We start from the raw sequence: 115,343 nt of genomic DNA, 5'->3' as shown, positions 1-115,343 counted from the left end.
GCGCGCTGGCCATGGACGCCGACATCCTGCTGATGGATGAACCCTTCTCGGCCCTCGACCCACTGATCCGCCAAGGCCTGCAGGACGAATTGCTGGAACTGCAACGCAAGCTGAGCAAGACCATCGTGTTCGTCAGCCACGACCTGGATGAAGCCCTGAAACTGGGCAGCCGCATCGCCATCATGAAAGACGGCCGGATCATTCAGTACAGCAAGCCCGAGGAGATCGTCCTCAACCCGGCGGACGACTACGTGCGCACCTTCGTCGCCCACACCAACCCGCTCAACGTCCTCTGCGGCCGCAGCCTGATGCGTACCCTGGACAAGTGCAAGCGGATCAACGGCTCGGTCTGCATAGACCCAAGTGTCGACTCGTGGCTGGACCTGGCCGAAGGCAACACCATCAAAGGCGCGCGCCAGGGCGTGAACGGGCTGGACTTGCAAAACTGGATGCCAGGTCAGGCGGTGGAAGGTTTGGGTCGCCGGCCGACCCTGGTCAGTGCTGGCATCGGCATGCGCGAAGCGCTGCAGATTCGTTACCAGACCGGCAACAAACTGGTCCTGCAGGAAGGCAACCGCGTGGTGGGTATCCTGGGCGACAGCGAGCTGTATCACGCCCTGCTGGGCAAAACCCTGGGGTAAACGCTATCGCGGTCAAGCCCGCTCCCACCTGTGGGAGCGGGCTTGCCCGCGAAAGAGGACTGTCAGCGAACGACGATACCGCGCTGGGCCATATAGGCCTTCGCTTCCGGCACGGTGTACTCACCGAAGTGGAAGATACTCGCGGCCAGTACGGCGCTGGCGTGACCTTCAAGAATGCCGTCCGCCAGGTGCTGCAGGTTACCGACACCGCCCGAGGCGATCACCGGAATACCCAAGGCATCGCTGATGGCCCGGGTAACACCCAGGTCAAAACCGCTCTTCATGCCGTCCTGGTCCATGCTGGTCAGGAGAATCTCACCGGCACCCAGGCCTTCCATCTTCTTCGCCCACTCCACCGCATCCAACCCGGTAGGCTTACGCCCGCCGTGGGTGAAGATTTCCCAGCGCGGGGCCTCGCCCGGTGCCGAAACCTTCTTGGCGTCGATGGCGACGACGATGCACTGCGAACCGAAATGCGCGGCCGCTTCGCCAACGAACTCAGGGTTGAACACCGCCGCCGTGTTGATCGACACCTTGTCGGCACCGGCATTGAGCAGGTTGCGGATATCCTGCACCGTGCGCACGCCACCGCCAACGGTCAGCGGGATGAACACCTGGCTGGCCATGCGTTCAACCGTGTGCAGGGTGGTGTCACGGCCATCGACGCTGGCCGTGATGTCGAGGAACGTGATCTCGTCGGCGCCTTGCTCATCGTAGCGCCGAGCGATTTCCACCGGGTCACCGGCATCGCGAATGTTCTCGAACTTGACGCCCTTGACCACACGACCGTTATCGACGTCCAGGCAAGGGATAATGCGTTTGGCCAGCGCCATGGCGTTCTCCTCAGCCTTGGTAGCTGTCGCAGAAGGCTTGTGCCTCGGCGACATCCAGGGTGCCTTCATAGATCGCCCGGCCCGTGATGGCGCCGATGATCCCCGGAGCCTTGGCATCGAGCAGGGCCTTGATGTCACCCAGGTTGTGGATGCCACCGGAAGCGATCACCGGGATCTTGGTGGCCGCGGCCAGGGCGGCGGTGAACGGTACGTTACAGCCCTGCATCATGCCGTCTTTGGCGATGTCGGTGTAGACGATGGCCGAGACGCCGTCGGCTTCGAAACGCTTGGCCAGGTCGATGACCTGCACCGAGCTGACTTCAGCCCAGCCGTCGGTGGCGACGAAGCCGTCCTTGGCGTCCAGGCCAACGATGACCTTGCCTGGGAAGGCGCGGCAGGCTTCGGCCACGAACTCAGGCTCTTTGACGGCCTTGGTGCCGATGATCACGTAGCTCACGCCCGCCTTGACGTAGTGCTCGATGGTTTCCAGCGAACGAATGCCGCCGCCGATCTGGATCGGCAGGTTCGGGTAGCGCTTGGCGATCGCGGTGACCACTTCGCCGTTGACCGGCTGGCCTTCGAAGGCACCATTCAGATCGACCAGATGCAGGCGCCGGCAGCCACCTTCAACCCATTTGGCGGCCATGCTCACCGGGTCATCGGAAAACACCGTGGAATCTTCCATGCGGCCTTGGCGCAGACGTACGCAAGCACCGTCCTTGAGATCGATAGCGGGAATAATCAGCATCTGGAAAACCTGTCTAATCGGTAAACAGCGATGCTCGGGAAGTCAGTTCTTCTCGAGCGCCCACAGGTCGCTTTCGATGCTCTCGAACCGCTCCTTGAGGTGCAGCTGAACATCGGCAATCGCCCTGTTGTAGTAGTGTGGCGCAATCTCTTTGCTGAACAGGTCCAGGACCTCGGCCACCTCGAAGGAACCCAATTGCAGCTCGAAACGGTCTTCGAGAAAGCGCTTGAGTACGTCCAACGCTTCGCGCTCCTGTTCGGGCGCCAGCGTCAGGATCGGGGCCTTGCTCCTGGCCTTGCTCATTACCAGCGCCCGTCCCAGGCCGCGAAGTTCTGCAGCAGCTGCAGGCCATGGGTATGGCTTTTCTCCGGGTGGAACTGCACGGCGAAACGTGAACCGTCGGCCAGCGCTGCGGCGAAATCGACACCGTAGTGGCCACGGCCAACCACCTGCACGGCCTTGCCAGCCGTGACGTAGTAGCTGTGGACAAAGTAGAAGCGCGCCAGGTCCGGAATGTTGTGCCACAGCGGGTGGTCGATCGTCTGCTCGACTTCGTTCCAACCCATGTGCGGCACTTTCAGGTGTTCGCCGTCTTCGTGCAGGTCCTTGCCGAAAAAGCGCACATTGCCCTGGAACATGCCAATGCAGTCGACGCCGTCGTTCTCTTCGCTGTGCTCCAGCAGGGCTTGCATGCCCACGCAGATGCCGAGGAAAGGACGGTCCTGGCTGACTTCCTGCACCAGGGTGTCGAAGCCCAGGCGGCGGATCTCGGCCATGCAGTCGCGAATTGCGCCTACGCCGGGAAACACCACACGGTCAGCCTCGCGGATGACCGCAGCGTCGCTGGTGATCAGTACCTTGCCAGCGCCAACGTGCTCCAGGGCCTTGGCCACCGAGTGCAGGTTGCCCATGCCATAGTCGATAACGGCAACGGTCTGCATTACAAGCAACCCTTGGTGGAAGGCATCTGGCCAGCCATGCGCTCGTCCAGCTCTACCGCCATGCGCAGGGCACGGCCGAAGGCCTTGAACACTGTCTCGATCTGGTGGTGGGTGTTGTGCCCACGCAGGTTGTCGATGTGCAGCGTGACGTTGGCGTGGTTGACGAAGCCCTGGAAGAACTCCTGGAACAGGTCGACATCGAAGCCACCGACCGAAGCACGGGTGTACGGCACGTGCATCTGCAGGCCTGGACGACCCGAGAAGTCGATGACCACACGCGACAGGGCTTCATCGAGCGGCACGTAGGCGTGGCCGTAACGACGAATGCCTTTCTTGTCGCCGATTGCCTGGCTGAACGCCTGGCCCAGGGTGATACCGACGTCCTCGACCGTATGGTGGTCGTCGATATGCAGGTCGCCCTTGCACTCGATGTCCAGGTCGATCAGCCCATGTCGGGCGATCTGGTCGAGCATATGTTCCAAGAAGGGGACACCGATATCGAATCGGGCCTTGCCACTGCCATCCAGGTTGATCGAGGCCTTGATCTGGGTTTCCAGAGTATTGCGCTCGACGGAAGCCTTACGTTCGACCATCACCTGCTCCGCGAAATCATTGGGCGAAAAAGGCGACCATTATAGGCCCAGATACGCTCGGCTTGAAACGAACATGACGCATGGCAGGGAATTTCTGCCTGCCTGCGCGGGGCCTGATCGCCAACAAGGCTGACGCCTGACAGTCATTGTACATGCCCGTAGGTGCCTGCCCTGCCGGCAAACGGCTTAATGGAACAGCGCCGCAGTCTTCTGCAGCGTCGCCCAGACGCCCCAGGCCAGCGGAACGCCCACCACCAGCCAGGCCGCCAGCACCAGCGGCATGCTCGCCGCAGAAGCGTGCCATTCCAGCTCCTTGGCACTGGTGATGGTGTTGGCCTGCGAACGTTTTTCCTCGGCGGCCAGTTGTTCGTCGGTCATGAAGTGCTTATCGGCCACCGGGCGCACCAGGGCATTGCAGATAAAGCCCAGCACCAGCAAGCCGGCCAGGATGTACAAGGTGATGTCATAGGCAGCCGCCCGCTCGACCCCAATGCTCAACTGGTACTCACGCAGGTAGTTGACCAGCACGGGCCCCAGCACCCCCGCCGCCGCCCAGGCCGTCAGCAGGCGACCATGGATTGCACCGACCATGTGCGTGCCGAACAGGTCGGCCAGGTAGGCCGGTACTGTGGCAAAGCCACCGCCGTACATGGAGAGGATGATGCAGAACGCCGCCACGAACAGGACCACGTTGCCCAGGTGCCCCATGTTCGGCACCAGCGCATACAGGGCGAAGCCCAGCGCGAAAAAGGCAAAATAGGTGTTCTTGCGGCCAATGTAGTCAGAGAACGAGGCCCAGAAGAACCGCCCGCCAATATTGAACAGGCTGAGCAAGCCGGTAAAACCAGCGGCAATCGCAGCGATCTGATTCAACTGCACAGCATTCAGCTCGCTGAAACGCAGGTCGTTCCCCAGCAACTTCCCGGCAAACACCTCCTGCAGCAGCGGCGAGGCCATGCCGAGGATACCGATACCGGCCGACACGTTCAGGCACAGCACCAGCCAGACCAAGGCAAACTGCGGGGTTTTCCAGGCCACGCTGACATGCACATGGCGATGGGTAATCATCGTATTGCTGGCTTTTTTCTGCGGTGCGACCCAGCCTTCAGGCTTCCAGCCGGAGGGCGGTACGCGGTAGGCCAGCGCGCCGCCGATCATGAAGACGAAGTAAATCGCCGCCATCACCACAAAGCTCTGCCAGACGCCAACACCCTCAGGACTGGCGAAGTGGTTCATCAGTGCCGCTGCAAGCGGCGCACCGACCATGGCCCCGCCACCAAAGCCCATGATCGCCATACCGGTGGCCATGCCACGTTTGTCCGGGAACCACTTGATCAGCGTCGACACCGGCGAGATATACCCCAGGCCCAGGCCAATACCGCCAATCACCCCGGACCCCAGCCACATCAGCCACAGTTGATGGGTGTACACACCCAACGCCGAAATCAGCAGGCCGCCGCACCAGCACAGCGCTGATACCACGCCGGCCTTGCGAGGGCCGGCATGCTCAAGCCAACCACCCCAGATCGCGGCCGAACAGCCGAGAAAAATGAAAAACAGCGTGTAGATCCAGCCCAGCATGGAGATCGGCCAGTCACAGCTCGAGGAAAACGCCTGGGTCAGAAAGCTCATGTCTGCCGAGCAGGCAACCGGCGCACTGATACCGATGGCCTTGGACAGCGGCAACCAGAACACCGAAAAGCCGTAGGCCATGCCGATACACAGGTGGATCGCCAAGGCTGCCGGCGGCACCAGCCAGCGGTTGAAGCCCGGCTGGGCGATGATGCGCTCCTTGGACAAAAAGCTCGGTGCAGGAACAATCGCACCTGCCGTAATGCTGCTCATTTATTGTTTTCCCTTATCGATCTGGACGGTTCGCAGGCCCCACATCCACCCTCGACCTTGGCGCACGCGGACAGCGAACGTTCCAGCGGCAGGCAATCAGTAAAATGCGGCAAAACGCTACACAGGTACCTGAAAACCGCGAAAGGGTACCATTTGCCGGGCTCACTGAAAGCAATCTGATATCGTCCTTTTCTAGCTACCTGACCTGTAACGAGGAACCTACATGCCTGTCGTTGTCGAAGCCGTGCGTACACCAAGCCATCAAGACCGACTGGACCTGGCGAAGATCTACGCCGATGCACCTGCCGAGCTGTTCGCCCCTGGCGAAGCCGCCGAAGCCTGGCTGGCCGCAGCCTTGGCCGACGGCAGCCTGATTGCTGCGCGGTTCAACGATCGCCTGCTAGGCGCTGCCCGCCTTACCACTCAGGATCACACCTGGCGCCTGTCGCACCTGTGCGTGCGCAGTGTGACGCGTCGACGCGGTGTGGGCCTGCGACTGGTCAGCGAAGCACAGCGAATGGCCCACGAAGCCGGGCAACCTCTGCGCCTGCAGGCCACGACCGAGTGCGCGGCCATGCAGGCACTGGCAAGCCAACTGCACCTGGCGCTGGAGCTGTCCCCAACCGCGTAATGCCGGCGCGAGCACTTAAACCGGCAACCAAACTCGCAGCGCTATACTCTGCGGCTGAATTTTCTAAAAATCGGACTACAAGGACTCGCCCATGAAAGCGTTCGGCAAAATCCTGGGGCTGGTACTTCTCGGGTTGTTGCTGATCATTGTGGCTTTGGGCTTCGCCCTGACCCACCTCTTCGATCCCAACGACTACAAAGACGAGATTCGCCAGCTGGCTCGCGACAAGGCCAACATTGAGCTGACCCTCAACGGCGACATCGGCTGGAGCCTGTTCCCCTGGCTGGGCCTGGAACTGCACGACGCCAGCATCGCGACCCTGAATGCCCCGAAAACCCCGTTCGCCGACCTGAAGATGCTTGGCCTTTCCGTGCGCGTGCTGCCCTTGCTGCGCCGCGAAGTGCAAATGAGCGATGTCCGGGTCGAAGGGTTGAACCTGACCCTGGCCCGTGACGAAAACGGCCATGGCAACTGGGAAGACTTCGGCAAGCCATTGCCAGGCAGCGCCCCAGCCACGACCACTGCGCCGGCGACCACAGCCACGCCGGCACCCGGCGAAACCAGCCCACCGGCCCCTGCCAACGAACGCCCGGTCAAGCTGGACATCGACAGCCTCACCGTCAACAACGCCCGCGTGCAGTACAGCGATGCGCGCAACGGCCAGACCTTCAATGCCGAAAGCATCCAGCTAAGCACTGGGCCGGTGCATGAAGGGGTCAACATCCCTCTGAAGCTCACCGCATTTCTCAGCGTCGGCCAACCGGTCGTACGCGCCCGCACCGAACTGAACGGCGAACTGCGCTTCGACCGCGCCCTGAAGCGCTACCAGCTCGAAGACATGAAACTCAGCGGTGAAGCCTCCGGCGAGCCGCTGCAGGGCAAGACCATGACCTTTGCCGCCCAGGGCCAGCTGCTGGTTGACCTGGCCGCCAATGTGGCCGAATGGAACAGCCTGAAGGTCTCCGCCAACCAACTGCGCGCCCTCGGCGAACTGGACCTGCGCGATCTGGACAAGACACCGAAACTCACCGGCGGCCTGTCCATCGCCCAGCTCAACCTGCGGACCTTCCTCGACAGCATCGGCTACCCCCTGCCAGCGATGGCCGACGCCACCACCCTGAGCAAATTCGAACTGGCCAGCCGCCTGCAAGGCAGCAGCACCAGCCTGGCGCTGGAAGACCTGACGGTAAAACTCGACGACAGCACCTTCAGCGGCCGGGTCGCCATCGACGACTTCGCCAAACAGGCCCTGCGCCTGCAGCTCAAGGCCGACAAGTTCGATGCTGACCGCTACCTGCCGGCTAAAAGCGAAAGCACCGCCAGTGCCAGCGCCGCACGCAAGGCCGACGTCAAAGGCAAGGAAGCCGGCGCACTCGCGGGTGGCGGCACCACGCCGCTGCCGGACGCACCGACCCAAGTGGCCTGGAGCAGTGACACGCTGCTGCCCGTGGAACGCCTGCGCCAACTCGACCTGCAAGCCGACCTGAACTTCGGAGTGCTGACCCTGAAAAAACTGCCGATCGAAGACGCCAGCCTCAAAGCCAGCGGCCAGGGCGGCCTGCTCACCCTGGAAACCCTGCGTGGCGGCCTGTACAACGGCGACTTCGAGAGCAAAGGCAAGCTCGACGTGCGCCCGGCGATCCCGCAGATCGGCTTGAGCACGCAGATCAACCGGGTACCGGTGGAACACTTCATCAAGGGCGAAGACGACACCCCGCCGCTCAAGGGCCTGCTCGACCTCACGAGCGACCTGACCGCCAGCGGCAACAGCCAGAAAGCGCTGATCGACACCCTCAACGGCAACGCCAGCTTCGCCATCAACAACGGCGTGCTGGTCAACGCCAACCTTGAACAGCAACTCTGCCAAGGCATCGCCCTGCTCAACCGCAAGGCACTGAGTGGCGAGCCGCGCGGCAAGGACACCCCGTTCGAAGAACTCAAGGGCAGCCTGGTATTGCGCAATGGCGTGGCCAGCAACCCAGACCTGAAAGTGCGAATTCCCGGCCTGACCGTCAACGGTGCCGGCGACCTCGACCTGCGGGTACTGGGCATGGACTACCGCGTCGGTGTGATCATCGAAGGTGACAAGCGCGACATGCCCGACCCGGCCTGCCAGGTCAGTGCACGCTACGTCGGCCTTGAGTGGCCCCTGCATTGCCGTGGCCCACTGGAGCTCGGCGCCAAGGCCTGCCGCGTCGACAAGGACGGCCTGGGCAAGGTGGCAGCGAAGCTGGCCGGCGACAAACTCGGCGAAAAGATCAACGAAAAATTAGGCGATAAGGTATCTCCAGAATTGAAAGACGCACTCAAGGGGCTGTTCAAGCAATGAGTCCCGAGCAGTTCTCCAGTGCCGTACTGGAGTGGTATGACCAACACGGCCGCCACGACCTGCCCTGGCAACAGGGCATCACCCCGTATCGGGTGTGGGTGTCGGAAATCATGCTGCAGCAGACCCAGGTGAGCACCGTGCTCAACTACTTCGGGCGCTTCATGGAAGCCCTGCCGACCGTTGAGGCGCTGGCCGCAGCAGAGGAAGACGAAGTGCTGCACCTGTGGACGGGCCTGGGCTATTACACCCGCGCCCGCAACCTGCAGAAGACCGCGAAGATCGTTGTCGAGCAGTACGCCGGCGAGTTCCCCCGCGACGTGGAGAAGCTCACCGACCTGCCGGGTATCGGTCTGTCCACTGCCGGTGCCATTGCCAGCATCAGCATGGGCCTGCGCGCACCGATCCTCGACGGCAACGTGAAACGGGTACTGGCCCGCTACAGTGCCCAGGAGGGTTACCCCGGCGAGCCAAAGGTGGCCAAGGCACTGTGGGCCACCGCCGAGCGTTTTACCCCGCACAACCGGGTGAACCACTACACCCAGGCCATGATGGACCTGGGCGCCACCCTGTGTACCCGCAGCAAGCCCAGTTGCCTGCTCTGCCCGCTCAAACGCGGCTGCGAAGCACACCTGCTCGGCCAGGAAACCCGCTACCCGCTGCCCAAGCCGCGTAAAACCCTGCCACAACGCAGTACGCTGATGCCCCTGCTGGCCAACCGTGAAGGCGCGATCCTGCTTTATCGCCGACCGTCCAGCGGCCTCTGGGGCGGGCTCTGGAGCCTGCCGGAGCTCGATACCCTGGCCGACCTTGAAGACCTCGCCGAACAGCATCAGTTGACCCTGGAGCGCCGTCAGGCACTGAGCGGCCTGACCCACACCTTCAGCCATTTCCAGTTGGCCATCGAACCCTGGCTGGTACACGTCGGCCATCAGGGCGAGCACGTGGCCGAGGCCGACTGGCTCTGGTATAACCTCGCCACCCCGCCGCGCCTGGGCCTTGCCGCCCCGGTGAAAAAGCTGCTCAAACGCGCAGCCGATGCCTTGAATTCAGGAGAGTCGTCATGACCCGTACCGTAATGTGCCGCAAGTACAAAGAAGAACTGCCAGGCCTGGAGCGCCAACCTTACCCGGGCGCCAAAGGTGAAGACATCTTCAACCACATCTCGCAGAAAGCCTGGGCCGACTGGCAGAAACACCAGACCATGCTGATCAACGAGAAGCGCCTGAACATGATGAACGCCGAAGACCGCAAATACCTGCAGGGCGAGATGGACAAGTTCTTCTCCGGCGAGGATTACGCCAAGGCCGAAGGCTACGTTCCACCTGCCGAATAACCCCGTAAAACCGTAAGCGACGGTATTAATTAAAAAATTTTTCAAAACTTGCTTGACCTAAGTCCGAAAAAGCCTTTTAATGCGCCCCGTTGCCCAGATAGCTCAGTCGGTAGAGCAGGGGATTGAAAATCCCCGTGTCGGCGGTTCGATTCCGTCTCTGGGCACCATCATTCAGTTCAGATGGTGCCAGCATCCTCTGAAACATCAAGAAACCCGCCTAGTGCGGGTTTTTTGTTTTCTGGGGTTTAGTCACCTCGCGGCGAAGCGACACAATGTTGATTAGAGTCAATGTGCCATCACTTTTGGATCCCTAAAATGCCTTTAGACATCCGAGAGAGAACACAGGTCTCCCATGAGCGAAGAATCCACCGCCCACTCCCTTCCCAACGCCTTGCCTGAAAGCACCACGCCAACCGCAGCGGTCACCACCAGCAAAAGCGCCCCGCGCAAAGCCGCCACACCGCACACACGCCGGGCACGCAGCACCAGCAAACCGGCAGCAGTCAAAGCCCTTGAAGCCGAAATCAGCACCGCCAGCCAGCAACCGATTGCCCTGCAGGTGATTTCCGCACCACGTGGCTCCAACGAAGACAGCTCCTCGGCGAAGCTTCCGGCCCGCTACCCGTACCGCAACCGCATGCGCCGCCCCGAATACGAAAAGGCCAAGCACGAGTTGCAGATCGAACTGCTCAAGGTGCAAAACTGGGTCAAGGAAACCGGGCAACGGATCGTCGTGCTTTTTGAAGGCCGTGACGCGGCAGGCAAAGGCGGCACCATCAAACGCTTCATGGAGCACCTGAACCCGCGTGGCGCGCGAATCGTCGCCCTGGAGAAGCCTTCCGAACAGGAAAAGGGCCAGTGGTACTTCCAGCGCTACATCCAGCACCTGCCCACGGCGGGTGAAATGGTCTTCTTCGACCGCTCCTGGTACAACCGCGCCGGCGTCGAGCGGGTGATGGAATTCTGCACCCCGTTGCAGTACCTGGAATTCATGCGCCAGGCGCCAGACCTTGAGCGCATGCTCTGCAACAGCGGCATCCTGTTGTTCAAGTACTGGTTCTCGGTGGACCGTGAAGAGCAACTGCGTCGCTTCATCTCGCGCCGTGACGACCCGCTCAAGCACTGGAAGCTCTCGCCCATCGACATCAAGTCGCTGGACCGCTGGGACGACTACACCGCGGCCAAGGAAGCCATGTTCTTCCACACCGACACCGCCGACGCCCCCTGGACCGTGATCAAGTCGGATGACAAGAAGCGCGCGCGCCTCAACTGCATTCGCCACTTCCTGCATTCGCTCGACTACCCGGGCAAGAACCTGAAAGTGGCCCACCAGCCAGACCCACTGCTGGTCGACCGTGCGTCACGGGTCATCGAGGAAGACGAAAGAACAGGCACCGAGCACCGGCTTGAGACGAGCACTCAGCCACTCTCACTGCCTGCCTGAGCCACCTGCCGCCGACTACAACGCACCAGACGCAGCTTGGGTTTCCTTACCAACTGCGTTTCAATAGCCGGACGCATCAGCTCATTTCAAGGATTTCATCGATGGCCTCCAGCAGCAAACAACAGAAACGCGCCAAACGCGCCGCCAACAAGGCCCGGGAAAACCGAATGGTGCGCAGTGGGCAGGCAGTCAAGAGCTCGTCTGACGCCTCCAGCGTGGGCGTTGAGCAGGTGTTCAACAAGGCCATGAACTCGGGCAGCTACAACGCCCTGTTCGAGAAAATGAAACAGGCCCAGGCGCAAGACAACGGCCTGCAGGCGATGATCGCGGTATTCCTCGTCGACCCATTGCTGGCCCTGGTGCTCAAGGGGCACAAGGAAGAGCAATCGACCGACTACATCGTCATGGTCTTCTGCGCCTACCGCAAATGGCTCGACGACGCCGACGAAGCCACCGCAATGGCCTGGCTGGAAAGCGACGAATTCCAGGAAGCCTATGTCGCCGCCTCGGAAGCCGTCTCGAAAGTACAGAAACGCCCGGCCTAACAGAAACCGTGCAGCCCTCTGGGCTGTGATCGCTTCAATGCGCGGCGCCTGCATCGCGGGCAAGACCCGCTCCCACAAGTGCGGAAACAATGCAGCCCTGTGGGAGGCTTGCCTGCGATGGGATTAGCGGGGTGTCAGCAAGCTCTGCGCCCACAGTAACAAAAAGGCCGCTCCCTTTCGGGTAGCGGCCTTTTTGTTCAACAGCCTTATATCAGTTGTTCAGCACGGCACGCCCAGCGGCCAGGGCCTTGTGCTTGCGCGCCGTCAGCAGGCCAGCAGCAACCACGGCGATGGTCAGCAGGCCAGTCGCGATGATCTCTACCCGATGGTCCGGACGGATCAGCATGACGGTCAGGATGCCCACGATGAACAGGATGGTCGCCCAGGTCAGGCCCGGGAACAGCCACATCTTGAAGGCGATCCTCTCACCACGGGCCATGCGCTGACGACGCATACGCAGTTGCGAGATGGCGATCACCAGGTACACCAGCAAGGCAATGGCGCCAGAGCTGGCCAGCAGGAACTCGAACACCGCCGCCGGCGCGACATAGTTGGCGAACACGGCCAGGAAAGCGGCAGCCGTCGACAACAGCACCGCCCAGTGCGGCGTACCACTGCCGTTGGTGCGCTGGGCAATTGCCGGTGCATCACCACGCTTGCTCAGGGAGAACAGCATGCGCGAGGAGGTGTACAGCGCCGAGTTCAGGCAGCTGGTTACCGCGATCAACACGACGATGTCGACGATCACCTTGGCATTCGGCACACCGATCAGGTTCAGCACGGTCTGGTAGGAACCGACTTCTGCCAGCGGGCCATGGTTCCACGGCACCAGCGCCACGACGATAAAGATCGACACGAGGTAGAACAGGCAGATCCGCCAGATGACCGAGTTGGTCGCCTTGGTGATCTGCTTGCATGGGTCTTTCGATTCGGCCGCCGCAATGGTGACGATCTCAGTACCCATGAACGAGAACATGGTGGTCAGCATGGCCGCCAGCACCGCCCCCATCCCGTTAGGCATGAAGCCCTGGGTATCGAACAGGTGGCTGACACCACTGACCTGGCTGTTCGGCATGAAACCGAAGATCGCCGCCAGCCCGAGAATGATGAAGCCGATGATCGCCACCACCTTCATCAAGGCGAACCAGAACTCGAACTCACCGTAGTTCTTCACGCTGAACAGGTTGGTTGCCGTCAGCAACAGGGTAATGATCAGGGTAAAGGCCCAGATCGCGACATTCGGAAACCAGGCATGCAAGATGGTCGCGGCGGCGTTGGCCTCCAGCGGGATCACCAACACCCAGAACCACCAGTACAACCAGCCGATGGTGAAGCCAGCCCAATGACCAATGGCCTTGTCGGCGTAGGTGGAGAACGAACCGGTGTCCGGAGAAGCCACGGCCATTTCGGCCAACATGCGCATTACCAGTACCACCAGCGTACCGGCAGCGGCGTAGGCCAGCAGCACGGCAGGGCCGGCTTCGGCGATAGCATGGCCTGAACCGACGAACAAACCGGCACCGATTACACCCGCGATGGACAGCATGGTGACATGCCGTTGCTTGAGCCCCTGAGCGAGGTCGTTGGAATTGTGCGTACCGCTCATAAAACTACCTATAGCGAGGAATGGGCGCTCTAATCCTGAATCACACCCTTCGTAAAGAAAGACTGCTACGTCCTGTTACCGGTGCCTGGAGCAAGAACTGCGCCAAAAACTGTCAGTTGCCATTGCGTACTCAGTGCAACCCTCTACAACGAGCCTTGCGGGCCTTTCGGTCAGAAGCTGGCCAAAAGGCCACCATTTGATGGCATTGCACCTCAGATTACCGAAATACTCAGTTACACATGCAGGCAGGTGCACCGAAACCGGCCAGAGGTAACACCTGTGCACATTTTTTGCGCAATTAAAGTGCAACCCAAAAGTGCAACCCGAAGACAGTCCGAAGGGCACAGGACTAAATACGGCTTCCAAGTACCGACCAAAACTGGCACCATCGCGCCTTTTTTCATCAAGGCTCCGGCCCTGGAAATGGGAGCAGGCGGACATTGGCGCGACAGTCCGCTGCAACGATGCGACACCTGCCCTCACCCCAGCCGTTTGCCCCGCCCGACGCTGTTGGCGGCCGTCAGAACGCTATGCTAGCGTGGCGCCACGCCAGGAAGGCCTACAACAGCAGGAGCGCATCAGAACTCATGAGGACCGCACATGGCCCAGGCCACGCCCGCGCTTGAAATCCGCAACCTGCACAAACGCTACGGTAGCGTGGAGATACTCAAGGGTATTTCGCTGACCGCACGCGACGGCGACGTGATCTCGATTCTGGGGTCTTCGGGTTCAGGCAAGTCCACCCTGCTGCGCTGCATCAACCTGCTGGAAAACCCGCACCAAGGCCAAATCCTTGTCGCCGGTGAAGAGCTGCGCCTGAAGGCGGCAAAAAACGGCGAGCTGGTCGCCGCTGACAACAAGCAGATCAATCGCATGCGCAGCGAGATCGGCTTCGTCTTCCAGAACTTCAACCTCTGGCCGCACATGACCATCCTCGACAACATCATCGAGGCACCTCGTCGCGTCCTGGGCCAGAGCAAGGCCGAAGCCACCGAAGCCGCCGAAGCGCTGCTGGACAAGGTCGGCATTCACCACAAGCGCCACGCCTACCCTGCCGAACTGTCTGGCGGGCAACAACAGCGGGCCGCCATCGCCCGGACCCTGGCCATGCAACCCAAGGTCATCCTGTTTGACGAGCCCACCTCGGCACTGGACCCGGAAATGGTCCAGGAAGTGCTCAACGTGATCCGTGCGCTGGCCGAAGAAGGTCGAACCATGCTACTGGTTACCCACGAAATGGGCTTTGCCCGCCAGGTGTCCAGCGAAGTGATCTTCCTGCACCAAGGCCTGATCGAAGAGCAAGGATCGCCGCAGCAGGTTTTTGAAAACCCGAACTCGGCGCGCTGCAAACAATTCATGTCCAGCAACCGCTAACGGAGCAACACGCATGCAGAGCTATAAGAAATTCCTCCTGGCCGCTGCCGCCACGCTGGTGTTTTCGGCCAATGCCATGGCTGCCGAAAAACTGAAGATGGGCATCGAGGCGGCCTACCCGCCGTTCAACAACAAGGATGCCAGCGGCCAGGTCGTCGGCTTCGACAAAGACATCGGCGACGCCCTGTGCGCCAAGATGAAAGTCGAATGCGACGTCGTCACCTCGGACTGGGACGGCATCATCCCGGCCCTGAACGCCAAGAAGTTCGACTTCCTGATCTCCTCGCTGTCGATCACCGACGAGCGCAAGCAGGCCGTTGACTTCACCGACCGCTACTACTCGAACAAACTGCAGTTCATCGCGCCGAAAAACGTCGACTTCAAGACCGACAAGGCCTCGCTCAAAGGCAAGGTGATCGGCACCCAGCGCGCCACCCTCGCGGGCACCTGGCTGGAAGACAACTACGGCAGCGACATCGACATCAAACTCTACGACACCCAGGAAAACGCCTACCTGGACCTGACTTCCGGCCGGGTCGACGCGATCCTCGCCGACAAGTACGTCAACTATGACTGGCTGAAAACCGACGCCGGCAAGAACTACGAGTTCAAGGGCGACCCCGTGGTCGAGAGTGACGAAGTCGGTATCGCCGTGCGTAAAGGCGACCCACTGCGCGAGAAGCTGAACGCTGCGCTGAAAGAAATCATCGCCGACGGCACGTACAAGAAGATCAACGACAAGTACTTCCCGTTCAGTATCTACTGATCCCCCCGACCGGCACCGCCCTTGCGGCGGTGCCCGTCCCTTGAACAAACCTGCCCATGAATATCGACCTCTACGGATTCGGCCCGGCACTTGCTGCCGGTACCTTGATGACCGTCAAACTGGCGTTGTGTGCCCTGGCACTGGGGCTGGTCCTGGGCCTGCTCGGCGCCCTGGCCAAAACCTCGCCATACAAACCCCTGCAATGGCTCGGTGGTTTCTACTCCACCCTGGTACGTGGCGTACCTGAACTGCTGTGGGTACTGTTGATCTACTTCGGCACCGTCAGCCTGATGAACCGGCTGGGCGAAGCCCTGAACATGCCTGGCCTGGAGCTCAACGCCTTCGCCGCGGGCGTCATCGCCCTCGGCCTGTGCTTCGGCGCCTATGCCACGGAAGTCTTCCGTGGTGCGATCCTGGCCATTCCCAAGGGCCACCGTGAAGCGGGCCTGGCCCTGGGCCTGTCCAAAGGCCGGATCTTCTCCAAGCTGATCCTGCCGCAAATGTGGCGCATCGCCCTGCCCGGCCTGGGCAACCTGTTCATGATCCTGATGAAAGACACCGCGCTGGTCTCGGTGATCGGCCTGGAAGAAATCATGCGTCACTCGCAGATCGCCGTGACGGTCAGCAAACAGCCGTTCACCTTCTATATGGTTGCCGCCTTCATCTACCTGGGCCTGACCATCATCGCCATGACCGGCATGCACTTCATGGAAAAACGCGCCGCACGCGGCTTCGCGAGGGCCAACCAATGAACTGGGAAGTCATCATCAAGTGGCTGCCACGCCTGGCCCAAGGCGCCACACTCACCCTGGAACTGGTCGCCATCGCGGTGATCGCCGGGCTGATCCTGGCCATCCCGCTGGGCATCGCCCGCTCGTCGCGGCACTGGTATGTCCGTGCCGTGCCCTTCAGCTACATCTTCTTCTTCCGTGGCACCCCGCTGCTGGTGCAACTGTTCCTGGTCTACTACGGCCTGGCCCAGTTCGACGCCGTGCGCAGCAGCGCCCTGTGGCCATACCTGCGTGACCCGTTCTGGTGTACGGTGCTGACCATGACCCTGCACACCGCCGCCTACATCGCCGAGATCCTGCGCGGTGCGCTGCAGGCCATCCCTCGAGGCGAGATCGAAGCCGCCCGGGCGCTAGGCATGTCCAAGGCCAAGGCGCTGTTCTACATCATGCTGCCGCGTGCCGCACGGATCGGCCTGCCGGCCTACAGCAACGAAGTGATCCTGATGCTCAAGGCCAGTGCCCTGGCCAGTACCGTCACCCTGCTGGAACTGACCGGCATGGCGCGTACCATCATCGCCCGCACCTACCTGCCGGTAGAGATCTTCTTCGCTGCCGGGCTGTTCTACCTGCTGATCTCCTTCCTGCTGGTAAACGGCTTCAAGCTGCTCGAACGCTGGCTGCGAGTCGATGCCTGCCAAGGCCGCTAAACCGGCAAGCGGGGCCGCCTCCGGCCCCGCTGCTGCCCTGGCTGACGCGGACCTGCTCAGCCGCTTCCAGGCCCTCGACCACTTCCTGCGGCAACACCAGGCACTCTGGCGCCCGCGCCCGTTCACCGAACGCCAACTGCCGTGGGAAACCGAGCACCCTGCCCTGGCCCAGTGGCTGCGCCAACGCACACTGAGCGACGCCGAAGCCGCCCACAACCACCCGGAAACACTCGACGCACCAGCGCCTTATCCACAGCTGGCGGCACAGGCCGCACAACTGGCGGCGGTCGGCGAACTGCCCGCCATCGCCATCGCCCCGGCCCCGTCGCGGCTGAACGTCGACGTACCGGGGCGCAAATGGCAACAGATCGAAGCCTTCGCCAGCCACCTGGGCTTCACCCACACCCCGCACCACTGGCTCGACTGGTGCGCAGGCAAAGGCCACCTGGGCCGCCGCCTGCTGCACAACGACCAGCACCTGACCTGCCTGGAATACGACCCAGCCCTGGTGCAGGCCGGCCAAGCACTTAGCCAACACCACAGCCTGAACGCCGAACACCGCCTGCAGGATGTGCTGGCCGACAACACCGACCAGCAACTCAGCCCACAGCACACCCCCGTGGCCCTGCACGCCTGCGGCGACCTGCACGTGCGCTTGATGCAACTGGCCAGCGCCCGTGGTTGCAACCAACTGGCCATCGCCCCGTGCTGCTACAACCGCACCCAAGGCCCGGTCTACCAACCGCTGTCGAACGCAGCCCAGGCCTCGGCGCTGCAACTGAGCCTCGACGACCTGGGCCTGCCACTGAGCGAAACCGTCACCGCTGGCGCCCGGGTACGCCGCCAACGCGACCTGTCCATGGCCCGCCGCCTCGGCTTCGACTTGCTGCAACGCCAACAACGCGGTATCGACGCCTACCTGCCCACCCCGTCACTGCCCAGCAGCTGGCTAGACAAACCCTTCGCCGACTACTGCCGCGACCTCGCCGCCCTCAAAGGCCTGCCCCTGCACGGCAACCCCGACTGGGATACCCTGGAAGCTGCAGGCCAAACGAGGCTGGCCGAAGTGCGCAACCTGGAACTGCTGCGCAACCTGTTCCGCCGCCCGCTGGAACTGTGGCTGGTGCTCGACCGCGCCCTCTACCTGCAAGCCCAAGGCTACCGGGTACAGCTCGGGCAGTTCTGCGACTACACCCTCACCCCACGCAACCTGATGCTACTGGCCGAACGCACCCCAGCCCAGTGAACAGCCTGTGGATAACTCTGTTGATGACTTTTTTGAAAACCCCTTGAAAGCCCTGGATCCAAGGCGAAACAGCGCCTGATCATTTTTTAGCCATGGGTTTTAAGCGAGAAAAAACAGCTATTTGCGCAAACACAAACGACTGTTTTAAAGGACAGGAACCCGGCAGCAGCGTGACATAGCGATTGTGAATAAGGCTTTCAGCGCCGCCAGATCACACGCCGAAAGCGCCAAAAAACCCCGCCATTGCAGGGCAAAACCGGGCGGCAGAGAATGAAAAGAAAAAACCTACGCAATAAGTGCTACAGAAGTGGTTTACATAACCAAACCGATGGCTATAATAGCGCCCCTAAGCCGGTATAGCTCAGATGGTAGAGCAACTGACTTGTAATCAGTAGGTCCCGGGTTCGATTCCTGGTGCCGGCACCATACGCAGTACCAAAGAAGGCTCACCGAAAGGTGGGCCTTTTTTGTTTCTGGCGGTTATCCGAGCCAAATCCGTTCAAACAGCCATCCGCCAAAGTCCCCGTTCCCCCTCGCGCCCGAAGCAGCTCGACCAGCTCGACCTTCCGTTCCACCTGATGGAACCCAACGCGTATCCGCCTACCGTCACCCTACCTGCCACAGAACGATGCACACTGACTCGCTCGTAGACCACTCAAGACGCAAGGCAGCCCCCTGATCAAGACAGCTGCGCCTACAACAAATGCAGCCCCTGTGGGAGCAGGCTTGCCTGCGATAACAATCTCAACCCACCCCACGACTCAGGCCCCACCACAATAAAAAAGCCACCCAAACAGCAGCCTGTTCAGTGAACTGTCAGGCCGTGGCGGTTATCCCCATAAGCGATTGGCATCCAGCAGGTTGCTCGGCCACTTCAAGAGTGGTCGCGACCCCTTCTCTTATATGAACGGTACGGCAACTCCCCTCGTGACAACCGGCGTGACAAACACCAAAGCCACCAGCAACAGCGATGCAGATGATGGTGCCGCAGCCCAAAGAATGGCCTGCACCTGACTGACAGTCAGGCATGCCCCGGTCATCGCATCACTGCCTCCACCCGGCTCAGGATCTCGCGGCGCTGGTCTCGTCAGCCAGTGCAGCCTCCACCCGCCAACCGACAACGGTGCTCAGGAGGCCAGATCATGAGAGGCCCTTGCTCCCGGTCGTAAGGAGCCGCCAGTCCCGCGTAGTGGACATTCCCCACAGGTCGCAGGGGCCTTGATCCCTGATAACACTCAGCATTCTTGGCGGGATGACGTGGGGAGATAAGGGTCATGGGGTGTGAGCTCTCCCCCTCTAGACTGCCATTCATCGCATGGGCTGTAATGCTGCGACCGTAGCTTACTGACGGTCTAGTAAACCGATGCAGCTCGACCTCTGAGATCGTGGAGGGCTGCGGAGCCTCGAACGTGGGGCTCCTACGGATGGAGGAGGTGTGTTGGCCGAAAAAGATTCAGGGCTAGCAGGATGAAAAATTGTTTCAGCCGGGTGCAAAAAAAGCATGCCTGTACTAGCATACGGCGACATTACATAAGCATTTTTGCGGAATGCTTCTATAGAATCAGGCGAGGGTTGAAATGAAACTTCATGATATATTGTCTAGCAGGCTCCCAGACATTGACGACTCTGTCAAAGAGTGTGTCAACATGGGAGAGTGGCTGCTATTCAAGTCAGAAGATTCAACCTCTAGTACAGCATCTTTTTATCTCAAAACCGACTCAAAGATATACAAACTGGACGACAGAGGCAAATTACTATACCAAGTAGAACCATCGTCTGAAAAAATCGAGATAGATGAGATTTTTTATTTTTCCGATATCCATAGACCTATTTCACTTAGCAACACCCGCCTATTCTAATCATCGGATGATAAACAAGGATTTTTAATTAATGAGTTTGATAGGCGGCAACACCAAATGGGTCTTGTTTTTATCCGCAGCAAATGAGCCAGAAACCCGCCACATTACAGATCTTGCTTTTGGTATTCTTTGCTTAGAAAAGGCTGGCGTTAGTATCTCCGACATCGAAATCTATGTTGATGGCTCAGACCGCGCCTCAATCGAAAATTTCCTTAAAAGCGGAACTGCATCTCAGTTAAACCTTAAAGAATCTAAAGATTTCTTCGCAGATCAAACAGTTAATAAGCATGAAAATATCGTGATGTTTGTAACTGGACATGGCGGCCCACTTGGTATAGACGCTGCTCCACCGGTAACCCCTCACGCCCTTCTGAACTGCCTAAAGTCTTCACCTAACTTGAAGCATGCCGTGGTATACCTCGGACAATGCTACGCTGGCGTATTCAATTATATCGGCGCTGGCAGTAAGAAAAAAGATGACGGCGAGGCAGATCCTGAAATTATATTTATCGGCGCCACAAACCTTCATGAAAGCCTTAGTCTTCATACAACAGAGGCTTTTTTATCCGGCCCCGTATCTTGGCATGCCAATATATTTTTACTTTTCTCATTCAAATGGTTGTCGTCACCTGTAGATATAGACGGGGATGGGAAATTCACCATTATGGACTCGTACAAATTTGCCGGAGTCTGCTCTAACGGCGCCAACAAAAACATGAAAACAAACGCATTGATTGGCTCATCAGATCTTCAAGCAAAATTTGTTGCCGCCAAGCAAGCTTTCGATGCAAATCAGAACCCTTCGACTGATTTAGCGCTCCAGGCGGCGCACAAAAATTACTCAATGAGTGCTTCGTTGCTGTACGTCCATCAAGAATGCTGGATTTTGAATGCCATCCCCTCACAGAGAATAGAGGCCATATAGTCCGCCCATATTATTTAGCAGCATGGGGCGCCTAGAACTGAAAGTTGGAGCATCGCGAGAATGGTAAGATAGCCGCTCTCATTCCCAATATAGCCACTACCGGAAACTTACGTCCTAATTAGTAGAACGGCGCGAGGAACTGAGTATCCGGCTCCGGCCATATTTCGATTTTCATCACCCAGCTCGAATTGAAGCTCTAATCCCTGTAACAACTCCCTTGGAAGCATTGATTCCGGATTCTCACTTTGAAGGGATACCAGAATTTTCCTGATCCAAGCTCGACTCTGTTGCCCCCCTGGCGTGCCATTAAATAATTGTGCTAATGGCGTCCCAACATATCCGCTCTCAATCCCTGCTCCAAAATATTTTAGGCAGCATGTTCCTAATACTTCATCATACCCGCCTATCGTCCGGACCTTACGCATCGGTGAGTTCCACTCAAGTGTCCCTGAACGGCCTGGGCTGTTGTTCAGTGGATTCAAGCCATTAGCAACGAAGTAGGCGAACTCAAACCCCACAGTCGACGGATAGAACACCCCAAATGACCCAACTGATGGCAGCAAAGCATCTCTCAAAAGCCCTGCTGGCGGGGTGAATATAGTTGTCGCCGGATTAATGGATGGCCTGTTTGATAGTAAATCCCATTGTTCAAGATTTGCACGAAAACGATATGAGCGATGTAAGGTAGGCGACCAACCACAACCAAATGCAGAGCCAGATACTTTTACTTGATTGAACGTAACTCGTGCGTCCCAAGGCTTTCCCTTTGGATAACTTACGATCATAACGTCGCACAGTTCACATCGAGGCATTGGACGGCCAGCACCTCGACCTTCATCGAAGGTTACCTGGTAGCGGTTCCCATGATATTCTTTAGCAAGTGCTTCACTGCCAAGCGCATTAAACGATTTTATGAAGGCGCGGAATAGCGAAATCTCCCCGCGTGCGCCTTTCGAATTTTTTCGAAACGCGATCTGAAGTTTATCACCAATCATTTAAGACCAAAGCTCCATCTCATTTACTGACATTGATACCCATATTGCCATCATCAAGAATATTGCCGCCAGCGCAAATTGCACTCCTCTGCGATTCCACCTCGGAAATTTCTTCGCTGGATCCTATGGAAGATCTGGGTTCGATTCCACCAAAAGCCATAATTAGCTGATTTATTTATAGTCACAGTATGAGGCACGTCCAAAAATCCACTAAATTCCAGCTCCACGAAAACAGGGATTCAACACCTAAAAACCGTACGTCTGGCGCAGCCCCATACGCACTACCAAAGAAATTTCACCTAAAAGTGGACCTTCTTTGTTTCTACAAAATGCCGCAACCTCACGCATTCCCTGTGGGATGCAGGCTTGCCTGCGATGGCGTCAGTGGAGTGTCAACGAGTGCGCGGTGCCTACATCGCGGGCAAGACCCGCTCCCACATGTTTAGCTGGCAAGAGCAGCCCCACATCGCCTTGTGCAGGCTTCGGTTTCTGAAGTACGGCTATCGGTTGTCGGCGCTTGATACGGGCGACTCAAGCGCCGACAACGCCGTCGGTTACCGGCGGTTCAAGGCTTGGGTTTCAATGCCATCGAGCACCGCATCAACCAGCCCTTTGGCCATTTCTGCGGAGTGCAGGGTGGACCATAGCAGGCCTTTTTTGGGGATGTCGTCGATGTGTTCACAGGCCTGTTGGGCCGTGTCGTAGATGCCCTGGAGCAACAGGGAGACGTGGACCAGCGCGTCTTCGGCATCGATGCCAGAACATACGGTGAACAAGGGTGCATGGCCGGCATCGCAGCAACCAAATGCGGTGGTCGCGGTTTTGCCAAGAAGGGATTGCGGGGGATCGGGAACAATCTTTGTCATAGTGAAACTCCTTCCGTAGTGACGCTGCCCCAACTCGCGACCAAACGAAATTGGGTGGCAGCTGTACGCAGGTTGGTCGACCGGGACGAAAGGCAAACCCGGCAGGGCCAAAGCCCTCCCGCGCACAGCCGCCATAGCACAACGATACGGACGCCGAGACGTCTGCATTCGAAGACAAGGAGCTGTAACTTTCGTTGGCACGGGCGACCAAGCCCGTTCGCTGATTTTCAGCGAGTAAGAAGCCTAACGCCCAAGGTGCAATGAGGCAAGGCGAAGATCGAAGGGTGGCCGCCGTGCGCAGGTTGGTCGACCGGGACAGTAGGCGCCCGGCAGGGCCACCGCCCTCATGCGCACAGCGGCCATAGCCCCGCAATACTCGCGCAAAACCACCCGCCTTCAGTAGCGCCGAGCTGTTTCATTTTGTGGGCAAGACTCAGCCCCAGTCGTCCCACTTCACCGCATGGGTGACGAGGTAGTGTTTGACTGCCGTGCCCACGGTCGGGAAGAAGGCGTCTTCACCCAGTTGCGCAAACAGGCCGAATCGTTTGAGTTTGTCTTTGACCGGGTCTTTCATTTCGGCGATGCGCAACTCGATGCCCGCTTCGTTCAAGGCGCCCATTAGTTCGGCCAGCATGTCGGCCGAGGTGACGTCGACGCTGGTCACCGGTTCTGCCGCCACCACCAGCCAGCGCACGGGCGTTGGCGAGGCGGCTACGGCATCCAGTACGCGGTCCTGGAACTGTTCGGCGTTGGCAAAGAACAACGGGGCGTCCCAGCGAAACAGCACCAGGCCAGGCACCTGCCGCGCCTCGGGGTAACGCTTGATGTCGTGGTAGCCCTGTATGCCCTTGGCACGGCCCAGCACGGCGGAGTACGGGCGCCAGCCGTCCCAGAGGAATTCGATCACGGCAATCACGATGGCCAGGCCAATGCCTTGAATGGCGCCGAACATCACCACCCCGACCGTGCAAGCGATAGACAGCCAGCATTCCCAACGCTGGATGCGGTAGATGCGCCGCAGGTCGGTGATTTCGATCAGGCCGATGGCCGAGGCAATCACCACGGCGGCCAAGGCGCTGGTGGGCAGGTATTTCAACAGGTCGGGGGCAACCACCAGCAGCGCCGCTACGGCGAGCGCGCCGACCACGCCGGTCAGTTGGGTTTTCGCGCCGGCGGCTTCGGCCACGGGTGTGCGCGATGAGCTGCTGCTGATCGGGAAGCCCTGGAAGAACCCAGCGGCCAGGTTGGCGATGCCCAAGCCGACCATTTCCTGGTTCGGGTCGACATAGCTGCGGGTTCGCGCCGCATACACCCGCGACAGTACGCTGGTGTCGGCGAACGAGACCATTGCCACCGCGCAGCCACCGATCAGTACCGGGACGATGTCCTCGCGGGTAATCCACGGGATGGCGAAGGTTGGCAGGCCTTGTGGGAGGGAGCCGAGCACCGCGACGCCTGCGCCTTCGGCCAGGCCCAACAGGCTTACCGCAACGGTTGCGCCGACTACGGCGATGAGGATGCTCGGCACGCGGCCGTTGCCCTTGAACAGTAGGATCACCGCCAATGTCGCGGCGCCGACGGCAAAGCTGGCCCAGTGGATCTGGCCCTCGAACACCCCCATGATCACGGCCCACTGGTTGCTCAGCGGGCCATCAGACTCAATCGAGAAGCCGAATAGCTTGGGTTGCTGGCTGATCAATACGGTCAGCGCAATGCCATTCATGTAGCCGTAGCGAATCGGCTTGGAGAGCAGTTCGGTAATAAAGCCCAAGCGGGCCACTCCGGCCAGGATGCACACGGCGCCGGAGACCACGGCCATCATGCCGGCGAGGGCGACGGCGCGCATCGGGTCGCCGCCGTACAGGGGCAGCACCACCGCCAGTATCACGGCCACCAGCGAGGAGTCGGGGCCGAGTACGAGGATGCGGCTGGGGCCGAACAATGCGTAGGCCAGCAGCGGCACGATGGTGGCGTAGAGGCCATAAATGCCGGGGATGCCCGAGGCTACCGCGTAGGCGATGCCCACCGGCACCAGCATGGCGGTGAGCACCAGCCCGGCCAGGATGTCGTGGCGCAACCAGGCCAGTTGATACTCGCGCAGCGTGCGCAGCCCGGGCATCCAGCGCGCCCAGCCGGCCTGATCGGTCAGTTTGAGGCGACGGTGGATTCGACCGGGTTCCGGGCGAGGGGGCGACGATTCGGAATTGCTCATTAAGACCCCAGCAGCTAAAGACCTGCAATTCCGCGGTTAACGGCTCAGGGAAGTTTAGTTAGCGTGCACGCTGGTGTCTTGATAGCAGCAAAGTCGAGAGTACGCCATGGGTATTGAGCCGCGGCGCCCCCTATACCCGGAAGTGCTCCATCAGGCTTTGCTGCTGGTTGGCCAGGCGGTTCAGTGCCTGGCTGACCTGAGCCGACTCATCGGCCCGCCCGGACAGTGACTCGGTCACGTCACGGATGGTGGCGACGTTGCGGTTGATCTCTTCGGCGACCGAGCTTTGTTCTTCGGCTGCGCTGGCGATCTGCAGGTTCATGTCGCTGATGACCGTGACGGCCTCGCCAATACGCCGCAGTGCGGCAACGGCCTGTTCGACCTGGGCAACGCTGCCCTGCGCCTGTTGGTGGCTGCTGTGCATTGAGGCGACAACGTCTCGGGTACCGGTTTGCAGGCCTTCGATCACCTGACGGATTTCTTCGACCGACTCCTGGGTGCGTCTGGCCAGGTTGCGTACTTCGTCGGCGACCACGGCAAAGCCACGGCCCGCCTCACCGGCTCGGGCGGCTTCGATGGCGGCGTTGAGTGCCAGCAGGTTGGTTTGTTCGGCGATGCCGCGAATCACTTCAAGCACCGAACCGATCTGTTCACTGCTGGCAGACAGGCCTTCAACCTGGCTCATGGCGCGGGTCATGTCGCGGGCCAGGTCATCGATGGCGCGGGTGGTCTGGTTGATCACGCCAAGGCCTTCGCATGTGGCTTGGTCGGCGCCACGTGCGGCGTCTGCCGCCTGGGCGGCGCTGCGGGCAACATCATGGGCCGTGGCGCTCATTTCGTGGGACGCGGTGGCCACCTGGTCGACTTCGCGGTACTGCTGTTGCATACCGGCGCTGGTCTGGCTGGCGATGGCGGCGGACTGGTCGGCGGTGCCGCGTGCGTCCTGCACCGAGCTTTTCACGTCGGCGATGATCGGCCGCAGTTTGTCGAGGAAGCGGTTGAACCAACCGGCCAGTTCGCCCAACTCGTCGCGTTTGTCGTAGGCGAGGCGCTGGGTCAGGTCGCCCTCGCCGCTGGCGATGTCGCGCAGCATGGCCGCAACACCCAGGATCGGCCGGGTGACGCCGCGTGCAGTCAGCCATACCAGTAACAGCCCGGCCACGGCTGCCAGCAGGCCGAACAGCAGCTCCAGCCAGGTGCCTTCGGCGCTGCGGCGGTCGAGGTCCTGCTGCAGCGTTCGCGCCGGGGCCAGCAAGGCGTCCATCGGCACATCAAGCAGGACAGACCACGGCTGCGCATCCGGTATGGGTTGCAGTGGCGCCAGCACCTGCAAGCGACCGGCCTGTTGCAGCTCGTGAGCCTGCCCCTGGCGTTGCAGGGCCAGCAGCTCGCTGCCCTGTTCCGGGTAGGCCTGGCTCAGCATCTGGCCGAGTCGGGTCGCATCCGGGCTATGCCCGGCAAGCAAGCCACCCGCGCTGACGATACTGACCGCGCCCTTGCCCTGGTACAGCCGCTGGCTGCTGGCGTCGACCAGTTGCTGCAGGTTGGCCAGGCTGATGTCCATGCCCAGCACCGCCAGCAGTTTGCCGTTGTCGATCACCGGGAAGGTCAGCGAGGTGATCAGGGTCTTCTGCCCGGAAGCGTCGTCGAAATAGGGGTTGAGCAGGCAGGGTTTAAGGGTCTGCTTGGGGCAGTTGAACCAGGTGTTGAACGGCGTGCCGTCGAGCATGGTGGTGCTGTCGGCGACCAGCGCTTCGCTGACCGTCAAGGTGCTCAGTTCGCCGTTACGCTGCGCCCAGTAGCTGGAGAAACGCCCCTGCTCGTTGCTGCCCAGGGCGCCCTGCCCGCTGAAACGGGCATCGTTGCCATCCAGGGCATTGGGCTCGAATACCAGGTACAGGCTGAGCAACTGCGGGTTCGCCAGCAGGGCCTCTTTCACCTGCTGGTGCAGCGACTCGCGCAGGGCCTCGGGGGCAAGCTGGGCCTTCTGCAGTTGCCGTTGTTGCTGCAACACCTGGCGGCTGAGGTTTACGCCGTCCTGATAGGCCGCGAGGAAAAAGCGCTGGAGGGTCAGTGCCTGCACCCTGCCCTCGCCTTCCATGCGCTCGCGGGCCGAGGCTTCGAGCATCTGCGCGCTGCTGGCCTTGACCAGCTCGGTGCTCGCACTCATGCGGTAGAGCGAGATGCCGATCAGCACCGCGACAATGCTCAACAGGCACAGGCCGGTGAGCAGGGTAATTTTCCACTGGATGGAAAGACGGTTCAGCAGCATCGCACGTGATCCTTACGCCGGGGGCGACTGGCACGCCTGCGCAGGCGTATTTGTTAGAGCCAATACACATTGCGTGCCACCTGCCGAAACGCGTTGAAAACAGCCCGATGACCCGCGTTTACGGGGGTAGCGACCCGCCAGGGCGACGGTACGTGCACGGCCAACTGTTACAGCCTGAGACAACGACTGTCGCATCGGCAAGACGCCGAGACACTGCTCAGGGGGCTGAACGCTGATGCAAAACACCTTGTTTTCCAGGGCCTTACAGCGCTCGGCGAAGGTTGGCATGGCGGTTGCGCACGGGCCTGCACAACAAAAACCATAGGAGCAGCCCCCCGATGATCACGCGAACGTCCACGCCCCTGCGAACGCGCCTTGCCCTGGCACTGGCGGCCAGCGGTGTATTTGCCAGCCTGCCAGCGGCAGCCTACGAGCTGTACAACCAGGGCGGCAGCGTCCTGAACGCCGACCTGGAAGCCGTGTTCGGCATCATGCACAGCGAGGAAAGCTATGCCACGGCAGGCAACCGCAGTGCGGGCAGTTCAGCCTGGCGCGAGGGCTACATCAAGTACGGCCTGAGTGGCAGCCAGACGCTGGCTGACGCAGGCAGCCTGTACGGCAAGTTCAATCTGGTGAGCTCGGGCACCTGGGGCGACGGTGATGCCGCTGGCTTCACCCTCGGCAGCGAACGTCGCACGGCGGTAGAAGACGCTTATCTGGGCTGGCGCTCCGGGGCGCTGCTGCCGCTGTTTGGTGAGGACGGGGTGGACATTTCCGCCGGCCGCCAACTGGTCAAGCTGGGCGATGGCTTCCTGCTCAATGGCGATTCGGTGAACCTCGGTGATGCCGACCTTGGTGCCGACTTCGACCGCGGTGGCGCCTACTACCTGGCCGGGCGCAAGGCCTTCGACCAGACAGCGGTTGTGCACCTGGGCGGCGCGCAAGGCTGGCGCAGTGATCTGGTATGGCTGAAATCAGACAACCGTGCCCAGGCCGAAACCGAACTGGCGGCGGCCACCCTGGAGCATGTGGGCGCCGCCGGTACGTTGGGGCTGACCTGGATTCACGGGTTGGACGTCAACGAGCGTTTCGCCACCGCCGCCCAGCTTGAACGCAAGGACATGGACACCGTCAGCGTGCGCGGCAGCGGCGGGCTGGGGGTTGAAAACCTTAACCTGGCGTTTGAATACGCCACCCAGGACCGAGACAGCGGGCGCGAGAACGCCTGGTACCTGGAAGGGGCCTGGACCTTTGCCGATGTGCCGTGGAAACCTACGGCCACCTACCGCTACAGCCGCTTCTCCGAGGCGTTCGACCCACTGTTCTACGGTTTCAGCCGCGGCTACGGCACCTGGTATCAAGGGGAAGTGGCCGCCAACTATGCCGGGCCGTTCAACAGCAATACCGCCGTGCATCATGTCGGCCTGAAAGCGACGCCACGGGACAATCTGGCGGTGGGCGCGCTGTTCTTCGACTTCGATACCCTCGACCGCGATCTTGGCAACCTCAGCGGCCAGGAGCTGGACCTGTACCTGGAGTGGACGGTCAACGAGCACCTGATCATCAGCCCGCTGGTGGGCCTGTACAAACCTGAGCACAGTGCCAGCGAAGGCGGCTTGCAGTTAGGCAGCAACGACACCAACACCTACCTGCAACTGACCGTGGCGACGTTCTTCTAGCGTCCAGGTGGGTGGCCGTGGCCGGGTTCACCTGGGCCACGGGCTGACGTACCATGCGGGGTTCTTCAAACCCACACGGATGTGCAATGAAACGCTTCCTATGCCTTGGCGCAGTCCTCGCGGGGCTGCTTACCTTCGCCCTGCAACAACGCGCCAGCGCGGCGGGGTTTGACTGCCGCAAGGCGGTCACCCTGCAGGAGCAGGCCATCTGCACGACGCCGTCGCTGTCGGCCAAGGACGAGCAGTTGAATGCCCTGTTCCGCCCGCTGAAAAAGCATCAGGTTTTCCGGAGTCTGGGGGCCAGCTGGCTGTACGAGGTGCGCAACGCGTGCCAGACGATCGCTTGCCTGGAAACTGCCTACGACCAGCAGATCAAGCGGCTGACCCCAGCGCCGCCGCTGCCCAAGGTCGATGTTCATGCGCTGTCACCGCTGCCCGAAGGGCAGGTGTATATGCAAATAGACGATGAGCCGTGGGAGCGCTACGTGCTGGCCGAGCTACCGCAGGCGCCTGCGCATGTCTTCAAGCACATTGTCGACGCCGCCGTGGTCGACGGTGTGCTGCATGTCATTCTCTACGTCAGCAACAGCAATGACCGTGACAACATGTACCTCAGCGAACGCTTCAACCACCAGACCTACGGCACCCTCTACGAGTACACCGATACCCGCCCGGGCTGGCATACGATTGCTGACCACGTTGCCTTCCAGGGCTGGGAAAAGACCGGCTTCTACGACCAGGGCGAGCGCTACGCCGGGGTGGTCGACGGGGTGTTCTATTATCGCCAGCGCGAAGGCAAAGGCCTGCAACAGGCCATGGCCTATACCTTGGGGTCTGGTGCGGCACCGCAGCCGACTGCGCAGACGTTTCAGGTGCCGTCCAGCACCGCGCAGTTCGCCAAGGCCCGCATCCTCGACGACATCAACAGCAACAACAGCACCCTGACCCTGTCGTATGACGAGCGTGTTGGCGGCCACAAGACCGAGCGCGTGATGGCCACCGACGCCACCGACTGGAGCCTGGTGAACCCGGCCTGGAGCGAGAACCGTGCCGTGCTGTACTTCGACAACAGCGGTGCAATGGCGTGTGTCTGGCGGGTGGATCTGGTCAACAAGGTGTTGTCAAAAATCGTCCCTGAGCATGAAGCGGTCTCGGCACGGCCTGTCGAGCTGCTTGGCCAGGAGGCGCTGGTCTACCTTGAGGAAAACCGTTTGGGCTTTGCCATCGCCCCGGTCCAGTAAGTGGGTAAACCGGCTTGCCTGCGTCAAGGCCCATGACCGCTGGCCGCTTGCAAGCCCATACCCCATAAAAGTGTTTTACCGAAATCGCAGGTTTTCTCCCGAAGCGCTTTCCCTATCCTAGGCAAGACGTACTCATCAGCGGAAGATCCATGAAACCGTCGCTCTACAGCCGTTATGCCTGCCTGGCAGGCTGTCTGCTTTTCACTGTCGCAAGCCTGCCGTTCCTCTCTGCCCACGCGGGCCTCTGGCCCCTGACGCTGATCACCGCCCTGCTCAGCCTGGTCGGCCTCAATGACCTGCGCCAGAGCCATCACGCGGTGCGACGCAATTACCCGATCCTGGGCAATATCCGTTACCTGATCGAAACCATTCGCCCGGAAATTCGCCAGTACCTGCTTGAAGGCGACGACGACAAGCTGCCGTTCTCCCGAGCCCAGCGCTCGCTGGTATACGCACGGGCCAAGAACGAGAGTGCCGAGAAGGCCTTCGGCACGCTGAACGATGTGTACAAGCCGGGTTTCGAGTTCATCAGCCACTCGATGCTGCCGGTGGAAACCCCCAACCCTTCGTCGTTCCGCGTGGCCATTGGCGGGCCGCAGTGCCGCCAACCGTACTCGGCCTCGATCTTCAATATTTCCGCGATGAGCTTTGGTGCCTTGAGTGCCAATGCCATCGGCGCGTTGAACAAGGGCGCCAGGCTCGGCCGCTTTGCCCATGACACCGGCGAGGGCAGTATCAGCCCCTATCACCGTGAACACGGTGGTGACCTGATCTGGGAAATCGGCAGCGGCTACTTCGGTTGCCGCACCGCCGATGGCCACTTCGACCCTCAGCGCTTCGCCGAACAGGCCGGCTCGGCTCAGGTGAAGATGATCGAGGTCAAGCTCAGCCAAGGTGCGAAGCCGGGCCATGGCGGCATTCTGCCAGGGCACAAGGTCAGTGCCGAAATCGCCGAAACGCGCGGCGTGAACGAGGGCGAAGACTGCGTGTCCCCCGCCGCTCACACCGCGTTCCGCAGCCCGGTGGAGTTGCTGCAGTTCATTGGCCAACTGCGCGAACTGTCCGGCGGTAAACCGGTGGGCTTCAAGTTCTGCCTGGGCCATCCCTGGGAGTTCATGGGTATCGCCAAGGCGATGCTGGCCACCGGCATTCTCCCGGACTTCATTGTCGTCGACGGCAAGGAAGGCGGCACCGGCGCCGCACCACGGGAGTTCAGCGACAACATTGGCGTACCGATGCGTGAAGGGCTGATGTTCGTGCACAACACGCTGGTGGGCCTGAACCTGCGCGACAAGATTCGCATCGGTGCGGCCGGCAAGATTGTCAGTGCCTTCGACATTGCCAGTGTGTTGGCCATTGGTGCCGACTGGGTCAACTCGGCGCGCGGTTTCATGTTCGCCATCGGCTGCATTCAGTCGCAAAGCTGCCACACCAACAAGTGCCCGACCGGGGTTGCCACCCAAGACCCGCTACGCCAGCGGGCGTTGGTGGTACCGGAAAAAGCCGAGCGGGTGTACAGCTTCCACCGCAACACGCTGCACGCACTGGCCGAAATGCTCGCTGCCGCAGGCCTGGAGCACCCTGAAGAGCTCAAGCCCAAGCATCTGGCGCGACGCATCAGCCCCAGCGAGGTACGCCTGTTTTCGCAGTTGCACGTATTCCTCAAGCCTGGCGAATTGCTCAGCGGCTCGATTGAAAGCGATTTTTATGCGCGGATGTGGCGGATGGCTCGCAGTGACAGCTTCGCCGCAGACACCGGCGAGGTGGTGGAGATCCGGGCGGCCAGGAACCGTAGAGAAACAACCCCGGCCTAGGCCGGGGTTGTGGGAGACGCCAATCAGAAGACGCTGATCGGGTACTCGACGAATACGCGGACTTCGTTGCCGTCGTCGTTGTATTTGATAGTGTTCAGGTTGTTCGAGGTGCGCAGGAACGAGCTGCGCAGCTTGACCGACAGGTCCTTGGCAGGGCCGGCCTGTACGACGTACTTGAACTGGTTGAAGATTTCGCGCTCGGTGCCTTCACCCAGGCCGTGGGTGTTGATGTTGTCACCACGCACGTAGGCCACTTTGTAGGTCAGGCCCGGTACGCCAAAGGCACCGAAGTCCAGACCGTAGCCCAACTGCCAGGAGCGCTCGTCTTCGGCGTTGAAGTCGGACCAGTAGGAGTTGGCCAGGTAGATGGTCGAACCACCGTCACCCACGCCGTGGTCGTTCTGGTAACCGCCATAGTTGTAGCCGGTGTCACCAGTGCTGCGCTGGTGCGCCAAGGTGATCGAGTGAGGGCCGAAGGCGTAGGTTGCCGCCAGGCTCCAGATGGTGTTGTCACGACCGTTCAGGCCTTCCCTTTCGACGTACTGGCGGTCCATCTTCGACTTGTAGCCGTTGAAGTCCAGGGTCAGGGAGCGCTCGGCGGCGATCGGCATCACGTAATTGATACCCAGGTACTGCTTCTTCATGACGTCTTCGACGTCAGAGCCGTACAGGGAAGCCGACAGGTTGTTGGTGAACTTGTAGCTACCACCGAAGACGTTGATCGACTTCAGGCCGCTGTCACGCTGTTCGGCGCTCTTGCGTGCTTCCTGAGTGAAACGACCCGCGTTCAGCTCCAGGCCTTCGATCTCCTTGGAGGTGACCAGGGTACCGGTGAAGCTTTCTGGCAGCAGGCGCGAATCGTCGTACTGCAGCACGGGCAGTGTCGGCATCTGGTCGCCGTACTTCAGTACGGTGTTGGAGACGCGGAACTTGACCGCTGCACCACCACGAGCGATGTCGTGCTGGGCGTTTTCACTGTCGCCACGCTTGAAGAAGTCGATACCGGCGCCTTCGTTGTGGCCAGTGCCGCCGTCTAGGCGCACAGCGTACAGGCCGAAAGCATCAACGCCGACCCCTACGGTGCCTTGGGTGAAGCCGGAGGAGAAGTTGGTAATAACGCCTTGGCCCCATTGGATCTGGTCATTCTTGCCATGCTTTTTGTCGCGATTCATGTAGGCGTTACGCAGCAGCACATTCATGCTGCTGTCTTCTACGAAACCGTTGGCATTGGCCTGGTCATTGGCCATGGCCTGAGTCGCGGACAACAAACCCAAAGCGATCAGGCTGATCCTGGTTTTCAACATATTATTTTCCTTATTACAAAAACGAAGACGCGCTGCGACCGGCACCGGGAACCACGCCCCTGCGTGGGTTGACGCTCGCGGGTCTGAAAACAAAAAAGCCCTCTGCGCAAATGCACAGCGGGCCATTTATTCTGGGTACAGGGTGAATGGGCCTACAGGCGAGGGCCGAATGCTAGTGCCAGCCGTTCGGTGTGTCAAAAATTCGTGAACAGCACGGATCAACGGTCGATCGTGCAGGCTAGAGAATGGCAGGGCGCGCAGTACTGCGGGGGTGACACGAAGGGCAGGACAGGAGAAAAGCATCGTCGGCAAGACGGACCTTGCCGACGATGGTTCAGTTAGTGGTGCCAGACCCCGAGCAGCGCATCGAGCTCTGCTTCACTGATCAAACCCACCGGGTACCGCTCAACCAACAACCGACGTCGCGGATCGGTCTTCCTGACTCGATTATTTGCATTGTTCTTCAACCACTGTGCCAGCGCCTTGATCGATTCGTTATTAACGATGGACAGGCTTGAAACTGGCTCACTGACTACATTCATATCGACACGTACTCCCCAGGGTCGTGAGCCGCTAACCTACGTTAACTTTGTGACAGAACTACGTGCTCTATCTGCTTGAAATACAATGCAAAACAAATACAAGAGCTGTGCCAGTTCGGGCTCCAGTCGTCGAATGAGGCGCAAAAAAAAAGCCCGTCATGCGACGGGCTTTTTACTTAAATGGTTCAGCGTTTGACGGGTGCCGGCTGCTGTTGGGTCAGGCAATGGATGTTGCCACCACCGAGCAACAGCTCGCGCCCAGGGACCATGACCACTTCACGATCCGCGAACAACGCCTGCAAAATCGCTCTAGCCTCGGCATCTGCCGGGTCATCGAAGCTTGGCGCGATGATCGCGCCATTGACGATCAGGAAGTTGACATAAGAACCCGCGAGGCGAACCGACGGGTTGCGCTCCTGGCTACCCGCGACCGGATCGACACCCGCGCACTCTTCCTCGGTTGCGTAGAGCGGCCCGGGAATCGGCATTTTATGCACCACAAAGGTGCGACCTTTGGCATCGCGCTGACGCTCCAGCACCTCAAGCGCGGCACGGCAACGTGCAAAGTTGGGGTCGTTGGAATCATCGGTCCAGGCCAGTAACACTTCACCAGGGCGCACGTAACAGCAAAAGTTGTCCACATGCCCATCGGTTTCGTCGTTATACAGGCCATCGGGCAGCCAGACGATGGTCTCCACCGCCAGGTGATCACGCAGGATCGCCTCAATCTGCTCACGGTTCAGGTGTGGGTTGCGGTTGTGATTGAGCAGGCATTCTTCCGTGGTGATCAGGGTGCCTTCACCGTCGACGTGAATCGAACCACCTTCCAGCACGAAGCCCTCGGTCTGGTAGCGCGGGCAACGCTCGATCTGCAGGATCTTGCCAGCCACTTGTTCATCACGGTTCCACGGTGCGTACAGGCCACCCTCGAAACCACCCCAGGCGTTGAAACCCCAGTCGACGCCACGGACGTCTCCCGCGTCATTGATCACGAAGGTCGGGCCGGTGTCGCGCACCCAGGCATCGTCATTGCTGATTTCCACCACGCGGATGTTCGGGGTGTCCAGCAGGCGGGCACAGGCATGTTCGTACTGGGCGGCCGACACGGCGACGGTCACCGGCTCGAAACGGGCAATGGCCTTGGCGACGGCGACATGCGCCGCCTGCGCCGGCTTGCCGCCCAGGCGCCAGTTGTCCGGGCGCTCCGGCCACACCATCCAGACCTGCGATTGTGGCGCCCATTCGGCAGGCATGTGAAAGCCATCGGCGCGTGGGGTAGTGGTCAGGGTTGTCATAGTTGAACCTTTGCAAGATCTGCCGCAGGCCGGGCCTGCGGCGCGGTAAATAAGTGGTCAGGATTCCAGCGAACCGTCGAGGGTCTTCAGCGTACCGTACAGGTTCGGTCGACGGTCACGGAAGGTGCCCCAGGCGCTGCGCACATGCTCCAGCGTGTCCAGGTCGAAAGTATGCACCAGCACGCCCTCTTCGGTTTCATTCAGTTCTTCAACCTTTTCACCAAACGCGTTGGCGATGAACGACGAGCCATAGAAGGTGATGTCGTAGCCGTCCTGCTCTTCCTTGCCGATACGGTTGCTGGCGACCAGCGGCATCAGGTTGGCACCGGCATGGCCTTGCTGCACGCGCTGCCAGTGATCACGCGAGGTGATGCTGGCGTCATGCGGTTCGCTACCAATGGCGGTGGGGTAGAACAGAATTTCCGCACCTTGCAGGGCCATGCTGCGTGCGCACTCCGGGAACCACTGGTCCCAGCAGATGCCGACACCGATCTTGGCGTAGCGGGTGTTCCAGACCTTGAAGCCGGTATCGCCCGGGTTGAAGTAGTACTTTTCGTGGTACCCCGGGCCATCCGGGATGTGGCTCTTGCGGTAGATGCCCAGGTTGCGGCCGTCGGCATCGATGATCGCGATGCTATTGAAACGCGCCCGCCCGGCCAGCTCGTAGAAGCTGATCGGCAGTACCACTTGCAGTTCCTTGGCCAGCTTCTGGAAATGGAGGATGGCGGCATTGGTTTCAACCGTCGTCGCCAGTTGCAGGTAGTCGGCGTTGGGCTTCTGGCAGAAGTACGGGGTCTCGAACAGTTCCTGGATCAGGATGATCTGCGCACCTTTGGCGGCGGCTTCGCGTACCAGTTTCTCAGCAGTGGCGATGTTGGCGTCGCGGTCCCAGGAGCAGGCCATCTGGGTGGCGGCGACGGTAACGATGCGGCTCATGAAAACGTCCTCGAAGGGTTGCTGGGCAAGTAATGAGGACTTTATAGCCGATAAAAATCGGCTTTGGAAGGCGTAAAACCAAAATAAACGGATGACTTATGCCTTTTAAACCGATAACAATCGATTTAAATCAGTGTTGTCCCTGTTGGTCATATCGCAGGCAAGCCTGCTCCCGCAGGACACTGCATTCTCTGCGGGAGGCTTGCCTGCGATGGGCTGCGGAGCAGCCCAATGGGGGTTTAAAGGTCTTCCGACAACACCTTCGCCACACTATCGACGAAGAAGTCCACACTTTCGCGGGTGGTGCACATCGGTGGTTTGATCTTGAGGATGTTCAGGTAGTCACCGGTTGGCTGCATGAAGATCCCCAGTTCGCGCAAGCGCTCGCACAGTGCAGCGGTTTCCTCGGTGGCCGGCTCCAGCGTGCTGCGGTCGCGCACCAGTTCCAGGCCCAGGTAGAAACCGGAGCCGTGCACGGCGCCCACAAGCGGATGTTTATCGACCAATGCCTGCAGCCGCGCCTTGAAGTGCCCACCGACGGTCCGTGCGTTGTCCCACAGGCCTTCTTCGCCCATGACATCGAGCACGGCCATGCCGATTCGGCAACTGACCGGGCTGCCGCCCGCAGACGAGAAGAAGTAGCCCTCGGCTTCCAGCGCTTCAGCGATTTCCCGACGGGTGATGACCGCACCCAACGGGTGGCCGTTACCCATGCCTTTGGCCATGGTGATGATGTCCGGCACCACGCCTTGTTGCTCAAAGCCCCAGAAATACTCGCCAAGACGGCCATAGCCAACCTGAACCTCGTCGGCGATACAGGCGCCGCCCAAGGCCCGGACCTTGCCGTAGACCTGTTGCAGGTAACCCGGGGGCAAGGCGATACCACCCGCATTGCCGTACACCGGCTCACAGATGAAGCCCGCCACCTGACGCTTCTGCGCGGTCAGGCGCTCAAGGGTGGCATCGATATCGCGGACATAATCGGCGGTGCTCGCTTCCCCACGGTAGGCACCACGGTAGGTGTTCGGCGCCATCACCGGGTGCACCCAGTCTGGGCGGGTCGTCAGGGCTTGCGGGTTGTCGGCAATGGAGGTGGAAATCGCATCGGTGGCGACCGACCAGCCGTGGTAGGCCTCCAGTACGCTGAGCATGTCGCGGCCACCGCTGTAGGCCCAGGCCAGGCGGATCGCAAGGTCGTTGGCTTCGGTGCCGCTGTTGACCAGGAACACCCGGTCCATGCCCTCCGGCGCCAACGCCAGCAAGCGCTCGGAGAACTCGGCAATGGCCGCGTAGTGAAAGCGCGAGTTGGTGTTGAGCAACGACCACTGCCGCGCTGACTCGGCAACCATTCGCGGATGACCATGACCCAGCACCGCAACGTTGTTGAGCATGTCCAGGTAGGAGCGACCCTGCATGTCGATCAGGTAGTTGCGCCAGCCACGCTCGATCTGTGGCGGTTGCTGGTAGTAGTGTTTCTGCGAACGGGCGAAACTGGCGTCACGACGCTCAAGCAGGGCCTGGGCATCGGCCAGCGGTTCCGCCTCGCAGGCAAACCCCAGCAACGGTTGCGGCGAGGGGCACAGCGCCAGCCAGGCCTGGGCACGTGACGGCGTGGCGAACAGCGGCGGGCACAGCCCCGGTACGCGGCACAGCTGCAGCGTCAGGCCGACGCAGCTTTGCCCCAGCGCATCCCACTGCTTGAGCGCCTGGCCATCAGCCGGGGCATCGACCACGCCCCACAACCACAGGCTGACCTGCTCGCCCTGCAGACAGCCACCGCCCGCCACCGACGCGTGCCAGACACCGGCAAACGGCGCCTGCAAGGCAGTGCCTGACGGCACCTGAAGCTCGACATGCAAGGCGCAGGTTTCCGGCTCCTGCGGGTTATCGATATGGGTACGCGACAACCGGTATTGGCCATGCAGCGAGCAGGCCAGTCCGTTCTGCGCGCGCAGCAGCTGCTGGTCGATACCCGGCTGCTGCCAGTTACCGGCCTGGAAGTGTTCGCTGAGTACCCCAAGGTCGACGCGGGTGACCGGTTTGCCGTCAAGGCTGGGCATCAACAGCGTGGTGTTGACCAACCCCAGCGGTGCCAGGTCGTGGCCTGCAGCCTGCAGGATCGCCGTTTCCATCAAGGCGAACGGCACACTGGTGGCGACCTCGAAGATTTCCCACTCGTGGGCCAGGTTGTCACGGCTGTAGGCATTGCCCGGATCGACGCTGAGCTGCTGCTCACCGCTCAAGACCAGTACGGCAGCACGGGCCACGATCATCGGCCACAGGGCCTTGAGCTCGGCTTCAGTCAGCGGGTTGACCACCTGATACGCCTGAATGGCCGGCAGTATCCGCAGGGGGTCGCCTTCGGCATGGTGCAGCAACGCCGCGCAGGTCACCGAGAGGTCGGCAATCCGCCAGGTGTGCAGCAAGTCGCCAAAATCGATCACCCCCTGCAACGTCCAGTGGCGCTGGGCATCGCGCTGCCACACGGTGTTATCGTCGGTGATGTCCAGATGAACGGCTTGCTGCGGCAGATGTTCAAGCAACGGCGCCAGGTACTGCCAGGCTTCGGCGGCCGCCGCTTGCACGCGCGCTTTGCGCGGCCCTTCGACCAGTACCGGGAGCAAATGCTCGATCAGTGCCGGGGCATGTCGAGGGTCCCATTGCAGGGTGCGCGCAAGGCCCGGGTGGCTGAAGTCGGCCAAGGCATGGTCGATGCGCGCACAGAACTCGCCCAGCTCAGCCATCAACCGTGGCTCCAGGCGCTTGAGGCGGGTCAGTGACTGACCTTCGATGTATTCCAGCAGGCGGGCACGCAGTGGCTGGTCATTCAGGGTCAGGGCCAGCAGTTGCTCGCCGTTGCGTGCCGGCACTACGCCAGGCACCGGCAGCCAGCGTTCGCGCAGGTAACCCAGGGCGGCGTGCTGTGCCTGCAACTCGACCGGTGAGTAATCACCGTGGCAAATCTTCAATACGTAACGGCCTTGCGGGGTGTCGACGCGAAAATTCAGGTCCTGCTGACTGCCCAGCGACTGCACTGTGCCTGTCAGCCCATAGTGCTCCTGCAGCAACTGCAGAGCCTGTGATTCGCTGACGTCCGGGCGTGGAAGGCTGGATCGGTGGATAAGGGTAGTAAGCGGCATGCGGCAAGCCTCGTTTTTTTTGTTGCTTATATCGCCACCGCTTCTGCCGATAAGCAAGGGAGGTGGAAAAAAAGGCGGTGCCGGATATCGTTTCCTCTAACGTCGACAATCGCCATACTCTGCTTGCCTCTAGCGCCCAGATACCCGCTAGACAACCCCCGACCAATACCCGATTAGCCAGGAAAGCCCATTCGACATGCGTATTCTTGTTACCGGCGGTGCCGGATTTATCGGTTCGGCCCTGATTCGCCATCTGATCGAGACCACCGCATACGAAGTGCTCAACCTCGACAAGCTCACCTATGCCGGCAATCTGGAATCACTGAGCAGCATCGCAACCAATACTCGCTACGAGTTCGTTCAAGCCGACATCGCTGACCGCGCCACGGTTGATGCCGTGCTGGCGCGTTTTGCCCCGCACGCAATCATGCACCTGGCCGCCGAGTCGCATGTGGACCGCTCCATTGACGGCCCCGCCGCATTCATCGAAACCAACATTGTCGGTACCTACAACCTGCTGGAAGCCGCTCGCGGTTATTGGGCCAAACTGCCCGCCGCCGAACGTGAGGCCTTCCGTTTCCATCACATCTCCACCGACGAGGTGTATGGCGACCTGCATGGCGTGGATGACCTGTTCACTGAAACCACACCGTACGCCCCCAGTTCGCCCTACTCGGCCAGCAAGGCGGCCTCGGACCACCTGGTACGCGCCTGGCATCGCACCTACGGCTTGCCGGTACTGCTCAGCAACTGCTCGAACAACTACGGGCCGTTCCAGTTCCCGGAAAAGCTTATCCCGCTGACGATCCTCAACGCCCTGGCCGGCAAGCCGCTGCCGGTCTATGGCAATGGCCTGCAGGTGCGTGACTGGCTGTTCGTCGAGGACCATGCCCGTGCCCTGTTGCGGGTACTGTGCGACGGTCAGGTCGGTGAGACCTACAACATCGGCGGGCACAATGAGCAGAAGAACATCGACGTGGTGCGCAGCATCTGCGCCCTGCTTGAAGAGCTGGCGCCAAACCATCCGACGGGCGTGAACCACTACGCCGACCTGATCAGCTTCGTCCAGGACCGTCCCGGGCATGACCAGCGCTACGCCATCGACGCCAGCAAGATCCAGCGTGAACTGGGCTGGACCCCGGCAGAAACCTTCCAGAGCGGGCTGCGCAAGACGGTGCAGTGGTACCTGGACAACCCGGAGTGGTGCCAACATATCCAGGATGGCAGCTATCAAGGCCAACGCCTGGGCAATAGTGATTTCAAGGACTTGATTGCATGACTAAAGGTATCGTTCTGGCGGGCGGCTCCGGCACTCGTCTGCACCCCATTACCCTGGGGCTTTCCAAGCAGCTGCTGCCGATCTACGACAAACCGATGATCTATTACCCGATCTCGGTACTGATGCTGGCCGGCATCCGCGAAATCCTGATCATTTCCACGCCACAGGACTTGCCGCAGTACCGTCAGTTGCTCGGTGACGGCAGCCAGTTCGGCGTCCAGTTCAGCTACGCCGAGCAGCCTTCGCCGGACGGCCTGGCCCAGGCGTTCCTGATTGGCGAGTCGTTCATTGGCAACGACTCGGTGTGCCTGATCCTCGGCGACAATATTTTCCACGGCCAGCGTTTCACCGAACAACTGCAACGTGCCGCCAGCCACAGTAGCGGCGCAACGGTATTTGGCTATTGGGTCAAAGACCCTGAGCGCTTCGGTGTGATCGAGTACAACGAAGAAGGCCGGGCCCTGTCGATCGAGGAAAAACCTGCGCACCCCAAGTCCAACTATGCAGTGACCGGCCTGTACTTTTACGACAATGACGTGATCGAGATCGCCAAGGGCATTACCCCTTCGGCACGCGGCGAGCTGGAAATCACTGACGTCAACAACGCGTACCTCAAGCGTGGCGACTTGCGCGTAGAGCGTTTCGGCCGTGGCTTTGCCTGGCTCGATACCGGCACCCATGACAGCCTGCTGGATGCCTCGCAATACGTGCAGACCATTGAACACCGCCAAGGCTTGAAAGTGGCCTGTCTGGAAGAGATCGCCTTCCAGCAAGGCTGGATTGATGAGGAACACCTGCTCGAACGTGCCAAGGCTTTTGGCAAGACTGGCTACGGCCAGTACCTCTACAGTTTGACCCGAGAGAACCGATGGAAGTAATCGCTACTGAGCTGCCCGACGTGCTGATCCTCGAACCAAAGGTGTTCGGTGATGCCCGTGGTTTTTTCTACGAGAGCTTCAATGCCCGCACCTTCGAGGCACTGACGGGGGTTACCACGACCTTCGTTCAGGACAACCATTCCCGCTCGCAGCGCGGCGTACTGCGCGGCCTGCATTACCAACTGGAAAACCCCCAGGGCAAACTGGTGCGGGTGGTTCAGGGCGAAATACTCGACGTGTGCGTAGATGTCCGCCGCAGCTCGCCGACCTTCGGCCGCTGGGTATCAGTACATTTGTCGGCCGAGAACCAGCGCCAATTGTGGATACCGCAAGGCTTCGCCCACGGTTTCGTAGTGCTGAGCGACAGCGCCGAGTTCCTCTACAAGACCACCGACTACTACAACCCGGCCGCCGAACGTTGCATTCGCTGGGACGACCCCGAGCTGGCCATCGACTGGCAACTGCAACAGGCCCCGCTGTTGTCGGCCAAGGACCAGGTCGGTAAAACACTGAAAGAGGCGCAAGTGTTCCCATGACAGAGGCACCGCTGAACATTCTGATCAGTGGCCAGCACGGGCAGGTCGCTCGCGAACTGCAACTGCAGTTGGCCCCACTCGGCACCCTGCACGTGCTGGGGCGCGATGCACTCGATCTGGCCCACCCGGCGCAGATCCGTCAGCAGGTACGCGCACTGGCGCCAGACCTGATCATCAACGCAGCCGCCCACACCGCAGTCGATCAGGCGGAAGCCGAGCCCGACCTGGCCTTTGCGATCAACGCCCAGGCCCCCGGGGTGTTCGCCGAAGAAGCCGCCCGCCTGGGCATCCCGTTGATTCACTACTCCACCGACTATGTCTTCGATGGTCACAAGGCCACGCCCTACACGGAAGACGACACGCCCAACCCGCTGAGCGTCTACGGACGCAGCAAGCTGGCTGGGGAAGAGGCGATCCGCGTCACCGCCTGCCAGCACTTGATCCTGCGCACCAGTTGGGTGTTCTCCCGGCACGGGCGCAACTTCCTGCTGACCATGCAGCGTTTGCTGCAGGAAAAGCCCGAATTGCGCGTGGTGGCCGACCAGATTGGCGCGCCGACCTGGGCCGGCACCATCGCCCGCAGCACCCGCGCCCTGATCGAGCGCTGGCAGGCCGGTCAGGCAGGCGACTGGGGTACCTATCACCTGACGGCGCAAGGCGAAACGTCCTGGTTCGGCTTTGCCCAGGCCATTGCCGAACACCTTCAGGCCCAGGGCAAATCCTGCGCCCGACTGCTGCCGATCCCTTCCAGCGAGTACCCGACTCCGGCACAGCGCCCACTCAACTCGCGCCTGGACTGCAGCCGCCTGCAACAGCAATGGCACGTCAGCCAGCCAGACTGGCGGCAGGCACTGATCGACTGCCTGAAGTAGCGCATAATGCGCCTGATTCCATTGGCGCATTTGCAATGACCATGACCCCGACCGTTCCCCGTCGCCCACGCTGGCGCAGCCTGGCCATCGTGGCCTTGTTCCTCGCTCCACTGCTATGGCCGCTGCAACACCTGGCCGAGCGTTACTATCAGGACGAGTTGGCCGGGCAAAATCGTCAGACCCTCGATCTGTACGTGGCCAACTTGCTGGGCACCCTGCACCGCTATGAAACCCTGCCGCAGATCCTCGGCGACCTGCCGGCCTTGCGTGCCGTGCTCAAAGACCCGATGCGCCTGGAAACCCTGACCAACGCCAATCGCCTGCTCAAGGACATCAGCGCCCAGACCGGTGCCGAAGTGATGTACCTGATGGACACCAATGGCAATACCCTGGCGGCCTCCAACTGGGACAAACGCGACACGTTCATCGGCCGTAACTTTGCCTTCCGCCCCTACTTCAGCGATGCCCTTGCCGGACGCCTGGGGCGCTTTTTCGGCCAGGGCACCACTTCGGCCAAACGCGGCTACTTCTTTGCCGGCGCCGTACATGACGGCGAACGAGTGATCGGTGCGCTGGTGGTCAAGGTCGACCTGGATCACACCGAAACCCTCTGGGGTAAAACCCCGGAACAACTGCTGCTGACCGACCAGAATGGCGTAGTGATCCTCACCTCTCGCCCCGACTGGCGTTTCCGCGCCACCCGGCCGCTGACCGATGCCGAACGCGCTGCAATTGCCGCGATCCAACCCTACCCGACGCTGACGCCCAAACCGCTGAACCTCGATCCCAAAGCCTGGCTGATCCAGACCCGGACGATCGAGGAAACCGGCTGGCAGGTGAGCATTCTTGCCCCGCGAACCCTGATCGACCGCTCGGTAAGCACCGTGCTGGCCATCGGTGGCGCCACACTGCTGGTGTTGATGTTGCTGCTCGGGCTGATCATGCAGCGGCGGCGTCACTACATGGACCGTATCGACTTTGAAGCGCGCGCCCGCCAGGAGCTGGAGCAACGGGTTATCGAGCGAACCGCCGACCTTGAAGGCCTGAACAGCCGGCTGAAAAACGAAGTGCTGGAGCGCGAGCAGGCCCAACAGGAACTGGTTCGCGCACAGGATGAACTGGTCCAGGCCGGCAAACTGTCGGTACTCGGCACGATGTCCGCGAGCATCAGCCACGAACTCAATCAGCCGCTGGCGGCCATACGCAGTTATGCCGAGAACGCGGAAATCCTGCTGGACCATCAGCGCACCGAAGACGCTCGCAGCAACCTGAAACTGATCGGCGAACTGACCGGCCGCATGGCCTCGATCATCGCCCATCTGCGCGCATTTGCCCGGCGTGACCGCCACGCCCCCGAAAGCGTGGCCCTGCAACCGGCCCTGGACGATGCCCTGGCCCTGCTGGCCAAACGGCGGCGGGCAATGGCGGTGGAACTGGTGCGCGACCTGCCAGAGGCCACACTCTGGGTACAGGCTGGTGAAACCCGCTTGCGCCAGGTGCTCGGCAACCTGCTGGCCAACGCCCTCGATGCCCTGACCGAGAAGGCCAACCCACGCAAACTGTGGTTAAGTGCCGAACGCAAGGACGACAACGTCTACCTGTACATTCGCGACAACGGCCCGGGCTTCAGTAGCGAGGCCATGGCGCGTGCCCGCGAACCGTTTTTCACGACCAAGACCCGCACTCAGGGCCTTGGCCTGGGGCTGGCGATCTGCGATACCTTGATGCGTGCGCTCGGTGGCGAACTGCTGCTGGCCAATCACCCGGAGGGTGGCGCGCTGCTGACCCTGAAACTGCGCGTGGCCAAACCCGGCGCCAACCTGCAAACCTCGGAGGACCCATCGGCATGACGACCGAGCCGCTCATCGATAGCCGTACACAGGTGATTCTGGTCGATGACGATCCGCACCTGCGTCAGGCGCTGAGCCAGACCCTCGACCTCGCCGGTCTCAAGGTCATGCCCCTGAGCGACGCCCAGGGCCTGGCCCGACGCATCGAAGCCGATTGGCCGGGTGTGGTGGTGAGCGATATTCGCATGCCTGGCATCGATGGCCTCCAGTTGCTCGAACAGCTGCATGGGCAGGATCCGGAGCTGCCCGTGCTGTTGATCACCGGTCACGGTGATGTGCCATTGGCCGTGCAAGCCATGCGTGCCGGGGCCTACGACTTTCTCGAGAAACCTTTCGCCAGCGACGCCTTGCTCGACAGCGTGCGCCGGGCCTTGGCCTTGCGCCGCCTGGTACTGGACAACCGCAGCCTGCGCATGGCCCTGAGCGATCGCCAGGCGCTGAGCACACGGCTGGTCGGGCAATCGGCCCCGATGCTGCGCCTGCGTGAGCAGATTGGCGCGCTGGCCCCGACCCGGGCCGACGTGTTGATTCTCGGCGAAACCGGCGCAGGCAAGGAAGTGGTCGCGCGTGCCCTGCACGACCTGTCGAGCCGCCGCGATGGCCCGTTCGTGGCCATCAACGCCGGCGCACTGGCGGAGTCGGTGGTCGAGAGCGAACTGTTTGGCCATGAGCCCGGGGCCTTCACCGGGGCGCAGAAACGCCGCATCGGCAAGTTCGAGTTCGCCAACGGCGGCACGTTGTTCCTCGACGAGATCGAAAGCATGAGCCTGGATGTTCAGGTCAAGTTGCTGCGCCTGCTGCAAGAGCGTGTGGTCGAGCGCCTGGGCGGCAACCAGCTGATCCCGCTGGACATCCGCATCATCGCTGCCACCAAGGAAGACCTTCGCCAGGCTGCCGATCAGGGCCGCTTCCGCGCTGACCTGTACTACCGCCTGAACGTCGCGCCGCTGCGTATTCCGCCCCTGCGCGAACGGGGTGAAGACATCTTGCTGCTGTTCCAGCATTTTGCCGATGCGGCCAGCCAACGCCACGGCCTGCCCGGCCATACCCTGCAACCCGCGCAACGTACCCTGCTCATGCGCCATGACTGGCCAGGCAATGTGCGCGAACTGCAGAACGCGGCAGAGCGCTTCGCCCTGGGTCTGGAATTGGCCCTGGACGGCAACAACCCCAGCGAACCGCTGGCAGCCGAGCCGACACCGGGCAGCGGTAATCTGAGTGATCAGGTCGAGTATTTCGAGCGCTCGCTGATCGCCGCCGAACTGGCCCGTTCACACAGCTCACTGCGCAGCCTGGCCGAGGCCCTGGGCATCCCGCGCAAAACCCTGCACGACAAGTTGCGCAAGCATGGCCTGAATTTCGCCGACAGCCACAGCAGCGGCACTGATGATCTTGAGGAGAACCGCCCGTGACCACCGACAACCAGTACCTGGAAGCCCTCCTGCACAACGACATTCCCCTCACCCGGGAAATGGGCTTGCAGGTACTTGATTGGCAGCCACAGCGCCTGCGCCTGCAGTTGCCCTTGGCAGCCAACGTCAATCACAAGAGCACCATGTTCGGCGGCAGCCTGTACTGCGCTGCCGTGCTGGTCGGTTGGGGCTGGCTGCACATGCGCCTGCGCGAGGCCGGTATCGACGACGGTCACATCGTCATTCAGGAAGGCCAGATCAACTATCCGCTGCCCGTCACCGGTGCGGCCATCGCTCAATGCGAGGCCCCCGATGAGAAGGTCTGGAACAAGTTCATCGCCACGTACCAGCGCTATGGCCGGGCCCGCCTGAACCTGAATACTCAGGTGCGCAACGCCGGCAGCGAAGAGGATGCCGTGCGCTTCAGCGGGCAGTACGTGCTACATCGCTGAGGCGAGCTTGAGCAGGTCGTTGCGCCACGCCGCAGCGGCCGGCAACGCCAAGAAAAACGCATTGAGTAACGATTCACGCGGCGGGTAGCTGAACACCTGACCATCCAGGCCCAGCACTTCACCACCGGCGCCTTCCAGCACACCCTGGGCTGCCGCGGTATCCCACTGCGAGGTCGGTGCCAGACGTGGGTAACAATCGGCGCTGCCTTCAGCCAGCAGACAGAACTTCAGCGAACTGCCGATATTGGCCAGTTGCAAGTCGCCCAGCGTGCCGCTGAGACCGGCCAACAAGTGCTCCTGCTGTGGGCTGGTATGACGGCGACTGGCGACCACGGTAAAGCTTTCGCCCGCTGGCGGTGCCAGACGAACCTGAATGGGCTGTATCTCGCCACCGCGCTCGGCACGCCAGGCCCCAAGCCCTTTACCACCGAAATAGCAGCGGCCACTGGTCGGCATGGCAACCACACCGAACAGCACGTGGCCCTGTTCGATCAGTGCGATGTTGACGGTGAATTCCTCGCTGCCTGCAATGAACTCCTTGGTACCGTCCAGCGGGTCGACCAGCCACCAGCGCTGCCAGGTCTGACGTTCGCTCAAGGGAATATCGCAATCCTCTTCGGACAGCACCGGAATATCCGGGGCCAGCGCCTGCAGGCCACTGGCAATCACCTGGTGCGCGGCCATATCCGCAGCCGTCACCGGCGAGGCATCGGCTTTGGCCGTCACCGCCACATTGACCCGCCAGAACGGCAGAATGGCATCGCCTGCACGGCGGGCCAGGTCGACGACCTCCGTCATCAACGCGTTCAGATTCAACTCGCTCATGGGACAAACACTCCGCGCTGGGTCAGCAGGTCACGCGCCAGGTACAGCGCCGCCAGCGCTCGCCCTTCGGAAAACTGCGGATGTTGTGCCAGCGAGGCCAGATCTCGCAGGTTGACCTTGTCGACCCGCATCGGTTCTGGCTCATCGCCTTCAAGGCGCTCTTCATAGAGGTCGCTGGCCAGCACCACCTGGATTTTCTGGCTCATGTAGCCCGGCGACAACGACAGTTCGGTCAGGTGCTCCAGTTGCCGGGCACCGAAGCCGGCCTCCTCCTTGAGCTCACGGTCGGCAGCCGCCAACACATCTTCACCCGGCTCGATCAGCCCCTTGGGCAACGACAACTCGTACTCGTCGGTGCCGCCGCAGTATTCCTCAACCAACACCGCGTGTTCGGCATCGAGCATCGCCACGATCATCACCGCCCCATAACCATTGCCACGCCCGACTAATCGCTCATAGGTGCGCTCGGCACCGTTGGCAAAGCGCAGTTGCACCGCTTCGACACGAAATAGACGGCTGCTGGCGACAATCTCGCGAGCAAGGACTGTGGGTTTCTGGCGCATGGGTGGCGGCTCCTTGGCGTGAACGCGGTACTATACCGTGGCTTGCCCGGCCTCTGCGCCCGACTGACCGAGAATCTTTCATGCCTGCCCTGAACTGGAGCGACATCGATACCGTTCTACTCGATATGGACGGGACCCTGCTCGACCTGCACTACGACAACCACTTCTGGCTGGAACACCTGCCACAGCGCTATGCCGAACTGCATGGCGTGAGCCGGGCCATGGCCGAACTGGAACTGCAGCCGCTGTTTGAAAAGAACGCCGGCTCGCTGAACTGGTACTGCCTGGACTTCTGGAGCGCCGAGCTGAACCTGCCGATTCGCGAACTGAAGCTGGAAACCGCCGACCTGATCGCCCTGCGCCCGGACGCCGACGTGTTCCTCGCGGCCGTCCGCGATGCCGGCAAGCGAGTGGTGCTGATCACCAACGCCCACCGCGACTCGCTCTCGGTGAAGCTGGAGCGGGTGGCACTGGCGCCCTATTTCGAGCGTCTGATCAGTTCCCACGACTACGGTTTCCCCAAGGAAGATGCGCAGTTCTGGAACGCCCTGCAGGCCGACATCAACTTCGACCCGGCACGCAGCCTGTTCATTGACGACACCCTGGCGATCCTGCGCAGCGCCCGGGCCTTTGGGGTTGCACACCTGCTTGCGGTACGCCAGCCCGACAGCCGCAAAGGCCCGCGAGACACCCAAGAGTTCGCTGCGCTGGACGACTATCGGACGTTGCTCGAAGGGCTCGGTTAGAATGCCTCGCCTGCCCTGAGCCATGGAGGAGCGCCGATGGACATCAAACAGCTGAAATTCCTGATCGCCCTGGATGAAACCCGCCACTTCGGCCAAGCGGCCGCATTGTGCCACGTAACCCAGCCAACCCTGTCGATGCGCCTGCGCAACCTGGAGCAGGAACTGGGTCTGGCCCTGGTCAATCGTGGCCAACGCTTCGAAGGGTTCACCGCCCAGGGTGAGCGGGTGCTGGCCTGGTCCCGTTCGGTGCTGGCCGCCTACGACGGCTTGTACGCCGAAGCGGCTGCCTGCCGTGGGCATCTGGTCGGCACGTTGCGCCTGGGCGTGGTGCCTCTGTCGAGCTTCGATCCGCTGCCACTGCTGCAGCGCCTGCACAGCCAGCATCCACAGTTGTGCTTTGAACTGAGCGCGCTGAGCTCCGAACAGATTCTTGAACAGTTGGCGAGTAACCGGCTTGACCTTGGTGTGTCATACCTGGAGCGCCTGGATAACGAACGTTTCGAGTCCCTGGCACTGGGTGAAACCCGCATGGGCCTGCTGTATGACCCGGCGCACTTCAGCTTCGACGAGCAGCCACTCAGTTGGCAGGCATTGACCGAGCTGCCTTTGGGCCTGCTCACTGCTGGCATGCACTTTCGCCAGTCGATCGACCACAATTTCCACAGCCGTGGCCTGAACCCGCAACCCCTGTTGCAAACCGATGCGGTCCATCAACTGGTACAAGCGGTGAATGGCGGCCTGTGTTGCGCGATCATGCCGCTGGCTACCGGCCTGGAGGCCTTGACCGAGCGCCTGCGCCTGCAACCCATCGAGCAGGCCAATACCCTGGCACCGCTGGGCCTGATCATGCGCCGCAGCGCACCACGCTCGGCCCTGGCCGAAGCCTGCTTCAGCGAGTACCGCCACCTACGGGACGAGGCTTGATCGACCCGCTCTATCACGGCATCAGTATTAGCGATTAGACGATACCTGAGCACAAGCCTAGGCTTAAGACTGATCAGCCGCCGGTACGTGTGCCATGACCCTAAAACGCCCCACCTGCACGGCGACCACTGAGCTGGTAACGCCAGCGGCCAGCAACGACTACGCGTTCCACGACCTCGAAGACAGCCCGCCGACCTATACCGCACTGGCCGAGGAAGTGGCACTGGCGATTGCCTATAACGGCATCAGCCAGGCGGTCATGCTGGTCAGCCCCACCGACCTTGAAGACTTCATCGTTGGCTTCAGCATTGGCAGCGGCATCGCCGACGCCAGTGAGATTTATGACATCACGCTCAGCGGCAGCGGCTCGGCCCTGCACGCGGAGGTGGAGATCGCCAGCCGGGCGTTCTGGAACCTCAAGAATCAACGTCGACAACTGGCCGGCACCAGCGGCTGCGGCCTGTGCGGGGTCGAAGCACTGGAGCAGGCGCTGCCCGAACTCAATGTACTGCCTGGCGCACCGTTGCCACCGGCCGCCTGGCTGACCGACCTGCGCCAGCGCATCAGTGCCTTCCAGCCCCTGGGCCAACACTGCGGCGCAGTGCACGCCGCGTTGTTCATGGATGCTGACGGCGAGCTGCTGTTGGGCCGCGAAGATATTGGCCGGCACAACGCCCTCGACAAACTGATCGGGGCCCTTGTACGCCAACGCATCGACACCCAGGGTGGCCTGGCCATCGTCACCAGCCGCTGCAGCCTGGAGCTGATCCAGAAGGTGCTGCGTGCTGGTATCCAGACCCTGGTCAGCTTGTCTGCACCGACCGGCCTGGCCCTGCAATGGGCCCGCCAACACAACCTCAACCTTATTCATCTGCCACAACGTAGTGCGCCGCGGGTATACAGCCCTGCGCGGGAGAGCCGAACGTGAACCTGCCTCATCAAGCCGACCAGAAACCTGCTCCACGCTACAAGCCTTACCGCGGCGCCGCGGGTGGCTGGGGTGCGTTACGCAGCGTAGCCCAAGCCTGGATTGGCAGTGACAACGCGCTGAAGAACATTCGTGCGCTGCTCAAGACCAACCAGAATGGCGGCTTGGACTGCCCGGGCTGTGCCTGGGGCGACTCGCCGGAAAGCGGCATGGTCAAGTTCTGCGAGAACGGCGCCAAGGCGGTGAACTGGGAAGCGACCAAACGCCGGGTCGATGCTGCGTTCTTCGCCCGCTACAGCGTCACCTCGCTGCTGCAGCAAAGCGATTACTGGCTTGAATACCAGGGCCGGCTCACCGAGCCGATGAGCTACGACCCTACCACCGACCGCTACCAGCCGATCAGTTGGGAGGCCGCTTTCGCCCTGATCGCCCGACACCTGAAGAACCTGGCAAGTCCGGATCAGGCCGAGTTCTACACCTCGGGCCGCGCCAGCAACGAAGCCGCGTTTATCTACCAGTTGTTCGTACGCGCCTATGGCACCAACAACTTTCCAGACTGCTCGAACATGTGCCACGAAGCCAGCGGTGTGGCACTGGGGCAAAGTGTCGGCGTCGGCAAAGGCACCGTGACGTTCGACGACTTCGAACATGCCGAGGCGATCTTCGTCTGGGGCCAGAACCCCGGCACTAACCATCCACGGATGCTTGAACCACTGCGTGAAGCGGTCAAGCGGGGCGCCCAGGTGATCTGCATCAACCCGCTCAAGGAGCGTGGCCTGGAACGCTTCCAGCACCCGCAGCACCCCTTGGAGATGCTTACCAACGGTGACCGCCCGACCAACACAGCGTACTTTCGCCCGGCACTCGGCGGCGACATGGCGGTACTGCGCGGCATGGCCAAGTACCTGCTGCAGTGGGAACGCGAAGCCCAGGCCAGTGGTGCGCCGGCCGTGTTCGACCACGCGTTCATCGCCCAACACAGCGCGGGTGTCGACGATTACCTGGCAATGGTCGAGGCCACGCCCTGGGAGCAGATCGTCGCACAGTCGGGCCTGAGCCTTGCCGAGATCGAACAGGCTGCGCAGATGTACCGCAAGGCTGGCAAGGTCATCATGTGCTGGGCCATGGGCATCACGCAGCACCGACATTCAGTGGCAACCATTCAGGAAATCGCCAACCTGATGTTGCTGCGCGGCAACGTGGGTGTGCCAGGCGCTGGCCTGTGCCCGGTCCGTGGCCATAGCAACGTACAGGGCGACCGCACCATGGGCATCAATGAACGCCCACCGGTGGCCTTGCTCGACGCGCTGGAAAAGCGCTTCGGCTTCAAGGTGCCTCGGCACAATGGCCACAACACCGTCGAGGCCATCGGTGCGATGCTTGCTGGTCAGGCCAAGGTATTTATCGGGCTGGGCGGCAACTTCGCCCAGGCCACCCCGGACAGCGAACGCACTGCCCAAGCCCTGCGCAACTGCGCACTGACCGTGCAGATCAGCACCAAGCTCAACCGCAGCCACCTGATCCACGGCAAGGACGCACTGATCCTGCCATGCCTGGGCCGCACCGACATCGACCTGCAAGCCGAAGGCGCCCAGGCGGTCACGGTGGAAGATTCGTTCAGCATGGTGCATGCCTCCAATGGGCAACTGCAGCCGTTGTCGCGGCAGATGCGCTCAGAGCCTGCAATCATCGCGGGTATCGCCGCCGCTACCCTCGGTGCGCAACCGGTGGACTGGCACTGGCTGGTGGCCGATTACGCGCGCATCCGCGACCTGATCAGCCAGACCCTTCCTGGGTTTGAGGATTTCAACCAGCGCCTGGCACGCCCCGGCGGCTTTTACCTGGGCAACAGCGCCAGTCAGCGTCAATGGAGTACTGCCAGTGGCAAGGCCAACTTCAAGGCCAACGCCCTGCCTGATGATCTGCTGCACGAGCGTGTACGTGCCAGTGGCCAGGTACCGGACCTGATCATGCAGTCGATGCGCTCCCACGATCAGTACAACACCACGATCTATGGCCTGGACGACCGCTACCGTGGCGTCAAAGGCCAACGCGATGTGTTGTTTGCCAACGAGGCCGACATCATTCGCCTGGGCTTTCGTCCGGGGCAAAAGGTGGATATCGTGTCGCTCTGGAGCGATGACCGTGAGCGTCGAGTCAAAGACTTCACCCTGCTCGCCTTCGACATTCCTGCCGGGCAGGCAGCGGCCTATTACCCCGAGGTGAATCCATTGGTGCCGCTGGAAAGCGTCGGCGATGACAGCCATACGCCCACCTCGAAATTCATCGCGATCAAACTGCTCGCAGCCAGCGAAACGGCACGAATCATCTAACCGGTTTCTGCCCACAAAAAAGGCCCTGACACCACTGCCAGGGCCTTTCCCGAAGTAGCTCAGACACGCGAAATTCGAGAAAGTTTCAGCTAAAAAACAGTAAGTTAGCGATTTGTGCACAAGTCGTGTTACTCGTCGGATTCCCGTTGCCAGCCCCCTCTCCGAGCCTCAGGATCGCCTCGTCATCCCTCTGAGGCTCTCTTAGATGAAGAAGTACTCCTCGATTCTCTTGTTGTCCCTCGGCCTGCTCAGTGGCGTTGCCTCGGCAGGCGGCACCACCGAAGCCGGTATTGGCGGCGCATTGGGTGGGGTATTGGGCTCGGTCGTCGGCCAGTCGATTGGCGGCAGTACCGGCTCTGCAATCGGTGCAGGCCTCGGCGGCGCAGCAGGCGGTGCTGTCGGCGCGAACAAGCACAGCCGTGGCGAAGCGGCCATCGGTGGCGCACTGGGCGCCGCTGGCGGTAACGTCGTCGGCCGCAGCATGGGCGGCACCACAGGCAGCCTGATCGGCGCAGCCGCTGGTGGCGGTGTCGGTGGCGCACTGGGTAACCACATGGGCAAAGAAGCCGATGAAGAAGACTACCGTGGACGTGGTTACCGCGGCCGCGACTACGACGACCGTCGTTACTACCATGACCGTGGCCATCACTACGGCCACCGCAAGCACTATCGTCGCTGGCACGATGACGACTGATAGCACCGCGACAGCGACCTGAAAGCCCGCGGTCATCACGTCACTGGCTTAAGCCAAATACCTAACGGTTCACCACCCTGGCGAACCGCTGGCATCCACCCGGAGCGCACGCTCCGGGTGCGTTGCAGAACACTGACAGACCTGCCGAAATACACCCTCCCGCCGTACAGACTGCTGTACCGACCTTGCCTGATACCAACGGCTCAAGGGGAGTCCTGATGTGGGCTCACCGGGCTGACCGCTATCATCCAACGTCCTCAGATCAGGCAAAACGCTGCCCAAACAACTGAAACCGAGCATTATCGCCCGCATCGTCCGCCTGCACATTCACGACGAACCGGGCCTGGTGCTGTTTGCCGTGCGCGAGGGCATCATTCGCTTGAACGACTAAGCCTGTTGGAGCGCCTGCAAGGCCTCCTGCAGGCGTTTTGGCAGGCTTGCCGGGTTGCCCGTCGCACGTTCGACGAACACCTGCACCAGACGTCCTGCAGCACAGGCCTGTGCCTCATCGGCCTTGAACAATGCCACGGCATATTCGACGCTACTGCCGGCCAGGCGACTCACGCGCAGGCCGACTTCCAGCGTTTCGGGAAACACCGCCGAGGCGAAAAAATCGCAGGACGAGCTCACGACAAAACCCACCACTTCTCCGTCTTGCGGGTCCAGTTCGGCACGCTCGATCAAATACGCCTGCAACGCACTGTCAAAGAACGCATAGACCATGGCACCGGCAATATGACCCTGTGCATCCGTGTCCTGCCAGCGTGTCTGGACAGGATAAAAATGATGGTAATGCTGACGCTGGATCGTCTCGGACATACCGTCTCTCCTGATGCGCACTCTGTGGGATGCAGGCTTGCCTGCGATGGCGTCGGCGCGGTGTCAGTGAGTACCCGGGCCTGCACCGCTGGCGCGCCAACGTCTCACTGGGATCAACGCCAGAATGTTTTGGGCCTAAAAAAACAAACCCCCGCTAAAAAGCGGGGGTTCTTCAGTACGCTGGCGACAACTTACAGTTGTGGGCCGGCGTTCTTGATGGCATCGGAAACGTCGAACTTCTTGAAGTTCTCGATGAACAGCTTGGCCAGGCCTTTGGCTGCCTCATCGTAAGCCGCTTTGTCAGCCCAGGTGTTGCGTGGGTTGAGCAGAACGGTTTCGACGCCTGCAACGGCCTTCGGCACGTCCAGGTTGATGATGTCCAGGTGTTCGGTTTCAGCACCGATCAGAGCGCCGCTCTGGATCGCTGCGATCACCGCACGGGTAGTCGGGATGTTGAAGCGCTTGCCGACACCGTAGCCACCACCGGTCCAGCCAGTGTTGACCAGGTAGACCTTGGAGTCGAAGCCGCGGATACGCTTGATCAGCAGCTCGGCATATTCGCCAGCCGGACGCGGGAAGAACGGTGCGCCGAAGCAGGTGGAGAAGGTCGACTTGATGCCGGAACCCGAACCCATTTCGGTGGAGCCAACCAGCGCGGTGTAACCCGACAGGAAGTGGTAGGCAGCCTGCTCTTCGCTGAGGATCGATACTGGCGGCAGTACGCCGGTCAGGTCGCAGGTCAGGAAGATGACGGCGTTTGGCTCGCCACCGAGGTTTTTCGGTGCGCGCTTCTCGATCAGCTCACGCGGATAGGCCGCACGGCTGTTCTGAGTCAGGCTGTCGTCTGCGTAGTCGGCTTTCTTGGTGACCGGGTCGATGACCACGTTCTCCAGAACAGCACCGTGCTGGATCGCTTTCCAGATGACCGGCTCGTTCTTCTCGGACAGGTCGATGCACTTGGCATAGCAACCGCCTTCGATGTTGAACACCACGCCTTCACCCCAGCCGTGCTCGTCGTCACCGATCAGGTAACGGCTTTCGTCAGCCGACAGGGTGGTTTTACCGGTGCCGGACAGGCCGAAGAACAGGGTCACGTCGCCCTCTTCGCCCATGTTGGCCGCGCAGTGCATTGGCAGCACGTCGGCCGCTGGCAGCAGGAAGTTCTGTACCGAGAACATCGCTTTCTTCATCTCGCCGGCGTAACGCATGCCAGCGATCAGTACCTTCTTGGCGGCGAAGTTGATGATCACGGTGCCGTCGGAGTTGGTGCCATCACGCTCTGGCTCGCAGACGAAGTTCGGCGCGTTGATGATCTGCCATTCCTGCTTGGCGCCCGGGTTGTAGGTTTCCGGATTGATGAACAGGCAGCGGCCAAACAGATTGTGCCACGCCGTCTCGGTGGTCATCTTGACCGCCAGGTAGTGTGCTTCGTCGGAGCCGACATGCACATGGGAAACGAAACGCTCACGCTCGTTGACGTAGGCCTCGACGCGGTTCCACAGGGCATCGAACTTGTCGGCCGGGAACTTGCGGTTGATCGGGCCCCAGGCAATGGCGTCCTGAGTGGTTGGTTCTTCTACGATGAAACGGTCAACCGGCGAACGACCGGTGCGGTGACCGGTTTTCACGACGAGGGCGCCAGTATCGGCCAGCTCACCTTCACCGCGGTTCAGGGCTTCTTGTACCAGCTCGTCGACACTCAGATCGGTGTACACGGCGTTGTTGGCTTGCGTCATGAGATTCCCCATCCGGCCTGAGGCCGAGTGCTCCAAACGTTTTGTAGTAGAACTTTTTAAACTACTACAGCGAAAAAAGTGGCCGGATTATGCCAGAAACGCCCAAAAAAAGTAGAGCCCTCCTGTCAGAACGGCGCTTTTCCGCCGTTCGACAGGACTTTTACCTGAAGTTAAACGTTTCAGTGACGAGTATCTGACGGCGACTCAACGCCCGCGCCCACGAACAATTGCGCCACATCGCTGGCATCGAACAGGTAGCGTTCGTTGCAGAACTGGCAATCGATCTCGATATGGCCGCCATGCTCGACCACCAACTGCTGGGCATCTTCCTGGCCAAGGCTGACCAGCGCATTCCCCGAGCGTTCGCGCGAGCAGCTGCAACGGAAACGCAGCGGCTGGATATCGAACAGGCGCACGGCTTCTTCGTGGTAGAGGCGATGAAGGAGGGTTTCGTTACTCAGGCTGAGCAGTTCTTCAGCCGTCAGGGTGCTGGCCAGCGCCGTGACGTGCTGCCAGCTGGCGGCGCGATCGTCTTCATCTTTCTGGCGATCGGCAGGCAGCTGTTGAAGCAACATGCCCCGGGCGCGCTTGCCATCGGCCTTGAGCCAGAAGCGCGTGCCGACCTGCTGGGACATGACGAAGTAGTTGGTGAAGCACTGCGACAGGTCCTCCCCGTCGAGATCCACCAGGCCCTGATAACGCTGGCCGTTGGCCGGGTCGACTGTCAGGGCAAGTACACCGTTGGGCATCAGCTCGTTCAGCGTCGCCGTGTCGCTTATCTGGTCAGCATGGTAATGAGCCAGGCCGCGAATATCGCGCTCGCTCGAACACTCGATCATCAGCAGCGGAACCGGGCCTTCGGAGCGCGCCTGCAGAATCAGCAGCCCATCGAACTTCAGCGTGCCGACCAGCAACGCCGCCGCCGCCATCAGTTCCCCGAGCAGCAGCGCGACAGGCTCGGGATAGGTGTGCTTGGCCAATACTTCGGCGTAACTACGCTCGAGTGCGACCATTTCACCGCGAACATCGCTTTCGTCGAAGATGAAGCGTTGGGTGTAGTCGGTATCCGGCAAATCGTGCATGGGTTCTGGCTTTCTAAGAGGATGACAAAATAATTGGGATGGGCCATCTAGGACCCCTTCAGGGCACCTGCGGGTGCCAGGGTGTACTGCGTGACCGATTATTTTATGGGCAATCGGCCACTGTTCCAAGCGAAGCAGGACAGGTGCACACCGATACCTCACACCCTTGTCTACTCTGTTTCCGGCGGCAGCCTTTTGACCAGCGCCTTCGCAGGCCTTTCGACGAGTGGCAATGCCGGTCGCCCAAAAGGCCTAGTTGGAAGCGTCGTGAAACTGATGGAGCTGGCGACGCTGCTTCTTGGTGGGCCGCCCGTCGGTGGTCACCCCCAGCGCGCCGGCCTTGCGCAGGGCCGCCGCCTGCTCACGGCGGGCAATACTCTGCGCAGTTTCCTCATACAGGGCCTGGGCCTCAGGCGCGCCGCGGCGCACCACCGACAGAGCCTTGACCACGATCGTTCGCTCGTCAAACCCCGTGCGCAAGACAAACTCATCGCCCACCCGCGGCTCCTTGCCTGGCTTGCAACGCTCGCCCCGGCAATGCACCTTGCCACTTTCGATGGCCGCCTTGGCCAGTGCACGGGTCTTGTAGAAGCGTGCCGCCCACAGCCATTTGTCCAGGCGGACCTTGTCGTCATCTTCAGGCTTTTGTGCCATCTCGTTTCCTCCCTCCTAATCTGCAATGGAACTGTACTACCGTAACTGGCGGATGCAAAAAGTACGCGGCGTGCTTACAGTTCACCGATTATTTGAGCGGGTTGAGCAATTTGAAGACATTTGACCATTTGACCGTGATCGGTCTGCGCGAGTGGGTGGCGCTGCCCGACCTCGGGGTAGCCGGCCTGCGCGCGAAAATCGACACCGGTGCCAGCACCTCAAGCCTGCATGCCACCGAAATCGAGCCGTTCGAGCGTGACGGTCAGCGCTGGGTTCGCTTCAATGCACACCTGGGCTCAGTCGTGCAGCTGCGCCATCGGCACTGTGAAGCGCCGCTGGTAGCCATGAAAACCATCAAGAGTTCCAACGGTCAGGCCCAGATCCGTTATGTAATCCGCACGCGCCTGGCACTCGGCGACCGGGTCTGGGACGTCGAGTTCACCCTGGCCTGCCGCAAGGCGATGCGCTATCGCCTGCTACTCGGCTCCAAAGCCCTGGTTGATGGCCAATTGGTGGTCAACCCCGGGCTCAAATATGTTCAGGACAAGCCGGCCTCTCCGGCCTCCCCCTTTCCCTCCACAGGTGTTGCATGAAGATCGCTGTGCTGTCGCGAAACCCGCGTCTGTATTCCACTCGTCGTCTGGTCGAAGCCGGTACCCAACGCGGCCATGAGATGGTCGTGATCGACACGCTACGCGCCTACATGAATATCGCCAGCCACAAACCGCAGATCCACTACCGCGGCAAACCACTCGAGGACTTCGATGCCGTCATCCCGCGGATCGGCGCCTCGGTAACGTTCTACGGCTGCGCCGTACTGCGCCAGTTTGAAATGATGGGCGTGTTTCCGCTCAATGAGTCGGTGGCCATTGCCCGCTCGCGGGACAAGCTACGCTCGTTGCAGTTGCTGTCGCGCCGTGGTGTCGGCCTGCCAATCACCGGTTTTGCGCATTCGCCGGACGACATCCCCGACCTGATACAGATGGTCAATGGGGCGCCGCTGGTGATCAAGGTGCTCGAGGGTACCCAAGGCATTGGCGTCGTGCTGTGCGAAACCACCAAGGCCGCCGAATCGGTGATCGAGGCCTTCATGGGCCTGAAGCAGAACATCATGGTTCAGGAGTACATCAAGGAGGCCGGCGGTGCCGACATTCGCTGCTTCGTGGTTGGCGACAAGGTCATCGCCTCGATGAAACGCCAGGCCAAACCGGGGGAATTCCGCTCGAACCTGCATCGAGGTGGTACTGCCAGCCTGATCAAGATCACCCCGGAAGAGCGCATGACCGCCATTCGCGCAGCCAAGGTCATGGGCCTGACGGTGGCCGGTGTGGATATCCTGCGTTCCAACCATGGCCCGCTGGTGATGGAGGTGAACTCCTCTCCCGGCCTGGAAGGCATCGAAGTCACCACCGGCAAGGACGTTGCCGGGATGATCATCGAGCACCTGGAGAAGAATGGCGGGCCACACCTGACCCGCACCAAGGGTAAGGGCTAAACCGCGTCCCTGGGCAGCAACAAGCCCAGGGGCAGGCGCACCCGCGCTTCCAGGCCGCCACCGGAGCGGTTACGCAACTCGACATTGCCACCGTGCTGGGCCGCGATTCGCTTGACGATCGCCAGGCCCAGCCCGGTGCCCTTGCCACTGCGGGCACGGTCGCCGCGAATGAACGGGTTGAAGATGCCTTCCAGCTCGCTCGGGTCAATGCCGGCACCACGGTCCAGCACACTCAGCACCACGTAGGGTGCACTGCTGTCACCTGAGACATAGGCAGCCACTTCGACGCCCTTGCCCGCGTGATACAGGGCGTTGCCAATCAAGTTGTTCAACATGCGCTTGAGCGAAACCCGACGCAACGGAAACGGCGGAATCGGCTCCAGGCACAGGCGTACCCGCTCTTCCGGTTGATTGAAGGGTGCCACCACCTCACGCACCAGATCGCTGAGATCGACCTCCTCCACCGGCTCGTCGCGACCGTCACGAATGAACGCCAGGAACTGGTCGAGAATGGCGTCCATGTCCTCGATGTCGCGCACCATGCCGTCAGTCAGTTCACTGTCGTTGCTCATCAACGACAGCGACAGGCGCAACCGGGTCAACGGCGTACGCAAGTCATGGGACACACCGGCCAGCATCAATTCGCGCTCACGCCCGGCCTGCTCGACATCCTCGGCCATCTGGTTGAACGCCCGATACACTTCGGTCATTTCGCTGGGGGTATCGCTGATGGGCAGGCGTACGCTGCGCCCCTGACCCAACTGCCGGGCAGCAAACACCAGACGCTTGAGCGGCTGATTGAGCTGACGCACGAAAATCCAGGCCGACGCTGTGGACAACAGGCCGATGGCCAGGAACCAACCCAGTACGCTCCAGATTTTCTGGCCGCGCAACGGATGCGGGTACAGCGGTACTTTCAGCCAGCCATCACCCAGGCTGGGTGCTCGCACCCACAGGGCCGGAGGTGCGTGAATACGCAAACGAACCTCGGTGTCGGCGCCCAGTTCAGCCTGCATCTGCCGCTGGTAGATCTCACTGTAGGGCCAATGCTGCTCACCTTCCGGCACACCGGTACCGACCACCCGGATCAGGCCAGCTGCTTCGGCGATCTTTTCACGGTCCGCCTCGTCGGCCGCCCAATAGGCGCGCAAGGTCAGGGCCACGCCGTGGCTGTACTGGCGATCGACAAGCACATCTTCGTTCATCAGCAAGTAAACCAGGGTCAGCGCCTTGGAAAACAGCACGACGATCAGCACCAGCCAAAGGGTGCGGGCGAAGAAGCTTTGTGGGAACCACAGCGGCGTTTTCATGGACAACAGCTACACACCTTGCAGGAGCGAGCATGGCTCGCAGGCTTTGTGGATCTCGGCACAAGCAAAAAGCAGGGCACCGTTAAGGTAGCCCCGCTTCCTGTGACGCACGTCTACAAACGAAACGTTACTTGCCGGCGTTGCCGTCCGGAACGAACACATAACCAACACCCCAAACGGTCTGGATGTAGCGCGGCTTGGACGGGTCTGGCTCGATCATGCGCCGCAGGCGGGAGATCTGTACGTCGATGGAACGCTCCAGCGCATCCCATTCACGCCCTCTGGCCAGGTTCATCAGTTTGTCACGGGTCAGCGGCTCACGGGCGTGCATGACCAAGGCCTTGAGGACGGCGAACTCACCGGTGGTGAGCATGTGTACTTCGTCGCCACGCTTGAGTTCGCGCGTGGCCAACGACAATTCGTAGTCGCCAAAGGTGACGGTTTCATCTTCGCTGCCCGGCGCACCCGGCACGGCAGGCGCCTGACGCCGCAGCACGGCCTTGACCCGCGCCACCAGTTCGTCGGGGTTGAACGGCTTGGCCAGGTAATCGTCGGCACCCAGTTCCAGGCCCTTGATCCGGCTCAATTCGTCGCCCTTGGCGGTCAGCATGATGATCGGTATCTGGTTGTTCGCGGCTCGCAGACGGCGACAGGCCGAGAGGCCATCCTCGCCCGGCAGCATCAGATCAAGCACGACCAGGTTGAAGACTTCACGGGCCAGCAGGCGGTCCATCTGCTCGACATTCGGTACAGCGCGGGCGCGAAAGCCCTTGCTGGTGAAAAAACGTTCCAGCAGGCTGCTCAGCCCCGGGTCGTCATCGACGATGAGAATTTTCTCGCCTTCGGCGGTTTGTGCAGTGCTGCTCATAGGTCGCTCCTTTAATCTCGGCAAGCATTATGGCCTAGCCGCCACGGGCCGTACCGTGTGCATTGTTAGCAGATTTTTCCCCCGTTGCCAGTTGGACCCTGTGCCGGGCTGGCCCGCTGCTATCACCGCAAGCCGAATGTGCTGGGTATAATGCCCGCCTTTGATCCACTGCCGCCCGCTCTCCACGCGCCCCGCGTCGGCCTGCGGCCCCCGCATTCACAATTTGTCAGGTGGTTTTATGGACAGCATCAACAGCCGCATTGCCGAGGAACTCGGCGTCCGCCCGCAACAGGTCGAAGCGGCCGTGACCCTGCTCGATGAAGGCTCCACGGTGCCGTTCATCGCCCGTTACCGCAAGGAAGTCACCGGTAGCCTGGACGACACCCAACTGCGTCATCTGGAAGAGCGTCTGCGCTACCTGCGCGAACTCGACGAACGGCGCGTGAGCATCCTGGCGAGCATCGAGGAACAGGGCAAGCTGACGCCCGAACTGGCCCGTGAGATCAAGCTGGCCGACACCAAGACCCGCCTTGAAGACCTTTACCTGCCCTACAAGCAGAAGCGCCGCACCAAGGGCCAGATCGCCCTGGAAGCCGGCCTCGGCGAGTTGGCCGATGGCCTGCTGAACGACCCGCAACTGAACCCGGAAACCGAGGCAGCGCGCTTCGTCAACGCCGAGAAAGGCGTGGCCGACGTCAAGGCGGCACTGGAAGGCGCGAAGTACATCCTGATGGAACGCTTCGCCGAAGACGCCAGCCTGCTCGACAAGCTGCGCAGCTTCCTGAAGCAGGAAGCCGTGCTCAGCGCTCGTCTGGTGGCGGGCAAGGAAGAGGAAGGGGCCAAGTTCCGCGACTACTTCGAGCACGACGAACTGCTCAAAAGCGTGCCATCGCACCGCGCCCTGGCGATTTTCCGTGGCCGCAACGAAGGCGTGCTGGCCGCCTCCCTGAAAATTGGCGAAGAGCTGCCGGGTACCCTGCACCCGTGCGAGCTGATGATCGGTGAACACTTCGGCCTGCGTAACCAGAACCGTCCTGCCGACAAGTGGCTGGGCGAAGTGGTGCGCTGGACCTGGAAGGTCAAGCTCTACACCCACCTGGAAACCGACCTGTTCGGTGAACTGCGCGACAACGCCGAGGGCGAAGCCATCAACGTCTTCGCCCACAACCTGCATGACCTGCTGCTGGCCGCGCCAGCCGGCCCGCGCGCGACCCTGGGCCTCGACCCCGGCCTGCGCACCGGCTGCAAGGTGGCGGTGGTCGATGCCACCGGCAAACTGCTCGACACCGCCACGGTGTACCCGCACGTGCCGAAGAACCAATGGGACCAGACCATCGCCGTGCTGGCTGCGCTGTGCGCCAAGCACTCGGTGGAGCTGATCGCCATCGGCAATGGTACTGCCAGCCGTGAAACCGACAAGCTGGCCGCCGAACTGATCAAAAAATACCCGGCCTTGAAAATGACCAAGATCATGGTCTCCGAAGCGGGTGCATCGGTGTACTCGGCATCGGAACTGGCCGCACGCGAGTTCCCTGAGCTGGACGTATCCCTGCGCGGTGCAGTGTCGATTGCCCGTCGTCTGCAGGACCCGCTGGCCGAGCTGGTGAAGATCGATCCAAAGTCCATCGGGGTCGGCCAGTACCAGCATGATGTGTCCCAGCTCAAGCTGGCACGTGGCCTGGATGCCGTGGTCGAAGACTGCGTGAACGCCGTCGGCGTTGACGTCAACACCGCGTCGGTAGCGCTGCTGTCGCGCATTTCCGGCCTGAACAGCACCCTGGCGCAGAACATTGTCGCGCACCGCGATGCCAACGGTGCCTTCAAGACCCGCGCCGCGCTGAAGAAAGTCAGTCGCCTGGGCGAGAAGACCTTCGAGCAAGCGGCAGGCTTCCTGCGCGTCATGAACGGCGACAACCCGCTGGACGCCTCGGCTGTTCACCCGGAAGCCTACCCGCTGGTGCAGCGTATCGCTGCCGAAACCGACCGTGATATTCGCTCGCTGATCGGTGACAGTGGCTTCCTCAAGCGCCTGGACCCGAAAAAGTTCACTGACGAAACCTTCGGCCTGCCAACAGTCACCGACATCCTTCAGGAACTGGACAAACCGGGCCGCGACCCTCGCCCGGAGTTCAAGACCGCCGAATTCCAGGAAGGTGTCGAAGACCTCAAGGACCTGCAACCCGGCATGATTCTCGAAGGCGTCGTGACCAACGTCACCAACTTCGGTGCCTTCGTCGATATCGGCGTGCATCAGGACGGCCTGGTGCACATTTCCGCGCTGTCAGAGAAGTTCATCAAGGACCCACGCGAAGCCGTCAAGGCCGGTGACGTGGTCAAGGTCAAGGTCATGGAAGTGGACATCCCGCGCAAACGCGTTGGCCTGTCCATGCGCATGGGTGACACACCCGGTGAGAAAGTCGATGGCGCCCGTGGCAGCCGCCCGGGTTCGGCACCTCGCCAACAGAATGCGCCGGCACGGGCCAAGGAAACCGCTGCGCCGGCCAACAACGCCATGGCGTCGCTGTTCGCTAACGCCAAACAGTTGAAGAAGCGTTGATGGACATTCCGGAAGGGATCGTCCAAAGCGCATTCAGCCAACTGCTAGGCTGCCGCCTGCAACGCCTGGACAAGGGCGTTGCGGAGGTCGCATTGTCGCTACAGGAACACCTGCGCAACCGTGCGGGCAAGCTGCACGGCGGCGCCCTGTTCAGCCTGGTCGACATCGCCATGGGCCTGGCCTGCTCCAGCGCTCACGGTTTCGACCAGCAGAGCGTTACCCTGGAATGCAAGATCAACTACCTGCGCGCCGTCAGCGAAGGCGAGGTGCTGTGTATCGCGCGCGTGCTACATGCCGGGCGACGTACGCTGGTGGTCGACGCCGACGTGCTTCAGGGCGACAAATTGGTCGCCAAGGCACAGGGGACCTTCTCGGTCCTCTAGCCGGCGATTGCTGTTTCAGGCTATTTTCGGCAGTGCGCAGGTACTGCCGAAACCGTCTTTTATGCCCGCAAATCGGGGGCGTGAACCTGCAGGCCCGGCCTGCGATAACCAGGCGACAACGCCAGTTCCTCTCTTCACCCTTGTAGACCGTCATCTCTACCCCCATATTGGGGCGACTGACCGTGAAGGAATCCATCTTGAGCGAACTTCTCAACCGCCGCCTGAGCCTGCTCGGCCAGCGAAACAACCTCCCCCTGCTCGAGCAGTGCCTGCATGGTATTGAGCGCGAATGCCTGCGCGTGACCGAGGACGGTCGCCTGGCACAAACCCCTCACCCTGAGGCGCTGGGGTCTGCCCTGACCCATGAACAGATCACCACGGATTACTCGGAGTCGCTGCTGGAGTTCATCACTCCGGCCCTGACCGACCCGGCAAAAACCCTGGAGAGCCTGGAGCACATCCACCGTTTCGCCTACGCCAAGCTGGGTGACGAATACCTGTGGAGCCCATCGATGCCCTGCCCGCTGCCCGCCGAGGAGGACATCCCGATCGCCTGGTATGGCACCTCCAACATCGGTCAGCTCAAGTATGTCTACCGCAAGGGCCTGGCCCTGCGTTATGGCCGCACTATGCAGTGCATCGCCGGTATTCATTACAATTTTTCGCTGCCGGAAAAACTCTGGCCATTGCTGATGCAGGCCGAAGGCGCAGAAGGCAGCGAGCGCGACTACCAGTCCGCTGCCTATATCGCCCTGATCCGGAACTTCCGGCGCTACAGCTGGCTGCTGATGTACCTGTTCGGTGCCTCGCCAGCACTGGATGCGGGCTTCCTGCGTGGTCGTCCGCACCAGTTGGAAGCCTTCGACGCCACGACCCTGTACCTGCCCTATGCCACCAGCCTGCGCATGAGCGACCTGGGCTACCAGAGCAACGCACAGGCCGGCCTGACGCCCTGCTACAACGATCTGAACAGCTACACCGACAGCCTGCGCAAGGCAGTGGGTACGCCTTACCCGCCGTATGTCGAAATCGGTACGCACAAAGACGGTGAGTGGGTCCAGCTCAACACCAATATCCTGCAGATCGAAAACGAGTACTACTCCAACATCCGCCCCAAGCGCGTGACCTACACGGGTGAACGGCCGATACAGGCGTTGATGGCGCGTGGTGTGCAGTACGTCGAAGCGCGCTGCCTGGATATCAACCCTTTCCTGCCAACGGGTATCGACCTGACCGAAGCACGGTTCCTGGACGCCTTCCTGCTGTACTGCGCACTGGAAGAAAGCCCGTTGCTGGAGAACGGTGAATGCGGCCAATGCACCAGCAACTTCCTTACCGTGGTCAAGGAAGGTCGCCGTCCTGGCCTGACGCTGCAACGCAAAGGGCAACCGGTGACGCTCAAGGAATGGGCCGAGGACCTGTTGCAACGCATCGAGCCGCTGGCCCGCTTGCTCGACCAGAGCCATGGCGGCGATGAGCACGTCAACGCGCTGGCCCAGCAACAAGCCAAGGTCGACGACCCTGAACTGACCCCCTCGGCGCAGGTGCTGGCGAGCATGACCGAGAACCGTGAAAGCTTCAGCGAGTTTGCCTTGCGCCAGAGCAAGGTACACGCCGAGTATTTGCGCAGCCAGGCACTGCCTGCCGAGGAACTGCAGCGATTCGAGACCCTCGCACGCACCTCGCTCGCGGCTCAGGCTGAACTCGAGCAGCAGGAAGTGGGTGACTTCGACCTGTTCGTCAGCGCCTATCAGGCCAGCATCCTGGCGATCAGCAACTGACATGACCCGTACCACCACCCCACGTAAACCTCGCGCCCGTAGCCAGGCCCGTATCGACTCCATTCTCGATGCGGCCCGTACGCTACTGGCCAGCGAGGGTGTGGCCAGCCTGTCGATCTACAGCGTGGCCGAGCGGGCGCAGATTCCGCCGTCGTCGGTGTACCACTTCTTCGCCAGTGTTCCGGCACTGCTCGAAGCCCTCACCGCAGATGTCCACAGTGCTTTTCGGGCGTGCCTGCAGGCGCCCATCGACCCCGCTCGGTTGAACACCTGGCATGACCTGTCGCGGCTGGTGGAACAACGCATGCTGAGCATCTACAACGATGATGCTGCCGCCCGCCAGTTGATCCTCGCCCAGCATGGCCTGAGCGAAGTGACCCAGGCTGATCGCCAGCACGATATCGAACTGGGCGACCTGATGCACAAGCTGTTCGAGCAGCACTTCCAGCTGCCCGTGCTGCCGAATGACGTGGATGTGTTTGCCCTGGCCATGGAGCTGGGCGACCGGGTCTACGCTCGTTCGGTACAGCTCTATGGGCAGATCACCCCGCGCATGGCCGAAGAAGGCATGCGCGTGTTCGACGCCTACCTTGGCCTCTACCTGCCGCCATTCCTGCCTCGTCGGTAATCCCGCCAGCACCTAGCAATATGTAATGCCTTCCCCTCACGCAATGCGTGTGAACTGAAAGCAGCCGCAAACACTGCGCCGCTCAATTCAGCCACGGAGGGCACTCATGCCTGATTTTTTTGAAATTACATTCTCTGAACCGACCCACCTGCCCGAGGAGTTGACCGGCCCCCGCCCAGGTGCTGGCAACCCACTCCATAAGGCCAGCACTGGCATGACCGAGATAACCTCGGCCTTGCATGCGCTGATGACGCAATCCCCAAACCTGCAACAGGCTATCGCCAGCGCGCTTACCCAGCAGTGGAACATCGATCCACGCGTGTGCGGTATACAACGCGACGGTACCCAGGTGAGCCTGCTGGAAATGTCAGCCTACCTGATAGCCAGTCCGGTATTTTCCAACCGCTTTGCGGACGGCTGGACCACCTACGGGGTTAAGCAAGGTGCCAGCGCAGCGAGCCTGAACGGTGCCGACTGGGTTCGTAAAATCAACGCACTCAATCTGGGCAGGTCGGTGGCACAGGTGTACAGCACCTATTGGGCACAACGCATGCCCGGTCATGCACAGGCTCGCCTGGCCCACGGAGAACATTTGCTGCAACAGCATTTCACCCACAGTATCGAACTGGCCTACGGCCTCGGGCAGATCGACGAACACGCCTGGCAACAAGGACTCACTGCCAGCACGTGGGCCACGATTTACTGGGAGCATGCGAACAGCCCACGTGAACTGGCGCAGGCAACGCTGTTGGTCCAGCCCCAGGCCGAGCAGGATGTCTGGATGCTGTACCGGCCGGGTGATACGACGGTCATCCGGACATTCCCCGATCGCGCAACGCTGGATAGCGAATTACTTGCACAGCGTTACACCTTGTGGCCGGGCCTGCCAGAAACGCCTGAAAATGACCATCAGGCGGAGCGCCTGGTCATCAGCCCGCTTCACGAAAACGCCTTCAGCTTCGCACTGAAACAAAGGGCACTCGACCATGAACACCATGCCTTGGTGTTACTTGAGCAGGCCTGCCTGGAACATGAGCCCGGCAGCCTGGACTGGCAGTCGATAACCAACTGGGAGCAAGGCAGCGACCTGCGCCTCGTCGCCCCTCTGGCCGATGAAACCACTGCACTGATCGTCAACACCCTGCGCCACGAACAGCAACTGGCCGAAGAACAGCTGCATTTCGATGCGCTCAACCCTGCACTGCCGCTGTACTGGCGCACTTCACGCATTGCCGCGCAGCAAGCCGCCCTTGAGCGCTACCTGGGCAACGACGCCTCGGTGACAGCGCCTGCCATGACCACCCTTCGTGACCTTGAAGAGGCATTAAAGCAGCTACAAGAGGCCACCTCCCAGCGCTTGGAGCAACTGCCCGATGCCCCTTCGGCTGCGGACTGGCACGATCAATTCGAGGGTACCCGTCACGTCGACTTCATCAGCCGCAACCTGGCGCAAGGGCTGCTCGCCGAAGCTCGCCTGCAGCACGCGCTGGGTGACGTGAATGACGCACAGCTGACACTCATCGAAACCTTGGCAACACAAGCAGATTACAGCCCGGAGCAAGCGGTCGAGGTTGCGAGCCTGGCACTGGTCGTTGGCGCTCAACGCTGGCCGCTGCACGGTTTTCTGAGTATCCGCCCCAGCACCGACACGGAAGTGCAGGCCAGTAACGTAATGCTCTACCGCTCAGGCCAAGACGGTGGGCTAACCGTGTTTGCCGACGACACGCGCCTGGCTGAGGCATTGCTCGAGAGCCTGTCCGGGCTATGGGCGAACACCCTGATCGAAAGTGTCGGACCTGCGTCTGTCGAAACACTGCTGGCAGCGCTGGCCGACAGCGAGGTCCCCGCACGCCTGGAAAGCACCCCGCTAACCACTGATGGCTTCGATCACTGCGTACACATGCTGATCAATGCCGCCCAACCCGTGGATGCCACCCAGACCAATGCGCCTCCTCACTATCACCGCTGGTTGAGTGCCCAACTGTCGATCCCCAGAAACGAAGCACGAGCGCAAGCACTGAACGCTATCGCGGAACAGAACCGGACAGAACATATCGCCAGCCAGTTCACCCATTCGCTGAATCATCTTTCCACTGAAGAGCGAAGCGACCTGCGTGCCTGCGTCCAGCGATACCGCCACGCCATGAACGCGTCCATTACCTGCCTGCAACAGAGCCTGCCCGAGCGCAGCCAATTCATCAGGCACACACTCACGCAACAGCTGCGCACGGATCTCGGTCTATCGGCGATACCCAAAATCACCGTCAACCTGCCAGACCATGTGGAGATGCGCCGGGAGCCGGTTGTCGGCTCGGGCCAGCCGCATGCAACCAAACCGGTCTACTACCCGAGCGAGGCACGTACCGATATCACGCTGGAGCACCTGCTCCTGAAGGCGATAGACGAGGACCTTCAGCAACGCCTGAACTTCATGCGCGTGACCTTCGATCCTCCCGAGACCACTGCACACCTGAGCAACGCCTTGACCAGCGCCTATCTGCTTCGCCTGGACAAGATGCTTGACCTGGGTGGGGCTTATGAACATGCCATCATCGAGGCGTTCAATGGCAAGGAAGGCGACACGGCCATGGCACGGGAGTGGCGCGATGAAGTGCTGCGCGAGCCGTTTGCGCTAAGCCTGGAGCTCCTGGCCCTGAGCAAACCCACACGCTTGGACGACACGGGCCATGCCCTGCTGCGCGATGCGGCAGCCGGTGCTATCGAATGGACGCCCTTGATACTCAACCCCGGTGTTGCGATTGACGGCTCCAGCAAGGCGGTCGCCCTGTCTGGCGTATTCCTGCTGCACAACAGACGCCACAACACTGTCGTGCTCTACCTGCCAGAAGCCCCCAACGGTCGTGTTGTCAGCCAGTATCCAGACCCAAAGTCGGCCTGTCAGGCGCTGGAGCAAATGGCGTTGAACACCACCATGCTCACCTGGCTGGCAACACGTCCCGTCGCAGGCGACCCTGAACGGCATCGCAGCTATATCAATCAGGCGTTGCTGCGGAGTTTCTCAGGCTTTATCGCACCGGGTGAAAGCCAATCACTGTCGCTAGCCACACACCTGAGCAGACTTCAAATGGGTCGTCTGATCACTCAGCATCGACAAACAGCACGCAGCCAGCGTGAGCTGTACCTGGAAGACGCCGCAGTCCTCCACAACCGAGTGTTTGACTACATCCAACTGTGCCTGTCATTCATTCCCGGGGCGGGTGTCGCGGTTGGACTCTATGATGGCTGGAACGCCTCTACCGCAGCAGTAGAAGCCTTTATGCGCGGTAAGCACAGCCAAGGCGTGGAACACCTGAATTCGGTGGTGCTGTCGATCATTGACACATTGCTCGACGTCGCCCCGGGTGTCGGCAGCTTGCCTGGCGGTCGAGTGGCCAGCGCGCGCGCGTACACTCGACTGCGACAAACCCAGGCACAACGGGTAACGCTGGGCAAGACGGCCAGCGCAACCGCCCCAGACCCGTTCAAGGGCTACGAAGCCGACACGCTGGTAGCCGCCGTTGAACTGGACAGCGCAGGCCACTTGCGTAACACCTTTGCTCTGAACGGCAAACGCTACATCAGCCGCCATGGCCATCACTATGAAGTGCAGTGGGACCCAACCTATAACACCTGGCGCCTGAAAGGAAATGCCCTCAAGCACTATAAGCAACCCATACGGCTGAGCGAAGACGGCGTCTGGGAAACCCATGGCCACCTCAACGGCCTGCTGGTCGAAGGTGGCCTGCAAGGTGCAGGGCCGGCCTTCTCCCGCCTGTACAACGATGGCTGGGAAACCATGTTTGGCTACATCCGCCGCTTGCGCGGCAATGCTATTGAGCAGCCGATGGATGAGCTGCAACGCATGTACCGTGAAACAAAGCAGCAAAAAAGCCTGCTCGCGGCGGCGCTCAAGCACCTCAACGAGGTCCAGGGCGTGGGCCCTGACGGCCCTGTCGGAACACCTGGGACCGACGCCCAGATCCGCAGCGCGCGGCAAGAGGCGATCAGGGCCTGCAAAGGCCTTGTCGAATACCATGACGGTTGCCTGCAGGCCCTTAGCCGTCTGAAACCCACTATTGGCCGTCGGCAGTATTCCGGCATTTGGGAGGAGTACCTGCAAAACACTGCCCGTCAGAACCTGACGCTGATCCAGTTACGCACCCTGGAACTGCAGGCCTTGCTAAGCGTCAACGAACATCTCACCCGCGACCTCACAAGGCTCATCGACAACCTGTCCGATGACCTGAGGCAGGCCAGAATACAACTCCGCCGTCACCGGGAAACCATCCTCAGCAACAACAGACAACTGCTGGAACAACTGCAAGGGCTTGAACAAGACACCCGACGCAATCTGGAACTGCGCAACAAATTACGCGGTGACCTGCTGACCCAACATGACCTCAAAACTGCAAGGATCATCTCGCTCTCACTGGAGCCCCAGGCCTACCGATTTGCACGCCTGCATGTGATGCATTCGGTGCTTGCCAATTTTGACCACATGCACGATATCGATTTCTACCTGTTCTTCAATCAGCTCACCGCACAAAGCAGAGCGCTTGCGCGCACGCTGCAAAGCCACTTCCAATTACCGCAGGCGGACCTGAGCAGGGTCCGGTATGGGGAAGCACTGAGATCGTTCAAGGGTCAGTACCTCACCTTCATCACTCACCTTGATTCCTGGTCAATTCATTTTGGGAACTTCGTCGACGCGACAGCGGTGACCAGCTTACGTAACGACTTGACGCAACTGCTTGCGGAAATTGACAAGGCCCTGCCCAACTACCAACTACCTACACGAGGCACTGGCCGCCCCAGCGAAGCCCGCGTGTTCGAAACAGATGATCAGCAACTGCTGATAGGCCGTGAGGAACGCATTGAGGGTGAGCGGCGCATGGTGGTAGTCAACGCCATGGATAACGGCACAACCGAAAGCTTTCGTCGGATAGACGGGAATCGCTGGCAAAGCACGGCGCCGGTCATACGCCGAACGATTGACCCGAGCCGTATCAACGAATTGCAAAACCGGGCCCGTGAGCAACTGGCCGACATCACGGTGCAAAAAGCCCGCTGGCAAGGCTACATGGAGACTGACATGGCACCTGCCAGCCTGCAAAACATGGTCGAGCACTACGCGATCAACTTGCGCGAACGGGCTCGCGATCTCGAGGATGCCCTGGGGGATCGGGCAACCAGCGACCAGCAACAGTTGATGCAACGCCTGAGGGATGCAGCCAGGAACCTGGACTTGCATGGCAGGGACCTGCGCATCGCCAAAATCAAGACCACCCGACAACCCAATGTCGGTCAATTGCAGTTCCTTCACGAACAAAACGCAGTAGAGCCGCAATGGGGACGCATCCTGGAACCGAAAAAAGACAGCAAAGGCCGGCCGATCGAATACCTGGAAGAGTACGAAGTGATTGATCGGGCGACCGACACCGTGCTTTGGTACGCTCACTTTCATTTTCCGCAGCGCCCCGGCAGCGGTTTTCGCAAATTAAGCGCGGGCCATCTGAAGATACGTCATGAGCGCAATCTGCTGAACGCCTGGCATGGGCCCATCAGTGAGGCAGAGGCGATGCAATTCTTTGGCGGGCTTCGCCCGGCAGCCGAGTAAACCGGCACAACCGAGCCCCGACGGGTCAAGGCTGGCCCGTCGGGGTGTTGTGCCGCACCCTGCTCACAGTTTGGCGATCGACACCTCGGTGGATTTAACGAAGGCAATCACTTCACTGCCAACGGTCAGCTCCAGCTCCTTGACCGAACGGGTGGTGATCACCGAGGTGACGATACCCGAGGCGGTCTGTACGTCGATTTCCGACAGTACCGGGCCTTCGAGAATTTCCTTTACGGTGCCTTTGAACTGGTTACGTACGTTGATCGCTTTAATAGTCATCTGCTTGATTCCTTATGGGACGAGAGGTCAATGTGCCCAACGCAGCTGCGTGGGCAAAGGGGCTACAGGTTCCGGTTCGGGCGCAATACCCGGCACCGACAGAACACGGTTCAGTACTTCGCTTTCCAGGCTTGCCAGGCGATGCGAGCCACGTGCCCTTGGCCGCGGCAGGTCAACCAGCAGGTCGAGGCCGATCTCGCCGTCCTCGATCAGAATCACCCGGTCAGCGACTGCAACGGCTTCGCTGACATCGTGGGTGACCAGCAACACGGTGAAGCCGTGCTGGCGCCATAGCGCTTCAATCAGTTGCTGCATCTCGATACGGGTCAGGGCATCCAGCGCACCCAGCGGCTCGTCAAGCAACAGCAAACGCGGTTGATGGATCAGGGCGCGCGCCAACGCTACGCGTTGCTTCTGTCCACCAGACAAGGCGGCTGGCCATTCATTGGCACGTTCGGCAAGGCCGACTGCGGCCAACGCCTCCAGTGCACGTGGTCGCCAATCACCTGACAGCCCGAGGCCCACGTTGTCGATGACCGTTTTCCAGGGCAGCAGACGCGCCTCCTGGAACATCAAGCGGGTGTCTTCGCGGGCTTCACTCAACGCGGCCGGGCCGGCCAGTAGCTCACCACCGCTGGGTTGATCGAGGCCTGCCAGCAAGCGCAGCAACGTGCTCTTGCCACAACCACTGCGACCGACAATGGCGACGAACTGTCCCGCCGGAATATGCAGCTCGATGTTGCGCAGCACCTGGCGCTCGCCAAAAGTTTTCTGCAGGTTGCGCGCGGCCAGCGGAATACCCCGCAACAGCCGAGCCGGAGAGGTGTTCAACAGACTCATGGGCGTTCTCCCTTGGCCACTTGATAGGCCGGATGCCAACGCAACCAGACCCGCTCAAGCGCACGTGCGGCAAGGTCTGCGAGCTTGCCCAGCACGGCGTACAGAACAATCGCCAGAACCACCACGTCGGTCTGCAGGAACTCCCGGGCATTCATCGCCAGGTAGCCGATACCCGCGTTGGCCGAAATGGTTTCGGCGACGATCAACGTCAGCCACATAAAGCCCAGGGCAAAACGCACACCGACCAGAATCGAAGGCAAGGCCCCCGGCAGAATCACCTGACGGAACAGCGCGAAACCGGACAGGCCATAGCTGCGGGCCATTTCCACCAAGGCCGGGTCGACGTTGCGAATACCGTGGTACGTATTCAGGTAGATCGGGAACAAGGTGCCCAGGGCCACCAGGAAAATCTTCGCCGACTCATCAATACCAAACCAGAGAATCACCAACGGGATCAGCGCCAGGTGCGGCACGTTGCGGATCATCTGCACCGAACTGTCGAGCAGACGCTCCCCCCAACGTGACAACCCGGTGATGAAGCCCAGCGCCAGGCCGATGCTGCCACCGATGACAAAACCGACACCGGCGCGCCAGCCGCTGATTGCCAGGTGCGTCCAGATATCACCGCTGCGCACCAGCTCGATACCGGCGCGGATTACCGCGCTCGGTGCCGGCAGGATTCGCGTCGACAGCCAGCCGGCACTCACCGCCAGTTGCCAGACAGCCAGCAACAGCAGCGGCAAGGCCCAAGGGGCAAGCGTGTGCGACAAGGGGGCATTAGCACGACTCATGGCCCGGCCCTCAGCGCTGCGCTGCAGATTTTGGCAGGATGTCGTTAGCGACCATTTCACCGAACGGGCTGACATAGCCTGCGCTCTTTGGCTGTTCTGGACGCTGCACATCCAGGTGCGGGAACAGCAGTTCGGCGACCCGATACGACTCTTCCAGGTGTGGGTAACCGGAGAAGATAAAGGTGTCGATGCCCAACGCGGCGTACTCCTTCACCCGTTCGGCCACGGTTGGGCCGTCGCCAACCAGTGCTGTACCGGCACCGCCGCGCACCAGGCCAACTCCGGCCCAGAGGTTCGGACTGACTTCCAGTTTGTCGCGCTTGCCGCCATGCAGTGCCGCCATGCGCTGCTGACCGACTGAGTCGAAACGTGCCAACGACGCCTGGGCACGGGCAATGGTGTCGTCGTCCAGGTGCGAGATCAGTCGCTCGGCGGCCTGCCAGGCTTCGGCGTTGGTTTCACGCACGATCACATGCAGGCGAATGCCGAAGCGCACGGTACGCCCCTGCTTCGCAGCCTTGGCCCGTACCTGCTCGATCTTCTCGGCAACGGCAGCCGGTGGCTCACCCCAGGTCAGGTACAACTCGACCTGCTCGGCGGCCAGGTCCTGGGCAGCCTCGGACGAGCCACCAAAGTACAGCGGCGGACGCGGTTGCTGGATCGGCGGGTAAAGCAACTTGGCGCCTTTGACCTGGATATGCTGGCCGTCGTAGTCGACCGTCTCGCCTTCGAGCACACGACGCCAGATGCGGGTGAACTCCACCGACGCCTGATAACGCTCCTCATGGCTGAGGAACAGGCCATCACCGGACAGTTCTTCCGGGTCGCCCCCCGTCACCAGATTGAACAACGCACGGCCACCCGAGAGCCGATCAAGGGTTGCAGCCTGTCGCGCCGCGACGGTTGGCGAGATGATCCCGGGGCGCAGGGCGACCAGGAACTTCAGGCGCTGGGTCACTGGAATCAGCGAAGCGGCGACCAGCCAGGAGTCCTCGCAGGAACGCCCGGTCGGAATCAGCACACCGCCAAAACCGAGGCGATCCGCCGCCTGGGCAATCTGTTGCAGGTAGCCGTGATCGACCGCACGCGCGCCATCGGCGGTGCCAAGGTAATGACCGTCGCCATGGGTAGGCAGAAACCAGAAAACGTTAAGGCTCATTGGAGTTGTCTCCTAAAGGTGGCTCAGACCGGGGCGGTGCCCCGGCGCAGGCAATGCATCAAGGCGCGCTGGCGACCTTGGCGGGGGGTGTCCAGATCACATCCTTGATACTCAAGGGCTTGGGAATCAGCTTCAGCGCCTGGAAGGTGTCGGCGATCTTTTGCTGCGCGGCGACCACCTCTGGCGTCAGGAACGTGGCCCCGTAGCCTTGGCGCTTGACCGAGGTGAGGGTGATGTCGGCAGGCAGGCCGAGCAGCGGCGCCACCTGATCGGTCACCTCCTGCGGATTGGCCTTGGACCACTCACCCACTGCACGCACCTCGTCAATCAGGGCGCTGATCACCTCAGGGTGTTTCTGGGCGTAAGGTTTGGTCGCCAGGTAGAACTGATGGTTGTCGACGATGCCTTTGCCATCGCGCAGGGTGCGCGCTTGCAGTTGTTTCTCGGCAGCCGCCTGGTAGGGGTCCCAGATCACCCAGGCATCGACACTGCCACGCTCGAAAGCGGCGCGGGCGTCGGCGGGCGGCAGGAACACCGGCTGAATATCGCTGTATTTGAGGCCCGCATCTTCCAGTGCGCGAACCAGCAGGTAGTGAACGTTGGAGCCCTTGTTCAGGGCGACCTTCTTGCCCTTGAGCGCCTTGACCGAGTCGATTGGCGAATCCTTCGGTACCAGGATCGCTTCGCTGTGCGGTGCCGGTGGCTCGTAGGCGACATACAACAGATCAGCGCCAGCCGCCTGGGCAAACACCGGCGGGGTCTCGCCAGTGACGCCAAAGTCGATTGAGCCGACGTTCAACCCTTCAAGCAGCTGCGGGCCACCCGGGAATTCGGTCCATTGGACCTGTACGCCCTGCGCCGCCAGGCGCTTCTCCAGCGTGCCCTTGGCCTTGAGCAGTACCAGAGTGCCGTACTTTTGGTAACCGATACGCAGGCTTTCAGCCTGGGCTTGAGTAATGGCGCCGAAGGACACAGCCGCAGCAAACAGAGCGACCAGACCACGACGCAAAATGACAGTGCGCATAGCGCTCTCCTTTTGCGATTAGGGTTCAGGCTGCACCTGCTTGCCCGTTGGCGGGCGAGTAAGGTGGGACGTGCGAGTAACGCGTGTTGCGGCTCAGATGCTCCAGCGAGCACTGAGCAGACGTTCGTTCAACAGCCCCGGAGCTACAGGCTTGGGCCGACGGGCCAGGGCGGTGTGAAACTGTTCCAGCGATTCATTCAGGCGCTGCTCCAATGCGGGAAGCAACTGCGCCGCAGCGCTGCCTTCGCCATAGGCGATCTGGCTGTCGTCGGCAAAGATCCCTTGCAGGGTCTCTTGCGCCTTGAGTGCCGACAGCACCGGTTTGAGCGCGTAATCAACCGCCAGCATGTGGGCGATACTGCCACCTGTAGCGATCGGCAATACCACCTTATGGCTCAGCGCTCGCTCAGGCAGCAGGTCCAGCAGGGTCTTCAGCGCCCCGGAGAACGACGCCTTGTACACCGGCGTCGCGACGATCAGGCCATCGGCCTGCTCGACCAGTTGTAGGAAGTGCTGAACCTTAGGGCTGTCGAATCGCGCGTGCAGCAGGTCGTCCGCCGGAAAATCGCGGACCTGGAATGTCACCACTTCCACACCCTGGCCTTGCAACCAGTGCCGGGCGCGTTCAAGCAACACACCAGAGCGTGAACGCACACTGGGACTGCCACCGAGAGAGACAACCAACATGAAGCGTATCCTTTAGCGGTTTCGAGACAGGTGCGAGAAGCTGATCTCGCGTCTATGGAGTGACCTTAACAGCTGTTTTATATATCCATAAATCATATTTTTTCATTTGGTTATTCAATAAAAGAATATTAAAAGACTCGTACGCCACGTAAAAAAAAGGGCCGTCGAAACGGCCCGAAAATCCCTGCTGTGGCTAAAGCACTGCGTCATACGCTCAACGGTTAGGCTGCGGGCTCAGGCGCAGGTAGGGCTTGACCGCCCGGTAGCCCTTGGGAAAGCGTCGTTTGATTTCGTCCTCATCCTTGAGTGACGGCACGATCACCACCTCGTCACCGTCCTGCCAGTTGGCCGGGGTGGCGACCTTGTGGTTGTCGGTCAGTTGCAGTGAGTCGATCACCCGCAGAATCTCGTGGAAGTTGCGCCCGGTGCTGGCGGGGTACGTGATGGTCAGGCGGATCTTCTTGTTCGGGTCGATCACGAACAAGGAACGCACCGTCAGGGTGTCGCTGGCATTGGGGTGAATCAGGTCATAGAGGTCGGACACCTTGCGATCAGCGTCGGCCAGGATCGGAAAGTTGACGACGGTGTTCTGGGTTTCGTTGATGTCTTCGATCCAGCGCAGATGGGACTCGACCGGGTCAACCGACAGGGCGATCGCCTTGACGCCGCGCTCGGCAAACTGCTCTTTGAGCTTGGCAGTGAAGCCCAGTTCGGTGGTGCAGACCGGGGTGAAATCCGCCGGGTGCGAAAACAGTACACCCCAGCTATCACCCAGCCATTCGTGGAAACGAATCGTGCCGACGCTGGAATCCTGTTCAAAATCGGGGGCGATGTCGCCGAGTCTGAGGCTCATGGTGGGGGCTCCTTGAAATACGTTCTGGTGGAGCCACTGTGCATCGGCCTGAAGCAAATTAAAAAGAATAAATAACGATTTATTTATTACTTCTAGAGCTATTGATTTCAGCTCGAAAAAAAGCCCCGCACCAAGGCGAGGCTCTCTCTACTGACACTTACATGAAGGTGTAGGTGTAGTTGAAGATCAGGCGGGTTTGGTCCATGTCGGCAGCACTTTCACCGCTGCCGCGGTACATACCGTGACGCAGGCTGGCGCCCAGCCCCTTGAGGGTACCTTCCTGGATCACGTAGTCGACACGTGCATCACGCTCCCACTCGTTGTAGCTGCCATTTCCGCTCACGTTGCGAATATCGTCACCGCGCAGGTAAGCGATCGAGGTTTTCAGGCCCGGAACACCCAGGCGAGCGAAATCATAGGAATACTGACCAAAGGTGGTGTTTTCACCGGCCCGGGCAAACTGGTTGATCATGCTGTCGGTGAACAGGTAGAAGCTGGAACCACCGGCACCTTCAAGGTTACCGTTACCGTCCTTGACACCGCTTTGGTTCAGCCAGACAAAACCACCGTCATCACCGACCTGTTGGTGACCAAGCATGAGCGAGTGCCCGCCCAGGGTGTAGGTGAACATGGCGCTCCAGGTCTTGTTGTCGACCTCGCCCTTGTTCTTGGCATAGCCCTTGTTGTTGTCAAAGGCATAACCAGTTTGACCGTTTTTACCGTCCGAGCTGCTGTCGAAGTAGCGCAGGTCGGTCTTGAACGACTGGTCGTTCGTGATCGGGTAGACGTGGACCAGGCCCAGGAAGTGCTGCTTGTAGAAGTCTTCCAGGTTCGAGTAGTAGTACTGCAGGGTCAGGTCTTTGGTGACCTTCCAGTCAGCACCGCCAAACTGGAACTTGTTGCTGTCCTGAGACGCACCAGAAACCGACAGGCCAGTCTTGTTACTCGACGCACGGCCCATGGCGTGTTCAAGTTGACCACCAGTCAGGGTGACGTTGTCGATTTCCTTGGAGGTGACAATACCGCCCTCAAAGGTCTGCGGCAGCAGACGGCCATCGTTGGCTACGAGGATCGGCAGGTTTGGCGCCAGAGCCCCACCGAGGTGGGCTTCGGTCTTGGAGAAGCGCGCCTTGGCGTTACCACCGATACGCGCCCACTGATCTACAGCCGAACCATCAGTATCGCTAGGGAAAAAATTGTTGTTGTTCGGGTGATGGCCTTTGCCGCCATCCAGGTGAATACCCCAAACAGCCTGAGCGTCAAAACCAAAGCCCACCGTACCCTCGGTGAAGCCTGACAGGTAGTCGGCCTTAAAGCCTTGAGCGGTTTCTCGCTGATCGCTTCCCCCGGTTTCGCGGTTGTCGTTATCGAAATACATGGTGCGCGAGCTGACAGACAGTTTGCTGTCTTCAACGAAACCGGCAGCACCTGCTTGCTGAGCCAGAACCCCAAGGGCCACGGCAAGTGCCAAGGTGGACTTGTGCATATTTTTGCTCCTTTCATTTCTAATTCTTGTGATTCTCTGTCGGCAAGGTCTTTTGCCCTGCTCGACGTCGATGGGCGATTAGCACCAAAGGGTGTGGTTCGAGTCAATCGTAACCATTCATTTCAAGACTTTGGTCTAATGCGCCGGCCTTGCATCGAAGGATAATGACTATCCTATAAATCTAAAAAGAATTATTTATGACGTTTTAAGACTTTTCTGACATAAAAATAGAATTTTTCGCCGCCTGCCTTTCTGCGCACGATTTTCATCCTCACCCAGCCGCGCCCTGACAAGGTTGACGTCGGTCACGCCACTGCCAAACCACCGAGCCCCCTTGGCTAGGCACGCTCCTTAAAGCGATTGGCTCCTAAGCTAATTCCTAAAAGTTATTTATTTTAATTTTCTTAGATCATTTAGCCTTCTTCTCAATCGCCCATCACTCTCCGCCTGAGAAGGAGTTTTCCATGACCCTGCACACTCCGCTGCGCCTGTTCGCCGCACTGACCCTGGCCGGTGCCAGCTGGTTTACCCAGGCGGCTGACCTGACCGTGGCCTACCAAACCACCGTTGACCCGGCGAAAGTTGCCCAGGTCGACGGCGACTACGAAAAAGCCAGCAAGGCCAGCATTGACTGGCGCAAGTTCGACAGCGGTGCCGACGTGATCACCGCCGTCGCCTCTGGTGATGTGCAGATCGGCTACCTGGGTTCCAGCCCGCTGGCCGCCGCGGCAACCCGCAAGCTGCCTGTGGAAACCTTTCTGATTGCCACCCAGATTGGCGCCGCCGAAGCACTGGTCGCTCGCGACGGTGCGGGGATCAACTCACCGCAAGACCTGGTCGGCAAGAAAATCGCCGTGCCGTTCGTCTCCACCGGTCACTACAGCCTGCTGGCCGCACTGAAGCAGTGGAACATCGATCCGGCCAAGGTGCAGATCCTCAACCTGGCACCACCTGCCATCATTGCCGCCTGGAAACGCGGTGACATTGATGCCACCTACGTCTGGGACCCGGCATTGGGTGTGGCCAAGGAAAACGGCAAGGTGCTGATCACCTCCGGTGAACTGGCCAAGACCGGTGCACCGACCTTCGACGCCTGGATCGTGCGCAAGGACTTTGCCGCCAAGCACCCGGAAATCGTCAAAGCCTTCGCCAAGGTCACCCTGGAGGCCTACGCCGACTACCGCAAGGACCCGCAAGCCTGGCTCGCCGACAAGAGCAACGTCGACAAGCTGGTGAAACTGTCCGGGGCCAAGGCAGCGGACATCCCGGCGCTGCTTCAGGGCAACGTCTTCCCGCTGGCCAGCGACCAGATCGCAGCCCTCGGCACGCCGACCACCCAGGCCATCACCGACACCGCCACCTTCCTCAAGGCGCAAGGCAAGGTCGAGGCAGTACTGCCGGACTATTCGCCCTACGTCAGCGCCAAATTCATCGCCAACTGATCGGAGCCTGTCATGGCATTGCTTGAGCTGGAGCGCATCAGCGCACAGTACCCCGGTGCGGCCGAGCCGGTACTGGCCGACATCTCACTGAGCCTGGGCCCACAGCAGTTGCTGGTGGCCCTGGGCCCTTCGGGCAGTGGCAAGACCTCGCTGCTGAACCTGATCGCCGGCTTCGTTGCGCCCAGTGCCGGGCGCATCACCCTCGACGGCAAGCCGGTGCAAGGCCCCGGCGCCGAGCGTGGGGTGGTGTTCCAGGACGACGCGCTACTGCCGTGGCAGGACGTGCTGAGCAACGTTGCCTTCGGCCTGGAGCTGGCCGGCGTACCGCGTGCACAGCGGGAACAGAAAGCCCGCGAAATGCTCGCGCTGGTTGACCTTGCCGGATTCGGCAGCCGACGTATCTGGCAGTTGTCGGGTGGGCAGAAGCAACGTGTGGGCCTGGCCCGTGCGCTGGCGGCCGATCCACGGGTGCTGCTGATGGATGAACCCTTCGGGGCGCTGGATGCCTTTACTCGCGAGCAGATGCAAGAACTGCTGCTGCAGGTGTGGCAGCGCACCGCCAAGCCGGTGTTCCTGATTACCCACGACATTGAGGAGGCGGTATTCCTGGCCACCGAGCTCGTGCTGCTGGCACCCAATCCGGGGCAGATTGTCGAGCGCCTGCCGCTGGACTTCGGGCAACGTTACGCCGCCGGTGAATCGGCCCGGGCGATCAAATCCGACCCTCGCTTTATCGAAACCCGCGAGCATGTGCTGGCGCGGGTGTTCTCACAACGCAGTGCCGCCACGCGGCAGGAGTCCGCATGAGCAGCCTGGACGTTCCGCTGGCGGAAAAGGCCGCCAACCCATCAGCCCACCGGCCAACGGCTGCACGCCGTAGCCTGAGCACCCGCTGGATCAGCGGCCTGACCCTGGTCAGCCTGCTGGCGGTCTGGTGGGCGGTCACGGCAGCCGAGTGGATCGAACCGCTGTTCCTGCCCTCGCCTGCCGCCGTGTTATCCAAAGCCTGGTTGCTGCTGACCCAGGGCTACATGGAGTCGACCCTTTGGCAACACTTGGGCGCCAGCCTCGGGCGTATCGGCCTGGCCCTGGGTGCCGCCATTGTCAGCGCCATTCCAATCGGCATCGCCATCGGCAACAACCGGATTGCGCGGGGCATCCTCGACCCGCTGATCGAGTTCTACCGGCCCATTCCACCGCTGGCCTATTTGCCCCTGATTGTGATCTGGTGCGGTATCGGCGAACTGTCGAAAGTGCTGCTGATCTACCTGGCGATCTTCGCCCCGATTGCCATCGCCACCGCCACTGGCGTGCGCACGGTCGATCCGACCAAGTTGCGCGCTGCGCAGTCGCTGGGTGCCACACGGGCCCAGCTGATTCGCCATGTGATTCTGCCCAGCGCACTGCCGGACATCCTTACCGGCGTACGTATTGGCCTGGGTGTCGGCTGGTCGACACTGGTGGCCGCCGAACTGATCGCCGCCACCAGCGGCCTGGGCTTCATGGTGCAGTCGGCTGCGCAGTTTCTGGTCACCGATGTGGTGGTGCTGGGCATTCTGGTTATCGCCCTGATCGCCTTCGCGCTGGAGATGAGCCTGCGAGCGCTGCAACGCAAACTGGTGCCCTGGCACGGCCAGAGCCATTGATCGCGCCCTGATACTGACCACGCCGACAGCTCGGCGCCGAACCGAACGAGACCGACATGAGCCTGACCATTACCCCATTGAGCCCGGCACTGGGCGCACAAATCAGCGGCATCGACCTGAGCGTCGAGATCAGCGTCGAACAGCGCGACGCCATTGAGCAGGCGCTGCTCAAGCACCAGGTGCTGTTCTTCCGTGATCAACCGCTGACGCCCGACCAGCAGGCACGCTTCGCTGCGCGATTTGGCGACCTGCATATCCACCCGATCTACCCTAACGTCCCTGAAACACCACAGGTGCTGGTGCTCGACACCGCCGTTACCGACGTACGCGACAACGCCGTCTGGCACACTGACGTGACTTTCCTGGCGACGCCGGCGATGGGCGCAGTGCTCAGTGCCAAACAGTTGCCGGCCTATGGCGGTGACACCCTGTGGGCCAGTGGCATCGCCGCCTTTGAGGCCCTTTCGGCACCGCTGCGGCAGATGCTCGACGGCCTGACCGCCACCCATGATTTCACGCAGTCGTTTCCGTTGGAGCGCTTTGGCACCACCGCTGAAGACCGCGAACGCTGGGAGGCAACTCGCCGCAATAACCCGCCGCTCTCACACCCGGTGGTTCGTACCCATCCGGTCAGTGGGCGCAAGGCACTGTTCGTCAACGAAGGTTTCACGACCCGCATCAACGAGCTCAGCGAGGCAGAGAGCAAAGCGCTGCTCGCGCTGTTGTTCGCTCACGCCACCCGCCCCGAGTTCACCATTCGCTGGCGCTGGCAGGAGAACGATGTAGCGTTCTGGGACAACCGGGTAACCCAGCATTACGCCGTGGACGATTACCGACCGCAGCGACGTGTGATGCACCGGGCGACGATTCTGGGGGACGCGCCGTTCTGAACCTCGCGGCAGCCATCTCCCGCTAAAAGGGCAGATGGCTGCCGCCTGTCCAGCAGGTTGCAGGCAGTGGGCTCAACGCACCAGGTGAAGGTACTGCAGGTGCCGTTCGTACTGGTCGAGAATGTCGTTGATGATCTGCTCCTTGCTGTAGCCCGCCAGGTCATAGTCCTGGCTGCCTTCACTCAAGTGCACTTCCGCTCGATAGTAGCGCCGGTTTTTCAATTCTTGCGTACCCAGCCCCGCCAATGCGAACGACGGTGTGAAGTAACCACGCATCTGCACCTGGTAGATAAACGGCTGCTCTTCACCATGACCGATCTTCAGGCTGACATTGTCGTGGCTCGGGTCTTCCTGGGAAATCACCGCCAGGCCTTTCTCGGCAAACACTTCGGTGACCTCGGCAATCGCCGGGCGCACCACGTCATCCATGAACCGATAGACCTCATCCCGCGACGGAAAGTGGATGGCCTGGCTCAACCGCTGACGCCAGCCACCGCGACCACGGCGCGAATTGGCGAAGGGTGCCAGGGAGTGCAGTTGAGCAATCTGCCGCTGCGACTCCAGGTAGAACGCCTTGTGCAGCCCCCACATCATCGCCAGCAAAATCACCGAGAAGGGCAGCGAGGTCAGTACCACCGCTGACTTGAGCGAATCGATGCTGCCAGCGAACAGCAGGCCGATGGTGATCAGCCCGGTCATGGCGCCCCAGAACACCCGAAGCCAGTTCGGGCCGTCTTCATCGGCGTTGCCATCACGGGCGGACAACGTCGACAGCACCACCGTGCCAGAGTCGGCCGAGGTCACGAAGAAGACAAAGCTGATGAACACCGTGATAGCGATTACAGCCTTGCTCCACGGGTAGGTTTCCAACAACAGATAGAGGGTCATCGACGGGTTGTCGAGGGCCGACTGGGCCAGGCTGGTCATGCCATGATCCAGCACCTGGGTCAGGGCGCTGTTGCCGAAGATCGACATCCAGGCCAGGGTGAAGCCCAGTGGAATCAGCAGCACGCCGAAGACGAATTCACGGATCGTCCGGCCCCGGGAAATCCGTGCGATGAACAAGCCGACAAAGGGCGCCCAGGCAATCCACCAGGCCCAGTAGAACACTGTCCAGTTACCCAGCCAGTCGTTGGCCTGAGTGTAGGCATAGACATCGAAACTCTTGCGCGGCAGGGCACCGAGGTAATCACCCAGGTTCTGGATCAGCGTATTGAACAGGTGCTGTGTCGGGCCGGCGAACAACACGAACAGCAACAACCCACAGGCCAGGAGCATGTTGATGTCGGACATCACCCGCACCCCCTTGTCCACACCGGCCACGGCAACCGCCACGGCGGCGCCCATCATCAGCGTGATCAGCGCAACTTGCACCCAATGGCCATGGGCAACACCAAACAGGTAGTCCAGGCCGGCATTCAGGTGCAAGACACCAAAGCCCATGTCGGCCCCCAGGCCGAACACCGTGGCGATGATGCCGAAGCCATCCACGGCATAGCCGATCGGCCCGTTGATGCGCTTGCCGATCAGGGGGTACAGCGCCGAGCGCAGGGCCAGCGGCAGGTTGTGCCGGTAGGCGAAATACGCCAGGGCCATACCGACGAAGGCAAACACGCCCCAGCCGTGCAGGCCCCAGTGCAGGAACAGCAACTGCATGGCCTGGCGCCCGGCCTCGACCGTACCGGCCTCGCCCTGAGGAGGCTGAAGCAAGTGGGTGAGCGGTTCGGAGACGCAGAAGAAGAACAGGGTAATGCTGATGCCAGCGGCGAACAGCATGCCGGCCCATGACAGGTAACTGAACTCGGGCTCGTCGTGGTCGGCACCGAGCTTGATCTTGCCGTAGCCAGACAAGGCGGTGACCACCACGAAGACCAGGTACAGCGTCATCGCCAGCATGTAATACCAGCCAACCGTATTGGCGGCCCAGTTTTGCGCAGCCAACAACCATTCACCGGCGGCCTTGGGGTTGGCGATCACCACCAGGCCAAACAACAGAATGAAGCTTGCCGCGAAGTAGAACACCGGCGGGTTCATGCGGATCTTGCTAGTCGGGACAGGCGTGGATGCACTCATAGGCAGTGCACCTCACGACGCGTGGAAAGGGTTGGATTGAACGGGTTCAGCAAAGGGTTTCCTCCTGTTGAACACCGGCAGCGGACCACCGTTTAACTTGAACGAGCGTTCAAGTTAAACATGGATGGCGATCAGATGCGACCCAACAGCCCTGGAAGCCCGCCTACTTCTGCGTCCCGTCATCATGCTGCAGATTGGCCTGAGTCAGGTTACTGCCCGGTGCCACACTGCGGGTCAACCAGACGTTGCCGCCAATGGTCGAGCCCTTGCCGATGGTGATTCGGCCCAGAATGGTGGCGCCGGCATAGATCACGACATCGTCCTCGACAATCGGGTGACGCGGCTGGCCCTTTTGCAATTGGCCGGACTCATCGGCCGGGAAGCGCTTGGCGCCGAGGGTCACGGCCTGATAGATCCGTACCCGCTCGCCGATGATTGCGGTTTCACCGATGACCACACCCGTACCGTGATCAATGAAGAAGCTCGGGCCGATCTGCGCACCGGGGTGAATGTCGATACCCGTGGCCGAGTGGGCAATCTCCGAACTGATGCGCGCCAACAGCGGCAAGCCCGCACGGTACAGGTGGTGCGCCAGACGGTGATGAATCACCGCAAGGATGCCGGGGTAGCACAGCAGGACTTCATCGACACTGCGGGCCGCCGGATCACCGTGGTAGGCCGCCAGTACGTCAGTGTCGAGCAGGCTGCGCAAGCCGGGCAAGGCCGCGGCGAAATCCTGGATCAAACGCAAGGCCGTGGCATCGACCTGGGCCGGGTCCGCCTTACCCTGACGGGCAACATAACGCAGCTCCAGACGGGCCTGCGCGAGCAACGCGGTCAAGGCGGTGTCGAGGGTGTGCCCCACGTAGAAGTCTTCGCTTTCCTCACGCAGGTCGACCGGCCCCAGGCGCATTGGAAACAACGCGCCACACAACTGCTCGAGGATCTGTCGCATGGCTTCGCGCGACGGCAATTCACGGCCGCCCTGTTCCCCACTGCTGCGGCCATTGCTGCTGCGCCATTGATCGCGGGCAGCCCGTAGCTGGCCGACGATACCCTGCAATTGCCATTGCCCTGTTTGCGCGTTCTCGCTCACGGTTGCTCTCCTGCCACGCGGCAGCTACTGGATTGAAATGCTCGCCTGATGGCTGTCCACTTTACGGCAATTGGCGCCACTGGAAAAAATAACCCTTTATTCCAATCCGCTATACCGAGGGCATAAGCCAAACTATTCGCCGAGCGCCGCCCGCTGCCTATACTCGATTTTTTGTCAGGTATAACTTTCCATGACCGAACTCGAACGCCAGCTCGCCCGCTTCAACCGCCTTGAACTGCTGAGTGCGCCCACGCCACTGGAAAAACTCGAGCGGCTTTCCGCCTGGGCAGGCCGCGCCATCTACGTCAAACGCGACGACCTGACGCCCCTGGCATTCGGTGGCAACAAACTGCGCAAGCTTGAATACCTGGCCGCCGATGCCTTGGCCAAAGGTGCCGACACCCTGATCACCGCAGGCGCGATTCAGTCCAACCACGTGCGCCAGACCGCTGCCCTGGCCGCACGCTTGGGGATGGGCTGTGTCGCCTTGCTGGAAAACCCCATCGGTACCGATTCAGCCAGTTATCTGGGCAATGGCAACCGCCTGTTGCTGGACCTGTTCGGGGCCAAGGTCGAATTGGTCGACAACCTCGATAACGCCGATGAGCAGTTGCAGTCCCTGGCGGTGCGCCTGCATGCCAGTGGCCGCAAGCCCTATCGGGTGCCCATCGGCGGCTCCAATGCCCTCGGCGCCCTTGGCTATGTGCGCGCAGCCCTGGAACTGGCCACGCAGATCAAACACAGCGGTGAAACCTTTGCCGGGGTGGTGCTGGCCTCTGGCAGTGCAGGCACCCACAGCGGCCTGGCCCTGGGTTTGGCTTCGGTGCTGCCGCACTTGCCGGTCATCGGCGTCACCGTGTCACGTACCGACGAAGCCCAGCGGCCCAAAGTACAAGGGCTCGCCGAGCGCACTGCGGAGCTGCTCGGGGTGCGCCTGCCGGAGCGCTTCAAGGTCACCCTCTGGGATGAATACTTCGCCCCGCGCTATGGCGAACCCAACCCAGGCACGCTCGCGGCGATACGCGAACTGGCCAGCCACGAGGGCCTGCTGCTCGACCCGGTCTACACCGGCAAGGCCATGGCAGGCCTGCTCGACGGTATTACCCGCCAGCGTTTCGACGCCGGCCCGCTGATTTTTCTACACACCGGTGGGGCACCGGCGTTATTCGCCTACCCTGAAGTCTGGAACGCATGAACGGGCGCCAGCGAAATAGACTCAAAAGAAATAACCATGTGAATTGTTATTATTTATGGATCTATTAGCGCCGCCCTATAGTCACCGACACACCCATAACAACAGAGGGGCTAGCCATGAAGATTTCCGTTCTGACGAAACAGGTTCTCGGTGCCAGTCTGGGCCTGCTACTCGGTGCCAGCCTGCTGGGCCAGGCCATCGCCGGGGAGCAACTGCAACAGATCAAGGACAGCGGCACACTCAAGGTTGGCCTGGAAGGCACCTATCCACCGTTCAGCTTCGTCGACAGCGACGGCAAGCTCGCAGGTTTTGAAGTGGACTTCTCTGAAGCCCTGGCCAAAGAGCTTGGGGTAACAGCCAAGCTGCAACCGACCAAATGGGACGGCATCCTCGCGGCCCTTGAGTCCAAGCGCCTGGACGTGGTGATCAACCAGGTGACCATTTCCGAGGAGCGCAAGAAGAAGTACGACTTCTCCACGCCCTACACCATCTCCGGCATTCAGGCCCTGACCCTGAAAAAGAACGAAGGCAGTATCAAGACCGCCGCCGATCTGGCCGGCAAGAAAGTCGGTGTAGGCCTGGGTACCAACTACGAGCAATGGCTCAAGGACAACGTGCCGAAAGCCATCATCAAGACCTACGACGATGATCCGACCAAGTACCAGGATCTGCGAGTCGGCCGTATCGACGCCATTCTGGTAGACCGTCTGGCCGCATTCGAGCTGGTCGCCAAGGCCAAGGACACCGCCGTCACCGGTGAAGCCTTCTCCCGCCAGGAATCCGGTATTGCACTGCGCAAAGGTGAGCCTGAGCTGCTTGAGGCGATCAACAAGGCCATCGACACGCTTCGGGCCAATGGCACCCTGACCAAGCTGTCGCAGAAATGGTTCAACGCTGACGTCACAAAATGATTGCCGACAGCCTCCAGCTGGCGCTGGATTCGGCGCCCTTTCTGCTCAAGGGTGCGTATTTCACTGTAGGCCTGAGCCTGGGCGGCATGTTCTTCGGGCTGCTGCTGGGATTCGGCCTGGCGCTGATGCGGCTGTCATCACTAAACGTGCTCAGCTGGACCGCCCGCGTCTATGTGTCGTTCTTTCGCGGCACACCGCTGCTGGTCCAGTTGTTCGTGATCTATTACGGCCTGCCGCAGCTGGGGCTGGAACTCGACCCACTGCCGGCGGCACTGATTGGTTTGTCGCTGAACATGGCCGCCTATGCCTGCGAAATTCTGCGGGCGGCGATCAGTTCCATCGACCGCGGCCAATGGGAAGCAGCGGCCAGCATCGGCATGACACGCAGCCAAGCCATGCGCCGGGCGATCCTGCCACAGGCCGCGCGCACGGCGTTACCGCCGCTGGGCAATAGCTTCATTTCCTTGGTCAAGGACACGGCACTGGCCGCGACCATCCAGGTGCCAGAGCTGTTCCGTCAGGCGCAGCTGATTACCGCACGTACCTTCGAAGTGTTCACCCTGTACTTGGCGGCAGCACTGATCTACTGGGTGCTGTCCAGCCTCTTAGCCCACCTGCAGCACCGTCTGGAAGCGCGGGTCAACCGGCACGACCTGGAGTCCTGAGCGCATGATTGTCGTGGAGAACCTGACCAAGCAGTTCAACGGCCAGACCGTACTGGCCGGTATCAACCTCACTGTCAACGCCGGCGAGGTGATCGCCATCATCGGCCCCAGCGGCTCGGGCAAGACCACCTTCCTGCGCTGCCTGAACCTGTTGGAAACACCCAGCAGTGGCCACATCCGCGTCGGCGATATCGAAATTGACGGCAACCGCCCGCTGAAACAGCAACAGGGCTTGATCCGCCGACTGCGCCAGCAGGTCGGTTTCGTGTTCCAGAACTTCAACCTGTTTCCCCACCGCACGGCACTGGAAAACGTTATCGAAGGCCCCATCGTGGTCAAGAAAACCCCACGCGATGCAGCCGTCATCCTGGGCCGTGCCTTGTTGCAAAAAGTCGGTCTGGGCGACAAGGAAAATGCGTATCCGAGGCGCTTGTCCGGCGGCCAGCAGCAGCGGGTTGCCATTGCCCGGGCACTGGCCATGGAGCCTGAAGTGATTCTGTTCGACGAGCCGACCTCAGCCCTCGACCCGGAACTGGTGGGCGAAGTGCTGGCCACCATCCGCAGCCTGGCGGAAGAAAAACGCACCATGATCATCGTCACCCACGAAATGGGCTTTGCCCGCGACGTTGCCAATCGGGTGATTTTCTTCGACAAGGGGATCATCGTCGAACAGGGTGAAGCCAAGGCACTCTTCGCCAATCCCAGGGAAGAGCGCACCCGGCAGTTCCTCGGCAAATTCCTCGGTCAGCACGCTTCGCCACCCTGAGCCACAACGACGATTTTTGTACCCCGCCAACACCTTGGATTCCCCCTCGAAGTAGGACATCTCCGAAGATCCTGCACCCAGCCCAAGGCGGCGCCCACATGCCTTGACTCGCTTCCCGTACTCGCCAATAACCCTGAGCAACGTCGTCCTCGACCACTCATTTATTTCGTACGGGAACATCACCATGCACTGTGCAGCCAAAGGAACTGAACTGCCCCCTCCTGCCCTCCCCGACGTCGCCCATGAGGGCATTGGCCTGATCGCCGCCAGCAACCTGCGCGTCTGCATTCCCAGCAACGAGGCCATGCAAACAGGTGACCTGCTGGAGTTGTTCTGGGGTAACTGCTTCGTTGCCGCACACCAGCTGTCGGCGAACGAACGTGATCAACCCATCGCTTTCCAGGTACCCCGCGAGTTGCTGCACCAAGGCATGAACCGCTTGCACTACCGCCTGCTCAAACCCGGTTGCCGACCACTGAAATCACCGTCATTGCAGGTGCCCATCAAACTGGCCTGCCCCGGTGGAGACACCACGCGCGAGGCCACCGAAAACCCTGCGCTCGCCCCCTTGAGCCTGGCCCCTGCGATTGTTCGCCACGGCCTGGACCTGCAGCGCCTGGGAACAACGCTGCCCTTTCGGATTGCCCCTTACCTGAACATGGCCGAAGGCGATGAGATCACCCTTCGCTGGGGTGATTTGCGCCTCGATCTGCCCGCACTCGGTGCCAACGCTGTCGGCCTTACCGTACATGGTGATATCCCCAGGGCACTCATTATCGAGGCCGGAGCGGACGACTATCTGGACATCAGCTACTGCATCCTCGACCGCGTCGGCAACAGCTCGCAATGGGCTGCCCCCCTTCAAGTGAGGGTCTACAACGGCAAGCCCTGAACCCACTTCTATGCATATTCCTAAAGGTTAGTTTATTTAATTTTTACAAGCCATTAGGGTATATGGACCGGACCACCGGACCCACGTCTGTTCCGTCGCCGCACCTGCGGCGACATTCCCATCAGTGAGGTAGGTATGGTCAGGAACACAATCACCCCAGTGCGTAACGCCAGGGCATTGAGTGCAGCCAAGGAGCGGTACTGAAATGTCCAGTCTGGCAATCACCACAGTCCACAGCGACCTGGACAGCGCCCCATTACTCTTGCCGGCCAAGGTTCTGCGCAATGACGCCGAGGCCTTGCAGGCAGCCCACGAACTGGCCGCAGTCGCCCGCACCCAGGCGGCCAAGCGCGATCAGCAACGCAAACTGCCCTGGAGTGAAATCGAGCACTTCACCCACAGCGGCCTGGGCAGCATCACGGTCCCTCGGGCCTACGGTGGCCCGCAGGTGTCTTTCCAGACACTGGCCGAGGTCTTTCGCATTATCAGCGCTGCCGACCCCGCCCTCGGGCAGATTCCACAAAATCAGGTCGGCATCCTGCAATTGCTTCAGGGTGCGGCAACCGAGCCTCAGAAAGCCCTGCTGTTCACTAGCGTGCTCAATGGCTGGCGCATCGGCAATGCCGGCCCGGAGCGCGGCACCAAGAACACCCTGGAACTCAAGGCACGGATCACCCGCCAAGGCGACGGTTACGTTATCAGCGGGCAAAAGTTCTACTCCACTGGCGCCCTGTTTGCCCATTGGGTCGCGGTCAAGGCGCTGAATGACGAAGGCCGCCAGGTCATGGCGTTTGTACGCCGAGGCAGCCCGGGCCTGCGCATCGTCGATGACTGGTCTGGTTTCGGCCAGCGCACCACCGCCAGCGGCACCGTCCTGCTGGACAAGGTACCGGTCGACGCGGAGCTGGTTGTCGATAACTGGCGGATCGGTGAAAGCCCGAACATTCAGGGCGCGGTCTCGCAATTGATTCAGGCCGCCATTGATGCCGGTATCGCCGAAGCGGCGCTGGCCGACACCATTGCCTTTGTGCGCGAACGTGCTCGCCCATGGATCGACGCCAAGGTTGAGCGGGCCAGCGACGATCCGTATGTCATCGCCGACATTGGTCGCCTTCAGCTTGAGCTGCATGCCGCCCAGGCGCTGCTGAGCAAGGCCGCCCGCGTATTGGACACGGTCAATGCCGCACCGATTGATGCCGACGCGGCTGCACGGGCGTCCATCGCCGTGGCCGAGGCCAAGGTACTGACCACGGAAATTTCCCTTCAGGCCAGTGAGAAACTCTTCGAGCTTTCCGGCAGCCGGGCCAGCCTGGCCGAGTTCAACCTCGACCGGCATTGGCGCAATGCCCGCGTGCATACCCTGCACGACCCGGTGCGCTGGAAATACCACGCCGTCGGCGCCTATCACCTCAACGGTACCCTGCCTGTCCGGCATTCCTGGATCTGACCAGACCACTGGAGCCTCTATGAGCCTTTTGTCACCACCGCACGCCAGCGTTGCGGTTATCCACACTGATGCCCAGGCTTTGCAGATCGCCGAGGATATCGCCCAGCAATTACGTCAGGACAGCATCCTGCGTGACCGTGAGCGGCAGTTGCCGCACGCCGAACTGGCATTGTTCTCACGCTCTGGCCTGTGGGGCATTACCGTCCCGAAAACCTACGGTGGCGCCGGGGTCTCGAACGTCACCCTGGCCAAGGTAATCAGCCGCATTGCCCAAGCCGACTCGTCGCTCGGCCAGATCCCGCAGAACCACTTCTATGCGCTGGAAGTACTGCGCGTCAACGGCACCCCGGAGCAACAGCAACGCCTGTATGCCGAGGTGCTCGCAGGCCAGCGCTTTGGTAATGCCCTCGCTGAGCTGGGGACCAAGACCGCCCATGACCGCACCACCGCACTGAGCCGTGACGGCGAACACTGGCGCATCAATGGTCGCAAGTTCTACGCCACCGGTGCCTTGTATGCCCAACGTATTCCGACCTCGGTGCTCGACGAGCACGGTGAACAACACCTTGCCTTCGTGCCGGCCAACAGCCCGGGCCTGAACGTCATCGACGACTGGAGTGGCTTTGGCCAGCGCACCACCGGCAGTGGTTCGGTGGTGTTCGACAACGTGCAGATTGCGGCCGACGACATCGTACCGTTTCAAAGCGCCTTCGAGCGCCCGACACCCGTCGGGCCACTGGCACAGATTCTCCATGCGGCCATCGACACCGGCATCGCCCGAGCCGCTTATGAAGATGCCCTGCAGTTCGTGCGCACACGCACACGGCCCTGGATCGACTCCGGTATCGAGAAAGCCACCGACGATCCGCTGAGCCTGAAGGCCTTCGGACACCTGGCAATTCGTCTGCACGCCGCCGAAGCACTGCTCGAACGCGCCGGCGAATACCTCGACCGGGCCCAGGCCGAGACCAATGCCGACACCGTTGCCGCCGCCTCCATTGCGGTTGCCGAAGCACGGGCAATCAGTACCGAAATCTCGCTGGCCGCCGGCAGCACCTTGTTTGAGCTGGCGGGCAGCCAGGCCACGCTGGCCGAGCACGGTCTAGACCGGCACTGGCGCAATGCCCGCACCCATACCCTGCACGATCCGGTGCGCTGGAAGTACCACGCTATCGGTAACTACTACCTCAACGATGAAAACCCACCACTGCGGGGGACCATCTGATGGCGAAGAAAAAAATCCTGCTCAATGCCTTCAACATGAACTGCATCGGGCACATCAATCATGGGCTGTGGACACACCCGCGGGACACGTCCACCCAGTTCAACTCACTGGCGTACTGGACCGATCTGGCCAAACTCCTTGAGCGCGGCCTGTTCGACGGGCTGTTCATCGCGGACATCGTCGGCGTCTATGACGTGTACCAGCAATCGCTGGACGTCACGCTCAAGGAGGCCATCCAGTTGCCGGTCAATGACCCGCTGCTGCTGGTCTCGGCCATGGCGGCGGTGACCCGTAACCTGGGTTTCGGCCTGACCGCCAACCTGACCTACGAGCCGCCCTACCTGTTTGCGCGACGGCTTTCGACGCTCGACCACCTCAGCGGTGGCCGGGTTGGCTGGAATATTGTCACCGGCTACCTCGACAGCGCCGCCAAGGCCATGGGCCTGGACGCCCAACCGGAGCATGACCGCCGTTACGACCAGGCCGATGAGTACCTGCAAGTGCTCTACAAGCTCTGGGAAGGCAGTTGGGAAGACGATGCGGTGGTCAACGATCCACAGCAGCGGGTCTACGCCCGGCCAGACAAAGTGCACAAGGTTCAGCACCACGGCGAGTTCTATCGCGTCGAGGGTTATCACCTCTGCGAGCCCTCACCGCAACGGACCCCGGTGCTGTTCCAGGCTGGCAGTTCCGAGCGTGGCCTGAGCTTTGCCGGGCAGCATGCCGAATGTGTGTTCATCAGTGGCCAGAACAAAGCGGCGACCCGTGCCCAGGTTGACAAGGTCCGGGCTGCAGCGGTGGCCGCCGGGCGTGACCCGCAGTCAATCAAGGTATTCATGGGCTTGACCGTCATCGTTGCCGAAAGCGAGCAAAAGGCGCGGGCCAAGGAGGCTGAGTACCTGCGCTACGCCAGCGCCGAAGCCGGGGTGGCGCACTTTGCCAGCTCAACCGGAATCGACTTTGCCCAGTACGCGCTGGACGAGCCGATCCAGTACGTGAAAAGCAACGCCATCCAGTCGGCGACGAAAAACCTGCAGAACAACGACTGGACGCGTCGCAAGCTGCTTGAACAGCACGCCCTCGGCGGGCGCTACATCACTCTGGTCGGCTCACCCAGCCAGGTTGCCGATGAGCTGGAAGCCTGGATCGACGAAACCGGCCTGGACGGTTTCAACCTGGCGCGCACGGTCACCCCGGAAAGCTATGTCGACTTCATCGACCTGGTCATACCGGAACTGCAACGCCGTGGCTCGTACAAGACCGCCTACGAAGACGGCAGCCTGCGAGAAAAACTGTTTGGCGGCAGCGCCCGTTTGCCCAACCAGCATACCGGGGCCAGCTACCGCACCCCTTCTGAACCAAACGCCCAACCGACTGGAGAGCTGCAGCATGCTTAAGACCTTTCTGGCCCGCCCTGTTGCGAGCATCGCCCTGACCCTTGGCCTGTTTGGTGCTGCGCACGCGAACGACGCCACACTGAAAATCGGCACCACTGCAGCCTTCGCTCCGCCTCTTGAAGCGGCAGTCAGCGAAGCCCAAAAGCAGGGGCTGAAGGTGGAGTTGATCGAGTTCAGCGACTGGATTGCACCGAATGTCAGCCTCGCCAACGGTGACATCGATGTGAACTACTACCAACACATCCCGTTCCTGGAGAATGCCAAGAGCGCCGCCGGTTTCGACCTGGTGCCTTATGCACCCGGAATCATCAACAACGTCGGGCTGTACTCGAAACGCTACAAAAGCCTCGCCGAACTGCCCGAAGGCGCCAGCGTCGCCATTGCCAACGACCCGATCAACAGCGGACGCGGCCTGCAGTTGCTGGCCAAGGCCGGCTTGATCACCCTCAAGCCCGGTGTTGGCTACAAGGCGACCGAAGACGACATCGTCGCCAACCCAAAGAAGCTGAAGATCCTTCAGGTCGAAGCCGTACAACTGGTGCGGGCCTACGATGATGCCGACCTGGTACAGGGGTATCCGCACTACATTCGCCTGGCAAAAACCTTCGATGCCAACTCCGCGTTGCTGTTCGACGGCCTGGATCACAAGGAATACGTGATTCAATTCGTGATCAAGCCGCAAAGCAAAGATGACCCACGCCTGGCCAGGTTCATTGATATCTACCAACACTCGCCGGTCGTCCATAGCGCACTGGACAAGGCCTACGGCAAGCTCTATCAGCCTGGCTGGGAGCGTTGACATGAGTGCCGCCAACGCCCGTCTGGCGCTGGACGCGCAACCGTTCACGCCGCCTCAAAACGCTCAGCAAAGGGCCCTGCACCCGGAACTGAGCACAGCCCATATCCGGTTCATCGGCCTGAACAAGACCTACCCGGGGCAAGCGGCCCCGGCACTGTCAGGGATCGACCTGAACATCCAGCGCGGCGAAATCTTCGGCATCATCGGCCGTAGCGGCGCGGGCAAGTCGTCGCTGATTCGCACCATCAACCGCCTGGAACAACCCAGCAGTGGGCGGGTACTGATCGATCAGGTGGACATCGGTGAGTTCGACGAAGACCGCCTGGTGAACCTGCGCCGGCGCATCGGCATGATCTTCCAGCACTTCAACCTGATGTCGGCCAAGACGGTCTGGCAGAACGTCGAGCTGCCGCTGAAGGTAGCCGGTGTGCCCAAGGATCAACGCCAGCGCAAGGTCGCTGCGTTGCTGGAGCTGGTCGGTTTGCAGGAGAAACATCACGTCTATCCGGCGCAGTTGTCCGGTGGGCAAAAACAACGCGTCGGCATTGCCCGGGCGCTGGTCCATGACCCTGAAATCCTGCTCTGCGACGAAGCAACCTCGGCACTGGACCCGGAGACCACCGAATCGATCCTTGGCCTGCTGCGGGATATCAACCAGCGCCTGGGCCTGACCGTGGTGCTGATTACCCATGAAATGGCCGTGATTCGCGAAATCTGCCATCGCGTGGTGGTGCTGGAAAGGGGCCATATCGTCGAACAGGGCGCGGTCTGGCAAGTATTTGGCGAGCCACAGCACGATGTCAGCAAGACCTTGCTGGCACCGCTGCAACCCACCCTCCCTGCGCACCTTCAGGCCCGTCTGCACGCACAGGCACCCCGTCCGGAGGCAGCGCTGGTACTGCGATTGAGGGTCAGTGGCCGGGACACACATGCACCGCAGTTGTCGACGTTGTTCAGTGCCCTGGGAGGCCAGGTCAGCCTATTGCAGGGGGGCATCGAGTCGATTCAGGGAAGAGCACTGGGCCAGTTGGTCATTGCGGTGGAGCAATCACCGCATAGCCACGACAACGTGATCGAACGCGCCCGGGAGTGGGCCGCACAGGTGGAGGTACTCGGTTATGTGGTTTGATCGTCTGCTGCAAGGTGTACTCGATACCTTGCTGATGGTGGGGGTGTCTTCGCTGATCGCCCTGCTCGCGGGCATCCCGCTGGCGGTCATACTGGTCACCAGCGACAAGGGCGGCATATTCGAGGCGCCAACGGTCAACCGGGTGCTCGGTGCCTTCGTCAACCTGTTCCGCTCGATACCGTTCCTGATTCTGATGGTGGCGTTGATCCCCTTCACCCGCCTGATTGTGGGTACTACCTACGGTGTTTGGGCAGCGGTGGTACCGCTGACCATTGCGGCGACACCGTTCTTCGCACGTATCGCAGAGGTGAGCCTGCGCGAGGTCGATCATGGCTTGATCGAGGCGGCGCAGGCGATGGGCTGCCGACGCTGGCATATCGTCTGGCATGTATTGCTGCCTGAAGCCCTGCCAGGCATCGTCGGTGGTTTTACCATCACCCTGGTCACCATGATCAACTCCTCGGCGATGGCCGGTGCCATCGGCGCAGGCGGCTTGGGTGACATTGCCTACCGTTACGGCTACCAACGTTTCGACAGCCAGATCATGCTGACGGTCATCGTCATGCTGGTGGTGTTAGTGGCGTTGATCCAGTTGGGCGGCGACCGCCTGGCCAAGGGCTTGAACAAGCGCTGACCCCCTATGGGAGCGGGCAGGCGCCGCGTACCAGCTGACCTGCCACACCCGCTGCACATCGGCACGGTCAAGTGTGCTTTGGCTCCTCGATCTTGAACCAGGCCACGTACAGCGCTGGCAGGAACAGCAACGTCAGCAAGGTTGCGATGATGATCCCACCGATCATCGCGTAGGCCATCGGCCCCCAGAACACCTCTCGCGCAATCGGGATCATGCCCAGGCTCGCCGCAGCGGCCGTCAGCAGGATTGGCCGACGTCGGTGATCGGTCGCCTGCATGACGGCGTCCCACGGCCCATAGCCCTGAGTTTCATACTCATCAATTTGCGTCACCAAGATCACCGAGTTACGGATGATGATCCCGATCAGCGCCAAGATCCCCAGAATCGCGACGAAGCCCATCGGCGTACCGGTCGGCACCAACGCCAACACCACGCCAATCAGCCCCAGCGGCGCAACGCTGACCACCAGGAACAGCTTCTGCACACTGTGCAACTGGATCATCAGGAAGGTCGCCATCAGGAACAGCATCAGCGGTACGACCTTGGCAATGGGTGCCTGGGCCTTGGCACTGGACTCCACCGTACCCCCCGTAGCCACCTGGTAACCCACTGGCAGCTTGTCGGCGAACGCATCGATCTGCGGCTTTAGCTGCTTGACCAGGTCCGTGGGTTGAATCTCGCTGCTGACCGCAGCCTTCACGGTAATGGTCGGTTTGCGGTCACGCCGCCAGACCAGCGGCTGCTCCAGCTCATAACGCACGGTAGCGAACGCCAGCAACGGGATCGAGGTGCCATTGGGCCGGAGAATTTGCAGGTTCTGCAGCGTCTGTGGCGAAGCGCGCTCACTGTCGTCGGCACGGGCGACCAAATCAATCAGGTAGATGTTGTCACGAACCTGCGTCACTGCCGCACCACTGACAATGCCATTCATGATAGTGGCCACATCTTCCGAAGACAGTCCCAACTGCCGGGCCTTGTCCTGGGCGATATCAATACGCATGACCTTGCCCGGTTCGTTCCAGTCGTAAATGATCTCGCCAATGTTCGGGTTGCTATCGAGCAATGTCGCCAGCCCGATGGCATGTCGCCGCACCTGGTCGATGTCCGAACCGCTGACCCGGTACTGGATCGGCCATCCCACTGGCGGCCCCATCTCCAGTGACTGCAGGTACGTGCTGATACCGACGAAGTCGGTTTTCAGCCGCTCCCGCAAGCGGGCCATCAACGCCCCGCGTTCCTCGAAACCCTTACTGACAATGACAAACTGGGCAAAGTAGGGGTTGGCCAACTGCTGGTCCAGCGGCAGGTAAAAACGGATCGCGCCCTGACCAATGTAACTGCTCCAGCGAACAATATCCGGGTCGCCCTTGAGCGTTGCTTCAAAGCGGTCGACCGCCTTGCGGGTTTCCTCGATCGAGGCATTTTGCGGCAGGTTGAAGTCGACAAGAAACTCTGGACGGTCCGAAGCTGGAAAGAACTGATTCTGCACGAAGCGCATGGCGAACAACGACAGCGCAAACATCAGCACCGTGGCGATGATCGTTAGCCAATGATGACGCATGCACCAGTGCAGACCGTGCTGGAACGCCTTGTCGAAACGCCCCGCTTCCTTGTCATGGGCTTTCACTTTGGCATTGAGGATATGCACGCCCAACACCGGGGCAAACAGCACGGCAACGACCCATGACACCAGCAGGGACGCGGCAATCACCGCAAACAAGGTATAGGTGTACTCACCTGCCGAGCTGGCATTAAGGCCTATGGGCACGAAACCGGCAACGGTCACCAGTGTGCCGGTCAACATGGGGAAGGCTGTCGAGGTATAGGCGAAGGTCGCCGCCTGTTCTTTGGTCTCGCCCATTTCCAGACGGGTGACCATGACCTCGACGGTGATCATGGCATCGTCCACCAACAGCCCCAATGCAATGATCAACGCACCGAGAGAGATCCGCTGCATGGTGATACCGCTGTACTCCATGAACACAAAGACCATGGCCAACACCAGCGGGATCGAGCAGGCCACCACCAAGCCGGCGCGCACGCCAAGGCTGATGAAGCTCACCACCAGCACAATCACCACCGCCTCGAACAGCGCGCTGGTAAAACCACCGACGGCCTCCTCGACCACCACCGCCTGGTCGGAAACGTTATGCACACCGACACCCACCGGCAGATCGGCGATCACTTGCTTCATCTTCTTGTGCAGGGCCTCACCGAACACCTGCATGTTGCCACCGGCTTTCATACCGATTGCCAGGCCAATCGCGGTTTGACCATTGAAGCGGAACATCGGTGTCGGCGGGTCGACATACCCACGACTGATATCAGCGATGTCGGCCAACCGGTAAAAACGGTCGTTAAGCCGCAGGCTGACCTGCTCCAGGTCTTTTTCGGAGGCGAACTGGCCGCTGGTGCGTACTGAAATGCGCTCCGGCCCGGCCTCGATGATGCCAGCAGGCGTTACCGCGTTCTGCGCTTGCAGGGCCTGTAACGCCTGACGCCGATCAATGCCCAGGGCAGCCAGCTTGCGGGTGGAGAAATTCAGGTAGAGCACTTCGTCCTGTGCGCCGAGCATCAAGACCTTGCCCAGGTTCTGCACCGAGCGAATCTCGGCCCGTACCTGCTCGACATAATCGCGCAACTGACGCATGGACAAGCCATCGGCGGTGAAGGCATAGATGGAGCCATACACGTCGCCAAACTCATCGTTGAATCCCGGGCCCTGGACGCCCTTGGGAAAATCACCCTTGATGTCCTGGATCTTCTTGCGCACCTGGTACCAGATTTCCGGAATGTCCTTGGCCTTGGTGGTGTCGAGCAGGTTGACGTACACCGTCGACTCTCCCGGCCGGGTATAGCTTTTCACGTAGTCGAGGGAGTCCAGCTCTTCGAGCTTCTTTTCGATCCGGTCGGTGATCTGATTGAGGGTCTCATCCTGGGTCGCACCCGGCCAACTGGTCTGGATGACCATGGTCTTGATGGTGAAAGACGGGTCTTCTTCCCGGCCCAGGTTCAGGTAAGAGAACACGCCCATCAACAGGGATACAAACATCAGGTACCAGACGAACGATTGGTGTTTGAGCGCCCATTCGGACAGGTTGAAACTCCCTTTCATGGGCCCACCTCATCAAGTTTGACCTTTTGCCCTGGCTTCAGGCTGTGTACACCAGCACTGACCACTCGCTCCCCAACCTGCACACCCGAGGCCAACGCGACCCACTCGTCGGTGCGCTCAAGCACCTTCACATCGCGGGGTGAGACCGTTTGCTGCTGCTCATCGACGACCCACACCCGGCTCTGGCCGTCCGAGTCCTGCACGGCGCTGGGCGGAAGCTCCACACGGGGTGTCACGGGTGAACTGAGGGAAACACTGATCGCCGTCCCAAGACGAAAACCGAGTGGCGACTCGGCCAGTGTCAAACGGGCACGGCGGGTCCGGGTCGCCGCATCGGCCTGAGGTTCGAGTTCACGCAGCGTGGCCGAGGTATGGGTGCTGGGGTCAAGCTGTGCCTCGACGTAGAAATGCACGCCCTTGGGTAACTGTTCGGCCAGTGTTATCGGCAGGTCGATGACCGCTTCCTTGACATCAGGACGGGCCAGCGTGGCGACTGGCTGGCCGGCGGTAACGGTCTGCCCGGCCTCGGCTTGCCAGGCCGTCACAACCCCGGCGTGGTCAGTGTGCAGCTCGGTGTAGCCGAGCTGGTCACGCGCCAGCCTGAACGCCGCACTGGCCTGATCCAGGGTAGCCTTGGTGGTCTTCAGGTTAGTCTGGGCAATATCCAGCTGGGCCTGCGCACCGACACCCCGGTCGTACAACTGCTGTTGACGTCGGGCATTGGCCTGGGCATTGATCAGTTGGGCCTGGATCTTGGCAAGGTCGCCCTCGGCGGCGCGCAGTTGGTTACGCTGATCGGTGGGATCAAGCGTCGCCAACAAGCCATCTTTGGCCACTTCAGTGCCGACATCCACATGGCGTTGAGCGATTCGTCCGCCCACCCGGAAACCCAGGTTGGTTTCATAGCGGGCCTGGATGCTCCCGGCGAAACGCCCTAGCTGCTGCTCGCCCTGCGAGGTTGCCCGCAGCGTCAATACAGGCCGAACCGGCTCCTCGCTGTGCTCTTCGGTACAGGCGACCAACAACAGGCAAGTGCCCAACAACATCGCGGCCGGCTTCATGGCGCCACCCCTTCGGCACTTGCCGGAGCCACTTCGACCTCTACGCCAGGGTGCAAGGTCTGGCCACCGGCCACGACCACCGACTCCCCGCCCTTCAGCCCTTCAGAAATCACCACCTTGCCGGTCAAGTAACGGCTAACCGTGACCGGCTGCAGGCTGACCTTGCCGTCCTTGTCCATCACCCAGACAGCAGGATCATGCAGCGCCTTGGTCAGGGCCGACCACGGTAGTTCGACACCGGCCTTACCCGCCGCACTTACCGTGGCACTGACCACAGAACCCAATTCCATACCCTTGGGCGTTGAGTCCAGCCCGACTTTGACCTGCACGGTACCGCTCTGTGCCGAGACAGTCGGGTTAACCTCACGCACACGCCCCAATGCTTGCACCTGCGGATCGTCGACCAGGCGAACGGTCACTTTACGGTCATTGCGCGGGTCAACCTTCAGCGCCTCATACACGTTGAACACTGCATCTCGTGGTCCATCAACAGCCAGGCTGAAAATCGGCATTGTCGCTTGAACCACCTGCCCGACTTCGGCCTGCCGCGCGGTGATGATGCCTGCGGCATCAGCCACCAGGGCGGTGTAGCTCAACTGCTCACGGGCGCTGGCCAATTGCGCCTCGGCGGCCTTGAGCGCACTGCGGCTACTGAGCAAGGCGGCTTCTGCGGTGTCGTACTCGCTCTGGCTGGTGTAGCCCTTGGGTAGCAGTTTCTGCTGTCGTCCAAATGCAGCGCTGGCCTGCGTGACACGCGCCTGCTCGGCGAACACCTGTGCAGCCGCAGAGTCGACATCGGTCTGCAGGTCCTTGGGATCAAGCCTGGCCAGCACCTGCTTGGCCGTTACCCGGTCACCGACGTCGACGCTGCGGGAAATGATCTTGCCGCCCACCCGGAACGACAGCTCAGTCTGCACACGCGCCTGAATATCGCCTGTCAGCGTCGCGGCAGAGGCGTATTCATTGGTCTGGGCAACCTGAACAGCAACGCGTGGTCGCTGCGACTCGATATTTTTTTTCTCGCCACAGGCAGCCAGTAGCAGCGCAAGCCCCAGGCAGATGATCAGGTTTGGACGCAACACCGGCATGCGAGCTCCTTGCGAGACAACGTCGAAGAGAGGATGCGAGTGTTAGCGTAGATCAGGGTTACGAGGGCCGCTCGCGCTGCCAGCGAAGGAATGCAGGAATCGACGCTACAGGGCGTAGGGCTGGCGGGAATATTGATTCAGATCACACAGACAAAAAAGGCCGCCCCGTTGGAGGCGGCCTTGTCGGCAGTACCGCTATTGCGCAGCGCATACGCCTCTTGGCGTATGCGCTGGCAAGCCGTTACACCGAGACAGCAGCAGGCGCTGGCGCGCGACGCACGTCCGGCTGTTTCCACGAGTCGGCAGCGCTTTCCTCGATGGCTTGCTGAATGGCACGACGGCGGCGCTCTTCGGCCTGACGGCTGAAGTACCAGACCAGGAAGGTCACCAACGACACTGAAAGCAGGATCAGGCTGGCCACAGCGTTGATTTCGGGCTTCACGCCCAGACGCACGGCCGAGAAGACCTCCATCGGCAAGGTGGTCGAGCCTGGACCGGAGACAAAGCTCGCCAACACCAGGTCGTCCAGCGACAGTGCGAAGGACATCATGCCGCCTGCCGCCAACGAAGGCGCAATCATCGGGATGGTGATCAGGAAGAACACCTTCCACGGACGTGCGCCCAGGTCCATGGCCGCCTCTTCGATGGACAGGTCCAGCTCGCGCAAGCGTGCCGATACCACCACCGCCACATAGGCAGAGCAAAAGGTGGTGTGCGCAATCCAGATGGTGAAAATGCCACGCTCCTGCGGCCAGCCGATCATCTGTGCCATCGCCACGAACAGCAGCAGCAACGACAGGCCGGTAATCACCTCAGGCATGACCAATGGCGCCGTGACCAGACCACCGAACAAGGTGCGACCCTTGAAGCGGGTCACCCGGGTCAGCACGAAAGCCGCCAGGGTACCGAGCACGACGGCGGCAATCGCGGTGTAGCAGGCGATTTCCAGCGAGCGCGCCACCGAGCCCATCAATTGGCTGTTGTCGAGCAGGCCAACGTACCACTTCACCGACCAGCCACCCCAGACCGTCACCAGTTTGGAGGCGTTGAACGAGTAGATCACCAGGATCAACATCGGCAGGTAGATGAACAGCAAGCCCATCACCAGCATCAGCTTGGAGAAACTGAAACGCTTCATGCCCGACCCTCCATCTCTTTGGCCTGACTACGGTTGAAGAGCAGGATCGGTACGATCAGGATCGCCAGCATCACTACCGCCAGAGCAGAAGCCACTGGCCAGTCACGGTTGTTGAAGAACTCTTGCCACAGCACTTTACCGATCATCAGGGTTTCCGGGCCGCCGAGCAGCTCTGGAATGACGAACTCACCCACCACCGGAATGAACACCAGCATGCAGCCGGCGATGATGCCGTTCTTGGACAGCGGTACGGTGATTTTCCAGAAGCTGTTGAACGTACTGGAACCCAGGTCGGAAGCCGCTTCAAGCAGGCTCGGGTCGTGCTTCACCAGGTTGGCATACAACGGCAGGATCATGAACGGCAGGTACGAGTAGACCACGCCGATATAAACCGCCAGGTTGGTATTGAGGATCTGCAACGGTTGATCGATAAGGCCCATGCTCATCAGGAAGCCGTTGAGCAGGCCGTTGTTGCTGAGGATGCCCATCCAGGCATAGACCCGAATCAGGATCGCGGTCCAGGTCGGCATCATGATCAGCAGCAGCAGGACCGTCTGGGTCTCCTTACGCGCATTGGCAATGGCGTAGGCCATTGGAAAGCCGATCAACAAGCACAGCAGCGTGCTGATGAAGGCCATCTTCAACGAACCCAGGTACGCCGACAGGTACAGCTCGTCGTCGGTCAACATGGCGTAGTTGCCGAGGTTGAGCACCAGTTCGAGCTTCTGCTCGACGAAGGTGTAGATCTCGGTATACGGCGGAATCGCCACGTCTGCTTCGGCGAAGCTGATCTTCAGTACAATGAAGAACGGCAACATGAAGAACAGGAACAGCCACAGGAATGGCGCACCAATGACCAGGTGACGCCCCTCGGGAACCAGGCGCTGGAAAGCGCGCTTCAGTTTTCGAATTTTCATGAGCGCAGTACCACACCGGAATCATTTTCCCAGCACACATAGACCTGGTCGCCCCAGGTAGGCCGGGTTCCCTGGCGTTCGGCGTTGGCAACGAACGACTGCACCACCTTGCCGCTCGGCAACTCGACGTAGAACACCGAGTGGCCGCCCAGGTAAGCGATATCGTGAACCTTGCCGCGCGACCAGTTGTGCTCGTCCGTCGGTTGCTCGGTGGTCACCAGCAGCTTCTCTGGGCGCAGGGCATAGGTAATGTGCTTGTCTTCCACCGAGGTGGTGATGCCGTGGCCAACGTAGATGCCGCGCTCAAGCTCGGGGCTGGAGATCAGGGCATAGCTCTCGGCATCGTCCACCACTTCGCCTTCGAACAGGTTGACGTTACCGATGAACTCACACACCAGGCGGCTGGTCGGGGTCTCATAGACGTCGATCGGGCTTCCGATCTGAGCGATCCAGCCCAGGTGCATGATCGCAATACGCTCGGCCATGGTCATGGCCTCTTCCTGGTCGTGGGTCACCATCACGCAAGTCACGCCAACGCGCTCGATGATCTGCACCAGTTCCAGTTGCATCTGCGAACGCAACTTCTTGTCCAGTGCGCCCATTGGCTCGTCGAGCAACAGCAGTTTTGGTCGCTTGGCCAAGGAACGGGCCAATGCCACACGCTGACGCTGGCCACCGGAAAGCTGGTGCGGCTTGCGCTTGGCATACTGGGTCATGTGCACCAGCTTGAGCATCTCGGCCACGCGGGCGTCGATCTCGGCAGCCGGCATGCGGTCCTGCTTCAGGCCGAACGCGATGTTCTGCGCCACGGTCATGTGCGGGAACAACGCATAAGACTGGAACATCATGTTGATCGGCCGTTCATAAGGCGGCATATCGGTGATGTCGACACCATCGAGGAAGATGCGGCCTTCGGTCGGACGCTCGAAACCGGCCAACATCCGTAGCAATGTGGATTTACCCGAGCCGGAGCCACCCAGCAAAGCGAAGATCTCGCCCTTGCGGATTTCCAGGGACACATCGTCCACGGCGACCGTTTCGTCGAATTTTTTTGTAACCCGGTCGATCTTCACCAGCACCTGTTTAGGTTGCTGGCCACCATCGAGGGCTTTTTTATAGGCACCGGAGGCAACAGCCATGTGTGAAACTCCCAACAAGAATTTTTGCAGCCCGCCCCTGCCGTGACGGGCCCTGGATACTCATTTGCCCGACTTGACCTTGGTCCAGCTACGGGTCATCAAACGTTGCACCTTGGGTGGCAACTCAGCATTGACGTACAACTTGTCCAGCACCTCTTGCGGTGGATAAACCGCTGCGTCGGTCCTAACGCTCTGGTCCATCAGATCGCCAGCCTTTGGATTCGGGTTGGCATAACCGACGTAATCGCTGACCTGGGCTATCACCTCAGGCTTGAGCAAATAGTTGATGAAAGCGTGGGCCTCTTTGAGATTTTTGGCGTCCTTGGGAATCGCCAGCATGTCAAACCAGAGGTTGCCGCCCTCCTTGGGAATTGCATACGCGACATTCACGCCCTTGCCCGCCTCTTCAGCGCGGGTCTTGGCCTGGAACACATCGCCGGAGAAACCTGCAGCCACGCAGATGTCACCGTTAGCCAGGTCCGAGATGTACTTGGACGAGTGGAAATAGGTCACGTAAGGACGTACCGCCAGCAGCTTGGCCTCGGCCTTTTTATAGTCGGCCGGGTTGGTACTGTTGGGGTCCAGGCCCATGTAATTGAGCACCGCCGGGAGCATCTCGTCCGGTGAGTCGAGGAACGCGACACCGCAGGCGGAAAGCTTCTTGATGTTCTCCGGCTCAAACAGCATGGCCCAGGAGTCGATCTTGTCGGTTCCCAGCACAGCCTTGACCTTGTCGACGTTGTAACCGATGCCGTTGGTGCCCCACAGATAAGGCACGGCATACTGGTTGCCCGGGTCGTTCTTATCCAGACGCTTGAGCAGCGCCGGGTCGAGGTTCTGCCAGTTCGGCAGCAGTGACTTGTCGAGCTTCTGGAACGCGCCCGCCTTGATCTGCTTGCCGAGAAAATGGTTGGACGGCACGACCACGTCGTAGCCAGTACGACCGGCCAGTAGCTTGCCTTCCAGGGTTTCATTGGAATCAAACACGTCGTACAACGGCTTGATGCCGGTTTCTTTCTCGAAGTCCGTCAGCGTGGTCTGACCGATGTAGTCCGACCAGTTGTAGATGTGCACCGTGGGCGCCGCTTGGACGCTGATCGCCAGCGTCAGACCCGCTCCAGCCATCAAGGCCTTGCGAAATACAGAAATAGACAAGTGGAAGGTCCTCTCAATAGTGCCCGAGCTAAACGACAGAATGATCTGCCGGATAACCAAACCGGCGCGCAACTTACCTTCGATACACCCAACCGGCAAAAAAAATTTGTACTCACGTCCCGCGAAAGTGCTGCCCTAGAGCTTCCGGGCAGCACTCATCGGGTCAACCCAGGCTTATTTGCCCGACTTGATCTTGGTCCAGCTGCGCGTCAGGATCCGCTGGGTAGCCGGCGGCAGGTCACTGATTGCATACAGCTTGGCCTTCACTTCATCCGACGGATAAATGCTCGGATCGCCAGAGATGTCCTTGTCCACCAGCGGCGTTGCCGCTTTGTTGCCGTTCGGGAAACGTACGGCGTTGGTGATCTCGGCCATGATTTCCGGCTGCATCAGGAAGTTCATGAACTGATAGGCTGCGTCGAGGTTCTCGGCATCCTTTGGAATCGCGACCATGTCATAGAAGCTGCCGGCGCCTTCCTTCGGAATGGCGTAGCTGATCTTGACCTTGTCACCCGCCTCATGAGCACGCGACTTGGACTGCTCCAGGTCACCCGAGTAACCCACGGCGACGCAGATGTTGCCGTTGGCCAAGTCCGAGATGTACTTGGAGGAATGGAAGTAGGCGATCGAAGGACGGATCTTCAGGAACAGCGCTTCGGCTTCAGCCAGCTGCTTCTTGTCCTGCGAGTCGGTCGGGTAGCCGAGGTAGTGCAACGCCACCGGAATCATCTCGGTTGGCGAATCGAGGAAGCTCACGCCGCAGCTCTTGAGCTTGGCGATGTTCTCCGGCTTGAGCACCACGTCCCAGGAATCGATCTTGTCGACGCCCAGCGCAGCCTTGACCTTCTCCGGGTTGTAGCCGATGCCGATGGTGCCCCACATGTACGGGAAGGCGTGCGTGTTGCCCTTGTCGCTGGCATTGCCAACGGCATTGAGCAGGTCAGTATCGAGGTTCTTCCAGTTCGGCAGCTTGGACTTGTCCAGCTCCTGGTAAACCCCGGCCTTGATCTGCTTGGCCAGGAAGTTGTTCGAAGGTACGACCACGTCGTAACCGGACTTGCCGGCCAGCAACTTGGCTTCCAGCGTTTCGTTGCTGTCGAAAACGTCGTAGACGACCTTGATGCCCGACTGCTTTTCGAACTTGGCGATGGTGTCTGCCGCAATGTAATCAGACCAGTTATACACGTGCAGTGTCTTGTCTTCTGCCTGAACAGCACTGGCCATTGCCCCCATCAGGGACATTGCCAACAGCGTCTTGCCCAATTTCTTCATGCGTAATGCTCCAGAATTTTTTTTGACCATCTGTTCAGCAGCCGGGGCCTTCGGCGCAAGCGCCAGGCGACTGAAACAGTCGCTAGTCTGGCAAGTTACAAGGCGCTCTTTCAAGGAAAGAGCAGCCCCGAATCCCCCTTAATGTCACAACGCTAGCCTAGCAGCAGGCTTACTGGATCGCCTCATAGGTCAGGTCCAGGCATTTGCGTGCCTTTTCCACCAGTTCATCGATCTCTTCGCGAGTAATCACCAATGGCGGTGCAATGATCATGGTGTCGCCCACTGCGCGCATGATCAGGCCGTTGTCGAAGCAGAACTGCCGGCAGATCATGCCTACCCCCTTGCCTTCATAACGCGCACGGGTTGCTTTGTCCTTGACCAGCTCGATCGCACCGAGCATTCCCAAGCCACGCACTTCGCCCACCAGCGGGTGATCGTTTAGCTCGCGTAGACGCTTTTGCAAATACGGTGCCGTTTCCTCATGAACATGCTTGATGACCTTCTCATCACGCAGGATTCGCAGGTTTTCCAGACCCACTGCTGCTGCCACCGGGTGGCCTGAGTAGGTGAAGCCGTGGTTGAAGTCGCCGCCTTCGGTGACCACGCGGGCCACTTCGTCACGCACGATGACGCCACCCATTGGGATGTAGCCGGAGGTCAGGCCCTTGGCGATGGTCATCAGGTCGGGCTTGAGGTCGTAATAATCGGAACCGAACCACTCACCGGTACGACCAAAGCCACAGATCACTTCGTCGGCGACGAAAAGAATTTCGTACTTGGCAAGGATTTCCTTGACCTTCGGCCAGTAGGTTTCTGGTGGAATGATCACCCCACCAGCCCCTTGGATCGGCTCGGCGATGAACGCCGCAACGTTTTCCTCTCCCACTTCGAGGATCTTTTTCTCCAACTGTTCGGCCGCCCAGACACCAAACTCGTCCGGGGTCATGTCGCCGCCCTCACCGAACCAGTAAGGCTGCGGAATGTGCACGATGCCCGGAATAGGCAGGTCGCCCTGTTCGTGCATGAAGGCCATGCCGCCCAGGCTGGCGCCGGCCACGGTGGAACCGTGGTAGCCGTTAACGCGACCGATGATCACCTTCTTCTGCGGCTTGCCTTTGAGCGCCCAGTAATGGCGCACCATACGCAGCACGGTGTCGTTGCCTTCAGAACCGGAACCGGTGAAGAACACATGGCTCATGCCCGCCGGAGCAACGTCGGAAATGGCTTTGGCCAACTCCAGCGCCGGTGGGTGAGCGGTCTGGAAGAACAGGTTGTAGTACGGCAGTTCACGCATCTGATCGCTCGCCGCTTTCACCAGCTCTTCACGACCGTAGCCAACCGCTACACACCACAGCCCGGCCATGCCATCGAGGATCTTGTTGCCCTCGCTGTCCCACAAGTACACACCTTTGGCCTTGGTAATAATGCGCGGGCCCTTCTCCTTCAGCTGTTTATAGTCGCTGAAAGGGGCCAGGTGGTGCTCGCCGCTCAAGGCTTGCCATTCACGGGTTTGCGGGTTCTTGACGCTCATGTGCTTCTCCGATTGCTGGCGGCCGCGCTCCTGCGGCCCCGGGTTGATCAGACCGCGAACAGCAGGAACTCTCGTTCCCAAGAGCTGATCACGCGTTTGAAGTTTTCATGCTCGGCGCGCTTGGTCGCTACGTAGCCTGTGATGAATTTCTTGCCCAGGTACTTATCCAGGGCCCGACAGTTTTCCATCCGTTCCAGCGCATCCTCGATGGTCAAGGGCAAGCGCAAGTTGCGTCGTTCATAACCGCGCCCCTGAACCGGCGCACTGGCGTTGATGTGTTCCACCATGCCGATGTAGCCGCAGAGCAGGCTGGCTGCGATCGCCAGGTACGGGTTGGCGTCGGCGCCCGGCAAACGGTTTTCGACGCGGCGATGCTGCGGAGTGGCATCCGGGACGCGCAGACCGACCGTGCGGTTTTCCTCGCCCCACTCGACGTTCACCGGTGCCGAGGTATCGGGCAGGAAACGCCGGAATGAATTGACGTTGGGTGCGAACAGCGGCAGCAGCTCGGGAATGAACTTCTGCAGACCGCCGACGTGGTAGAGGAACAGGTCGCTCATACTGCCGTCGTCATTGGAGAAGATGTTCTTGCCGGTCTGCACATCCACCACGCTCTGATGCAGGTGCATTGCGCTGCCCGGCTCACCCGTCATCGGCTTGGCCATGAAGGTGGCGGCGACATTGTGCTTGAGCGCGGCCTCACGCATGGTGCGCTTGAACACCAGGATCTGGTCGGCCAGCGACAAGGCATCACCGTGACGGAAGTTGATTTCCATCTGTGCCGTGCCGTCTTCGTGGATCAGCGTGTCGAGGTCCAGGTTCTGCAGTTCGCACCAGTCGTAGACGTCCTCGAACAGCGGATCGAATTCGTTGGCCGCTTCGATGGAGAACGACTGGCGACCGGTTTCCGGGCGACCGGAACGACCAACCGGAGGTTGCAACGGAAAGTCCGGGTCTTCGCAACGCTTGGTCAGGTAGAACTCCATCTCTGGCGCGACAATCGGCTGCCAGCCTTTGTCGGCATACAGCTTGAGCACCTTTTTCAGGACGTTGCGCGGCGACAACTCAACCGGGTTGCCGTGCTTGTCATAGGTGTCGTGAATCACCTGCGCAGTGGGCTCGATGGCCCACGGGACGAGGAACACGGCGTTCTCGTCGGGACGGCAGATCATGTCGATGTCGGCCGGATCAAGCAGTTCGTAATAGATGTCGTCATCGACATAATCGCCGGTCACCGTCTGCAGCAGAACGCTCTCAGGCAAGCGCATGCCTTTCTCGGCAATGAACTTGTTGGTAGGCGAGATCTTGCCGCGGGTAATCCCGGTGAGGTCGCTGATCAAACATTCGACTTCAGTGATCTTGTGCTCTTTCAACCAATCGGTGAGCTGGTCGAGATTGGTACTCATAAATACCTCTGAAGGTAACCTGCTTCTATTAAGGTGGCGTCAGGCGCGCGGTGCCGCACCGGCGGCGCGCTGAATGGCCCGTTTCCGGCAGGCATCGCCAAACGCCCGGAAAATGGCCAGATAGTCCGGATTGGACATCACCTGCCATTCTGGATGCCACTGCACCCCCAAGGCAAAAGCCGTGCTACCTTCAATTGAGACCGCTTCAATAAGACCGTCCGGGGCTACTGCCTCGATCCGAAAACCTGGCGCCAAACGCGCAATACCCTGCCCGTGGATGGAGTTGACCTGGATTTCGGATGCAAGGCCCAGGCTGGCCAGCACACCCCCCGGTTGAACCCACAGGGTGTGGCTTGGGGCATACTGGACTTCGACCGGTTCGTTTGACGGTTCACGGTGATCCATGAAGGTTCCGGCTTCATGAACCTTCTGGTGCAGGCTGCCGCCAAATGCCACGTTCAGTTCCTGGAAACCACGGCAGATGCCCAGTACGGGTACGCCAGCGGCAACCGCCGCACGCAACAACGGCAGTGTGGTGTGATCACGCTGAGGATCGTGAGGGGTGTCCGGGCCATCGGCCGGCCCCTGATAGTGATGAGGTTCGATATTTGAGGGGGAGCCGGTAAAGAGCAGCCCGTCCAGGCCGTCAATTATTTCAGCCGGGTCGAGCAGTTCCGCCAGCGACGGCAGAATCAATGGCAAGCCTTTGGCCGCCACTGCAACTGCGCGCACGTACTTGTCGCCACTGATGTGGAAAGCATGCAGACCGATCTGCTTGGTGCAGGCGGTCACGCCGATTGTCGGCATGCGAGACATGTAACCCCCGGTATTATTGCTGTTATGGGTTACGTTCGAGCTTAGCGTTGTTCATTTTTTTACACAACACCCCCGTAAAAAATAGAACACGGCCTGCTGAGCATCACCCTGATTTACCCGATGGACGGGCTATCGGCGCCCTCAATTGCAGCAAAAGTGCCGCTCAGGCGCCGTTTTAGGGCATCATTGGGTCAGCTTGACTTAAGGGTGGCTTTCGGATTGACTGGAGCTGCAAGCCCCCATTGATTGATATATTTAACAACAAAGGTGTTGCATCATGTCGGTACCCCCGCGTGCCGTTCAGCTTAACGAAGCGAACGCGTTCCTTAAGGAACATCCTGAGGTTCTGTACGTTGACCTTCTGATTGCGGATATGAATGGTGTGGTGCGTGGTAAACGCATCGAACGCACCAGCCTCCACAAGGTTTACGAGAAAGGCATCAACCTGCCGGCCTCACTCTTTGCCCTGGACATCAACGGCTCTACGGTGGAAAGCACCGGCCTGGGCCTGGATATCGGCGACGCCGACCGGATCTGCTATCCGATCCCGGGCTCTCTCTCCAACGAACCCTGGCAGAAGCGCCCTACCGCGCAGCTGCTGATGACCATGCACGAGCTGGAAGGTGAGCCGTTCTTCGCCGACCCTCGGGAAGTCCTGCGTCAAGTCGTAAGCAAATTCGATGAACTGGGCCTGACCATCTGCGCCGCCTTCGAACTGGAGTTCTACCTGATCGATCAGGAGAACGTGAATGGCCGCCCTCAACCGCCGCGCTCGCCAATCTCCGGCAAACGCCCGATTTCGACTCAGGTGTACCTGATCGACGACCTCGACGAGTATGTCGACTGCCTCCAGGACATCCTCGAAGGGGCCAAGGAACAGGGCATCCCTGCCGATGCGATCGTCAAGGAAAGTGCCCCGGCGCAGTTCGAAGTGAACCTGCACCACGTCGCCGACCCGCTCAAGGCCTGTGACTATGCGGTACTGCTCAAACGGCTGATCAAGAACATCGCCTACGACCATGAGATGGACACCACCTTCATGGCCAAGCCTTATCCAGGCCAGGCGGGTAACGGTCTGCACGTCCATATTTCCGTACTGGATAAAGATGGCAAAAACATCTTCGCCAGTGAGGATCCCGAGCAGAACGCCGCACTGCGTCACGCGATCGGCGGTGTGCTCGAGACCCTACCCGCGTCGATGGCGTTCCTGTGCCCGAACGTAAACTCGTACCGCCGCTTTGGTGCGCAGTTCTATGTACCGAACTCGCCAAGCTGGGGCCTGGACAACCGTACCGTTGCGCTGCGCGTGCCAACCGGTAGCTCCGATGCCGTGCGCCTCGAACACCGCGTTGCCGGTGCCGACGCCAACCCGTACCTGCTGATGGCAGCGGTCCTGGCGGGCGTACACCATGGCCTGACCAACAAGGTCGAGCCAGGCGCGCCAGTGGAAGGCAACTCCTACGAGCAGAACGAGCAAAGCCTGCCGAACAACCTGCGCGATGCACTGCGCGAGCTGGACGACAGCGAGATCATGGCCAAGTACATCGATCCGAAGTACATCGACATCTTTGTCGCGTGCAAGGAAAGTGAGCTGGAAGAGTTCGAACATTCGATCTCCGACCTCGAGTACAACTGGTACCTGCACACCGTGTAAGCGGTTTGCGCTGCAATGAAAAACGCCGTCGTCCCACTGGGTCGACGGCGTTTTTTTATGCGCCTGCGACACCACTAGCGCCAGCCTTGGAGGCGATAGCCTCAGAGGGCCTTCTCGAAGATCTTCGAGTTACGCTGGAAGTTATACAGCGACGCCCGCGCTGCCGGCAGGCGCTCAACGCCGCTCGGAGAGAAACCGCGCTCACGGAACCAGTGTGCAGTGCGGGTCGTCAGCACGAACAGGGTCTTCAAGCCCATTGCCCGCGCGCGCGTCTCAATGCGCTCGAGCAGTTCATCACCGCGACCGCCATGACGGTATTCAGGATTGACCGCCAGGCACGCCAGTTCACCCGCATCGGAATCGGCAATCGGATAAAGGGCCGCGCAGGCGATGATCATGCCCTCGCGCTCAACCACACTGAACTGCTCGATTTCACGCTCCAGCACTTCGCGCGAACGGCGCACCAGAATCCCCTGTTCCTCCAGCGGGCTGATCAGCTCCAGCAAGCCGCCGACATCCTCGATGGCTGCCTCACGGACCTTTTCAAACTGCTCCTGAGCAACCAGTGTGCCGCCACCGTCACGGGTGAACAGCTCTGTCAGCAAGGCACCGTCTTCGGCATAACTGACGATATGGCTGCGCGCCACACCGCCACGGCATGCCTCGGCAGCAGCATCCAGCAATTCGCCCTGGTAATCGCTGCCCAGCCGCTGCAGATGCGCCGGCACCTGCTGTGGGCGAAGCTCGCGTACCAGGTTGCCATGCTCGTCGATCAAGCCGCGTTCGGCGCCGAACAAGAGCAATTTATCAGCACCCAGGTCAATGGCGGCACGGGTCGCCACGTCTTCACAGGCCAGGTTGAAAATTTCGCCGGTTGGCGAGTAGCCCAGCGGCGACAGCAGTACGATCGAGCGCTCGTCGAGCAGCCGGTTGATACCTTTGCGGTCGACCCGGCGTACTTCGCCAGTGTGGTGATAGTCGATACCTTCCACCACCCCGATGGGCCGTGCAGTGACCAGATTGCCTGCCGCTACCCGCAGGCGGGAGCCTTGCATCGGCGAAGCCGCCATGTCCATCGACAAGCGCGCCTCGATGGCGATCCGCAGATGC

Annotated in this window: 97 protein-coding genes and 2 tRNA genes (2 of these 99 running past the window's edge); 53 read left to right on the top strand and 46 right to left on the bottom strand. The window is 60.8% G+C overall.

The features are described 5' to 3' along the window. Nucleotides 1-641, top strand: partial view of a choline ABC transporter ATP-binding protein gene (choV, locus tag IE038_RS01880; RefSeq protein WP_163935810.1) — the 3' portion only. The gene continues 538 nt to the left of window position 1, outside the view; the window shows 641 of its 1,179 coding nt (coding positions 539-1,179); its start codon lies beyond the left edge, outside the window; the stop codon is at nucleotides 639-641. A gap of 62 nt (nucleotides 642-703) precedes the next feature. Here choV and hisF read toward each other — a convergent pair whose 3' ends face one another. The 6 genes from hisF to IE038_RS01850 all read right to left on the bottom strand — a co-directional run bounded on the left by hisF (nucleotide 704) and on the right by IE038_RS01850 (nucleotide 5,601). Beyond that, complete coding sequence (gene hisF, locus IE038_RS01875) at nucleotides 704-1,474, bottom strand: imidazole glycerol phosphate synthase subunit HisF (RefSeq protein ID WP_189395019.1); 771 nt, start codon at nucleotides 1,472-1,474, stop codon at nucleotides 704-706. Between the two features lie 10 nt (nucleotides 1,475-1,484). Further along, nucleotides 1,485-2,222: a 1-(5-phosphoribosyl)-5-[(5-phosphoribosylamino)methylideneamino]imidazole-4-carboxamide isomerase gene (gene hisA, locus IE038_RS01870; protein ID WP_007921811.1), complete on the bottom strand. Its 738-nt coding sequence runs from the start codon at nucleotides 2,220-2,222 to the stop codon at nucleotides 1,485-1,487. A gap of 42 nt (nucleotides 2,223-2,264) precedes the next feature. Further along, nucleotides 2,265-2,525 (bottom strand): DUF2164 domain-containing protein, encoded by a 261-nt coding sequence (locus tag IE038_RS01865; RefSeq protein ID WP_163935806.1) that lies wholly within the window; start codon nucleotides 2,523-2,525, stop codon nucleotides 2,265-2,267. Beyond that, nucleotides 2,525-3,163, bottom strand: a complete 639-nt coding sequence (gene hisH / locus IE038_RS01860; protein ID WP_163935803.1) for an imidazole glycerol phosphate synthase subunit HisH — start codon at nucleotides 3,161-3,163, stop codon at nucleotides 2,525-2,527. Before hisH ends, IE038_RS01865 begins: the two co-directional genes overlap by 1 nt. Next, complete coding sequence (gene hisB / locus IE038_RS01855; RefSeq protein ID WP_163935800.1) at nucleotides 3,163-3,756, bottom strand: imidazoleglycerol-phosphate dehydratase HisB; 594 nt, start codon at nucleotides 3,754-3,756, stop codon at nucleotides 3,163-3,165. The genes hisH and hisB overlap by 1 nt, the downstream gene beginning before the upstream one ends. A 186-nt stretch (nucleotides 3,757-3,942) precedes the next feature. Further along, nucleotides 3,943-5,601, bottom strand: coding sequence for an OFA family MFS transporter (locus IE038_RS01850; protein WP_163935797.1), 1,659 nt, complete (start codon nucleotides 5,599-5,601; stop codon nucleotides 3,943-3,945). Between the two features lie 223 nt (nucleotides 5,602-5,824). Between IE038_RS01850 and panM the strand changes: the two genes are divergently transcribed. From panM to IE038_RS01815, 7 genes are all read left to right on the top strand, one after another. Continuing rightward, the gene (panM, locus tag IE038_RS01845) at nucleotides 5,825-6,232 is read left to right on the top strand and encodes an aspartate 1-decarboxylase autocleavage activator PanM (RefSeq protein WP_163935793.1); all 408 of its coding nucleotides are present in this window, start codon (nucleotides 5,825-5,827) and stop codon (nucleotides 6,230-6,232) included. 91 nt (nucleotides 6,233-6,323) lie between these two features. Continuing rightward, a complete protein-coding gene (locus IE038_RS01840) occupies nucleotides 6,324-8,561 on the top strand; it encodes an AsmA family protein (RefSeq protein WP_163935773.1) in 2,238 nt (745 codons plus the stop codon). After that, complete coding sequence (gene mutY / locus IE038_RS01835; RefSeq protein WP_163935770.1) at nucleotides 8,558-9,625, top strand: A/G-specific adenine glycosylase; 1,068 nt, start codon at nucleotides 8,558-8,560, stop codon at nucleotides 9,623-9,625. The genes IE038_RS01840 and mutY overlap by 4 nt, the downstream gene beginning before the upstream one ends. Beyond that, the gene (locus IE038_RS01830) at nucleotides 9,622-9,894 is read left to right on the top strand and encodes an oxidative damage protection protein (RefSeq protein WP_065760226.1); all 273 of its coding nucleotides are present in this window, start codon (nucleotides 9,622-9,624) and stop codon (nucleotides 9,892-9,894) included. The genes mutY and IE038_RS01830 overlap by 4 nt, the downstream gene beginning before the upstream one ends. Nucleotides 9,895-9,985: 91 nt before the next feature. Beyond that, nucleotides 9,986-10,061: transfer RNA gene (locus IE038_RS01825), tRNA-Phe, on the top strand. 380 nt (nucleotides 10,062-10,441) lie between these two features. Next, nucleotides 10,442-11,338: a polyphosphate kinase 2 gene (gene ppk2, locus IE038_RS01820; protein ID WP_163935844.1), complete on the top strand. Its 897-nt coding sequence runs from the start codon at nucleotides 10,442-10,444 to the stop codon at nucleotides 11,336-11,338. A gap of 101 nt (nucleotides 11,339-11,439) precedes the next feature. Continuing rightward, the gene (locus IE038_RS01815) at nucleotides 11,440-11,883 is read left to right on the top strand and encodes a hypothetical protein (protein ID WP_065761809.1); all 444 of its coding nucleotides are present in this window, start codon (nucleotides 11,440-11,442) and stop codon (nucleotides 11,881-11,883) included. A 211-nt stretch (nucleotides 11,884-12,094) separates the two neighbouring features. Here IE038_RS01815 and gabP read toward each other — a convergent pair whose 3' ends face one another. After that, nucleotides 12,095-13,489, bottom strand: a complete 1,395-nt coding sequence (gabP, locus tag IE038_RS01810; protein ID WP_163935767.1) for a GABA permease — start codon at nucleotides 13,487-13,489, stop codon at nucleotides 12,095-12,097. Between the two features lie 600 nt (nucleotides 13,490-14,089). Between gabP and IE038_RS01805 the strand changes: the two genes are divergently transcribed. The 7 genes from IE038_RS01805 (at nucleotide 14,090) to IE038_RS01775 (ending at nucleotide 21,097) form a co-directional block, all read left to right on the top strand. Beyond that, nucleotides 14,090-14,863 (top strand): ABC transporter ATP-binding protein, encoded by a 774-nt coding sequence (locus IE038_RS01805; protein ID WP_163935764.1) that lies wholly within the window; start codon nucleotides 14,090-14,092, stop codon nucleotides 14,861-14,863. Nucleotides 14,864-14,876: 13 nt separating this feature from the next. Then, nucleotides 14,877-15,629: an ABC transporter substrate-binding protein gene (locus IE038_RS01800; RefSeq protein WP_102052226.1), complete on the top strand. Its 753-nt coding sequence runs from the start codon at nucleotides 14,877-14,879 to the stop codon at nucleotides 15,627-15,629. Between the two features lie 56 nt (nucleotides 15,630-15,685). Next, on the top strand, nucleotides 15,686-16,381 hold the full coding sequence (locus IE038_RS01795) for an ABC transporter permease (RefSeq protein WP_163935761.1): 696 nt from the start codon (nucleotides 15,686-15,688) through the stop codon (nucleotides 16,379-16,381). Then, nucleotides 16,378-17,067 carry an ABC transporter permease gene (locus IE038_RS01790; protein ID WP_065761804.1) on the top strand — a complete coding sequence of 230 codons (690 nt, stop codon included), beginning with the start codon at nucleotides 16,378-16,380 and terminating at the stop codon, nucleotides 17,065-17,067. The genes IE038_RS01795 and IE038_RS01790 overlap by 4 nt, the downstream gene beginning before the upstream one ends. Continuing rightward, nucleotides 17,048-18,313: a methyltransferase gene (locus tag IE038_RS01785; protein ID WP_189395018.1), complete on the top strand. Its 1,266-nt coding sequence runs from the start codon at nucleotides 17,048-17,050 to the stop codon at nucleotides 18,311-18,313. The genes IE038_RS01790 and IE038_RS01785 overlap by 20 nt, the downstream gene beginning before the upstream one ends. Nucleotides 18,314-18,663: 350 nt before the next feature. After that, a tRNA-Thr gene (locus IE038_RS01780) sits at nucleotides 18,664-18,739 on the top strand. 1,464 nt (nucleotides 18,740-20,203) lie between these two features. After that, complete coding sequence (locus IE038_RS01775) at nucleotides 20,204-21,097, top strand: hypothetical protein (RefSeq protein WP_189395017.1); 894 nt, start codon at nucleotides 20,204-20,206, stop codon at nucleotides 21,095-21,097. Between the two features lie 107 nt (nucleotides 21,098-21,204). On the opposite strand, the gene IE038_RS01770 is transcribed toward IE038_RS01775, so the two are convergent. The 4 genes from IE038_RS01770 to IE038_RS25470 form a co-directional block, all read right to left on the bottom strand. Further along, nucleotides 21,205-22,092, bottom strand: a complete 888-nt coding sequence (locus IE038_RS01770; RefSeq protein ID WP_189395016.1) for a hypothetical protein — start codon at nucleotides 22,090-22,092, stop codon at nucleotides 21,205-21,207. A gap of 554 nt (nucleotides 22,093-22,646) precedes the next feature. After that, nucleotides 22,647-22,958 carry a DUF3077 domain-containing protein gene (locus IE038_RS01765; RefSeq protein ID WP_102053672.1) on the bottom strand — a complete coding sequence of 104 codons (312 nt, stop codon included), beginning with the start codon at nucleotides 22,956-22,958 and terminating at the stop codon, nucleotides 22,647-22,649. A gap of 433 nt (nucleotides 22,959-23,391) precedes the next feature. Continuing rightward, the gene (locus IE038_RS01760) at nucleotides 23,392-25,170 is read right to left on the bottom strand and encodes a SulP family inorganic anion transporter (RefSeq protein ID WP_189395015.1); all 1,779 of its coding nucleotides are present in this window, start codon (nucleotides 25,168-25,170) and stop codon (nucleotides 23,392-23,394) included. 130 nt (nucleotides 25,171-25,300) lie between these two features. After that, entirely contained in the window at nucleotides 25,301-27,442 is a 2,142-nt protein-coding gene (locus IE038_RS25470; protein WP_189395014.1) for a methyl-accepting chemotaxis protein, read from the bottom strand. A gap of 338 nt (nucleotides 27,443-27,780) precedes the next feature. On the opposite strand from IE038_RS25470, the gene IE038_RS01750 reads away from it, so the two are divergent. The 3 genes from IE038_RS01750 (at nucleotide 27,781) to IE038_RS01740 (ending at nucleotide 32,176) form a co-directional block, all read left to right on the top strand. Continuing rightward, nucleotides 27,781-29,121, top strand: a complete 1,341-nt coding sequence (locus IE038_RS01750) for an alginate export family protein (protein ID WP_229775577.1) — start codon at nucleotides 27,781-27,783, stop codon at nucleotides 29,119-29,121. A gap of 86 nt (nucleotides 29,122-29,207) precedes the next feature. Beyond that, entirely contained in the window at nucleotides 29,208-30,362 is a 1,155-nt protein-coding gene (locus tag IE038_RS01745) for a lysozyme inhibitor LprI family protein (RefSeq protein ID WP_163938059.1), read from the top strand. Between the two features lie 149 nt (nucleotides 30,363-30,511). Next, on the top strand, nucleotides 30,512-32,176 hold the full coding sequence (locus IE038_RS01740; protein ID WP_189395013.1) for an FMN-binding glutamate synthase family protein: 1,665 nt from the start codon (nucleotides 30,512-30,514) through the stop codon (nucleotides 32,174-32,176). 23 nt (nucleotides 32,177-32,199) lie between these two features. Here the strand turns inward: IE038_RS01740 and IE038_RS01735 are convergent, their stop codons facing one another. The 5 genes from IE038_RS01735 to IE038_RS01715 form a co-directional block, all read right to left on the bottom strand. Next, nucleotides 32,200-33,480, bottom strand: coding sequence for an OprD family porin (locus IE038_RS01735; protein WP_189395012.1), 1,281 nt, complete (start codon nucleotides 33,478-33,480; stop codon nucleotides 32,200-32,202). A 338-nt stretch (nucleotides 33,481-33,818) separates the two neighbouring features. Beyond that, complete coding sequence (locus tag IE038_RS01730) at nucleotides 33,819-34,022, bottom strand: hypothetical protein (protein ID WP_163932180.1); 204 nt, start codon at nucleotides 34,020-34,022, stop codon at nucleotides 33,819-33,821. Nucleotides 34,023-34,207: 185 nt separating this feature from the next. After that, the gene (gene aguA, locus IE038_RS01725; protein ID WP_189395011.1) at nucleotides 34,208-35,317 is read right to left on the bottom strand and encodes an agmatine deiminase; all 1,110 of its coding nucleotides are present in this window, start codon (nucleotides 35,315-35,317) and stop codon (nucleotides 34,208-34,210) included. Between the two features lie 57 nt (nucleotides 35,318-35,374). Then, nucleotides 35,375-36,253, bottom strand: a complete 879-nt coding sequence (gene aguB, locus IE038_RS01720; protein ID WP_163932177.1) for an N-carbamoylputrescine amidase — start codon at nucleotides 36,251-36,253, stop codon at nucleotides 35,375-35,377. 239 nt (nucleotides 36,254-36,492) lie between these two features. After that, nucleotides 36,493-39,393: an aminotransferase gene (locus IE038_RS01715; protein ID WP_167523949.1), complete on the bottom strand. Its 2,901-nt coding sequence runs from the start codon at nucleotides 39,391-39,393 to the stop codon at nucleotides 36,493-36,495. Nucleotides 39,394-39,589: 196 nt separating this feature from the next. Between IE038_RS01715 and rfbB the strand changes: the two genes are divergently transcribed. The 7 genes from rfbB to IE038_RS01680 are packed head-to-tail and all read left to right on the top strand — an operon-like array spanning nucleotide 39,590 to nucleotide 46,672. Next, a complete protein-coding gene (gene rfbB, locus IE038_RS01710; RefSeq protein WP_189395010.1) occupies nucleotides 39,590-40,672 on the top strand; it encodes a dTDP-glucose 4,6-dehydratase in 1,083 nt (360 codons plus the stop codon). Continuing rightward, a complete protein-coding gene (gene rfbA, locus IE038_RS01705; protein ID WP_163932174.1) occupies nucleotides 40,669-41,550 on the top strand; it encodes a glucose-1-phosphate thymidylyltransferase RfbA in 882 nt (293 codons plus the stop codon). Before rfbB ends, rfbA begins: the two co-directional genes overlap by 4 nt. Continuing rightward, nucleotides 41,541-42,086, top strand: a complete 546-nt coding sequence (gene rfbC / locus IE038_RS01700; RefSeq protein WP_163932172.1) for a dTDP-4-dehydrorhamnose 3,5-epimerase — start codon at nucleotides 41,541-41,543, stop codon at nucleotides 42,084-42,086. The genes rfbA and rfbC overlap by 10 nt, the downstream gene beginning before the upstream one ends. After that, complete coding sequence (gene rfbD, locus IE038_RS01695) at nucleotides 42,083-42,958, top strand: dTDP-4-dehydrorhamnose reductase (RefSeq protein WP_163932169.1); 876 nt, start codon at nucleotides 42,083-42,085, stop codon at nucleotides 42,956-42,958. The genes rfbC and rfbD overlap by 4 nt, the downstream gene beginning before the upstream one ends. 35 nt (nucleotides 42,959-42,993) lie before the next feature. Beyond that, nucleotides 42,994-44,808 carry a sensor histidine kinase gene (locus IE038_RS01690; RefSeq protein ID WP_163932166.1) on the top strand — a complete coding sequence of 605 codons (1,815 nt, stop codon included), beginning with the start codon at nucleotides 42,994-42,996 and terminating at the stop codon, nucleotides 44,806-44,808. Then, nucleotides 44,805-46,220, top strand: a complete 1,416-nt coding sequence (locus tag IE038_RS01685) for a sigma-54-dependent transcriptional regulator (RefSeq protein WP_189395009.1) — start codon at nucleotides 44,805-44,807, stop codon at nucleotides 46,218-46,220. Before IE038_RS01690 ends, IE038_RS01685 begins: the two co-directional genes overlap by 4 nt. After that, a complete protein-coding gene (locus tag IE038_RS01680) occupies nucleotides 46,217-46,672 on the top strand; it encodes a YiiD C-terminal domain-containing protein (RefSeq protein ID WP_189395008.1) in 456 nt (151 codons plus the stop codon). Before IE038_RS01685 ends, IE038_RS01680 begins: the two co-directional genes overlap by 4 nt. Here IE038_RS01680 and cysQ read toward each other — a convergent pair. Together cysQ and nudE are read right to left on the bottom strand one after the other, a co-directional pair. Continuing rightward, nucleotides 46,661-47,488, bottom strand: coding sequence for a 3'(2'),5'-bisphosphate nucleotidase CysQ (gene cysQ, locus IE038_RS01675; RefSeq protein ID WP_189395029.1), 828 nt, complete (start codon nucleotides 47,486-47,488; stop codon nucleotides 46,661-46,663). The two genes, IE038_RS01680 and cysQ, sit on opposite strands and share 12 nt — an antisense overlap. Nucleotides 47,489-47,493: 5 nt before the next feature. Beyond that, a complete protein-coding gene (nudE, locus tag IE038_RS01670) occupies nucleotides 47,494-48,060 on the bottom strand; it encodes an ADP compounds hydrolase NudE (protein ID WP_065761083.1) in 567 nt (188 codons plus the stop codon). A gap of 80 nt (nucleotides 48,061-48,140) precedes the next feature. On the opposite strand from nudE, the gene yrfG reads away from it, so the two are divergent. The 5 genes from yrfG (at nucleotide 48,141) to IE038_RS01645 (ending at nucleotide 53,685) form a co-directional block, all read left to right on the top strand. After that, complete coding sequence (gene yrfG / locus IE038_RS01665) at nucleotides 48,141-48,806, top strand: GMP/IMP nucleotidase (protein ID WP_163932163.1); 666 nt, start codon at nucleotides 48,141-48,143, stop codon at nucleotides 48,804-48,806. A gap of 36 nt (nucleotides 48,807-48,842) precedes the next feature. Further along, the gene (locus IE038_RS01660; protein WP_163932160.1) at nucleotides 48,843-49,730 is read left to right on the top strand and encodes a LysR family transcriptional regulator; all 888 of its coding nucleotides are present in this window, start codon (nucleotides 48,843-48,845) and stop codon (nucleotides 49,728-49,730) included. A gap of 94 nt (nucleotides 49,731-49,824) precedes the next feature. Next, nucleotides 49,825-50,658: a formate dehydrogenase accessory sulfurtransferase FdhD gene (gene fdhD, locus IE038_RS01655; protein ID WP_163932157.1), complete on the top strand. Its 834-nt coding sequence runs from the start codon at nucleotides 49,825-49,827 to the stop codon at nucleotides 50,656-50,658. Continuing rightward, a complete protein-coding gene (locus tag IE038_RS01650; protein ID WP_189395007.1) occupies nucleotides 50,655-52,991 on the top strand; it encodes an FdhF/YdeP family oxidoreductase in 2,337 nt (778 codons plus the stop codon). Before fdhD ends, IE038_RS01650 begins: the two co-directional genes overlap by 4 nt. A gap of 205 nt (nucleotides 52,992-53,196) precedes the next feature. After that, entirely contained in the window at nucleotides 53,197-53,685 is a 489-nt protein-coding gene (locus IE038_RS01645) for a glycine zipper domain-containing protein (RefSeq protein ID WP_189395006.1), read from the top strand. Nucleotides 53,686-54,072: 387 nt separating this feature from the next. On the opposite strand, the gene IE038_RS01640 is transcribed toward IE038_RS01645, so the two are convergent. From IE038_RS01640 to IE038_RS01625, 4 genes are all read right to left on the bottom strand, one after another. Beyond that, a complete protein-coding gene (locus tag IE038_RS01640) occupies nucleotides 54,073-54,504 on the bottom strand; it encodes an acyl-CoA thioesterase (protein ID WP_189395005.1) in 432 nt (143 codons plus the stop codon). 191 nt (nucleotides 54,505-54,695) lie between these two features. Next, nucleotides 54,696-56,240: a phosphoenolpyruvate carboxykinase gene (locus IE038_RS01635; protein WP_163937759.1), complete on the bottom strand. Its 1,545-nt coding sequence runs from the start codon at nucleotides 56,238-56,240 to the stop codon at nucleotides 54,696-54,698. A 179-nt stretch (nucleotides 56,241-56,419) separates the two neighbouring features. Further along, nucleotides 56,420-57,322 (bottom strand): Hsp33 family molecular chaperone HslO, encoded by a 903-nt coding sequence (hslO, locus tag IE038_RS01630; RefSeq protein ID WP_163937761.1) that lies wholly within the window; start codon nucleotides 57,320-57,322, stop codon nucleotides 56,420-56,422. Between the two features lie 252 nt (nucleotides 57,323-57,574). Beyond that, the gene (locus IE038_RS01625) at nucleotides 57,575-57,976 is read right to left on the bottom strand and encodes an RNA-binding S4 domain-containing protein (protein ID WP_189395004.1); all 402 of its coding nucleotides are present in this window, start codon (nucleotides 57,974-57,976) and stop codon (nucleotides 57,575-57,577) included. A 110-nt stretch (nucleotides 57,977-58,086) separates the two neighbouring features. Between IE038_RS01625 and rimB the strand changes: the two genes are divergently transcribed. Next, on the top strand, nucleotides 58,087-58,569 hold the full coding sequence (rimB, locus tag IE038_RS01620; RefSeq protein ID WP_163937764.1) for a retropepsin-like aspartic endopeptidase RimB: 483 nt from the start codon (nucleotides 58,087-58,089) through the stop codon (nucleotides 58,567-58,569). Further along, a complete protein-coding gene (rimK, locus tag IE038_RS01615) occupies nucleotides 58,566-59,471 on the top strand; it encodes a 30S ribosomal protein S6--L-glutamate ligase (RefSeq protein ID WP_163937767.1) in 906 nt (301 codons plus the stop codon). The genes rimB and rimK overlap by 4 nt, the downstream gene beginning before the upstream one ends. Here rimK and IE038_RS01610 read toward each other — a convergent pair. Both IE038_RS01610 and ompR read right to left on the bottom strand, forming a co-directional pair. Further along, nucleotides 59,468-60,781, bottom strand: a complete 1,314-nt coding sequence (locus IE038_RS01610) for an ATP-binding protein (RefSeq protein ID WP_163937808.1) — start codon at nucleotides 60,779-60,781, stop codon at nucleotides 59,468-59,470. The two genes, rimK and IE038_RS01610, sit on opposite strands and share 4 nt — an antisense overlap. Before the next feature lie 127 nt (nucleotides 60,782-60,908). Then, on the bottom strand, nucleotides 60,909-61,649 hold the full coding sequence (gene ompR, locus IE038_RS01605; RefSeq protein ID WP_163937770.1) for an osmolarity response regulator transcription factor OmpR: 741 nt from the start codon (nucleotides 61,647-61,649) through the stop codon (nucleotides 60,909-60,911). Between the two features lie 238 nt (nucleotides 61,650-61,887). Between ompR and IE038_RS01600 the strand changes: the two genes are divergently transcribed. The 5 genes from IE038_RS01600 to IE038_RS01580 all read left to right on the top strand — a co-directional run bounded on the left by IE038_RS01600 (nucleotide 61,888) and on the right by IE038_RS01580 (nucleotide 72,615). Next, nucleotides 61,888-64,206 (top strand): Tex family protein, encoded by a 2,319-nt coding sequence (locus IE038_RS01600; RefSeq protein WP_189395003.1) that lies wholly within the window; start codon nucleotides 61,888-61,890, stop codon nucleotides 64,204-64,206. Continuing rightward, nucleotides 64,206-64,589 (top strand): PaaI family thioesterase, encoded by a 384-nt coding sequence (locus IE038_RS01595; protein ID WP_163937773.1) that lies wholly within the window; start codon nucleotides 64,206-64,208, stop codon nucleotides 64,587-64,589. The genes IE038_RS01600 and IE038_RS01595 overlap by 1 nt, the downstream gene beginning before the upstream one ends. Before the next feature lie 197 nt (nucleotides 64,590-64,786). Further along, the gene (gshA, locus tag IE038_RS01590) at nucleotides 64,787-66,370 is read left to right on the top strand and encodes a glutamate--cysteine ligase (RefSeq protein ID WP_163937776.1); all 1,584 of its coding nucleotides are present in this window, start codon (nucleotides 64,787-64,789) and stop codon (nucleotides 66,368-66,370) included. A gap of 1 nt (nucleotide 66,371) precedes the next feature. Further along, entirely contained in the window at nucleotides 66,372-66,998 is a 627-nt protein-coding gene (locus IE038_RS01585) for a TetR/AcrR family transcriptional regulator (protein ID WP_163937778.1), read from the top strand. A 106-nt stretch (nucleotides 66,999-67,104) separates the two neighbouring features. Beyond that, the gene (locus IE038_RS01580) at nucleotides 67,105-72,615 is read left to right on the top strand and encodes a hypothetical protein (RefSeq protein WP_189395002.1); all 5,511 of its coding nucleotides are present in this window, start codon (nucleotides 67,105-67,107) and stop codon (nucleotides 72,613-72,615) included. A 63-nt stretch (nucleotides 72,616-72,678) separates the two neighbouring features. On the opposite strand, the gene IE038_RS01575 is transcribed toward IE038_RS01580, so the two are convergent. From IE038_RS01575 to IE038_RS01540, 8 genes are all read right to left on the bottom strand, one after another. After that, entirely contained in the window at nucleotides 72,679-72,894 is a 216-nt protein-coding gene (locus tag IE038_RS01575) for a TOBE domain-containing protein (protein ID WP_163937790.1), read from the bottom strand. 27 nt (nucleotides 72,895-72,921) lie between these two features. Beyond that, a complete protein-coding gene (gene ssuB, locus IE038_RS01570; RefSeq protein ID WP_163937793.1) occupies nucleotides 72,922-73,734 on the bottom strand; it encodes an aliphatic sulfonates ABC transporter ATP-binding protein in 813 nt (270 codons plus the stop codon). After that, the gene (ssuC, locus tag IE038_RS01565) at nucleotides 73,731-74,525 is read right to left on the bottom strand and encodes an aliphatic sulfonate ABC transporter permease SsuC (protein WP_163937796.1); all 795 of its coding nucleotides are present in this window, start codon (nucleotides 74,523-74,525) and stop codon (nucleotides 73,731-73,733) included. The genes ssuB and ssuC overlap by 4 nt, the downstream gene beginning before the upstream one ends. A 10-nt stretch (nucleotides 74,526-74,535) precedes the next feature. After that, nucleotides 74,536-75,684 (bottom strand): FMNH2-dependent alkanesulfonate monooxygenase, encoded by a 1,149-nt coding sequence (gene ssuD, locus IE038_RS01560; protein WP_189395001.1) that lies wholly within the window; start codon nucleotides 75,682-75,684, stop codon nucleotides 74,536-74,538. A gap of 58 nt (nucleotides 75,685-75,742) precedes the next feature. Then, nucleotides 75,743-76,708 (bottom strand): sulfonate ABC transporter substrate-binding protein, encoded by a 966-nt coding sequence (locus IE038_RS01555; protein WP_163937799.1) that lies wholly within the window; start codon nucleotides 76,706-76,708, stop codon nucleotides 75,743-75,745. A 93-nt stretch (nucleotides 76,709-76,801) separates the two neighbouring features. Further along, nucleotides 76,802-77,395, bottom strand: a complete 594-nt coding sequence (ssuE, locus tag IE038_RS01550) for an NADPH-dependent FMN reductase (RefSeq protein WP_065760089.1) — start codon at nucleotides 77,393-77,395, stop codon at nucleotides 76,802-76,804. A gap of 214 nt (nucleotides 77,396-77,609) precedes the next feature. Next, a complete protein-coding gene (locus IE038_RS01545) occupies nucleotides 77,610-78,248 on the bottom strand; it encodes a peroxiredoxin (protein WP_163937802.1) in 639 nt (212 codons plus the stop codon). 157 nt (nucleotides 78,249-78,405) lie between these two features. Further along, nucleotides 78,406-79,734: an OprD family porin gene (locus tag IE038_RS01540; protein WP_189395000.1), complete on the bottom strand. Its 1,329-nt coding sequence runs from the start codon at nucleotides 79,732-79,734 to the stop codon at nucleotides 78,406-78,408. Nucleotides 79,735-80,198: 464 nt separating this feature from the next. Between IE038_RS01540 and tauA the strand changes: the two genes are divergently transcribed. Genes tauA through tauD form a run of 4 tightly spaced genes read left to right on the top strand, consistent with a single transcriptional unit; the run spans nucleotide 80,199 to nucleotide 83,712 of the window. Further along, the gene (gene tauA / locus IE038_RS01535; RefSeq protein ID WP_189394999.1) at nucleotides 80,199-81,176 is read left to right on the top strand and encodes a taurine ABC transporter substrate-binding protein; all 978 of its coding nucleotides are present in this window, start codon (nucleotides 80,199-80,201) and stop codon (nucleotides 81,174-81,176) included. Nucleotides 81,177-81,188: 12 nt separating this feature from the next. Further along, on the top strand, nucleotides 81,189-81,983 hold the full coding sequence (tauB, locus tag IE038_RS01530; RefSeq protein WP_163939835.1) for a taurine ABC transporter ATP-binding subunit: 795 nt from the start codon (nucleotides 81,189-81,191) through the stop codon (nucleotides 81,981-81,983). Then, the gene (gene tauC / locus IE038_RS01525) at nucleotides 81,980-82,822 is read left to right on the top strand and encodes a taurine ABC transporter permease TauC (RefSeq protein WP_163939836.1); all 843 of its coding nucleotides are present in this window, start codon (nucleotides 81,980-81,982) and stop codon (nucleotides 82,820-82,822) included. Before tauB ends, tauC begins: the two co-directional genes overlap by 4 nt. 56 nt (nucleotides 82,823-82,878) lie before the next feature. After that, a complete protein-coding gene (tauD, locus tag IE038_RS01520; protein ID WP_163939837.1) occupies nucleotides 82,879-83,712 on the top strand; it encodes a taurine dioxygenase in 834 nt (277 codons plus the stop codon). Between the two features lie 72 nt (nucleotides 83,713-83,784). Here the strand turns inward: tauD and betT are convergent, their stop codons facing one another. Together betT and epsC are read right to left on the bottom strand one after the other, a co-directional pair. Next, complete coding sequence (betT, locus tag IE038_RS01515; RefSeq protein WP_189395028.1) at nucleotides 83,785-85,746, bottom strand: choline transporter BetT; 1,962 nt, start codon at nucleotides 85,744-85,746, stop codon at nucleotides 83,785-83,787. A 202-nt stretch (nucleotides 85,747-85,948) separates the two neighbouring features. Continuing rightward, on the bottom strand, nucleotides 85,949-86,881 hold the full coding sequence (epsC, locus tag IE038_RS01510) for a serine O-acetyltransferase EpsC (RefSeq protein WP_163938832.1): 933 nt from the start codon (nucleotides 86,879-86,881) through the stop codon (nucleotides 85,949-85,951). A 190-nt stretch (nucleotides 86,882-87,071) separates the two neighbouring features. On the opposite strand from epsC, the gene IE038_RS01505 reads away from it, so the two are divergent. From IE038_RS01505 to IE038_RS01455, 11 genes are all read left to right on the top strand, one after another. Continuing rightward, nucleotides 87,072-88,076, top strand: coding sequence for a D-cysteine desulfhydrase (locus IE038_RS01505; RefSeq protein ID WP_163938831.1), 1,005 nt, complete (start codon nucleotides 87,072-87,074; stop codon nucleotides 88,074-88,076). Between the two features lie 116 nt (nucleotides 88,077-88,192). Further along, complete coding sequence (tcyJ, locus tag IE038_RS01500; RefSeq protein ID WP_189394998.1) at nucleotides 88,193-88,987, top strand: cystine ABC transporter substrate-binding protein; 795 nt, start codon at nucleotides 88,193-88,195, stop codon at nucleotides 88,985-88,987. Further along, the gene (gene tcyL / locus IE038_RS01495) at nucleotides 88,984-89,652 is read left to right on the top strand and encodes a cystine ABC transporter permease (RefSeq protein ID WP_163938829.1); all 669 of its coding nucleotides are present in this window, start codon (nucleotides 88,984-88,986) and stop codon (nucleotides 89,650-89,652) included. Before tcyJ ends, tcyL begins: the two co-directional genes overlap by 4 nt. 4 nt (nucleotides 89,653-89,656) lie before the next feature. Then, nucleotides 89,657-90,418 (top strand): L-cystine ABC transporter ATP-binding protein TcyN, encoded by a 762-nt coding sequence (tcyN, locus tag IE038_RS01490; protein WP_189394997.1) that lies wholly within the window; start codon nucleotides 89,657-89,659, stop codon nucleotides 90,416-90,418. 184 nt (nucleotides 90,419-90,602) lie between these two features. Continuing rightward, nucleotides 90,603-91,310 (top strand): hypothetical protein, encoded by a 708-nt coding sequence (locus tag IE038_RS01485; protein WP_163933562.1) that lies wholly within the window; start codon nucleotides 90,603-90,605, stop codon nucleotides 91,308-91,310. Between the two features lie 205 nt (nucleotides 91,311-91,515). Next, nucleotides 91,516-92,757: an SfnB family sulfur acquisition oxidoreductase gene (locus IE038_RS01480; RefSeq protein WP_163933565.1), complete on the top strand. Its 1,242-nt coding sequence runs from the start codon at nucleotides 91,516-91,518 to the stop codon at nucleotides 92,755-92,757. A 19-nt stretch (nucleotides 92,758-92,776) separates the two neighbouring features. Further along, entirely contained in the window at nucleotides 92,777-93,982 is a 1,206-nt protein-coding gene (locus tag IE038_RS01475; RefSeq protein ID WP_163933568.1) for an SfnB family sulfur acquisition oxidoreductase, read from the top strand. Then, a complete protein-coding gene (locus tag IE038_RS01470) occupies nucleotides 93,982-95,379 on the top strand; it encodes an LLM class flavin-dependent oxidoreductase (protein WP_163933571.1) in 1,398 nt (465 codons plus the stop codon). The genes IE038_RS01475 and IE038_RS01470 overlap by 1 nt, the downstream gene beginning before the upstream one ends. Further along, complete coding sequence (locus IE038_RS01465; protein ID WP_189394996.1) at nucleotides 95,372-96,178, top strand: MetQ/NlpA family ABC transporter substrate-binding protein; 807 nt, start codon at nucleotides 95,372-95,374, stop codon at nucleotides 96,176-96,178. The genes IE038_RS01470 and IE038_RS01465 overlap by 8 nt, the downstream gene beginning before the upstream one ends. 1 nt (nucleotide 96,179) lies before the next feature. Further along, nucleotides 96,180-97,307: a methionine ABC transporter ATP-binding protein gene (locus IE038_RS01460; protein WP_189394995.1), complete on the top strand. Its 1,128-nt coding sequence runs from the start codon at nucleotides 96,180-96,182 to the stop codon at nucleotides 97,305-97,307. Beyond that, nucleotides 97,297-97,941: a methionine ABC transporter permease gene (locus tag IE038_RS01455; RefSeq protein WP_163933574.1), complete on the top strand. Its 645-nt coding sequence runs from the start codon at nucleotides 97,297-97,299 to the stop codon at nucleotides 97,939-97,941. The genes IE038_RS01460 and IE038_RS01455 overlap by 11 nt, the downstream gene beginning before the upstream one ends. A 67-nt stretch (nucleotides 97,942-98,008) precedes the next feature. Here the strand turns inward: IE038_RS01455 and IE038_RS01450 are convergent, their stop codons facing one another. The 11 genes from IE038_RS01450 to IE038_RS01400 all read right to left on the bottom strand — a co-directional run bounded on the left by IE038_RS01450 (nucleotide 98,009) and on the right by IE038_RS01400 (nucleotide 112,579). Continuing rightward, nucleotides 98,009-101,056: an efflux RND transporter permease subunit gene (locus IE038_RS01450; RefSeq protein WP_189394994.1), complete on the bottom strand. Its 3,048-nt coding sequence runs from the start codon at nucleotides 101,054-101,056 to the stop codon at nucleotides 98,009-98,011. Continuing rightward, nucleotides 101,053-102,117 (bottom strand): efflux RND transporter periplasmic adaptor subunit, encoded by a 1,065-nt coding sequence (locus IE038_RS01445; protein ID WP_163933577.1) that lies wholly within the window; start codon nucleotides 102,115-102,117, stop codon nucleotides 101,053-101,055. The genes IE038_RS01450 and IE038_RS01445 overlap by 4 nt, the downstream gene beginning before the upstream one ends. Then, nucleotides 102,114-103,205, bottom strand: coding sequence for an efflux RND transporter periplasmic adaptor subunit (locus tag IE038_RS01440; RefSeq protein ID WP_163933581.1), 1,092 nt, complete (start codon nucleotides 103,203-103,205; stop codon nucleotides 102,114-102,116). Before IE038_RS01440 ends, IE038_RS01445 begins: the two co-directional genes overlap by 4 nt. Before the next feature lie 241 nt (nucleotides 103,206-103,446). Next, a complete protein-coding gene (locus IE038_RS01435) occupies nucleotides 103,447-104,343 on the bottom strand; it encodes an ABC transporter permease subunit (protein WP_163933584.1) in 897 nt (298 codons plus the stop codon). Beyond that, a complete protein-coding gene (locus IE038_RS01430; RefSeq protein WP_163933587.1) occupies nucleotides 104,340-105,260 on the bottom strand; it encodes an ABC transporter permease subunit in 921 nt (306 codons plus the stop codon). Before IE038_RS01430 ends, IE038_RS01435 begins: the two co-directional genes overlap by 4 nt. Continuing rightward, on the bottom strand, nucleotides 105,257-106,399 hold the full coding sequence (gene potA / locus IE038_RS01425) for a polyamine ABC transporter ATP-binding protein (protein WP_189394993.1): 1,143 nt from the start codon (nucleotides 106,397-106,399) through the stop codon (nucleotides 105,257-105,259). The genes IE038_RS01430 and potA overlap by 4 nt, the downstream gene beginning before the upstream one ends. Nucleotides 106,400-106,459: 60 nt before the next feature. After that, entirely contained in the window at nucleotides 106,460-107,554 is a 1,095-nt protein-coding gene (locus IE038_RS01420) for a polyamine ABC transporter substrate-binding protein (RefSeq protein ID WP_163933590.1), read from the bottom strand. Between the two features lie 174 nt (nucleotides 107,555-107,728). Continuing rightward, on the bottom strand, nucleotides 107,729-108,826 hold the full coding sequence (locus IE038_RS01415) for a polyamine ABC transporter substrate-binding protein (RefSeq protein WP_189394992.1): 1,098 nt from the start codon (nucleotides 108,824-108,826) through the stop codon (nucleotides 107,729-107,731). 169 nt (nucleotides 108,827-108,995) lie between these two features. Further along, nucleotides 108,996-110,357 carry an aspartate aminotransferase family protein gene (locus IE038_RS01410; RefSeq protein ID WP_163933593.1) on the bottom strand — a complete coding sequence of 454 codons (1,362 nt, stop codon included), beginning with the start codon at nucleotides 110,355-110,357 and terminating at the stop codon, nucleotides 108,996-108,998. A 47-nt stretch (nucleotides 110,358-110,404) separates the two neighbouring features. Next, the gene (locus tag IE038_RS01405; protein ID WP_189394991.1) at nucleotides 110,405-111,763 is read right to left on the bottom strand and encodes a glutamine synthetase family protein; all 1,359 of its coding nucleotides are present in this window, start codon (nucleotides 111,761-111,763) and stop codon (nucleotides 110,405-110,407) included. 39 nt (nucleotides 111,764-111,802) lie between these two features. Then, a complete protein-coding gene (locus tag IE038_RS01400) occupies nucleotides 111,803-112,579 on the bottom strand; it encodes a gamma-glutamyl-gamma-aminobutyrate hydrolase family protein (RefSeq protein ID WP_163933596.1) in 777 nt (258 codons plus the stop codon). A gap of 277 nt (nucleotides 112,580-112,856) precedes the next feature. Here IE038_RS01400 and IE038_RS01395 point away from each other — a divergent pair, with 277 nt between their 5' ends. Next, nucleotides 112,857-114,233: a glutamine synthetase family protein gene (locus IE038_RS01395; RefSeq protein WP_163933599.1), complete on the top strand. Its 1,377-nt coding sequence runs from the start codon at nucleotides 112,857-112,859 to the stop codon at nucleotides 114,231-114,233. Nucleotides 114,234-114,334: 101 nt separating this feature from the next. On the opposite strand, the gene argA is transcribed toward IE038_RS01395, so the two are convergent. After that, nucleotides 114,335-115,343: the 3' portion of an amino-acid N-acetyltransferase gene (gene argA / locus IE038_RS01390; RefSeq protein WP_163933602.1), read on the bottom strand. The gene runs 290 nt beyond the window's last position; 1,009 of the gene's 1,299 nt are visible here — the last part of the coding sequence; its start codon lies off the right edge, out of view; it ends in the stop codon at nucleotides 114,335-114,337.

The organism is Pseudomonas laurentiana, assembly GCF_014648275.1.
Classification (GTDB): Bacteria; Pseudomonadota; Gammaproteobacteria; order Pseudomonadales; family Pseudomonadaceae; genus Aquipseudomonas; species Aquipseudomonas laurentiana.
The sequence above is the reverse complement of the archived record's forward strand: the minus strand, read 5'-3'. Positions and strand labels throughout refer to the sequence as shown.

Coding starts and splice junctions, on each gene's coding strand:
- hisF (WP_189395019.1), bottom strand. CDS start 1,474: ATGGCGCTGGCCAAACGCATTATCCCTTGCCTGGACGTCGATAACGGT.
- hisA (WP_007921811.1), bottom strand. CDS start 2,222: ATGCTGATTATTCCCGCTATCGATCTCAAGGACGGTGCTTGCGTACGT.
- IE038_RS01865 (WP_163935806.1), bottom strand. CDS start 2,525: ATGAGCAAGGCCAGGAGCAAGGCCCCGATCCTGACGCTGGCGCCCGAA.
- hisH (WP_163935803.1), bottom strand. CDS start 3,163: ATGCAGACCGTTGCCGTTATCGACTATGGCATGGGCAACCTGCACTCG.
- hisB (WP_163935800.1), bottom strand. CDS start 3,756: ATGGTCGAACGTAAGGCTTCCGTCGAGCGCAATACTCTGGAAACCCAG.
- IE038_RS01850 (WP_163935797.1), bottom strand. CDS start 5,601: ATGAGCAGCATTACGGCAGGTGCGATTGTTCCTGCACCGAGCTTTTTG.
- panM (WP_163935793.1), top strand. CDS start 5,825: ATGCCTGTCGTTGTCGAAGCCGTGCGTACACCAAGCCATCAAGACCGA.
- IE038_RS01840 (WP_163935773.1), top strand. CDS start 6,324: ATGAAAGCGTTCGGCAAAATCCTGGGGCTGGTACTTCTCGGGTTGTTG.
- mutY (WP_163935770.1), top strand. CDS start 8,558: ATGAGTCCCGAGCAGTTCTCCAGTGCCGTACTGGAGTGGTATGACCAA.
- IE038_RS01830 (WP_065760226.1), top strand. CDS start 9,622: ATGACCCGTACCGTAATGTGCCGCAAGTACAAAGAAGAACTGCCAGGC.
- IE038_RS01815 (WP_065761809.1), top strand. CDS start 11,440: ATGGCCTCCAGCAGCAAACAACAGAAACGCGCCAAACGCGCCGCCAAC.
- gabP (WP_163935767.1), bottom strand. CDS start 13,489: ATGAGCGGTACGCACAATTCCAACGACCTCGCTCAGGGGCTCAAGCAA.
- IE038_RS01805 (WP_163935764.1), top strand. CDS start 14,090: ATGGCCCAGGCCACGCCCGCGCTTGAAATCCGCAACCTGCACAAACGC.
- IE038_RS01800 (WP_102052226.1), top strand. CDS start 14,877: ATGCAGAGCTATAAGAAATTCCTCCTGGCCGCTGCCGCCACGCTGGTG.
- IE038_RS01795 (WP_163935761.1), top strand. CDS start 15,686: ATGAATATCGACCTCTACGGATTCGGCCCGGCACTTGCTGCCGGTACC.
- IE038_RS01790 (WP_065761804.1), top strand. CDS start 16,378: ATGAACTGGGAAGTCATCATCAAGTGGCTGCCACGCCTGGCCCAAGGC.
- IE038_RS01785 (WP_189395018.1), top strand. CDS start 17,048: ATGCCTGCCAAGGCCGCTAAACCGGCAAGCGGGGCCGCCTCCGGCCCC.
- IE038_RS01775 (WP_189395017.1), top strand. CDS start 20,204: ATGAGTTTGATAGGCGGCAACACCAAATGGGTCTTGTTTTTATCCGCA.
- IE038_RS01770 (WP_189395016.1), bottom strand. CDS start 22,092: ATGATTGGTGATAAACTTCAGATCGCGTTTCGAAAAAATTCGAAAGGC.
- IE038_RS01765 (WP_102053672.1), bottom strand. CDS start 22,958: ATGACAAAGATTGTTCCCGATCCCCCGCAATCCCTTCTTGGCAAAACC.
- IE038_RS01760 (WP_189395015.1), bottom strand. CDS start 25,170: ATGAGCAATTCCGAATCGTCGCCCCCTCGCCCGGAACCCGGTCGAATC.
- IE038_RS25470 (WP_189395014.1), bottom strand. CDS start 27,442: ATGCTGCTGAACCGTCTTTCCATCCAGTGGAAAATTACCCTGCTCACC.
- IE038_RS01750 (WP_229775577.1), top strand. CDS start 27,781: ATGATCACGCGAACGTCCACGCCCCTGCGAACGCGCCTTGCCCTGGCA.
- IE038_RS01745 (WP_163938059.1), top strand. CDS start 29,208: ATGAAACGCTTCCTATGCCTTGGCGCAGTCCTCGCGGGGCTGCTTACC.
- IE038_RS01740 (WP_189395013.1), top strand. CDS start 30,512: ATGAAACCGTCGCTCTACAGCCGTTATGCCTGCCTGGCAGGCTGTCTG.
- IE038_RS01735 (WP_189395012.1), bottom strand. CDS start 33,480: ATGTTGAAAACCAGGATCAGCCTGATCGCTTTGGGTTTGTTGTCCGCG.
- IE038_RS01730 (WP_163932180.1), bottom strand. CDS start 34,022: ATGAATGTAGTCAGTGAGCCAGTTTCAAGCCTGTCCATCGTTAATAAC.
- aguA (WP_189395011.1), bottom strand. CDS start 35,317: ATGACAACCCTGACCACTACCCCACGCGCCGATGGCTTTCACATGCCT.
- aguB (WP_163932177.1), bottom strand. CDS start 36,253: ATGAGCCGCATCGTTACCGTCGCCGCCACCCAGATGGCCTGCTCCTGG.
- IE038_RS01715 (WP_167523949.1), bottom strand. CDS start 39,393: ATGCCGCTTACTACCCTTATCCACCGATCCAGCCTTCCACGCCCGGAC.
- rfbB (WP_189395010.1), top strand. CDS start 39,590: ATGCGTATTCTTGTTACCGGCGGTGCCGGATTTATCGGTTCGGCCCTG.
- rfbA (WP_163932174.1), top strand. CDS start 40,669: ATGACTAAAGGTATCGTTCTGGCGGGCGGCTCCGGCACTCGTCTGCAC.
- rfbC (WP_163932172.1), top strand. CDS start 41,541: ATGGAAGTAATCGCTACTGAGCTGCCCGACGTGCTGATCCTCGAACCA.
- rfbD (WP_163932169.1), top strand. CDS start 42,083: ATGACAGAGGCACCGCTGAACATTCTGATCAGTGGCCAGCACGGGCAG.
- IE038_RS01690 (WP_163932166.1), top strand. CDS start 42,994: ATGACCATGACCCCGACCGTTCCCCGTCGCCCACGCTGGCGCAGCCTG.
- IE038_RS01685 (WP_189395009.1), top strand. CDS start 44,805: ATGACGACCGAGCCGCTCATCGATAGCCGTACACAGGTGATTCTGGTC.
- nudE (WP_065761083.1), bottom strand. CDS start 48,060: ATGCGCCAGAAACCCACAGTCCTTGCTCGCGAGATTGTCGCCAGCAGC.
- yrfG (WP_163932163.1), top strand. CDS start 48,141: ATGCCTGCCCTGAACTGGAGCGACATCGATACCGTTCTACTCGATATG.
- IE038_RS01660 (WP_163932160.1), top strand. CDS start 48,843: ATGGACATCAAACAGCTGAAATTCCTGATCGCCCTGGATGAAACCCGC.
- fdhD (WP_163932157.1), top strand. CDS start 49,825: ATGACCCTAAAACGCCCCACCTGCACGGCGACCACTGAGCTGGTAACG.
- IE038_RS01645 (WP_189395006.1), top strand. CDS start 53,197: ATGAAGAAGTACTCCTCGATTCTCTTGTTGTCCCTCGGCCTGCTCAGT.
- IE038_RS01640 (WP_189395005.1), bottom strand. CDS start 54,504: ATGTCCGAGACGATCCAGCGTCAGCATTACCATCATTTTTATCCTGTC.
- IE038_RS01635 (WP_163937759.1), bottom strand. CDS start 56,240: ATGACGCAAGCCAACAACGCCGTGTACACCGATCTGAGTGTCGACGAG.
- hslO (WP_163937761.1), bottom strand. CDS start 57,322: ATGCACGATTTGCCGGATACCGACTACACCCAACGCTTCATCTTCGAC.
- IE038_RS01625 (WP_189395004.1), bottom strand. CDS start 57,976: ATGGCACAAAAGCCTGAAGATGACGACAAGGTCCGCCTGGACAAATGG.
- rimK (WP_163937767.1), top strand. CDS start 58,566: ATGAAGATCGCTGTGCTGTCGCGAAACCCGCGTCTGTATTCCACTCGT.
- IE038_RS01610 (WP_163937808.1), bottom strand. CDS start 60,781: ATGAAAACGCCGCTGTGGTTCCCACAAAGCTTCTTCGCCCGCACCCTT.
- ompR (WP_163937770.1), bottom strand. CDS start 61,649: ATGAGCAGCACTGCACAAACCGCCGAAGGCGAGAAAATTCTCATCGTC.
- IE038_RS01600 (WP_189395003.1), top strand. CDS start 61,888: ATGGACAGCATCAACAGCCGCATTGCCGAGGAACTCGGCGTCCGCCCG.
- IE038_RS01595 (WP_163937773.1), top strand. CDS start 64,206: ATGGACATTCCGGAAGGGATCGTCCAAAGCGCATTCAGCCAACTGCTA.
- IE038_RS01585 (WP_163937778.1), top strand. CDS start 66,372: ATGACCCGTACCACCACCCCACGTAAACCTCGCGCCCGTAGCCAGGCC.
- IE038_RS01580 (WP_189395002.1), top strand. CDS start 67,105: ATGCCTGATTTTTTTGAAATTACATTCTCTGAACCGACCCACCTGCCC.
- IE038_RS01575 (WP_163937790.1), bottom strand. CDS start 72,894: ATGACTATTAAAGCGATCAACGTACGTAACCAGTTCAAAGGCACCGTA.
- ssuB (WP_163937793.1), bottom strand. CDS start 73,734: ATGAGTCTGTTGAACACCTCTCCGGCTCGGCTGTTGCGGGGTATTCCG.
- ssuC (WP_163937796.1), bottom strand. CDS start 74,525: ATGAGTCGTGCTAATGCCCCCTTGTCGCACACGCTTGCCCCTTGGGCC.
- ssuD (WP_189395001.1), bottom strand. CDS start 75,684: ATGAGCCTTAACGTTTTCTGGTTTCTGCCTACCCATGGCGACGGTCAT.
- IE038_RS01555 (WP_163937799.1), bottom strand. CDS start 76,708: ATGCGCACTGTCATTTTGCGTCGTGGTCTGGTCGCTCTGTTTGCTGCG.
- ssuE (WP_065760089.1), bottom strand. CDS start 77,395: ATGTTGGTTGTCTCTCTCGGTGGCAGTCCCAGTGTGCGTTCACGCTCT.
- IE038_RS01545 (WP_163937802.1), bottom strand. CDS start 78,248: ATGAGCCTCAGACTCGGCGACATCGCCCCCGATTTTGAACAGGATTCC.
- IE038_RS01540 (WP_189395000.1), bottom strand. CDS start 79,734: ATGCACAAGTCCACCTTGGCACTTGCCGTGGCCCTTGGGGTTCTGGCT.
- tauA (WP_189394999.1), top strand. CDS start 80,199: ATGACCCTGCACACTCCGCTGCGCCTGTTCGCCGCACTGACCCTGGCC.
- tauB (WP_163939835.1), top strand. CDS start 81,189: ATGGCATTGCTTGAGCTGGAGCGCATCAGCGCACAGTACCCCGGTGCG.
- tauC (WP_163939836.1), top strand. CDS start 81,980: ATGAGCAGCCTGGACGTTCCGCTGGCGGAAAAGGCCGCCAACCCATCA.
- tauD (WP_163939837.1), top strand. CDS start 82,879: ATGAGCCTGACCATTACCCCATTGAGCCCGGCACTGGGCGCACAAATC.
- betT (WP_189395028.1), bottom strand. CDS start 85,746: ATGAACCCGCCGGTGTTCTACTTCGCGGCAAGCTTCATTCTGTTGTTT.
- IE038_RS01505 (WP_163938831.1), top strand. CDS start 87,072: ATGACCGAACTCGAACGCCAGCTCGCCCGCTTCAACCGCCTTGAACTG.
- tcyJ (WP_189394998.1), top strand. CDS start 88,193: ATGAAGATTTCCGTTCTGACGAAACAGGTTCTCGGTGCCAGTCTGGGC.
- tcyL (WP_163938829.1), top strand. CDS start 88,984: ATGATTGCCGACAGCCTCCAGCTGGCGCTGGATTCGGCGCCCTTTCTG.
- tcyN (WP_189394997.1), top strand. CDS start 89,657: ATGATTGTCGTGGAGAACCTGACCAAGCAGTTCAACGGCCAGACCGTA.
- IE038_RS01485 (WP_163933562.1), top strand. CDS start 90,603: ATGCACTGTGCAGCCAAAGGAACTGAACTGCCCCCTCCTGCCCTCCCC.
- IE038_RS01480 (WP_163933565.1), top strand. CDS start 91,516: ATGTCCAGTCTGGCAATCACCACAGTCCACAGCGACCTGGACAGCGCC.
- IE038_RS01475 (WP_163933568.1), top strand. CDS start 92,777: ATGAGCCTTTTGTCACCACCGCACGCCAGCGTTGCGGTTATCCACACT.
- IE038_RS01470 (WP_163933571.1), top strand. CDS start 93,982: ATGGCGAAGAAAAAAATCCTGCTCAATGCCTTCAACATGAACTGCATC.
- IE038_RS01465 (WP_189394996.1), top strand. CDS start 95,372: ATGCTTAAGACCTTTCTGGCCCGCCCTGTTGCGAGCATCGCCCTGACC.
- IE038_RS01460 (WP_189394995.1), top strand. CDS start 96,180: ATGAGTGCCGCCAACGCCCGTCTGGCGCTGGACGCGCAACCGTTCACG.
- IE038_RS01455 (WP_163933574.1), top strand. CDS start 97,297: ATGTGGTTTGATCGTCTGCTGCAAGGTGTACTCGATACCTTGCTGATG.
- IE038_RS01450 (WP_189394994.1), bottom strand. CDS start 101,056: ATGAAAGGGAGTTTCAACCTGTCCGAATGGGCGCTCAAACACCAATCG.
- IE038_RS01445 (WP_163933577.1), bottom strand. CDS start 102,117: ATGAAGCCGGCCGCGATGTTGTTGGGCACTTGCCTGTTGTTGGTCGCC.
- IE038_RS01440 (WP_163933581.1), bottom strand. CDS start 103,205: ATGCCGGTGTTGCGTCCAAACCTGATCATCTGCCTGGGGCTTGCGCTG.
- IE038_RS01435 (WP_163933584.1), bottom strand. CDS start 104,343: ATGAAGCGTTTCAGTTTCTCCAAGCTGATGCTGGTGATGGGCTTGCTG.
- IE038_RS01430 (WP_163933587.1), bottom strand. CDS start 105,260: ATGAAAATTCGAAAACTGAAGCGCGCTTTCCAGCGCCTGGTTCCCGAG.
- potA (WP_189394993.1), bottom strand. CDS start 106,399: ATGGCTGTTGCCTCCGGTGCCTATAAAAAAGCCCTCGATGGTGGCCAG.
- IE038_RS01415 (WP_189394992.1), bottom strand. CDS start 108,826: ATGAAGAAATTGGGCAAGACGCTGTTGGCAATGTCCCTGATGGGGGCA.
- IE038_RS01410 (WP_163933593.1), bottom strand. CDS start 110,357: ATGAGCGTCAAGAACCCGCAAACCCGTGAATGGCAAGCCTTGAGCGGC.
- IE038_RS01405 (WP_189394991.1), bottom strand. CDS start 111,763: ATGAGTACCAATCTCGACCAGCTCACCGATTGGTTGAAAGAGCACAAG.
- IE038_RS01400 (WP_163933596.1), bottom strand. CDS start 112,579: ATGTCTCGCATGCCGACAATCGGCGTGACCGCCTGCACCAAGCAGATC.
- IE038_RS01395 (WP_163933599.1), top strand. CDS start 112,857: ATGTCGGTACCCCCGCGTGCCGTTCAGCTTAACGAAGCGAACGCGTTC.